87 protein-coding genes, 1 tRNA gene and 3 pseudogenes (1 of these 91 only partly in view) are annotated in these 115,343 nt (G+C 58.4%); 34 read left to right on the forward strand and 57 right to left on the reverse strand.

Annotated features, from left to right (window positions below; genetic code table 11):
• The 7 genes in view from J5M72_RS04045 to J5M72_RS04075 are tightly spaced (at most 36 nt apart) and all read right to left on the reverse strand, a layout consistent with a single transcriptional unit that may run on beyond the window.
• A protein-coding gene (locus J5M72_RS04045) for a hypothetical protein (RefSeq protein ID WP_207864153.1) crosses the window boundary here: on the reverse strand, window positions 1-728 show its 5' portion. Its footprint begins 415 nt before the window's first position; only the first 728 of its 1,143 coding nucleotides appear in the window; its start codon is at window positions 726-728; the stop codon falls past the left edge of the window.
• Complete coding sequence (locus tag J5M72_RS04050; protein ID WP_207864155.1) at window positions 707-2,152, reverse strand: nucleotide pyrophosphatase/phosphodiesterase family protein; 1,446 nt, start codon at window positions 2,150-2,152, stop codon at window positions 707-709. Before J5M72_RS04050 ends, J5M72_RS04045 begins: the two co-directional genes overlap by 22 nt.
• On the reverse strand, window positions 2,142-3,374 hold the full coding sequence (gene eboE, locus J5M72_RS04055) for a metabolite traffic protein EboE (protein ID WP_207864164.1): 1,233 nt from the start codon (window positions 3,372-3,374) through the stop codon (window positions 2,142-2,144). The genes J5M72_RS04050 and eboE overlap by 11 nt, the downstream gene beginning before the upstream one ends.
• Window positions 3,371-4,255, reverse strand: a complete 885-nt coding sequence (locus J5M72_RS04060) for a TatD family hydrolase (RefSeq protein ID WP_207864172.1) — start codon at window positions 4,253-4,255, stop codon at window positions 3,371-3,373. The genes eboE and J5M72_RS04060 overlap by 4 nt, the downstream gene beginning before the upstream one ends.
• 36 nt (window positions 4,256-4,291) lie before the next feature.
• Window positions 4,292-5,047, reverse strand: coding sequence for an EboA domain-containing protein (locus J5M72_RS04065; RefSeq protein WP_207864176.1), 756 nt, complete (start codon window positions 5,045-5,047; stop codon window positions 4,292-4,294).
• Entirely contained in the window at window positions 5,044-5,934 is an 891-nt protein-coding gene (locus J5M72_RS04070; RefSeq protein WP_207864178.1) for a UbiA family prenyltransferase, read from the reverse strand. The genes J5M72_RS04065 and J5M72_RS04070 overlap by 4 nt, the downstream gene beginning before the upstream one ends.
• Complete coding sequence (locus J5M72_RS04075) at window positions 5,931-7,805, reverse strand: 3-dehydroquinate synthase (protein ID WP_207864180.1); 1,875 nt, start codon at window positions 7,803-7,805, stop codon at window positions 5,931-5,933. The genes J5M72_RS04070 and J5M72_RS04075 overlap by 4 nt, the downstream gene beginning before the upstream one ends.
• 742 nt (window positions 7,806-8,547) lie before the next feature.
• Between J5M72_RS04075 and J5M72_RS04080 the strand changes: the two genes are divergently transcribed.
• The 10 genes from J5M72_RS04080 (at window position 8,548) to J5M72_RS04125 (ending at window position 19,209) form a co-directional block, all read left to right on the forward strand.
• Complete coding sequence (locus tag J5M72_RS04080) at window positions 8,548-9,216, forward strand: GntR family transcriptional regulator (protein ID WP_207864182.1); 669 nt, start codon at window positions 8,548-8,550, stop codon at window positions 9,214-9,216.
• Window positions 9,217-9,295: 79 nt separating this feature from the next.
• A complete protein-coding gene (locus J5M72_RS04085; RefSeq protein WP_207864184.1) occupies window positions 9,296-10,102 on the forward strand; it encodes an ABC transporter substrate-binding protein in 807 nt (268 codons plus the stop codon).
• A gap of 11 nt (window positions 10,103-10,113) precedes the next feature.
• Window positions 10,114-10,890: an amino acid ABC transporter permease gene (locus J5M72_RS04090; protein WP_085730925.1), complete on the forward strand. Its 777-nt coding sequence runs from the start codon at window positions 10,114-10,116 to the stop codon at window positions 10,888-10,890.
• Between the two features lie 2 nt (window positions 10,891-10,892).
• Complete coding sequence (locus tag J5M72_RS04095) at window positions 10,893-11,672, forward strand: amino acid ABC transporter ATP-binding protein (RefSeq protein WP_169430443.1); 780 nt, start codon at window positions 10,893-10,895, stop codon at window positions 11,670-11,672.
• 20 nt (window positions 11,673-11,692) lie between these two features.
• On the forward strand, window positions 11,693-11,836 hold the full coding sequence (locus J5M72_RS04100; RefSeq protein ID WP_243433199.1) for a hypothetical protein: 144 nt from the start codon (window positions 11,693-11,695) through the stop codon (window positions 11,834-11,836).
• A 12-nt stretch (window positions 11,837-11,848) separates the two neighbouring features.
• Window positions 11,849-13,459: a gamma-glutamyltransferase family protein gene (locus tag J5M72_RS04105; RefSeq protein WP_207864186.1), complete on the forward strand. Its 1,611-nt coding sequence runs from the start codon at window positions 11,849-11,851 to the stop codon at window positions 13,457-13,459.
• A 122-nt stretch (window positions 13,460-13,581) separates the two neighbouring features.
• Window positions 13,582-14,082, forward strand: a complete 501-nt coding sequence (locus tag J5M72_RS04110; RefSeq protein WP_169430441.1) for a cupin domain-containing protein — start codon at window positions 13,582-13,584, stop codon at window positions 14,080-14,082.
• A gap of 261 nt (window positions 14,083-14,343) precedes the next feature.
• Window positions 14,344-15,597 (forward strand): site-specific integrase, encoded by a 1,254-nt coding sequence (locus J5M72_RS04115; RefSeq protein ID WP_207864188.1) that lies wholly within the window; start codon window positions 14,344-14,346, stop codon window positions 15,595-15,597.
• A gap of 11 nt (window positions 15,598-15,608) precedes the next feature.
• Window positions 15,609-17,129, forward strand: coding sequence for a tyrosine-type recombinase/integrase (locus J5M72_RS04120; RefSeq protein WP_207864190.1), 1,521 nt, complete (start codon window positions 15,609-15,611; stop codon window positions 17,127-17,129).
• Window positions 17,116-19,209 carry a hypothetical protein gene (locus J5M72_RS04125; protein WP_207864192.1) on the forward strand — a complete coding sequence of 698 codons (2,094 nt, stop codon included), beginning with the start codon at window positions 17,116-17,118 and terminating at the stop codon, window positions 19,207-19,209. The genes J5M72_RS04120 and J5M72_RS04125 overlap by 14 nt, the downstream gene beginning before the upstream one ends.
• Window positions 19,210-19,913: 704 nt before the next feature.
• On the opposite strand, the gene J5M72_RS04130 is transcribed toward J5M72_RS04125, so the two are convergent.
• Entirely contained in the window at window positions 19,914-20,357 is a 444-nt protein-coding gene (locus J5M72_RS04130) for a hypothetical protein (protein ID WP_207864194.1), read from the reverse strand.
• Between the two features lie 84 nt (window positions 20,358-20,441).
• On the opposite strand from J5M72_RS04130, the gene J5M72_RS04135 reads away from it, so the two are divergent.
• Window positions 20,442-20,708 carry a helix-turn-helix transcriptional regulator gene (locus J5M72_RS04135; RefSeq protein WP_207864196.1) on the forward strand — a complete coding sequence of 89 codons (267 nt, stop codon included), beginning with the start codon at window positions 20,442-20,444 and terminating at the stop codon, window positions 20,706-20,708.
• A gap of 806 nt (window positions 20,709-21,514) precedes the next feature.
• On the opposite strand, the gene J5M72_RS28865 is transcribed toward J5M72_RS04135, so the two are convergent.
• The gene (locus J5M72_RS28865) at window positions 21,515-21,883 is read right to left on the reverse strand and encodes a nuclease-related domain-containing protein (protein WP_243433200.1); all 369 of its coding nucleotides are present in this window, start codon (window positions 21,881-21,883) and stop codon (window positions 21,515-21,517) included.
• Window positions 21,884-22,650: 767 nt separating this feature from the next.
• Between J5M72_RS28865 and J5M72_RS28870 the strand changes: the two genes are divergently transcribed.
• The 5 genes from J5M72_RS28870 (at window position 22,651) to J5M72_RS04165 (ending at window position 33,068) form a co-directional block, all read left to right on the forward strand.
• The gene (locus J5M72_RS28870; RefSeq protein WP_243433201.1) at window positions 22,651-23,673 is read left to right on the forward strand and encodes a fimbrial protein; all 1,023 of its coding nucleotides are present in this window, start codon (window positions 22,651-22,653) and stop codon (window positions 23,671-23,673) included.
• Window positions 23,674-25,087: 1,414 nt separating this feature from the next.
• Entirely contained in the window at window positions 25,088-27,910 is a 2,823-nt protein-coding gene (locus J5M72_RS04150; RefSeq protein ID WP_207864198.1) for an ATP-binding protein, read from the forward strand.
• Window positions 27,897-29,084 carry an EAL domain-containing protein gene (locus J5M72_RS04155; RefSeq protein ID WP_207864200.1) on the forward strand — a complete coding sequence of 396 codons (1,188 nt, stop codon included), beginning with the start codon at window positions 27,897-27,899 and terminating at the stop codon, window positions 29,082-29,084. Before J5M72_RS04150 ends, J5M72_RS04155 begins: the two co-directional genes overlap by 14 nt.
• Window positions 29,085-29,163: 79 nt before the next feature.
• Window positions 29,164-32,382: a hybrid sensor histidine kinase/response regulator gene (locus J5M72_RS04160; RefSeq protein ID WP_207864202.1), complete on the forward strand. Its 3,219-nt coding sequence runs from the start codon at window positions 29,164-29,166 to the stop codon at window positions 32,380-32,382.
• A gap of 38 nt (window positions 32,383-32,420) precedes the next feature.
• Window positions 32,421-33,068: a response regulator gene (locus J5M72_RS04165; RefSeq protein WP_207864204.1), complete on the forward strand. Its 648-nt coding sequence runs from the start codon at window positions 32,421-32,423 to the stop codon at window positions 33,066-33,068.
• A gap of 95 nt (window positions 33,069-33,163) precedes the next feature.
• On the opposite strand, the gene J5M72_RS04170 is transcribed toward J5M72_RS04165, so the two are convergent.
• From J5M72_RS04170 to J5M72_RS28875, 4 genes are all read right to left on the reverse strand, one after another.
• A complete protein-coding gene (locus J5M72_RS04170; protein ID WP_207864206.1) occupies window positions 33,164-33,340 on the reverse strand; it encodes a hypothetical protein in 177 nt (58 codons plus the stop codon).
• A gap of 662 nt (window positions 33,341-34,002) precedes the next feature.
• Window positions 34,003-34,473, reverse strand: coding sequence for a cbb3-type cytochrome c oxidase subunit II (locus J5M72_RS04180; RefSeq protein ID WP_207864207.1), 471 nt, complete (start codon window positions 34,471-34,473; stop codon window positions 34,003-34,005).
• 401 nt (window positions 34,474-34,874) lie between these two features.
• The gene (locus J5M72_RS29150; protein WP_279382154.1) at window positions 34,875-34,997 is read right to left on the reverse strand and encodes a hypothetical protein; all 123 of its coding nucleotides are present in this window, start codon (window positions 34,995-34,997) and stop codon (window positions 34,875-34,877) included.
• 38 nt (window positions 34,998-35,035) lie between these two features.
• Window positions 35,036-35,221, reverse strand: coding sequence for a hypothetical protein (locus J5M72_RS28875; protein WP_243433202.1), 186 nt, complete (start codon window positions 35,219-35,221; stop codon window positions 35,036-35,038).
• Window positions 35,222-35,703: 482 nt separating this feature from the next.
• On the opposite strand from J5M72_RS28875, the gene J5M72_RS04190 reads away from it, so the two are divergent.
• From J5M72_RS04190 to J5M72_RS04200, 3 genes are all read left to right on the forward strand, one after another.
• Entirely contained in the window at window positions 35,704-36,285 is a 582-nt protein-coding gene (locus J5M72_RS04190; protein WP_207864209.1) for a fimbrial protein, read from the forward strand.
• Window positions 36,286-36,353: 68 nt separating this feature from the next.
• Window positions 36,354-37,106: a fimbria/pilus periplasmic chaperone gene (locus J5M72_RS04195; RefSeq protein ID WP_207864211.1), complete on the forward strand. Its 753-nt coding sequence runs from the start codon at window positions 36,354-36,356 to the stop codon at window positions 37,104-37,106.
• A 166-nt stretch (window positions 37,107-37,272) separates the two neighbouring features.
• Window positions 37,273-39,741 (forward strand): fimbria/pilus outer membrane usher protein, encoded by a 2,469-nt coding sequence (locus J5M72_RS04200; protein ID WP_243433210.1) that lies wholly within the window; start codon window positions 37,273-37,275, stop codon window positions 39,739-39,741.
• Between the two features lie 793 nt (window positions 39,742-40,534).
• Here J5M72_RS04200 and J5M72_RS28880 read toward each other — a convergent pair.
• From J5M72_RS28880 to J5M72_RS04240, 8 genes and pseudogenes are all read right to left on the reverse strand, one after another.
• Window positions 40,535-40,750, reverse strand: coding sequence for a fimbria/pilus periplasmic chaperone (locus J5M72_RS28880; RefSeq protein WP_347709514.1), 216 nt, complete (start codon window positions 40,748-40,750; stop codon window positions 40,535-40,537).
• A gap of 156 nt (window positions 40,751-40,906) precedes the next feature.
• Window positions 40,907-41,209 (reverse strand): annotated as a pseudogene (locus J5M72_RS28890) (fimbrial protein); the annotation flags it as partial.
• A gap of 1,337 nt (window positions 41,210-42,546) precedes the next feature.
• Window positions 42,547-43,452, reverse strand: coding sequence for a cation transporter (locus tag J5M72_RS04215; protein WP_207864215.1), 906 nt, complete (start codon window positions 43,450-43,452; stop codon window positions 42,547-42,549).
• A gap of 580 nt (window positions 43,453-44,032) precedes the next feature.
• A pseudogene (locus tag J5M72_RS04220) lies at window positions 44,033-44,652 on the reverse strand (transposase).
• 543 nt (window positions 44,653-45,195) lie between these two features.
• Window positions 45,196-45,635: pseudogene (locus J5M72_RS29240) on the reverse strand (peptide-methionine (S)-S-oxide reductase).
• Entirely contained in the window at window positions 45,628-46,554 is a 927-nt protein-coding gene (locus J5M72_RS04230; protein ID WP_207864217.1) for a homocysteine S-methyltransferase family protein, read from the reverse strand. The pseudogene J5M72_RS29240 and the gene J5M72_RS04230 overlap by 8 nt, the downstream one beginning before the upstream one ends.
• Entirely contained in the window at window positions 46,551-47,528 is a 978-nt protein-coding gene (locus J5M72_RS04235) for a glycine betaine ABC transporter substrate-binding protein (protein ID WP_243433212.1), read from the reverse strand. Before J5M72_RS04235 ends, J5M72_RS04230 begins: the two co-directional genes overlap by 4 nt.
• Window positions 47,529-47,615: 87 nt before the next feature.
• On the reverse strand, window positions 47,616-49,676 hold the full coding sequence (locus tag J5M72_RS04240; protein ID WP_207864517.1) for an ATP-binding cassette domain-containing protein: 2,061 nt from the start codon (window positions 49,674-49,676) through the stop codon (window positions 47,616-47,618).
• A 609-nt stretch (window positions 49,677-50,285) separates the two neighbouring features.
• Between J5M72_RS04240 and J5M72_RS04245 the strand changes: the two genes are divergently transcribed.
• Complete coding sequence (locus J5M72_RS04245; RefSeq protein WP_243433203.1) at window positions 50,286-51,839, forward strand: sensor domain-containing diguanylate cyclase; 1,554 nt, start codon at window positions 50,286-50,288, stop codon at window positions 51,837-51,839.
• 183 nt (window positions 51,840-52,022) lie between these two features.
• Here J5M72_RS04245 and J5M72_RS04250 read toward each other — a convergent pair whose 3' ends face one another.
• Window positions 52,023-53,378, reverse strand: a complete 1,356-nt coding sequence (locus J5M72_RS04250; RefSeq protein ID WP_207864219.1) for a PAS domain-containing methyl-accepting chemotaxis protein — start codon at window positions 53,376-53,378, stop codon at window positions 52,023-52,025.
• Window positions 53,379-54,024: 646 nt separating this feature from the next.
• On the opposite strand from J5M72_RS04250, the gene J5M72_RS04260 reads away from it, so the two are divergent.
• A complete protein-coding gene (locus J5M72_RS04260; RefSeq protein WP_207864223.1) occupies window positions 54,025-55,488 on the forward strand; it encodes an aldehyde dehydrogenase family protein in 1,464 nt (487 codons plus the stop codon).
• Window positions 55,489-55,546: 58 nt separating this feature from the next.
• On the opposite strand, the gene J5M72_RS04265 is transcribed toward J5M72_RS04260, so the two are convergent.
• The 3 genes from J5M72_RS04265 to gabT all read right to left on the reverse strand — a co-directional run bounded on the left by J5M72_RS04265 (window position 55,547) and on the right by gabT (window position 58,126).
• Window positions 55,547-56,035, reverse strand: coding sequence for an Lrp/AsnC family transcriptional regulator (locus tag J5M72_RS04265; RefSeq protein ID WP_027616181.1), 489 nt, complete (start codon window positions 56,033-56,035; stop codon window positions 55,547-55,549).
• 45 nt (window positions 56,036-56,080) lie between these two features.
• A complete protein-coding gene (locus J5M72_RS04270) occupies window positions 56,081-56,737 on the reverse strand; it encodes a 2-haloalkanoic acid dehalogenase (RefSeq protein WP_207864225.1) in 657 nt (218 codons plus the stop codon).
• Window positions 56,738-56,833: 96 nt separating this feature from the next.
• Window positions 56,834-58,126, reverse strand: coding sequence for a 4-aminobutyrate--2-oxoglutarate transaminase (gabT, locus tag J5M72_RS04275; RefSeq protein WP_207864226.1), 1,293 nt, complete (start codon window positions 58,124-58,126; stop codon window positions 56,834-56,836).
• 286 nt (window positions 58,127-58,412) lie between these two features.
• Here gabT and J5M72_RS04280 point away from each other — a divergent pair, with 286 nt between their 5' ends.
• Window positions 58,413-59,339 (forward strand): glyoxylate/hydroxypyruvate reductase A, encoded by a 927-nt coding sequence (locus J5M72_RS04280; RefSeq protein ID WP_207864228.1) that lies wholly within the window; start codon window positions 58,413-58,415, stop codon window positions 59,337-59,339.
• Between the two features lie 54 nt (window positions 59,340-59,393).
• Here the strand turns inward: J5M72_RS04280 and J5M72_RS04285 are convergent, their stop codons facing one another.
• The 12 genes from J5M72_RS04285 to J5M72_RS04340 all read right to left on the reverse strand — a co-directional run bounded on the left by J5M72_RS04285 (window position 59,394) and on the right by J5M72_RS04340 (window position 73,475).
• Window positions 59,394-60,473, reverse strand: coding sequence for a tartrate dehydrogenase (locus J5M72_RS04285; protein WP_207864230.1), 1,080 nt, complete (start codon window positions 60,471-60,473; stop codon window positions 59,394-59,396).
• Between the two features lie 27 nt (window positions 60,474-60,500).
• Window positions 60,501-61,958 carry an NAD-dependent succinate-semialdehyde dehydrogenase gene (locus J5M72_RS04290; protein ID WP_207864231.1) on the reverse strand — a complete coding sequence of 486 codons (1,458 nt, stop codon included), beginning with the start codon at window positions 61,956-61,958 and terminating at the stop codon, window positions 60,501-60,503.
• Window positions 61,959-62,080: 122 nt separating this feature from the next.
• Window positions 62,081-63,238 carry an acetylornithine deacetylase gene (argE, locus tag J5M72_RS04295; protein ID WP_207864233.1) on the reverse strand — a complete coding sequence of 386 codons (1,158 nt, stop codon included), beginning with the start codon at window positions 63,236-63,238 and terminating at the stop codon, window positions 62,081-62,083.
• On the reverse strand, window positions 63,235-64,389 hold the full coding sequence (locus J5M72_RS04300) for an FAD-binding oxidoreductase (protein WP_207864235.1): 1,155 nt from the start codon (window positions 64,387-64,389) through the stop codon (window positions 63,235-63,237). The genes argE and J5M72_RS04300 overlap by 4 nt, the downstream gene beginning before the upstream one ends.
• Window positions 64,386-65,762: an FAD-dependent oxidoreductase gene (locus tag J5M72_RS04305; RefSeq protein ID WP_207864237.1), complete on the reverse strand. Its 1,377-nt coding sequence runs from the start codon at window positions 65,760-65,762 to the stop codon at window positions 64,386-64,388. The genes J5M72_RS04300 and J5M72_RS04305 overlap by 4 nt, the downstream gene beginning before the upstream one ends.
• Window positions 65,744-66,052: a (2Fe-2S)-binding protein gene (locus tag J5M72_RS04310; RefSeq protein ID WP_207864239.1), complete on the reverse strand. Its 309-nt coding sequence runs from the start codon at window positions 66,050-66,052 to the stop codon at window positions 65,744-65,746. Before J5M72_RS04310 ends, J5M72_RS04305 begins: the two co-directional genes overlap by 19 nt.
• Window positions 66,049-67,890: an ABC transporter ATP-binding protein gene (locus J5M72_RS04315; protein WP_207864241.1), complete on the reverse strand. Its 1,842-nt coding sequence runs from the start codon at window positions 67,888-67,890 to the stop codon at window positions 66,049-66,051. Before J5M72_RS04315 ends, J5M72_RS04310 begins: the two co-directional genes overlap by 4 nt.
• 1 nt (window position 67,891) lies before the next feature.
• Window positions 67,892-68,767, reverse strand: a complete 876-nt coding sequence (locus tag J5M72_RS04320; protein WP_207864243.1) for an ABC transporter permease — start codon at window positions 68,765-68,767, stop codon at window positions 67,892-67,894.
• Window positions 68,764-69,720 (reverse strand): ABC transporter permease, encoded by a 957-nt coding sequence (locus J5M72_RS04325; RefSeq protein WP_207864245.1) that lies wholly within the window; start codon window positions 69,718-69,720, stop codon window positions 68,764-68,766. The genes J5M72_RS04320 and J5M72_RS04325 overlap by 4 nt, the downstream gene beginning before the upstream one ends.
• Window positions 69,721-69,767: 47 nt before the next feature.
• Window positions 69,768-71,405 carry an ABC transporter substrate-binding protein gene (locus J5M72_RS04330; protein WP_207864247.1) on the reverse strand — a complete coding sequence of 546 codons (1,638 nt, stop codon included), beginning with the start codon at window positions 71,403-71,405 and terminating at the stop codon, window positions 69,768-69,770.
• A gap of 94 nt (window positions 71,406-71,499) precedes the next feature.
• Entirely contained in the window at window positions 71,500-72,774 is a 1,275-nt protein-coding gene (locus J5M72_RS04335; RefSeq protein WP_207864249.1) for an FAD-binding oxidoreductase, read from the reverse strand.
• A gap of 32 nt (window positions 72,775-72,806) precedes the next feature.
• Window positions 72,807-73,475 carry a haloacid dehalogenase type II gene (locus J5M72_RS04340; RefSeq protein ID WP_085730903.1) on the reverse strand — a complete coding sequence of 223 codons (669 nt, stop codon included), beginning with the start codon at window positions 73,473-73,475 and terminating at the stop codon, window positions 72,807-72,809.
• Between the two features lie 592 nt (window positions 73,476-74,067).
• Here J5M72_RS04340 and J5M72_RS04345 point away from each other — a divergent pair.
• On the forward strand, window positions 74,068-74,922 hold the full coding sequence (locus tag J5M72_RS04345; RefSeq protein ID WP_207864251.1) for a GNAT family N-acetyltransferase: 855 nt from the start codon (window positions 74,068-74,070) through the stop codon (window positions 74,920-74,922).
• Window positions 74,923-74,982: 60 nt separating this feature from the next.
• Window positions 74,983-75,690, forward strand: a complete 708-nt coding sequence (locus tag J5M72_RS04350; RefSeq protein ID WP_207864253.1) for a cupin domain-containing protein — start codon at window positions 74,983-74,985, stop codon at window positions 75,688-75,690.
• A gap of 135 nt (window positions 75,691-75,825) precedes the next feature.
• Here J5M72_RS04350 and J5M72_RS04355 read toward each other — a convergent pair whose 3' ends face one another.
• Together J5M72_RS04355 and J5M72_RS04360 are read right to left on the reverse strand one after the other, a co-directional pair.
• Window positions 75,826-76,485, reverse strand: a complete 660-nt coding sequence (locus J5M72_RS04355; RefSeq protein WP_169430406.1) for a carbonic anhydrase — start codon at window positions 76,483-76,485, stop codon at window positions 75,826-75,828.
• A gap of 210 nt (window positions 76,486-76,695) precedes the next feature.
• Window positions 76,696-77,910, reverse strand: coding sequence for an aldose 1-epimerase family protein (locus J5M72_RS04360; RefSeq protein WP_207864255.1), 1,215 nt, complete (start codon window positions 77,908-77,910; stop codon window positions 76,696-76,698).
• 280 nt (window positions 77,911-78,190) lie between these two features.
• Here J5M72_RS04360 and J5M72_RS04365 point away from each other — a divergent pair, with 280 nt between their 5' ends.
• Entirely contained in the window at window positions 78,191-80,596 is a 2,406-nt protein-coding gene (locus tag J5M72_RS04365; protein WP_207864257.1) for a glucose/quinate/shikimate family membrane-bound PQQ-dependent dehydrogenase, read from the forward strand.
• An 83-nt stretch (window positions 80,597-80,679) separates the two neighbouring features.
• A complete protein-coding gene (locus tag J5M72_RS04370; RefSeq protein WP_207864259.1) occupies window positions 80,680-81,978 on the forward strand; it encodes a carbohydrate porin in 1,299 nt (432 codons plus the stop codon).
• Between the two features lie 11 nt (window positions 81,979-81,989).
• Here the strand turns inward: J5M72_RS04370 and J5M72_RS04375 are convergent, their stop codons facing one another.
• Window positions 81,990-82,670, reverse strand: coding sequence for a DUF3313 domain-containing protein (locus J5M72_RS04375; protein ID WP_169430402.1), 681 nt, complete (start codon window positions 82,668-82,670; stop codon window positions 81,990-81,992).
• Window positions 82,670-82,996, reverse strand: a complete 327-nt coding sequence (locus tag J5M72_RS04380) for a hypothetical protein (protein ID WP_207864261.1) — start codon at window positions 82,994-82,996, stop codon at window positions 82,670-82,672. The genes J5M72_RS04375 and J5M72_RS04380 overlap by 1 nt, the downstream gene beginning before the upstream one ends.
• Window positions 82,997-83,143: 147 nt before the next feature.
• Here J5M72_RS04380 and J5M72_RS04385 point away from each other — a divergent pair, with 147 nt between their 5' ends.
• The 3 genes from J5M72_RS04385 to J5M72_RS04395 all read left to right on the forward strand — a co-directional run bounded on the left by J5M72_RS04385 (window position 83,144) and on the right by J5M72_RS04395 (window position 86,575).
• Complete coding sequence (locus tag J5M72_RS04385) at window positions 83,144-83,869, forward strand: response regulator transcription factor (RefSeq protein WP_169430400.1); 726 nt, start codon at window positions 83,144-83,146, stop codon at window positions 83,867-83,869.
• Window positions 83,866-85,200 carry an ATP-binding protein gene (locus J5M72_RS04390; RefSeq protein WP_207864263.1) on the forward strand — a complete coding sequence of 445 codons (1,335 nt, stop codon included), beginning with the start codon at window positions 83,866-83,868 and terminating at the stop codon, window positions 85,198-85,200. Before J5M72_RS04385 ends, J5M72_RS04390 begins: the two co-directional genes overlap by 4 nt.
• Window positions 85,201-85,279: 79 nt before the next feature.
• Entirely contained in the window at window positions 85,280-86,575 is a 1,296-nt protein-coding gene (locus J5M72_RS04395) for an OprD family porin (RefSeq protein WP_207864265.1), read from the forward strand.
• A 22-nt stretch (window positions 86,576-86,597) separates the two neighbouring features.
• Here J5M72_RS04395 and J5M72_RS04400 read toward each other — a convergent pair whose 3' ends face one another.
• The 8 genes from J5M72_RS04400 to fdnG all read right to left on the reverse strand — a co-directional run bounded on the left by J5M72_RS04400 (window position 86,598) and on the right by fdnG (window position 96,645).
• The gene (locus J5M72_RS04400; RefSeq protein ID WP_169430397.1) at window positions 86,598-87,359 is read right to left on the reverse strand and encodes a hypothetical protein; all 762 of its coding nucleotides are present in this window, start codon (window positions 87,357-87,359) and stop codon (window positions 86,598-86,600) included.
• A gap of 217 nt (window positions 87,360-87,576) precedes the next feature.
• Window positions 87,577-87,672, reverse strand: a tRNA-Sec gene (locus tag J5M72_RS04405).
• A 6-nt stretch (window positions 87,673-87,678) separates the two neighbouring features.
• Window positions 87,679-89,598 (reverse strand): selenocysteine-specific translation elongation factor, encoded by a 1,920-nt coding sequence (gene selB, locus J5M72_RS04410; protein ID WP_207864521.1) that lies wholly within the window; start codon window positions 89,596-89,598, stop codon window positions 87,679-87,681.
• On the reverse strand, window positions 89,595-91,001 hold the full coding sequence (gene selA, locus J5M72_RS04415; RefSeq protein WP_207864267.1) for an L-seryl-tRNA(Sec) selenium transferase: 1,407 nt from the start codon (window positions 90,999-91,001) through the stop codon (window positions 89,595-89,597). The genes selB and selA overlap by 4 nt, the downstream gene beginning before the upstream one ends.
• A 48-nt stretch (window positions 91,002-91,049) precedes the next feature.
• Window positions 91,050-91,976, reverse strand: coding sequence for a formate dehydrogenase accessory protein FdhE (gene fdhE / locus J5M72_RS04420; protein ID WP_207864272.1), 927 nt, complete (start codon window positions 91,974-91,976; stop codon window positions 91,050-91,052).
• Window positions 91,977-91,979: 3 nt separating this feature from the next.
• The gene (locus J5M72_RS04425) at window positions 91,980-92,633 is read right to left on the reverse strand and encodes a formate dehydrogenase subunit gamma (protein WP_207864274.1); all 654 of its coding nucleotides are present in this window, start codon (window positions 92,631-92,633) and stop codon (window positions 91,980-91,982) included.
• A complete protein-coding gene (gene fdxH / locus J5M72_RS04430; RefSeq protein WP_207864276.1) occupies window positions 92,630-93,565 on the reverse strand; it encodes a formate dehydrogenase subunit beta in 936 nt (311 codons plus the stop codon). The genes J5M72_RS04425 and fdxH overlap by 4 nt, the downstream gene beginning before the upstream one ends.
• A gap of 14 nt (window positions 93,566-93,579) precedes the next feature.
• A complete protein-coding gene (fdnG, locus tag J5M72_RS04435; RefSeq protein ID WP_207864278.1) occupies window positions 93,580-96,645 on the reverse strand; it encodes a formate dehydrogenase-N subunit alpha in 3,066 nt (1,021 codons plus the stop codon).
• A gap of 218 nt (window positions 96,646-96,863) precedes the next feature.
• Here fdnG and J5M72_RS04440 point away from each other — a divergent pair, with 218 nt between their 5' ends.
• The 4 genes from J5M72_RS04440 to J5M72_RS04455 all read left to right on the forward strand — a co-directional run bounded on the left by J5M72_RS04440 (window position 96,864) and on the right by J5M72_RS04455 (window position 100,854).
• Entirely contained in the window at window positions 96,864-98,018 is a 1,155-nt protein-coding gene (locus J5M72_RS04440; RefSeq protein WP_207864280.1) for a PatB family C-S lyase, read from the forward strand.
• A gap of 91 nt (window positions 98,019-98,109) precedes the next feature.
• A complete protein-coding gene (locus J5M72_RS04445; protein WP_207864282.1) occupies window positions 98,110-98,967 on the forward strand; it encodes a glucose 1-dehydrogenase in 858 nt (285 codons plus the stop codon).
• 60 nt (window positions 98,968-99,027) lie between these two features.
• The gene (locus J5M72_RS04450; protein ID WP_207864286.1) at window positions 99,028-100,371 is read left to right on the forward strand and encodes a cation:proton antiporter; all 1,344 of its coding nucleotides are present in this window, start codon (window positions 99,028-99,030) and stop codon (window positions 100,369-100,371) included.
• Between the two features lie 186 nt (window positions 100,372-100,557).
• Entirely contained in the window at window positions 100,558-100,854 is a 297-nt protein-coding gene (locus J5M72_RS04455; RefSeq protein WP_169430388.1) for a hypothetical protein, read from the forward strand.
• 55 nt (window positions 100,855-100,909) lie between these two features.
• Here J5M72_RS04455 and J5M72_RS04460 read toward each other — a convergent pair whose 3' ends face one another.
• The 4 genes from J5M72_RS04460 to J5M72_RS04475 form a co-directional block, all read right to left on the reverse strand.
• Complete coding sequence (locus tag J5M72_RS04460) at window positions 100,910-101,446, reverse strand: hypothetical protein (protein ID WP_207864288.1); 537 nt, start codon at window positions 101,444-101,446, stop codon at window positions 100,910-100,912.
• A gap of 75 nt (window positions 101,447-101,521) precedes the next feature.
• Window positions 101,522-103,441, reverse strand: coding sequence for a PAS domain-containing sensor histidine kinase (locus J5M72_RS04465; RefSeq protein ID WP_207864289.1), 1,920 nt, complete (start codon window positions 103,439-103,441; stop codon window positions 101,522-101,524).
• A gap of 10 nt (window positions 103,442-103,451) precedes the next feature.
• Entirely contained in the window at window positions 103,452-105,770 is a 2,319-nt protein-coding gene (locus J5M72_RS04470) for an ATP-dependent DNA helicase (RefSeq protein WP_207864291.1), read from the reverse strand.
• Window positions 105,767-107,419: a VRR-NUC domain-containing protein gene (locus tag J5M72_RS04475; RefSeq protein WP_207864293.1), complete on the reverse strand. Its 1,653-nt coding sequence runs from the start codon at window positions 107,417-107,419 to the stop codon at window positions 105,767-105,769. Before J5M72_RS04475 ends, J5M72_RS04470 begins: the two co-directional genes overlap by 4 nt.
• Window positions 107,420-107,617: 198 nt before the next feature.
• Between J5M72_RS04475 and J5M72_RS04480 the strand changes: the two genes are divergently transcribed.
• On the forward strand, window positions 107,618-107,842 hold the full coding sequence (locus J5M72_RS04480) for a YgdI/YgdR family lipoprotein (protein ID WP_085709821.1): 225 nt from the start codon (window positions 107,618-107,620) through the stop codon (window positions 107,840-107,842).
• Between the two features lie 46 nt (window positions 107,843-107,888).
• Here the strand turns inward: J5M72_RS04480 and J5M72_RS04485 are convergent, their stop codons facing one another.
• From J5M72_RS04485 to J5M72_RS04500, 4 genes are all read right to left on the reverse strand, one after another.
• Window positions 107,889-108,263 carry a hypothetical protein gene (locus J5M72_RS04485; RefSeq protein ID WP_169430383.1) on the reverse strand — a complete coding sequence of 125 codons (375 nt, stop codon included), beginning with the start codon at window positions 108,261-108,263 and terminating at the stop codon, window positions 107,889-107,891.
• 163 nt (window positions 108,264-108,426) lie between these two features.
• Window positions 108,427-110,280 (reverse strand): polyurethanase, encoded by a 1,854-nt coding sequence (locus J5M72_RS04490; RefSeq protein WP_207864295.1) that lies wholly within the window; start codon window positions 110,278-110,280, stop codon window positions 108,427-108,429.
• A gap of 151 nt (window positions 110,281-110,431) precedes the next feature.
• Entirely contained in the window at window positions 110,432-112,120 is a 1,689-nt protein-coding gene (locus J5M72_RS04495) for a polyurethanase (protein ID WP_207864297.1), read from the reverse strand.
• A gap of 57 nt (window positions 112,121-112,177) precedes the next feature.
• Window positions 112,178-115,264 (reverse strand): autotransporter serine protease, encoded by a 3,087-nt coding sequence (locus J5M72_RS04500; RefSeq protein ID WP_207864299.1) that lies wholly within the window; start codon window positions 115,262-115,264, stop codon window positions 112,178-112,180.
• Window positions 115,265-115,343 lie beyond the last annotated feature (79 nt).

Genomic DNA, 115,343 nt, shown 5'->3' on the forward strand with positions numbered 1-115,343 from the left:
CAGTTGGCGTCCAGCTTGTTGACCACATGCAGCCCGCTCAACGCCGCATAGCCGACCTGATAGCTGCCGTCGTCCTGCCGGTAATAAGCCTGGCCAATGTAGTAACCGTCGTTGGCCAGGGTTTGCCGATAGGTCGTGTCCGAGCCGATCCAGAGCCACGCCGCTTTCAACTCCCACGCGGTGGCCGGGAAGTTCAGGTTGTCCGCCAGCGCGGCTTGACCGTTCATGTTGTAGACCTGACGCGCCACGATGTAGTCGAAGGTGTCTTCACCCATCAACAGTTGAAAGCGCACCGGGTTGCCTCGCTGAGAGGCAGGCACTGCGCCGCCCATGTGCAGCGCCAGGCCATCGACCTGTTGCGTGGCATTGATGTTGTGGAAGGTCCGGCTCAGGTCCATTCCCAGTGCTGTCGCCTGTTTTGTCACGTCGGCCGGGAGCGGGGCGGAGCTGGCATAGGCGCCGGGCGCAGCGCCATCGGGCAGGTAGACCTGGTCCGAAGGCTTCATGGTTTCCCACACCCGGTTGCTGGCCTGGGCGGTGCTGAACTGGTTCAGACAGACAAACCAGTTCCAGGCCATGGTTTCGGGACTCTGCTCGAACGCCGCCCGGGTCTTGGCAATGTCGGTTCCAAATTTCAGAAATTGATTGCAATCGAAACTGTTGGTGTCCTGTGCCTGAGCCAAACCGGCCAGTGCACTGAGAACGGTTATAGAAATGGCTCGCCGCATGGAAGCTCCTTGGCATTGGCCGAGTGGTGGTAGAGGTGCCCCAGAAAATGCTGAAGGAGCAGTTGTTTCACCGCCGTAGCCGCCAGGGTTTGCGGCAACGGCAGATCGCAATTGGTGATGAGCAGCGGGCCGTTTTCCTCGCGCTCGGGCAGGCGTCCGTGACTGCCACGGACCAGTCCGGTGTCCAGCGGGATCAGGTCCATGTAGTAGCGAAAACCGAGTTTTTTCTGCAGCAGACGGCGCGCGACTCTCAATTTCGGGAAGCGAATGGCCGGGTCGATGAACAGCTCCAGCGGGTCGTAGCCCGGCTTGCGGTGGATGTCCACGGTGCGGGCAAAGTCGGGGGCCTTGCGATCGTCGAACCAGTAGTAGTAATCGAACCAGTAACCCGCTGCGGCCACGGCCACCAGCTCGCCGCTGCGCGGGTGATCCAGCGCAAAGGTTCGTTGCCCGGCCTTGTCCAGCACATGCTCGATACCGGGCTGGCACTGCAGCAATGCTTTGACGCGGGGAATGTCCCGGGCGTTTTTCACATAGACATGGGCGATCTGATGATCGGCCACGGCAAAGGCTGCACTGGCGCCGGGGTCGAGCAATTCCCAGGTCAGCGACTGGCGTACTTCCAGCAAACCTTCCGAGCGCAGCACGCGGTTGATGGACACCGATTGGCTGACCGCTTCGATGCCGTATTCGGACAACAGCATCACCGCGGCGCCTTGCGCCTCGGCGAAGGTCAGCAGCCGGCCGACCTCATGGTCGATAGCCCGCACCTCATCGGCAATCGACGGATGCTCGGGCCCCACGCGCTGAAGGCTGTAGTCGAGGTGCGGCAGATAGATCAATTGCAGATCGGGCCGGTCGAGCTGGAATTCGGCAATCGCGCAATCGACGATCCAGCGGCTCGACGCAATACCCGCCACCGGCCCCCAGAAAGCCGGAAAGGGGAACTCGCCGATTTGCCGTTCGATGGTTTCGTGCAACGAAGCCGGTGACGAATACAGACCGAACAGCTTGCGGCCATCGGCGGGGTAGTGCGGCCGCGGGGTGATGGCGGCGTCCACGTCGGCGTACATGTTGTACCACCAGAACAACTGGCTGCAGCGAAATCCGGGGATCTCGCGCTTGAGCGTTTCCCAGACCTTTTCGCCCTGAATCAATGCATTGGGCTGCAGCCAGAACCGCACTTCGGCCTGATCGCGAAAGTACCAGCCGTTGCCGACGATGCCGTGTTCGGACGGCGGCCGCCCGGTGAGAATCGAGGCCTGCACCGACGACGTGACGGCCGGGAACACCGGTTGCAGGCTGGCCATTTTGGCGTTTTTCAGCAAGGCATTGATGTTCGGGGTCGCGTCTCCCAGCAATGCTGGCGTCAGCCCGACCACGTTGATCAGCAGCAGCGGTTGGCGTGGTCGTTCAGAGGGCATCGGCGTACGTCTCCTGCGCTTGTGGTTGCAGCAGTTGCCGTTGGCGCAACTGCTCCTCGACCCAATTCAGTTCCGCAGCGATGCCCTGCAGTTGGGCGTGTTCGGTCGTCGGGCGCAATTGGGCGGGGAGGACGCCCCAGCTGTAGGTTTCCACCTCCAGCACAGGGCGAAACTCCCGATGGTCAGCGAGATAGTCGAAGGTCTGCGCCAGAGCTATCTGACTGCCACTCAGCTCGGGCAACACCAGCTGTTCGCTGAACAGCGGGATATGGAAATGAATACGTAACTCGGCATAGCGATCCGGGTGCTTCGCGCAATCGTCGAGAGCGGCGGGCAGATCGGCCCAGGCCACCAGGCGGTCCTGTGCGTCGCGCGCCTTCACTTGATGCAGGTAGGTGGTTTCGCAAAAGTCGCTCAAGGTCTTGAGGACTTGTTCGCGGCGGCTGTCGTCCGGGGAGGGCAGGCGACAGACCAAGGCATTGGACAGCTGGATCTTGCCGATCGGCACCCGCGCCTGACGCAGCCTGACCAGCGAGCGATAACAGTCTTCGAACATCACGGCCTGGTGGCAGACGTCAAAACACAGCGCCAGATAATCGTGGTGCGGATCCGTGGTTTGCCAGCGGCGGAAGAAGGCGATGGCCTGATCGGTGTTTTCCAGCACGCAGTCAGGTTCCATCTCCAGGCAGAACAGGATTTTCTTGCCGGTCTCCCGATGCAGTCTGGCCAGTGACGTCGTGAGTTCGCGCAGTTGAAACTCCGCACGTTGTTGCAGCGTCGGGCTCCAGGTGGCGGCGTACCCCAGCGGTACGGTGGAAATCACCCCTTGATGACAGTCCGCCGGCAACGCCTGCGCAAGGATCTGCGCCAGTTCGAGGCTGTACGCCAGGCGCTTCGGCTCGGCCCAACTGGGCAGGTACACGGCGGCTTTCACTGCACCCTCATGAAACTGCCCGTAGGGGAAACCGTTGAGCGAGGTCAGTCGCAATCCACTGCGTTGCAGCAGGCCGAGGAACTCCGTACGTGCGGATTTCTGCTGTAACCCGGTGGCGGCGAGGGCGCTGATCCACAGTCCGCTGTCTTGTTCTTTCAGCCCGCGTTGTGTGCGCACACCCTGAAAGTGCTGTTCGATGGAGACCTTCAGCCTGGCCAGGTCATGGGTCGGGTGCACGTTGCTGCAATACCCGACCTGCGCGGCAGCCCAACCCATACCGGCACTCATTTGATCACCGGCTCCTGCCCGCGCAGGGCAGAGTTGTCCTGCCATTGCCGGCGCTGATCGATGGGCAGCGGGGTGCTGATCAGGGCTTTGTCCAGTTGGCCGCTCTGGGCGAAAAAATCCACCGGATTGTGGAACAGCACCTGTTCGACCTGGGCCTCGCTGAAGCCCGCCGCCAACATCGCCTGACCGGTTTTCGGCACTTTGAGCGGGTCGCTGATGCCCCAGTCGGCGGCGCTGTTGACCACCATTTTCTCGGTGCCGTACTCCTGGAGCAGGGCCACCATGCGCTGTTCCGACATCTTGGTGTTGGGATAGATCGAGTGACCCCGCCAGCAGTCGCTGTCCAGTACCAGCGGCAACGTCAGTTCGTTGAGGTGGTCGATGATCACCAGATGTTCATTGATCCCCACTTCACGAATCACCGCCAGTGTGCGCTTGGTGCCGCCAATCTTGTCGCGGTGCGGCGTGTGCACCAGCACCGGCAGATTGAATTGTCTGGCCAGTTCCAGTTGCGCGGCGAGAAAGCGATCTTCCTCGGGCGTGATGTCGTCGTAGCCGATTTCGCCGACCGCGACGACGCCGTCCTTCACCAGATAGCGCGGCAAGATCTCCAGCACTTCATTGGCCACCGACAAGTCATTGGCCTCTTTGGGATTGAGGCCGATGGTGCAGAAGTGATGGATGCCGAACATGCTGGCGCGAAAGCGCTCCCAGCCCAGCAGGGTGTCGAAGTAATCAATGAAACTGCCGACACTGGTCCGGGCCTGGCCCTGCCAGAAGGCCGGCTCGATCACCCCGGTGATGCCGGCGGCGGCCATGTTCTGGTAGTCGTCGGTGGTGCGGCTGACCATGTGAATGTGCGGGTCGAAGTACTTGGGCATGGTGAATCCTCGTCAAGGGAAAAGAGACGTTGGGTATCAGTTCAGGTGGCTGCGCCATTCCGGCGGCAAACGTTGCTGTTGGTTCAGCTCGACCAGTCGCTGACGCTGCGCCGGGGTGAGCCGGTCGAAGGCAATCGCCAGGGGCAACCCGACGGACACCGCTCGGTCAGCCGCGAGTTGTTCTTCCAGCAGGTCGAGAGCCAGTTGATTGAGGGTGAGGCTGTGTCGCTGGCTCAGACCGGTCAGGCGTCGCACATCCAGCCCCATGCCCAGCGCCTTCAGCACCAGTTGGTGGAAGGCCCGTTCCGGGTAGTGACGTAACGGGTAGGGCGTATCGAGGGCGAGGGCGGCAAACACTTGGCTGTTGCTGGTGCGCCCGGCCTGCAACGCCAGTTCGACGCACACCCCGTGGCTGTCGAGCCAGTCGAAGGCTTTGAGGACGGCGATCTTCTCCTGATCGTCGCCCCACAGAAAAAGCTGGCGCAGCAAGGACAATTGTCCGTCCTTGGAGGACTGTTCAAGGACCTGTGCCAGCAATAAGGCGCGCGCCAGCTGGATCAGGCTCCAGTGGCTGTCGGGCAGTGCTCGGTCTCGCAGGTGACGCTTGCACTGGCCGCTCAGGAGCGATGCAGTATTGGCGTCCGGTTGCCGGGCCAATTGTTCCTGCGCCTGACGCCACCAGTGCAATTCGGTGTCGTCGAGTTGCCGGGTCAGGGTCTGGTGGTGTTCGGCAAGGCAATCCTGGCGCATGCCGAGGGCCGCCATCGGCGGCGCAGTGACGTCCATGTTCATGTCGGTTTGATCCAGCGTTGAAAGTGTGGGAGCAGGAAAAACACCAGAACACACAGCAGGCTGCCCAATGGTTGATTGGCCACGGCCATCACCAACGCATCGAACAGTGGCAGCGCCGCGAGGCCGGCACCGATAAAGGCGCGGACCTTTCGATGCTGCGGGTTGGCGAGGTGCTGCCGGTAATGCCAGCCCAGCCAGCCGAGCCAGAGCAGCAACACCGGCCAGAACCACCGGTTGCCGGCGTAGATCGCCAGGGCCAGCGGGCTCAACATCAAGAGCAGGGGCAAGCGACTGAGCAACCGGTTGTTGTGCTCATTGCGCGCCAGGTAAGTCAGCCCGCTGATATAGACGCCCAGCAACATCGCGCAGAGCCAGATCGGCTCCGGCGGCACCGCCAGACTGGCCGCCGCCGTGAGGTACAGCGCCGAGCGACAGGCGCCCATCAACCACACGCTGTGGGCGTATTTTTTGTGCAGCACGTTGTAGCCAATGATGCAGCCCACCAACAGCGTGACGCTGGCCAGCAGCCAATGCGGCTGATCGATCAGTTGGCTCAGGCCCAGTACCGAGGCTGCTGCCAGTGTCAGCAACAACACAGTGGCGAGTCGCACTTGCTGGCGGCTGACCAGACCCAGCGTGATGGGCCGAGGATTGTGGTGTTGCTGATCCCAGTCGGCATCCAGCAGATCGTTCAGCAACATGCCGGCCAGATACAGCAGCGACAGGGTGAACAGCAGGAGAATCCACACCAGCCACGAGGGCGGCGCCAGTGCACCGGCGCTGCTGGCCAGCAGGGCGGCGGCCAGAGTGTTGGTCCACACCGTGGGCAGGTTGGAGACTCGGCCGAGGGTCAGCCAGGTCTTGAGGTTTTGCGGAGTCTGACTCATTTTGCGAAGCCCTCGCTCAGGTCGGGCACCGGCGTGCTGCGCACGGACAGCTTCTGCAGCGCCCGCTCCATCCGTGCGTCGTCGATTTCATGCAGGTCCACCGACTGGCCGATTCCGCTGAGCATCGGTATCGAGAGTTGTCCGCCGAGGTGTTGGCGGAACTCCTCCAGTCCGAGCAATACCAGCGGGCGACCTTGTGCATCTTTGAGGGTCAGTTCCGGTGGGCACAGGTTGAAGCCGAGCCGGGTCAACAGGCTCATCACCCGTTCACAGTTGACATCGCTCAACAGCCCGAGGGCATTGGCGTAGAGCCCGTCGAGGGCTATGCCCACCGCAACGGCTTCGCCATGGCGCAACCGGTGGTGACTGAGATTCTCCAGTTTGTGTGCGGCCCAGTGCCCGTAATCCAGCGGCCGTCCGTTGCCGCGCTCGAAGGGATCGCCGGCGCCGGTGATGTGCGCCAGGTGCAGTTCGGCGCAGCGGCGAATTGCATAGCGACTGGCCGGATGATCGAAACGGGCGAGGGCGTCGGCCTGTTGCTCCATCCATTCGAAGAATGTCCGGTCCTTGATCAGCGCAACTTTCACCGCTTCGGCGAGCCCGGCGATCTGGTCGCGGCGGGTCAGGCTGGTCAGCAACTGGAAGTCATTGATCACGGCCGTGGCGGGGTAGAAGGCGCCGAGCAGGTTTTTCTGGCCGAAGGCGTTGATGCCGTTTTTCACTCCGATGCCGGCGTCGTTCTGGGCCAGCACCGTGCTTGGGACACGGATCAGGCGGATGCCGCGATGGAAAGTGGCGCAGGCGTAGCCCACGGAATCCAGCACCGCGCCACCGCCAAGGGCCAGTACGTAACAATGCCGGTCCAGCCCGTGTTTCAGCATGTCGGCGTAGAGCTGCTGCAGCACCTGTGAATCCTTGCTCAGTTCACCGGCCGGAACGGCAATCGGCGGTGCCTGTAAATGCAGGTCCGCTGCATGGGCGGCAAAGTAACCATCGATCTGATCCAGCAGGTGCGGCGCGCTTTTCAGTAGTTGCTCATCGGCGAACACCATCACCGTCACCCGACCGTTTCGCCGGGCGGTGAGTTGTTGATGCAGGCAGGGGTTGGAAGAATCGAAGAGGTGATCGGTGAACACCACCGGGTAGTCGTAACTGACCTCGAAACGCCCATGCAGCACTTGCCCGACGTCGTGTTTGCGCAAGGTTTTGAAGAGGCTGTAGCCAGCGATGAACAGCCCCGGCAACACCATGCTGGCGAGAATCGTCACCAGCAGCGCGTTCTCTTCGACGAGGAATGTACCGATGGCGCTGTAAGCCAGTGCCAGCCCGGCGTTGGCCAGGGTAGTGACCAGCAGAAATGCCCGCAGCGGATAACGCTGCATGCCGGCGGCCACCACCGAGGTTTCCGCCAATACCGGCACGCCGCGCAGGCAGATCAATGACAGCGTGCCCAGTCGATAGGCCATTTGCCCAGGCTTGCGCTGATGCAATCCAAGGCGACTGGACAGCATCCGGAAATAACCGGCACCCAATGCGTAACCCAATCCGGCGCCCAGACACAGGCCAATGAAGATCACCAGATAACCGCCGACGCTGCCGAGCGTGGCCACGGCCAGTAGCGCGACCACACTTGAAGGCACGGGCAATACAACGTCCAGCGCCAACAGGGCAATCAGCAAAAGCGCCAGGTTGAGTTGCTGGGTGGGGGAAGTCGGCAGGTACAGGTCGAGATGATTGAGGAAGTCCTGGATCTGCCGTTCGAATAACAGGAAGCTGGCAATCACCAGTGCTGCAAAGCAAAACAGTGACAGCCAGAAATGTCCGGCCGATGCATTTTTCGAGAGCGCACGATACCAACGGCTGTGCTTCATCAAGCATCCCTCTTGAATGGTTATGACTGAGTTCCGTTCAGCAACTAAAGCAGCGTCTTACTTGTTTCAGAAGAATGAATGCTCCCGCCGGGAGGGCTGTTCTTATTATTCGGTGGATCGTGCCAGTGAGGATATTCATGAACCTAGACGGTTGTTGTGGTTTTGCAAGCCGATTGGGTCATGGTGTTTTTCAGAAAGTGTTTAGTAGGCGTGAGAGTGTCGCAAGATGCGGGATTTCGTTCGTGTATTTACATAGCGTTTTCAACATGATGAGCGCTTTTGTTGAAGTAATTTAAATGCTGATTAAACAGTCGGATGAGTAATTTTTTTCAACCGGGTTTGTTAGCAAGCTACTTAGATGGTGGCGATGTGGCATTATTTTGTTATTTAAGTTATTGCGACTGGCTATAAGCGTTCTTGATAGTTGAGTGATTTACTTGGTTAGTTGGCCTTTAAACTAGCAAGTTCACATCGAAAGAAAGATCCGGATGGAGGGTTGTGGGCGGCAGCTGTTTTCAATAGGTGTTACTGGGCTACCGTTCTGCACCTTTTCCGGGCTCGCAATGAGCCATCAGGTAGCAAATCCCGATCTTCGTGCCGGCAAATCTGATGGTTGTGCACGGCACATTTTCGCCTTAATTCATTCAAATCAAACGCTTGGTGCATTGCTTCAGGTTTTGGCACGCATTCTGCTTTTGTGTATCCGTGGATAATTGGATACAAAAAGACAAAAGGTGCCACCATGCAATTCGCTCCCGCCTTCGATCAGCGCCAACCGATGACCGCCGAGGAGGAGGCCTACAACTTTCTTCTGGAAGGCATCTGCGGCGGTCGTTACCGCAAAGGTGACCGGCTGATCGCCGAGGACATCGCCACTGAAATCGGCATGAGCCGGATGCCCGTGCGCGAAGCCTTTCGACGTCTGGATGCTCAGGGGCTGGTGACGCTGCGGCCCAATCGCGGTGCGATTGTCAGCGGTCTGGATGTCGAGCAAATGCACGAAGTCTTCGAGATGCGCAGCGCCCTGGAGGGGCTGGCGATCCGGGTGGCGGTGCCGAAGATCAATGAGCGTCAGTTGGCGGCGCTGGAACGGCTGCTCGATGAAATGGATGACTACCGCGACGAGAGTGCGGCTTGGGTCAGCCGTCACCGCAAGTTCCATGAGTATCTGTGCAGTCTCAGTGGACGGCCTCGTCTGGTGAAGCAGATCAGTGCGCTCTATGCGCTGATCGAAGCCCCGATGCGCCTTTGGCTGCAGCACGTGGAAAAGCCGTTGAGTGCACGCCAGGAACACGTGGTGATCCTCGATGCGATACGCGCCGGTGATGCCGCCAAGGCAGAAGCGGTGGTGCGCGAACACATCGAAGGCACGGTGCCTGAGTTGATCAAGTTTCTGCAATCGGAACGATAACCACAGAGCGGGCAACGAACCCGCCAATGTTGCGACTTTGAGAACTGCCCCGTTACTAACCGAACTGGAGTGTCTGGTCATGCATATGTCTCGGCTGTTGTTGGCTGCAATTTCTCTGGGGCTCTGTACGCAGTGGGCGGTTGCCGCTCCTGCCGTACCGGAGCGTTTGCTCAAGGTCGACAAACTGACCTATTGCTCGGGCATGGATTCGCCGCCCCTTGTTTCCTTCGATGAAACGCAAAAGCCAAAGGGCCTGACCGTCGATCTGGGCCTGGAGGTCGCCAAACGTCTGGGGGACAAGAAGGTCGAGTGGCGGGTGATTCCGTTTTCCGGATTGCTGCCGGCCTTGCTGGCCAAGCAGTGCGACATGATCGTCGACCAGTTGTTCGACAAGCCCGAGCGCCGCGAGGTGATCGACATCGTCAACTACATGTACTCCAGTCAGGCGGTGGTGGTGCCCAAGGGCAATCCGAAGGGGCTAAAGACCCTGGCCGATCTGAGCGGGCACAAGATCGCGGTACTCAACGGGTCGACCATCAAGACCTTGCTCGATACCGAGAATGAAAGCCTGGCCAAGGCCGGCAAGCCGCCGATGAAACTGGTGGTCTACAACTCCGACACCGATGCGTTCCAGGCCTTGCGGATCAGTCAGGTCGACGCTTACGGCACCACGGTGGAAACCGCCGGTTATTACGCCGCCATGGCCCCGGACCTGTTTGAGGAAGGCGTTCCGGCCTTCAGTCGGATCCTCACCGGCCTGGGTATTCGAAAGGATGATCCGCAATTGAGTGCTGCGGTCCAGCAGGTGATCGCCGACATGCGCAGCGATGGCAGCTACAACCAGCTCCTGAGTAAATGGCATGTCTCCAGCGACACGCTTGATTGAGGTAGGCGTTGATGAACTTCAATTGGGATGTGTTCTGGCAGTACCTGTTGCAGCCCAGCGGGGTCTACCTTACCGGGCTCTGGCTGACTTGCCTGATCAGTGTGCTGGCCATGTTGCTGGGTTGTGTTCTGGGGTTGGCCGCGGCGTTGCTGCGATTGTCGAAGAATCCTTTGCTGCATCTGCCGGTGCGCTTTTATGTGTGGCTGATGCGCGGGACGCCATTGCTGGTGCAGATCGTCTTTCTTTACACGGCACTGGCGGCGGGCGGGATTTTCCGCTTCGAAGACATTGAACTGTTCGGGCTGATGATCCCCGGCAATATCCAGGCCGCGATCATTGCGTTGGGCCTCAACGAAGGTGCGTACATGGCCGAGATCATCCGTGCCGGTATCGGCGCCGTCGACAAGGGGCAGTACGAGGCCGGGCGTTCCCTGGGCATGACCTTCGCCAAGCTGATGCGTCGTATCGTCTTGCCGCAGGCGTTTCGGGTCATCGTTCCGCCACTGGGCAACGAGTTCAACGTGATGCTCAAAAATACGACCCTGGTCAGCGTGATCGGCGTGCAGGAGTTGTTGCTCAGCACGCAAATGGTCACCTCGGCGACCTTTCGGGTGTTCGAGTTGTACCTCGTGGTGGCGATCTATTTCCTGTTGCTCACGACGCTGTGGGGCTTTTTTCAGCGCTGGCTGGAGACCCGTTTCGGCCAGTCGGATCGACCTTCGTCGCCGCCGCCGGCATCCAGCCGGATGTTCGGCCGCAGCACGCTGAAATTGCTGAGGGGACGTTAATCATGGCGCACCAGAGTGACGAGCTGATCATCGAAGCGCTGAACATTCACAAGTCGTTCGGCGACCTCGAGATTCTCAAAGGGATTTCCCTGCAAGTGCGACGTGGTGAAGTGGTGGTGCTGATCGGCGCATCGGGGTCGGGCAAAACCACGTTTATCCGCTGCATCAATTTGCTGGAAGACATTCAGTCGGGACAGATCCGGGTCAACGGGCAGTCCATGGGCTATCGCACGAAGGCCGATGGCAGTCTGGTGCGGGATTCGGAGCGCAACATCGCCCGTCAGCGGCGGGACATCGGCATGGTGTTCCAGCGCTTCAATCTTTTTCCGCACATGACCGCGCTGGAAAATATCATCGAAGCACCGATTCAAGTGCTGGGTGTGCCGCGCAAAGCAGCGGAGAAACAGGCGAGGGCGCTGCTCAAGCGTGTCGGGCTGGCGGAGAAGGCCGACCATTATCCGTCGATGCTTTCCGGTGGCCAACAGCAACGGGTGGCCATTGCCCGGGCCCTGGCCATGAAACCCCAGGCCATGCTGTTCGACGAGCCCACCAGCGCCCTTGACCCGGAAACGGTTGGCGAGGTCCTGCAAGTGATGAAAGAACTGGCCGAGGAGGGCATGACGATGGTGGTGGTCACCCATGAGATGGGCTTTGCCCGTGAAGTCGCCGACCGGGTGGTGGTGCTCGATCAAGGTGAACTGATCGAGCAGGGACCGCCAGAACAGATCTTCAGTCACCCCACCCACCCCCGTACCCAAGCCTTTCTCAGTCGCGTGCTGTGAGATTCACAAGGATATTGACGATGCGTTTATCAGGCATGTTTGCAGCCCTGTGCTGCGCTGCCGTGGTGCCCATGATTCAGGCTGCCGACGAGGTGGTGAAAGTCGACAACGGGTCCGACTTGATTGCCCCCGATACCCTGAAAAACTTCGACAACTTGCTTTGAAGAGCTTTTGCCATGCTGAAATTTTCTGCTCATGAGTATCCGTATCCGTCGCAACGTCAAAGCGTGTTTGCCCGTCGTGGCATGGTGGCGGCGTCTCAGCCTCTGGCCGCTCAGGCCGGCATCGAGATGATGCAAAAAGGCGGCAATGCGATCGATGCTGCCATCGCCACGGCTGCCGCGCTGACCGTGGTCGAGCCAACAGGGTGCGGGATTGGCGGGGACGCTTTTGCTCTGGTCTGGTTCAAGGATCAGCTACATGGACTCAATGCCAACGGCCATGCACCGGCTGCTTTGAGCATCGAAGCAGTCAAGGCCGCCGGCCATGAACAAATGCCGCTGTATGGCTGGACGCCGGTGACGGTACCCGGCTGCCCGTCGGCCTGGGCCGAGCTTTCTCAACGCTTTGGGATCTTGCCGTTTGCTGATTTGCTGCAACCGGCGATCAGCCTTGCGCGGGATGGTTTTCCGTTGTCGCCAGTGGTTGCCCATCAGTGGCAGGTTGCTTTGGATGAGTTCAGCCCTCATCGCGACGAGGTGCTGGACGCCTGGTTCGATACTTTCCTGATTGATGGCCGCGCACCGAGGGCAGGGGAGCTGTTTCGCAATCCAGCACAAGCGCGGACGCTTGAAGCGTTGGCGCAGAGCCGCTGTGAAAGCTTGTATCGCGGCGCGCTCGCCCAACAGTTGGATGCTCATTCAAGGGCGACTGGCGGGTATTTGCGAGCCGAGGATCTGGCGCAATACCGCGCGCAGTGGGTGGAGCCGATCCACGTCAATTATCGTGGTGTGGATGTCTGGGAAATCCCACCGAGCGGCCAGGGTCTGGTCGCGTTGATGGCGCTGAAGATTCTCGAGGGTTTTGAGTTTGATCATCGTGACAGCCAGCAGACCTGGCATCATCAGTTGGAGGCGATGAAACTGGCCTACAGCGATGGTTTGCACTACATCACCGATCCACTGCACATGCGCGTGGCGGTGGCCGATCTGTTGAGTGATGACTACAGCGCCCGGCGTCGTGGGCAGATCGGCGATAAAGCTCAGCCACCCCGGCCTGGCGATCCGCATGCCAGCGGCACCGTGTATCTGGCGACGGCCGATGGACAGGGCAACATGGTTTCGTTTATCCAGAGCAATTACCACGGGTTTGGCTCTGGTGTAGTGCTGCCTGACAGCGGCATTGCGCTGCAGAACAGGGGGCAGGAATTCAGTCTTGATCCGCAACACTCCAACTGTCTGGCTCCGGGCAAGAAGACGTTTCATACGATTATTCCGGGGTTTCTGACCAAGGACGGTAAGGCACTTGGGCCGTTTGGCGTGATGGGCGGATACATGCAACCTCAGGGGCATGTGCAGATGGTCATGAACCTGGTGGATTTCGGATTGAATCCGCAGTCGGCGCTGGACGCTCCACGCTGGCAATGGCTGGGAGGGATGAAGGTGGGGATTGAGCAGGGGGCTTCGAGGGATTTGGCCAATGCCCTGGCGCGACGTGGGCATGAGGTGCAGATCGCCTGTGATCTGACCGATTATGGACGAGGGCAGATCATTCTTCGTGATCCGGTCAGTGGTGTGCTTTGTGGCGGGACTGAGCCGAGGGCGGATTCGCATATTGCAGCGTGGTAAGGCAAAGAGTGTAAATGTAGCGAACGTCTTCGAATATGTCGGCATTATAGGTTAACTACACTAAATGAGTCTTTAGTTGAGCTAGGCAAAAACTGTGCTCAGTCAATGGAGAAGGTCATCAAATGAACGCCAAAGACGTGATTTCCGTCCTGGACCTCGAAGCTCACGTCGAGGGCGGCTATTTCCGCAGGACATTTCAGGCAGATCATCGAGACATGCTCGAAACCCGGAGCGGTCCACGTTATTTGATGACGTCCATTTATTACCTGTTGACCGAAGACTCACCGGTCGGCCAGTTTCATTTCAACCAGTCGGACATCCTGCATTTTTTCCATCTGGGCGACGCCATCGAGTACAGCCTGATTCATGCTGACGGTTCGTTGCAGACGTTGGTGATGGGCAGCGATGTTCTGGCAGGACATCATTTGCAACTGCACGTACCGGGCGGAATCTGGAAAGCCTCCAGACTGCTGAACGGCTCGAATGGCTTTGGTTTGATCAGCGAAGCCGTCTCACCAGGGTTTGATTTCGCGGACATGGAAATGGGAAATCGACAGAAGCTTATGGCCCAATATCCACAACACCGGGCGCTGATTGAAAAGCTGACGCGTGACGAGGATTGAGATCCGTACATTTGAAATAACGAGATCATCAGGCATCCATAGCCTTGGGGCGTTGCTGCAGATTGAAATCGTGTGTGCAACCGGGCTGGTCGCGTAATATTTTGTTACGTGTAATGTATATTATGTTAAACGAGGGGCTATGTTAGAAATGTTCATGAGCGTCCTAAAGCCTTGATTCGACAAATCAGCTTCTGATTTCTACTCTGTCAACGGGCCATGTACTTCGTGTTCATGGCGAGTCATTGAATGAGGTGACTACCGATGAAGCTGATTCAGTGCCGTTTCTCTTCAGGTCAGCGTATACCGCTGCTCGTTCAGACCGGTTATGCAGCGCCGTTGCCCATGCTTGTGCCGTTCATCTACGTCCAACTCAAACTCAAGCACCTCGCTTACAACACCGCGGCGGCGCATCTGCGGGCGATCCAGGCTTTCTACACCTATGCCGAAAGCCGAGACCTGGATATCGATGAGGCCATCTTGGCCTGCCACTTTGAGGCGATTCTGGCGTTACTGGACGGTTACGCCATTTGGCTTCAAAGCGGTCGTCAGGCCGATAATCTGGCCGCCCGAATTGGCAAAGCTACAACGGCACCTTTTCCGCGGATCGAGCTAGGCATACGTGACCAGTACCTGCGGCTGTTGCAACAGTACCTGTCTTGGTGTGCCACGCGATACATCCCGCGCGCTCGCCGAAACTCAGCCACTCTGGCTCACATCGAGGTGGTATTTGTAGACGTCGTCGATTTGATTGAACGACGCTTTGAAAGCCATATCATCAATGCTCGGCCAGACCGCACTCGTTACCGCAGCCTGACGGATACGCAACAACAGATCATTCATGCACTGATTCGCCCCGGCGCTCCGGACAATCCGTTCCCTGAAAGGCTGCAGCTGCGCAATTGGCTAATGATCGAATTATTGCTGGAGACCGGTATCCGCCGCGGAGAGCTTCTCAAGCTCTACACCACGGATATCAATCAGGGTTCTCAGCATGCTTATCTCAGCGTCAATGACCGCGAACATGACGTAAGTGATCCGCGCGCTGAAGAACCTGCGCTGAAAACCCACGGACGGACCGTAGGTATTTCCGCTCAGTTGTATGAGGTCTACGAGCGCTATATCCAGGCCGAACGCCGCCCTCTGCGTAACGGCAAACCCATGAAATTGCCGTACCGCTATTTGTTCATCTCGGATCGAGGTCGCCCGCTGTCGATTCGCGCATTGTCAAACGTCCTTGATCGGCTGTTTCTGACTATTGAACTGGCTCATCCGGGGTTGTTGCCTACACTTTCCGCGCATGACTTTCGCCACACCTTTGCCGATCGCTTCTTGGCCTATCTGGTCGAGAAACGAGGGTTTGACCTAGAGCGGGCGATGGATGAACTCCGACAAGTCTGCGGCTGGTCTGATACCTCAGCTATGCCCCGCCGTTATGCACGTCGTTATCTTGCTGAGTCGGCCAATCGCCACAATGCTCAACGTACCTCGGCAGCCTGGGGCCGACTTGACAGTTAAGGAGGTTCGCCGTGACCAAATCAGCCGATCAAGAACACGCTCCACCCTCCTCCTCTTTTCCGGCCTACGTGTTCGAGGGCCCTGCTCAGGTTGCGATTCGAACTCGCACCGATGACCAGCCACGGTACGTTGATACCCGGCTGCCGGTGTGGACGTGGTACGACGGTGGGGTTGTACTGAAAATTGACTGGGCCGCGCTTGACTTAACTCCAGAGTTCAATGAAATAGCCAAAGGATTTATGGCATATGCGTTAGAAAAATATGCTCCCCAAACAGCATTCATGTTTGCAAGAACACTTGTCTATTTATCAAGCACTGATCTTGCCCGTTACTTTCCTTGGGATTGCCAGAATTTAATTGCGGAATTAAATGGCTTCAAACAATCTAGGCAAAATTTAATTGGGTTCCGCAGACTTTATCGCTGGGGAGTTGGTAGAGGCATCAGTGGTTTTGATAAAAACACCTATCTTATAGTTAAAAACACAAAATCAGGTCGAGTTGATCCATATCAGCGAATTTTTCTTTCTCAGTCTGGTCTAGACCTTGATGAGGAAATTCGATTGTTGAAGCGTATTGATCGCGATATTCCGAGGGATGACTGGAGTGAAGTCCAGCTCAATATAATGCTACACCTGAGTTTCGAATTGGGGCCACGCTCGATTCAATTCCATTCGCTGGACGTCGCCGACTTCGAAGTAATCGAAACCGATGGCCGTGAGAAGTACTACACCCTGTGGCTGCCCATGGCCAAAAAGGTCGGCCAACGCCGACCTGAACGGCGGCCACGGAAAATAACCGCTCGGTTGGGTGATAAAATCAAACAGCATGTTTCGGAAATACAGCGTCGATTTGGTAATGGCTGCGAACCAATGTTTGTCAGTCGTACTGGAGGTCGCCTATCTGTCATCGAAATCGGTGCGGATCTAAAATACGAACTGCGTGAAGCCGGGATAGACAAACCAAATCAGGTCACCATGCTGCTGCGTCATCACCTTGGCCAAGGGTTGGCAGATCAAGGATCGCCGGCAGACGTGATCGCCGAACTACTCGGGCATAACAGCACGGTTCCGGCACAAGCCTATGTCACGGCAACGCCCAATATCGCCCGGATCAAAGAGAAAGCACTTGGCAAGAGCCCTGCCTTTCAACGCATCATGCGCAGCCTCCTAACCGGAGAAGTTGTGCAACGCCGCGATACCACACCTGAAAGAGAAGTTCGTGGTGTCATAGACACACAGTACATCGGGGATATCGGTGCCTGTGCTCTCCCCATCCACACCCACTGCCCCTATAACCCTGTGTATGCCTGCTACACCTGTAAGAAGTTTCACCCTTTTGCTGATGGCCGTCATGAGCAAGTACGGGAAGCGCTACAACGCGAAACTCAACGGTTTATTGATACGGCAGAACATGCTGGTGATCTTAGTCACAATCGACCGTTAGCCCAACATCAGGCCACCATCCTGGCAGTAAGCGCTACCATCGAGCGCTGCCAGCAGCACCAGAAGGATGGCGCAGATGACGCTGTCTAGGGTGAAGCAGAATCTTGAAGACTTCATCAACCAGGAAAAGTCTATTTTCCAATTGTTGCCGATAAAAACCTCTTGGGAGGCACCACTGTGGGCGGTCGACCGCTGGTTACCCCAGCGAGGAAAACAAGAAACTATTACTTTCGAAACACACCGGCAATCGCTTGAGAAAAACGGTTACCCTGCTCCTCCTAAAGCGCCCCTTCCATTAGATTTTCAGGATTTTTGCAAAGCCTTAGTCATACATCTGCAGCGCTCCCGAGATCTGAAGTTTTCCATGGCGGCAGCCTACAATATTGCGGCCCGGCGGCTGTACAACCCGTTGTTTGAACGCGGCGTATCCGACCCCACCCTGTTGACGCGGGACGATTTCGACCGCGTCGTGGCATTTCTCCGCGAAAGTGGTTACAAGAACCTTTACGACGCAACCTCTCACCTTCAGGTGATCGCGGATACGATTGATAATCTTCAGCTAACTGAGATCGCTATACACTTTGAGCATGACGCGAAACCAGAAAAACGCCGACACGATTACATTTCATTGCACGATCCTGATCGTGCGGTAAAACAACGTAAGTCTGATGAAAGGTTGCCCACTCGCGAGGCAATGGAAGCCTATGCCATATGTTCAAACAATCCACTTAGTGAGGGCGAAGAAATCTTACTGCGCGTAATAGATTTATTAATTGCGACTGGGCAGCGGGGTAATGAGGTAGCAGTCATTCCCTATGACTGTTGGGTCGAAAGGCCGATCAAAGGAGCGAAAGGAGAGGTGGTTGTAGATGCCAATAGCAAGCCTCTGGTCGAGTGCGGAATTAGGTATTTTGCGGAGAAGCAATTTCAATCTCGTGTGCATTGGCTCGCAGAAAGCGACATGCCTTTCGCGAGACGTGCTGTTGAACGGTTAAAAGTTTTAACGTTGGAGCAGCGGAAAATAGCGCAGTGGCAAGAAAAAAACCCAGGCCGCATTTGGGAGTACTCGCCAAGTACCATTTTGACAGAAGATGAGATTATAAAGTGGTTGGGATTTAGTAACTTCAGAAATCTGGAACTTTACTTAAATCGCAACGGTGTGTACTCCCTTGGTTGGTCGGATGAAAAAGATGAAGAATATCGCAGTTACTCAGCGCGAGAGATTGAGACACTCATTGCCCCTAAACTCGGTGACCATGTGGCACTGGCAGAAGCGGATTCCCACGGAATTCACATAATACTTAGAACGAGCGAAACATTGGCCATTGCCTTTGAAGGCCAATTTCGTTGCGGCGGACGTGAGGAAAATGTATTTCGTGCAATCCCGCGACGGGTTAACTTGCAAGATATTAACCGAGCGCTGGGCGCAGATCCAAGATACCCCTCTATTTTTTCCCGCCGATCGTTTTTCGAGGCCGATGGAAGCCCGATTCGTATAACCAGCCATCAACCTCGACATTGGCGGAACACCATTTACCACCTGGCGGGTATGAGCGATGTTCAACAAGCACTGGCCCTAGGCCGAAAGCACCTTGAACAAAATAAGTATTATCAGCACACCAGTATCGAAGAAGACACCGCCTCCCATCACGGGTTCCTGGCGTTCAACAGTCATCGCGAACGTATTGATTTTCTTCATGAGGGCATTAGAAAGGGTTCAATACAGGGCTCGTTAACCGACAGTTACCACGCACTCCTGCAGCTCAAGGGTTCAACAACAGCAGAAGCGTTTCTCGTTGTGCATTCCACCGCGCTGCATGTCACGCCCTTTGGCAGCTGTGTACATGACTTCTCACAGGCACCCTGCCCTAAGCATCTGCAATGCTGGAATGAATGTTCGCACCTGCATTTACTGGGCACCCCCTCTGAACGGAAGAATCTACAGGAGCAAGCCACGCGCTTGGCGGATGCCATCTTGATCATGCGGGATGCAGGGGCCGGCGAAGCAGGGAGTGATATATGGCTGGCTGATCAAGAACACAAACTCAACAATCTGCAGGCCGCTCTTTCTCGCGGCGCTGGAGTTGGCCCACATCAGGTATTTCCTAACGGGCATCCGGTAACCATTTCTGAAACGAGCAGGCGACGCAGCTCGGTATCGGATGAGTAGAGAGAACTATGGTACACCGACAATTGTTAAGGGGCGCAGCCCTGGATGAAGCGATAGATACCCTCCTCGCCCAGATGATCAGCTTGGGGTGGGAACGTGCGCCTATTTCGAGGCCTGAGGTGCAACAGCGCCTGGGTTTGACTAGCCGAGCGACCTTGGGTGGCGAGCGCGGCCGACGGATAGAAACTGCCCGTGTCGCGCAGCTTAGGGAAAGTGGAAAAGATCCCGACACTGAACGACGTCGTAGAAGTCTTGAGGAGCGCATAGCTCACTTAAAGGCAGAGAATGCTGACTTGGTCCGGCAGCGAGATCGGTTGTTCGAAGCACTGTCAGTGATTTCGGACAACTGCTTGATGAAGAGGCTTGATGTGGAAGAAGTATTAGCGCCCTTACGCAGACGTTAGGCAAAAACGTACGTGAGCAGCTCAATCATGCTTTGACTGACCAATCAATTGCCAACTCCTAAGTGAAGCGCAAATGCCCGCCAAAACTTAGCCAACAGGCTCATCCGCCTCTCGACCAGGCCTGTGCCGCAGACTGGCGAGCATTTAGTATGATTCGCTAGGCGTACGACTCGGTGCGCACGTATCAATCGTCGCCGCAGCATTTTCCGATAGATGTTTTCCAGACTTGCTTTTGTTAATTGATTTGAGCCTGCTCATCAAGAATCGCCTACTGCAATCAACACACGGGGGCTCATCGACTTAGGGGCTGCCTAGGCACATTGACTTATCGAATAGAACCTCACGATAAGTTCCATGAAACGGAAGCAATTTGGCATCGCCGACAAAATAGGTCGTGCCATGCTCGACCTCATACACCAATCCTTCCAGACCGTCTTGACATAGCAATTCAATCTTAAGCAATGGCTCCATCCGTTGGCGTCCGGACTGATTGGTTTCTCCCGAGCTGAGGAATTGGACACTTCGAACCACGAACGTTTTCGATTGCTGTGCGAGTAACGAGCATAGAGCCCGTTCACCGACGACCATGAGGATTAAAGGGAAACGTCGTTTCCCATTTCGCTCCTCAACCAGCACGTTAAACCAGCCAAGACTCACGTCGTACTCGACACACATCCATGTGCGAAAGGTCTCACCCAGCAAAGGGACTAACGGCACTTCCGCCCACTCATAGGTTCGAAACATCTGCTGCTCTCCGAAAATATCGCTATCGAGTATAGTTAATTTCGGACGCGACGGGCTTCATCATTCCTTTTGCGAGTCAGGCAAATGGAACTGAAGGAAGCATTTGGGGTAGCCCTACGCCAGGCGCGTTTAGAAAAAGGTTTGGCACAGGAAGCTCTCGCCCCTAGTCAGGCCTATGTCAGCGAGGTTGAAAATGGCCGGAAAAGCCCATCTATAGAAAAAGTTGATGAGTTAGCCAGCGTCTTGGGAATTCACCCAGTCACGTTATTCGCCCGTAGTTATCTTGTTGACGGTGGTGACCTGACTGATCTCTTGAAACGCGTTACGCAAGAGCTTCAAGAACTCCAATGAGTAAGCAGCTTCCTTTTTGAGATCTCGCTCAGCTTCGTCGACTCACTCAGTCTAGGGCATGGGCGAGATATAAATTATGGTGCTGAGAATTCGGAGCTAGGGCTTACTACTTGTTTATCCCACGTCACACCCTCTCCTTGAAAACCCTGAAGATTTTTCGGAGCATCCAACGAGGTCAAAATTACGGATAGCCGTGAACCTCTGGGCAAAGGAAATTGGCAACAGGATGAGGATTTGGCCACATAGACAAGACCGGCAGAGTCAACCCGAGGCCTAGAGTGTTGAGAGTCTGTTGCTTCCGCACAGTATCACTAGCCGCCTGGACACATGGTTTTTCTGTCCAAGCTTGCTACGAATCAAATTATGAGTTTTAGCATAATTGTGCATAAAACTAGGTGCCTAGCATTTACGGCTAATTTGTACTTTTGTAGCGCCATTTTTCACCAAAATAGTCTTAATAATGTTTGATTTTTGTCGAGGGGGTTGCGGGCATTATCCATCAGGGATGCATGTTTGATGAGCGTTCTCCGCATCTGACCGACGAGCTGCGAAGAGACGGTGCTCGCCGTCTAAAGTATCGTGCTTGGGGGGATTGTCTGCGTAGTAAGAAGGATCCTGACATCACGACGATGCCTTGAGAGGCTAGCCACTTCCAGCCAGTTTTAATCCAGTCACATATCTTTCCCAGGATCGCCATTATCTTGTTCGTCGCATCTGTCGGGCTCCAAGTCTTCATGGCCACCGCGAGTTGTTGGCTGAGCTCTGTCTAGGTCGCGTTTAGCTGGGTGACTTCCGCGCTGGCACATTCAGCCTTTTTCCTGGCAATTGCCAGCTGCTCCTGAAGCAGTCCCTTCGCACCTTCTGCCGCGGGTGCATTTGCCGGTGAGCACAATGCAGAAGTCGATCCAGGGCTCTTTCCCGTTAGGCAGCCGAGACTTTAGGCTCTTGATTCGTTTTCTCAGCTCAAAGGTTTTCCGACGGGTTTTGTCTACCGGCGATACTTCTGTTTCCTTCCCGTCTTGGTGCCTTTTACCTCCGTGACTGGTGATCTCGCCGCGCCAGTGCTTAAGCTCGACTACAAGAATGAGGCTATGGGTGACGATGACAAGATCGAACTCCCATCTGAGTCCCGCGAGTTCGCAAAACGAAAGCCTGCGTAGCCGCGCCAAGGCCATACGCCGTAGCCTGCCTCAGGTTTCTTCAATTGTTGCAGAAGGTCAAACGACTTTCCTTTCGTCGGGCCTGATCCAGGTTCCGGAGGAAGCTCTTTGGGCCCAAATGCTTTGGCCATCTTGTGGATGGCGTCGATCTCAACCGAAAGGAGACCTCCTTCCCAATAGCGTACGTCCATGTAATCCCCGCGACTTTTCACAATGGAGTCAATCTGCCATACGTTAAGGGAAATGGTGGCCTATAGAAATAAAATATCGGGGGATTTAGCGATTTGGAGCCAGGTGACCCGCGCTCTTAAGAGCCTGCACTGAAACGCACGGACGGACCGTAGGTATCTCCGCACAGTTATATAAGGTCTATGAGCGCTAAATCCAGAGTGAACGACGCCCACTGCGTGAGGCAAACCGATGAAATTTCTGTACCGCTATCTGCTCATCTCCGACTGAGAGCAACCGCTGTCGATTCGCGTGACAATTAAGCTCTGTCGAGTTATCAGAATCGTCTGATTAATCTTCCGACGGCCATTCACTTAATTTATATCGTCAATTCATTTTTGCCGAGCAGGGATCGTGCAGAATTTAAAGCAGACTATAAATCAAACAATCACGAAATCGAGCGACGCAACTCAAAGATATGCATTATAGCAAGTATACTCACCAGGCTGTCTGGCTGCGGTACGGATTCACAGCGTGATATAGAAAACGATTATTTTAACGAGCATCACTACAATGGAACGTCCTGATTACAACTGGAAGAGACCATACATACAATGACACTAAAGAAATGTCGCCACCAGCACAAATCACTAACATCAAAAATAGATTTTGCCGTTGGCGCAAGGATTTTTTTGGTAACTTTTATATTTCAAAGTGCCAGTATTAATGCGCTCGCGGCTTGCAGCATTGACGCAGGGCACACTGCACTCACACTAACGGTAAGCGTGCCCCCGACTTTATCTTTCCCTCGAGACACACCAGACAATACTGTCCTTTATGAGTCAGTAGCTGTCACTGCTACAGGACCTTCATTCACTTGCACTACGTATACAAAATGGGGTGTAAAAAACAAGCTTGGAACAGACTCCGCCACGAGCACAATATTCCCGATCGGTGATACGGGGATCTCATGGCAATGGATATATGACGACAAACCAAGAGCCGGCGATGGAGGAGAAAGACCACTGAATGGGGTCTATTCGTTCAAAGATACGCGACATGTGCTTCGCATCCTGAAAACAGGAACACTAAAAAGCAACGCCACAATTCCTGCTGGGGAAATCGGAAACCTTAAAATAGGCACAATTTATCCGATCAGCTTGAAAACTAACAACGAGTTGAGGTTCGTAGCTCAGTCTTGCGAATCTCCAGACATTCAAGTCGAAATGGGGCAATACGATCTTGGCATTTTTTCTCAACTCGGCGACACTTCTAAAGCGACACCCTTCAACATTCTGCTTAACAATTGCCAAAGCGGTATAGAAAAGGTCATGTACACTTTAACTCCAAGCCCAACCACTCCAGCCTGGAACGCCGCCCTAGGAATCTTAGAGTTGAATAGCAGCTCTACTGCAAAAGGCATAGCGTTACAACTACTGGACAGTGATCAAAACCCTTTGGAACTTAACAAGCCTTATGTATTTAACGACTACTCCACCACAGGAGGAAGTTTCCGGATACCACTGAGCGCACGATATTATAGAACAACCCCAGCGAGTAACGGAGGCACGGACGATTGGGGCGTAACACCTGGAACGGCTAATAGCGAGGTGTCGTTCGTTATGAGTTATCTATGAGTCCGAGTTCACTGGACTCGCAGAACGTTCGCGCAGCGAACAGTCAGGACACTAACTGCTGTTCAGCCTGCTTAACGAACGAAGTATAGTGCGCCTCACGCGCCAGCCCACTTGCGCTCGGTCATCAGCCATAGTGATCGATGGAGAAAAATCGGTGGGCCCGACTCCTACTCCCTGAGTGCAGGACTCAGGAACTCAACGTAAATACCCAGATGGTTAGCTACGTCCTGCACTAGCAGGAAGTCTCCGCACGTTAGAATATGAGCTCTGGCAAGGGCAGCCATCTCATCTTCTCTTTCTTCGATAGTCCGACGCCTTTCATTTCTTCCTGCAGGCGCCGCCCCCCCCTGGACGAGGGCACACGTCTATTCCAAGTTCCTTTAGCGGTTTACCCTCAGGAGTTGAGCTCTCGATCCGACAGAATTCCGCGACGCCGTAGCTTCGACAATTTGTTGGGCTCAATCGTCATGGGTTGGTACTTAAATACTTTCCACTTCTCCTGATGTACAAAGCACGCCGCCGGTGAGCAATTTACGAAGTTCTGTCTGAATCCGCCCGCTGATTGGGCCGGCCCTTGGTCAAATCTCGGACCGATAGAATTGGCGGGCGCGAGCGCCTTGAATCGGATGAGTACTTAGTAAACTCAAGAAACCGCCTCTTCGAGGCCGGGGCTGGTTCCCGCCACACTGGTGACGAAAGTAGGTATCGTCTTATTTAGGGCACCTCCTGTCCTGCAAACTTTGAGCGTGAATCGACTGGACATATGACGTGAAAAAGTCACTCCCTCTGGCAGCATTAGCGCTGCTTAGCCATATGACTGATAGGGTGGCAAGTTGCTACATTGATGACGCAGGGCAAGCAGGCGATGGTAAGGCTCGCGTCGAAACCAGTGTTTAATAAACCTATCTCGCCTGCAAGCGATAATCTGGAGACTTCTGGCTTTGTATTAGGCCGCAACCCGCCGCAGACTCAGTATTTTGTATAAAAGGTACAGGACTAGATTTGAGACTGAGAACAGAAGGAAAAGCGCTTTTTATACAGTAACCGGCGCAGTAAGCGCGATTAATATTAAGAAAGACGTGCATGTCCCTGATGAACCCATAAAGGTTGTTTTTCATCAAAACAGTGAGATCGAATTCGGCCTCCATGATTTCCGCCGGCCTGCTCGGCTCATGGGTAACGCCAAGTCTTCGCAATCGCATAGTTTAACTTGTTGGATCCTTTCAAGTTGATCGCTGCTTCGGGGCGAAACCACAGAACTTAATTTTTCTGCTGCATATGTATAAACCTTCGGCAAACTTAGAGCAGGCTCTGCGAATACGAGAATGAGTTCCATGATCTATCAGTAGCTGGTGCTGCACGCTTTAAGAATCGTCTGATTTTGGTCCGGCACGTCCCTCGCTAGGGTAGCCGGATGAAATTGAAGAACTACCTTCACCAGATCACCCCCCTCCTCTCCACGCCAAACGCCGCCCGACGCTTATTGCGTATTTTTGGCATGGTTTTGCTCATCGGCATCCTCAGCGGTGTTTACAGTTTCCTGCTGTTGACGTTTAACGCCGAGGTTTCGCGCAGACGCAGCCACATGAGCAGTGCGATCGCCGAAGCTCACACGTTTTTCACCACTCGCGAAGCGCTGCTTGAAAGTTTGAGTCTGTCGGCCATTCGCAATCCCAAAGGGCAAAAACCGCAAGTTTCATCGGAAGAAATCCATTTATTGCTGGGCACCGCGCGCGGCAAGCAATGGAGCATCTGGCTAACCGAGCGGATCCGGCAGTACCTGACCAGCAAGCAGGTGAACTTACTGTACGTCGGTAGTGGCAACGACCTTCAGGTGAAAAGGCTTTATACCGCCACACCCGAGGTTGGAGATTTCCCCCGGGCGATGCTCGATCGCTTGCAGGCGTTGAAAAGCGACAATACCAACGCAATGGATGAGTTGTGGCTGACCAATCAATCGTCCAGTCATTCGCAACTCTACATCTTCATTCGGCTAGATGCGAGGGATCTCGATTCCGGATGGTTGGGGCTTGAAATGGATGGTCGCGAGGTTTCCAACGCACTGGATGATCAAAGCGCCGGTCAATTCATGATGTTCGATCCCGACGGAATGCTTGTGTTCAGCAACAGTCAACCTGCCCAGATTCGCAAAAATCTGATGCAAATGCAGCGGCAGAATTTCTTTGGCTTTGTCGGAAAAAACTGGCTGCCCGATAATATGGTGATGCGCAAACAGCTCAAGTCATCCGACTGGCAGTTAGTCTACTCCATCGATCTGCGCGATGTGCTCATAGCGCTATGGCCGCGACTGTGCGGCACCCTGCTGTTCAGCCTGTTCAGCATCAGCCTGGTATGGATCGTGGTTCGCCGCCTGGAGGACCGCTTTATCACGCCGACCATCAGTCGTATCCAGGCGCTTGTCGAAAGCGAACTGTTCAGCAGCGACGTGATCCAGACCGCACCGGTTGCGCTATGTGTGCTGCGACGCGCCAACGGCCAGGTGGTATTGGAAAATACTTTAGCGCAGCAATGGCTGGGCCAGAGCGGTGAGCGTGAGCGCCTTAGTCCGATCTGGATCTACAAGGCATTCGATGAGACGAACCCGCAAGTCACCGACTATTTCGAAGCCGCCGACGGCCGCCACCTGTACCTGAGCTGCGCGCCCACCCGTTACAAGGGCGAAGACGTCTTGCTGTGCGCCTTCAGCGACATCAGCACGCGCACTCAAATTGAGGATGCGCTGGATCAGGCGCGGCAACTAGCTGATGCCGCGAACGACGCGAAAACCCTGTTTCTAGCGACCATGAGCCATGAAATCCGAACACCTTTGTATGGCGTACTGGGCACTCTGGAGTTGCTGGCGCGGACCGAATTGGATGCGCAACAAACCGACTACTTGCGCACCATCCAAGGGTCTTCTGCGACGTTATTACAATTGATCTGTGATGTGCTTGATGTGTCGAAGATCGAGGCTGGGCAACTCGCGCTCGAACAAACAGAGTTCAGTGTACTTGAGCTGGTTCACGAGGTGCTTCAGGGCTACGCTGCCGCCGCTCATGGCAAGGGCCTCGACCTGTACGCGGTGATCGATCCGAAGTTGCCGGAGCGAGTCATCGGCGACGCGTCGCGCATCCGTCAGATTCTCTACAATCTGCTGAGCAACGCCGTCAAATTCACCGACGCCGGGCGCATCGTCCTGCGCGTGAGTCTGATTGGCCGCGACGGCGAGCGTGTGAACCTGTTCTGGCAAGTCTCGGACACCGGTAAGGGCATCTCTCAGGAAGACCAGGCGCGCATTTTCGAACCCTTCTACCAGACTCGCGGCCACACCAACGTGATAGCAGGCACCGGCCTCGGTCTGCCCATCTGCCAGCGCCTGACACACTTGATGAACGGCAGTATTCGCGTGGTCAGCGAACCCGGGCTGGGCAGCAGTTTCTCGCTGAATCTTTCTCTGGAACAGCCTTCCCCCCGCCCATTACCCAGCAGTTTCACGGCTTTGCTGCCAACAGTGGTGTTTGTGGTTTCCCCGATTCGCGAACTGGCGGAAGCCATGAGTGGCTGGTTACGCCGATGGGGCGCACGCCCGCAACTCGATCGCCCTTCACGCGGTGCCGCCACGCCAGACAGCGTGCTGCTTGAGTTGCATCCCGGTTGCTTCGAAAAACGCCTGGATCCGCAATGGACCGGACCGTTGGTGATGGGCACCGGCGACGGCTACAATGAACCCCAGGCGGGCTCCGGAGGCTGGGTGGTCAACATCAACCACCTGGAGGCCATTCATCAGGCTGTCAGCCGGGCTCAAGGGCTTTCGGTGATCAAACCGGAAAATGACAACCCGCAACGACAGCTGAGGAAGTTGTATCTGCACATCCTTGTGGCTGAAGACAACGTGATTAACCAGTTGATCCTGCATGACCAATTGCAGGAATTGGGGTGTACGGCCGAACTGGCGAGCAATGGCGAGGAGGCATTGGCGATGTGGCGTAGAGGCCGTTTCGACGTGATTCTGAGCGACGTCAACATGCCGCGCAAAAATGGCTATGAACTGGCACGAGAGCTGCGCCGTCTGGGGTGCAAGGTGCCAATCATCGGCGCAACTGCCAACGCCATGCGCGGCGAAGAGGTTCTGTGCCTGGCTGCAGGCATGAACCATTGCTTGGTTAAACCTTTCACGCTGCAGGCATTGTACAAACAACTGGCGCCTTACGAAAGAAGGCCTCATGAAACCACTTAGTATCCTAATCGTTGAAGACCATCCGTTCCAGCAACTGTATCTGCAGAATCTGTTCAGCGAGCTCGGAGACTTTGAGCTGGAGTTCGCTCAAGAAGGCAGCGCAGCGCTGGACTGCCTGAAAAGGCGCGACTTCGATCTGGTGCTGACTGATTTGCTGATGCCGGGAATGGACGGCGTCCAGTTCATTCAGGGGCTGGCGGCGTCCGGTTCACGGCCGGAGCTGGCGATCATGAGCGTCGCCTCTCGACGCATGCTGACCAGCGCCAGCCTCGCCGCACGCAATCTTGGGGTCAACGTCATCGGTCTGATTTCCAAACCGGTCAAGAGCAGCGCCTTGCGCAATCTAACTGAGCAGTTGGGCAATCGGCGCCAAGCCACCCTGCCCCTGACCGGCCCACAGATTGATCACCTGGCGATACTCGCGGCGTTGGACAACGGTGAACTGCAAGCCTGGTTCCAACCGAAAAAATCGCTGGCGAACGGCCGAATCGTTGCCGCAGAGGCGCTGGTGCGCTGGATTCATCCCGAGCATGGCATGCTGTTGCCAGGTATGTTTCTATCGGCGCTCAAGGCGCTTCTCCTGGAGGAGAGACTGCTGTGGCATATTCTCGAGCAAGCGATGAATGCACAGAAATTGTGGAGCGCTCAAGGCTACGCCATCCCCGTGTCGATCAACCTGCCCACCCACTTGCTTAACAGTCCGGATCTGGCGGACCGGATTCTGCAATTTGTCCTCAAGCACCATGGCATCCCGACGATGATCTGTTTTGAACTGATGGAGTGTTCGATACCCGACGAAATGAGCAACTTTTACGCCGGTGCATGCCGGTTGCGCATGAAGGGTTTCGGGTTGTCGCAAGATGACTTTGGTCAGGGCTACAGTTCCTATTTGAATCTAGTATCGACACCGTTCACCGAGTTGAAGATAGACCGGGCGCTGGTGCACGGTTGCAGTGAAAACGAAGAGTTGGCCCAGGCCCTGACCAGCCTCGTCACGCTTGGGCGCCAGTTGGGCCTCACGGTGGTGGCCGAAGGCGTGGAAACCGCACAGGAGCTGGCTGTGTTGCGAAGAATCAACTGCACTCAGGTTCAGGGATTCCTTATTTCCCATGCAGTCTCGTCGTCCGAATTTCAGCAACTGTTGATCCAGGACGGTCCGGCTATCGCGGATTGATCCCTAGCGCACAGATTCTGTTTGCATCAGAGGTGGCGGTGTCCACGTTCTATCCAAGTATCTCCAACAGGCTGATCCAATGACTCATCCGAATGCGCGTCTGCACAAACTGACCAGTAGCTCACTACGCATGAATAAAGGTGTCGTGGTGCTGTGTAGTCTGGCATCAGTGTTGGTCGGTCTCAGCATCTGGGGCCTGAACCGCATGGTCGCTGAACAGCGCGATGCAGTGCGTTATCACTTTGCCAGGCTGATGGAGAACATTGGTGAACAAGACGTTTTCCTCAGCGCTATCGCACAACAAAGTGCCAAGGGACTCACGCTGAATACCCAGCGGATACGCATGTCTGTGCAGGAGCCGATGTCGGAGCAAGGCAGCGGGGTTTACCGGGCTAAAGAACAGTCTTTTTCCCTCCCCTTCAGCGTCAAGATCAACCCGACATCGATTGAGCCGAGTGAGCGTCCCAAGGTATTCGCGCTGGGCGCGCACCTGGCCAGTTACTACAGCGCATTCTGGTCGGCCTCGCACTACCAGTCGCCCCAGGTATTTCTATTCAACGTCCCGGACAATTTTGACATCGCCGTGCCTGCCGCCGGGGAATTGCGTGGCGCCGGGCAAATTCAGGGGGGGACCTTTCAGCAGCTGCTAACCCAGGTGTTGCAACGCCTACAGAAGAAAAATCCGCAGCCGTTGGACAGTCAGGTTCACTGGGTTCGTTATGGTGAGCGGGCGGATAACGGCGTGGCTCCAACAGTGCTGGGCTACATCAACGTCAACCTGCCGGCGAGCCAGTTGGATATCGTAGGTGCCAGCCCGTGGGTGGTCGTGGCATCGCTGTTGAATCTGAGCCAGATCAACGACATCGAACGCATCATGGAATGGTCGATCTACGACCGCTTCAGTCTAACCGCGCCCAACGGCAGCCTGCTGGTCGGGACCGAGCCACCCGACCCGGCGCTGAGCGAAGGGCTTAACGTGCGCCTCGACGGTCTGGTGTTCAAGATTTCCAGCAAGGAGCCGCACCCGTGGACGGCGGTTTACGTGGTCGGTTTCAAGAGTTTTATCGATTACGCGTGGTGGCCGCTGCTCGGCGTCTTGACATTGATTATTGCGAGCATCGGTGGCGGCTGGGCCTTCAACCGCTGGTACAAAACCCGCGTGGTGCTGCCAGCCCATCAAGCGCATCAGAGCATCTCCGAAAGCGAGGCATTCAGCCGCGCGGTCATCGACGCTGCGCCGACCGGGTTGTGTGTGGTGCGGCGCAGTGATCATCAAATATTGCTGGCAAACCGGCGTATTCAGGAGTGGCAGCAAAGCGACCGATTGATTGCCGCCCTTGACCAGAAACACCCGCTGACCAGCCCTGGCCAGACCGACCTCGAAATCAACGGTCGGCATCTGCATGTGGGGGTGGTCGCTGCTCGTTACCATGGCGAGGACGTGTGGATCTGCGCATTCCATGACGTTACCCGGCATATCGATGATGCCGCAGCCCTGGAGCAGGCCTTGCGCGCGGCAGACTCGGCCAACGAGGCAAAAACACGCTTTCTCGCAACCATGAGTCATGAAATCCGCACGCCGTTGTACGGCGTGCTGGGCACGCTTGAACTGTTGGGTCTGACCGATCTCGGGCCGCGTCAGCAAGAATACTTGCGTACCATTCAGCGCTCTTCGGCGACCCTGTTTCAGTTGATCAGCGACGTGCTTGACGTATCGAAAATCGAATCAGGACAGATGACTATTGAAGCTCAGGACTTCTGCCCGCTGGAGCTGACCGAAGACACTTTGCGCGCCTACACTGCGTTCGCCGAGGCCAAAGGTCTGCAGCTATATGCCTGCATTGACTCGGCGATCCCTGACCGGGTGCAAGGCGATCCGCTGCGCATCCGGCAGATTCTGAATAATCTGCTGAGCAATGCGATCAAGTTCACCGATAACGGCCGCGTGGTATTACGACTGCGGCTGCTGGATCTCAACGCCGGCGGTGCTGATCTGCAATGGCAGGTCAGCGACTCCGGAATCGGTATTTCCCAGGCCCAGCAAAGTCAATTGTTCGACCCGTTTTATCAGGTGCGCGATGCCTCCAGCGAAGCCGGGGCGGGCCTCGGCCTGGCGATTTGCTGGTGGTTGTGCGAGCTGATGGCCGGACAATTGAAAGTGGTTAGTGAACCCGGACTGGGCAGCAGTTTCTCGCTGCAATTGCACCTCGCTTGCGCAGAGGGCCAGTTGAGCGATTGCCCCGAATTCGCGCCTGACACGCCGCCAATTTACGTGCAGGCCCCGACACCCGAACTGGCGCAGAATGTGTGCAGCTGGTTCAACCGCTTGGGTCAGGAAACACGCATCGTCGGCCTGGACACGAAACACCTGCCCGGCGCTTCCGCGCTGCTGCTGGATGTGCTGCCGTCCTCGCAAACCGCTTGGGCCTGCCCGCGCGTCATCGCCACGACCGCCGGAGCCAACCCGGCGGAATATACGGCTGAAGGCTGGTCGGTCGATGCGCATGACATCCGGGCAATGGCCTGGGCGGTCAGCTTCGCGCAACAAGGCGTGGGGGGACGACGCCGGACTGCACTGACGGAACAGGCTCGGCGCCTCAACCTGAATATCCTGATTGCCGAAGACAACCCGATCAATCGAGCGATCATCAAAGAGCAGCTGGAGGCGCTCGGTTGCACGGTGGTCGCCACCGCCGATGGCGAACAAGCTCTTCATCAATGGCTGCCGGGCTTGTTCGACATGTTGCTGACCGACGTCAACATGCCCGTGATGAATGGTTATGAGCTGGCCAAAGCGCTACGCAAGAACGATGCGGATTTACCGATCATCGGCGTTACCGCCAATGCCCTGCGCGATGAAGGTGAACGTTGTGCGGCGGTGGGCATGAATGCCTGGTTGGTCAAACCATTGAACCTGCACACGCTGCGTACGCAATTGCTGAAGCACTGCAAAGCGGCCAACCCTTTGCCCTTAGTTGAGTCGGAACAGCTTTCGCATATCGCGCCGCTCCCCGATCGGCCACAGTTGTCGCCAGCAATGCGGGCCTTGTTTTTCAGCACCATGCAGCGCGACATCGACAAGGTCACAGCATCACTTCGGGACAGCGACGCGGCTGCGCTAGGCCGTCATTTGCACAGCATGGCCGGAGCTTTGGGCGCCGTGCAGGCCGGCAGCCTGGCTGACGCGTGCATCAGCCTTGAGAGCTGCCTGGATGGTCGCCCTCTAACTCCTGCCTTGGCTACCGAGGTCAGCTCTCTGCTGGAGCGACTGACAGCAATGCTCGACGCGTTAGCGTAATCCATATGCATTTAACAACAAATCAGGGAGCGCCGAACATGGCAAAACTCAACGTCGTGATCGCTGATGATCACCCCATCGTATTACTGGGTGTACGTGAGCTGATAGAGCGCGATGAGCGGTTTAACGTCGTGGGTGAAGCGGTGGGTTCGAACGAGCTGATCGAGCTGCTCAAGCATCAATCCGTTGACCTGGTAATCACTGACTTCAACATGCCCGCTGATTCGCCTTACGGCGATGGCCTGAAGCTGGTGGAATACCTGCGGAGGCATTTTCCCGATGTGAAAGTGCTGGTACTGACCATGATCTCCAGCCCGTTGATCCTGACTCGCCTGCATGAATTGGGCGTGGTCGGAGTCATTCAGAAAAGCCAGTTGCATGAGGAGGTTCAATTGGCATTATTAGCCGTGGCCCAAGGTCGCCCATTCAATAGCGCCAAGCCAGCGCCGACGTGCGTGAGAGCTCCAAATGTGGCCTTGGATGAAAGGCTCTCGAGGCTGTCGCCCAAGGAATTCGAAATCCTGCGCATGTTCATCGCCGGACAAAGTGTCACAGCGATTGCCCGCAGCCTGTCCCGCAGCGCAAAAACCATCAGTACGCAAAAGATCGCCGCCATGCGCAAGCTGGATGTCTCCAGTGATCAGGATCTGCTGACGTATTGCCTGGAAAACAACGTTTTCAACTGAGGCTGGTCCGTCAGCCGAATTCAATCGACAAAAAAGGCGTTCACCTGGATCAGCGTGAACGCCTGCATCGAACTGTGAGTTCGCGATCAATCTATTCAAAGATTGGTTTTCTTTGCAGTACTTTTGCCACCGGGCAAGGCAGCGTCACGCCGTTGCGCCCGTTCGTAACTCTGCTCGCGCTCGAGCATTTGGTATTTGGGCACTTCCGACCAATTCCTCAGTGCCTCGTTGGAGAGCCACGCCATTGCGCAAGCAAAGACGATCAACTTCATGGTGATGACCATAGAAGCGGAGATGGGTTATTCCCAAGCAGAAGGTTGATAAAGAGAACGCAGGTTACTCACCAGGCATTGGGGCAGTTGTTTGGTCAGGGCCTCTTCTCACGGCGGCATGGCGGTACCGGGGATGCCGTTGCGCAGGACCATTTCCAGATAGTCAGTGTTGCTTTGTTTGAGCTGAAAGTTGGCCGGGCGCGGCGCCAGGCTGCGAGCACCGGGCCATCGCCCTGCCCTGTTTCGCCGTGGCAGCTGCTGCAGTTTTTCTCGAACAGCACGGCGGTCTGCGCAGTGTTCTCACCGGCAGAGGTCAGCGACGAGGCTTGCGCGATATGCAGGCTCTGTACGTACACGGTCAACGCGGCGAGCGTTGAGTTGTCGAGATCGCGCCCCCCCGGCATCGAGCTGCCATAGCGACCGCTGCTATACGTGCCGGGTTGAAACTGGCAGCACGCAAATCGGCCGGTCTCGGAAGCAGCAACGCGGCTCCCGGCGCGTCACCGGCACCCGTCGCACCGTGACAAGCCGTGCAATTTTGCTCGAAGGCGGTTTTTCCGGCGGCCAGCGCTGCCGAGTAATCTCCCTGATTGTCTAGTAGAGCGAATCGAGCACCGCGCTATCCAGGCGCGCCTGGGTCGAGATCGCCTGACGTCATGCTACTAGCTTGGACGCATGCATGCTGTCGGCATGACCCGCGGCCATTGGTGCAGTCGCCGTCTCATCGTCGAACCGGAGACAATCCTTGGCCGCCCCAGCGCTAGCAGATACGCCACCAAACTTAGCGCATGGGCAGCTGGTTCTATAGCATCGCCTTCAAACAACCATGGATACCCCGGCATCACCGATTCATCAACGACAAAGCGCGGGCTGAACAGATGGGTGTGCTGCCAATCGTTACTGCGCACGCCCGACTCACGCGCCAGATCCGGGCCGATGCGCCGCGTGCCCCACAGTTGTGGATAATCAAAACGGGTTTCCCAGGCCTGCGTCGGCGCGCCCCAGCTGGTAACGTCCTCAGCGACTAACCGAACCTGCTGTGTATGGCAATAACCGCAGCTCTCACGGCCGTATAAGCTTCTGCCCCGTTTTTCCTGTGCGGTGTAATCAGCCATGTCGGCGGGCGCGCGCATCCATTTCCTTTTGCAGTGCCTCTCCGGGCAAGATCCCCAGCAAGTAGAACGACGACGCAAAAAGCCAATGTCAGCAATAAATACGACCAGGTAAATGCTGTTGAAAACACGGTGTCTATTCGCCGTTTGCATACGTCATGCTCCTACCGTGGCGCTATTGAAGCGAATGTCTGCGACTGCGCAAGTAGCCGATCGCGGGCCTGTGGTCAGCCCGTTGAAAAACAACACAAAACCTGTGAGCAAAGGCACCGCAGATATGTCTCGCAGCCACCAGTAGGCAAGTGATGCGCGTACCGAAACTATCCATGGCGCGCTGCTGGCCCATGTTGCACCTGCACCAGTCCTCCGGCCGTCAACGTAATGAACATCAGTAAAAGGCCGGCGGTAATCAGCCAGAAGGCTCAGTTCATGGCGGCGGCGTTGTAGCGCGTGCGCGGTATCCGCTGCCAAGCATGGGCGATGCCGCCAGCGGCGATGAAGGTGGCGAAACCGAGCATCGCAAGGTGCGATGACCAGTGACCCAATCGGGAAAATGCGTCAGGCGATTGACTGGCATCAGAGCCTAGAAGGCGCCCTGCAAGCTGACCAGCAAGTAGAAAATGATGCCGGTCCAGACGAACCGCAACGGCATGTCACTGGCGACCTTCGCGGCCTGCCCGCGCAGTGACATCAGCAAATTGAACACCACGAGGAAAACATCCATTCCCAAGTACACCGAGGGAATGATCGCTACTTTCTGCGCATCCATCGGCACTGCTGAATAGACATATGGTGTGTGCCGCTCTACGGGGAGAGTCCATCGTCCACGTAAGCGCCTGCCTGGACATAAGGCTGACCGAACCGGCACCGGTTGCAAGGCTAAGCAGGCGTCTGCGGTTGATCTTCAAGAAAGCGTCGCCTGTATTCATGTTTACTCACTTCGCCGACAAAGTGCCCACAGGAGGGATTTTGCATTTAAAACAATCTGACGTTCATCCTGAAAAATACGAAATTTTCCCCTCCGCCAAACAGATTAAGTTGGAACCTTGCCCCCTCCATCAGACGAATCCGAAACCACGTGACGCATGAGAAAAAAGATCATTAAAGGTAACTTTTAATTCTGGATTACGTCGCAGCATCCTCGATCAGAAACGATCAATAAGAATCGTCTGATCCAACTTTCCCCATCCCTTGTCTATATTTCAAATTGTGTTTTACAACACAATATATTTCGATCTAATGGATATGAACATGAAAAATCTTTCGCTGACACTTCTGACACTTTCGATGCTTGCCGCTGCAGGCCAATCGTTCGCTGCAGAGCCGACCAACGCTGGCAGCGGCACCATCAACTTCACCGGCACCGTCAACAATGATGCGTGCTCCATTGAAGATGCAGGCGTGGGCAAAACTATCTCGGTGGCGATGGGCGACGTTTCCATCAAGGACATGGGTACCGCAGACGCTCCTAAAGGCAGCGGCAAATTGAGTGCCGAAAACTTCGACATGAAAATCAACTGCAACGCCGGCACCAAGGTATCAATGATCTTCGAACCAACTAAGGGCGCAGGCACAGGCATCGTTCCCGGCACTAAAGTGCTGAAACTAATCACCGGTATTGGCGCGGCGCAGGGTATAGGTATTGCATTGCTCGATGACAAAGGCACTCAGATCGACCTGAGTTCCCCAACTGCAGCAAAAATTGAAAACAACCTGCAAGACAGCAACACCACGCTGAAATTCTCCGCCGCTTACGTGACCACTGGCGATCCTAAAACAGCTGTTGCCGGTCGTGCCGACGCCACCCTGCCGTTCACTCTGCAATACGAGTAATAAACGGATCGGGCTGACACTGCGCGGGACGTAAGAGTCCCGCCTTTTTTTATAGCAGGCATTTCTCTATGTTTAATCGACGCTTTTTTTCCTTGTGCATGGGACTGCATTGCGCGCTGATAGCGACGCAAGCCTGCGCCGGCATTTCGCTGAGTGCGACGCGACTGGTATTCGACGGCGAACACAGAGAAGTTAGCATCAAAGTTCGTAACAATGGCGACGACTTGTTGATTCAGTCCTGGATAGATAGTGACGGCTCCACCGCTGCCTCTGCTCCTTTTGCGGTGACACCGCCGCTGGCAAAAATACTGGCCAAGGAGCAGCAACTTCTTCGGGTCATCTATGAAGGCACCGGCATGCCGACTGACAAAGAGTCGGTGGTGTGGCTCAACGTGCAGGAAATTCCTCAGGCCGCCAAGACTCAAAACACCTTGCAACTGGCAGTACGCCAGCGCATCAAAGTGTTCTACAGACCGCTAGGGCTTGCCTCCAAATCTTACTTCGCGCCAAAAGAACTGCTGTGGCAAATAGGTGAACAAGACGGTCACGCCTTCTTGAAAATTACCAATCCTAGTGTCTATCACGTCTCGATGTCGGACATTGCGGTGCAATCCGGTGCAACAACCGAGCATGTTGTCGATTCGATGATGATTGCCCCGGGCGAAACTAGATCCTTCATGCTTAAAGGCGCGAAGAGCTACCGCTATTCAATATTGAATTTCTCCAGCATTAACGATTACGGCGCACAAGACTATTATACGGCAACGCTTAATAGCAATAGCGCAGTAAGCGCCACAGCGGTGCAAAAGAACACACAATGAACGCTGTACACATATCGATACTTTCCTGATTCAAACAAAGAATTGATTTTTCGTCCTCTATAGCAATAAAGGGCTGGGCATGTATTTATTCCCACGCAGCAGACCCACTTCCAATATAAATCGATGCACCTCATTGAATACGCGACTCAACGCGCTCTATCTGGCAATGATTGTTGGCCTCCCCCAACTTGCAAATGCCGAGGAATCTGCGGCAGCACCCGCGCCAAGACAGCCCGATCAGTTCAACACGTCGTTTTTGCAAGGTGCCGGATCGGGCGTAAATCTGGATTTGCTGTTGTCGGCCAACCGCGTATTACCCGGCAATTACCGGGTTGATGTTTACAGTAATGAAGTAATGGTCGGTCGTCGCGATATCGATTTTCGTCGCGTTCAAAGTAACGGCCGGGTTGAACCCTGTCTGACCCTGGACCTGCTGCAACAGTTGGGCATCGATATGAGCCGACTGGAAGCCGCCGGCCAGCTATACCGCGACGCGCCTAAGACCTGTTACGACTTGTCGAGTCTGATCGATCAGGCCTCGGTCAAGTACGACCCTGCCCGCCTGCGTCTGTTGATCAGCGTGCCGCAGATTGCCATGCAGCGCGGGATGCGCGGTTACGTCGATCCTGCCTTGTGGGATGCCGGCGTATCCGCCGCGTTCGTCAATTATCAGATGAGCAGCAACCGAAATAACACCGACAATGGCACCACGATTTCGAACAACTTGGGATTGCGCAACGGTATCAACTTGGGCGCCTGGCGTCTGCGCAATGAATCGAACTTCAGCAGCCGCACCGGCCAACCCGACGCTTTCCACAGTAACCGCACTTATCTTCAGCATGACGTTACCGCGTTAAAGGGTCAGTTCAGCGCTGGTGATATTTTCTCTGATTCGCAACTGTTCGACAGCGTGCGCTATCGCGGCCTCAAATTGAGTTCCGATGAAGGTATGCGCGCCGACAGCGAGCGGGGTTATGCGCCGGTGATTCGTGGTGTGGCGGAAAGCAATGCGACGGTCGAGATCCGGCAGAACGATTACATCCTTTACACGACGAACGTGCCGCCGGGGCCGTTCGAGATCAACGATATTTACCCAAGCGGCTCCAACGGTGACCTGCAAGTAACCATCATCGAGGCCGATGGCCGCCGACGCGAGACCGTACAGGCGTTTTCAAGCCTGCCAATCATGGTGCGCAAGGGCCAGATCAACTACAGCGTTTCGGCCGGCGAATACAAAAGTAATACCGAAGGTCTGGCCTCGCCAGAATTTATCAGCAGCACCTTGGCCTACGGCATGAGCAGCAACATGACCGGTATCCTTGGCGTGCAGTCCAGCGACAATTTCAACGCGATGTCCCTGGGAATGGGCCGTAACACTTCCTTCGGTGCGGTGTCTTTCGACGTCACCCACTCCTCCAGCCAGGCGCGTGGACAGACCCTCCAGGGCAACAGCCTGCGAATGCTATACGCGAAGACCTTCACCGGCACTGACACCAACTTCACCCTCGCCGCCTATCGCTACTCCACCGAAGGTTATCGGACCCTGACCGATCACATCGAAGATGAAAGTGCCACAGAGCAACGGCGCGGCAACTCGAAAACGCGTACCGACCTGACCGTCAGCCAAAGCCTTGGACGCAACCAGCAATTCGGTAATCTGTACCTCAATGCAACCGATCAGCGCTATTGGGGGCGTGGCGGATCGCAAAGCCTATCTGCCGGTTACAGCAACAACTGGCGTGATCTGACGTATAACCTCGGGGTGACGCACACCAAAGACGTAGGCACTTCCGGTCCGTCGAACAACGACACGCAGTTGAACCTCTCGCTGTCGTTCCCGCTAGGCTCAACCCCGCGCGCACCGCGCGCATTCCTCTCGACCACCAGCCAGAAATCCGGAGACAACACCCAATTGGGCGTGAACGGCTATTTGTCGGAGGACAGCGAAACCTATTATTCGGTGCAAGCGGGCAGCAACAGCAACGGCGGCAACTCGGGGTCCGGGAGCATCAGCTCGCGTAATTCTTTTGTCGACGTCAACGCCGGCTACAGTCAGGGAAACGATTACACCTCGCAGAACCTTAGTTTGTCGGGTGCTGTCGTCGCGCATGCCGGCGGTATCAACCTGGGCCAGACACTCGGCGAAACCTTCGCCCTGGCCGAAGTGCCGGGCGTACCGGCGGGCGTCAAGATCAGCAGTTACAGCGGCACCGAAACCGGCCGCAATGGTTTTGCCGTGATCCCCAACACTCAACCTTACCGGGTCAACTGGATCAGCCTCGACACCCGCAACCTGGGCGCCGATGTTGAGATCGAAAACGCCACCCAGCAAATTGTGCCGCGCCGCGGCGCCGCAGTTCTTGTGCACTACCTTTCGCAAACCGGGCGTCGTGTGCAATTCGAGCTGTTCGACTCTGCTCACAACCGCTTGCCGTTTGGAGCTGCAGTAGAAGATGCCGCTGGAAAGCAGATCGCGATTTCCGACCCTACCGGCAAGGCCTTGGCGCTGGTGCAAGACCAGAGTGGTACGCTCACGATCAAGTGGGCCGACAAGCAATGTCAGGCGAGCTACTCACTTCCCGAGCGCGACAAGGCGCACAATTACGAACGCGCAGAGCTGATCTGCAAACCCTGAGACCTGATCCGCGTGATCACACTGACGCCGGCAAGTTGTACTTGCTGGCGTCTTGCGTTATGCCGGTCACAGACCAACAATACCCATGAATAATGGTGGCAAACGTTGGTAGCAAGGATTCATGGGGGCGTGTTCAGTGCGTGCGGGAAAACAGCATCGTTAAAGGTAAACAACTTCAATTATCAGCGTTGCGCTGTAGCTTCTGACGGCCGGCATTACCTGTGTGCCCTGCTCGGGCTTGACAGACAACTGGAGATTCAATATGGCTATGCACTGTAGATCAGTGGTTCATCAAGACTTTTATCCATTTGCAGGGCGGTGCGAGTCACATCGCTGTAGCGGATTTTCAAGCCCAGATTGTCCAGAAAAATAGTCGGCGTCATAAGCGCCACTGCTGGAGGTCAGGAGCAACTTCACCCTTCTGCCTTGAGTACACCGTTAAACTTGTGGCACTCAGAGCCAAAGAGCTCCGATATCAGAATAGGCGCGCGGGGGTGCATATGCGCTAACACTGCATGTGAGATTCCTTTCATTCGGCTAGCGGCTTATCACACAGTAACGCGCTCCATCTTGACAGTGCTGCCGTATTTGTTGATGTAACTGAGCACTATCGTGTCGCCGTTATAAGCGTTTGCGCAAACTTCAATGTCACGCCCGGCTGATTGCTTCAGGCAAGACTTTGTTCGGAATGTTGTGAACCAGAAACTCACTGACCATCACATTGCAGCCGGATGGGTTAGGCACACTGAGTGTGCCGGCACCCGCTGACCACAAAAGTTGCTGAACGGTCCCTTTAAAAGACCCCTTTTAACTCCGTTGGTCGATAAAACAACTTGATGGTGGTCTTCCGAGCAATCTGCAATACATTATGATTTTTCTGATTTGTGCCGACAGCCAGGATCGCCTTGACGTTGACAAACAACAGACTTTCTTTGTGATTCGGCAAGTTTTGCGTATTGGCGGCAATGATTCGCAGGATGTTCTGACTTTGGCAGTCAGGCGAAACAATGGCGGGGTAATGATGAACTCACCAGCGCTGGTATCCCGTTTGTCATAGGGACTCACCCAGGACTGGATCAGATAGGGAGAATCATCATTGGCATTGGCCAGTGACAGATTCGCCTCTTACTCCGGCCCCTCATAAATCACTAGCGCAGTGCCCACCTTAACACCAGGAATTGTGGCTGCCATAACCACGAACATAAGAGGTTGTGACGTCAAAGGTGTTGGACTGAGGACGCAATACGTAGTCGGTGCTGGCCGTGTTCAGTGGCACTTTGGAAGCGGTACGCGCACCGTTGATTTGAATGTAAATGCCCACTATATGATTTGCGCCGGCGCTGTTCATACCGAGAATAGTCAAATCAGTTACCGATTGCTGACCACTGAAGGCGATTGCGGCCTTGTTAATAGTCGCCGTGCTGCAGTTCTCAACCGAGATGGAAAACGGTAAGGCCCCGGTGGTAGCACCGACAGTGTCGGCAAAGTCAGCAAGGCTGAACCTGGCTCATATCTACCGACTTCTTAACGTTTTTACTGTTAATGGCGCAGCGTTGTCATTGATCGAACAGATGAACTCAGCTTGTCCATCCGATGCTTGCGCACTGGCCGCGACCATCAGCAAAAGAAGTGATCAGCCACACAGTGTCGTACACTTACAGTTTTTCTGAACCATGAACGTTGCTCCAAACGATATTTAAATACATGTCAGTGTTTGACTTCCTGCCTCACGGCTTGCCGCAACAGGTGTACATGTAATCAGGTGCAGGGGTATACAGCAGCGCTCGTAACCTCATGGGTTACCTAGCGTCCGCTCCCGCTGCGCCTAAAGATGCGCTGATGACACGCTAAGGCCATCGAACCTGCGTCCAGAGCGACCTACAGTATTACCACCCCGGCGCGTACGACTTCGAAACAGTGCTTCTGCGAATCGGGGTTCTGGGCGAGCCATCAGCCGCGCGATCGGCTGAAAACCACCCGCGGGGCGGTCGCTCTGGTCGATTTCTCCAATAATCAGCTGCTCTATAGAGATCAAAATTCAAAAACTAAAATGCATCCACAAAGCCTAGGTAACTCAATGTTGTGGTTGATTTTATACTTACTTATGATTCGGCGGAGTATCGCTCTGTGCTCGCCGAGCTTCGTTTTCCCTTCTGTGATTCATAATGTCTAGTCTGGCACCCCAAGCGAGGGTAACGACTCCAAAAACAACCAACAGAATCACTTGAGCCTTGAACATAGCTGCCTCTTAATGAATGAATAACTTAGCCAGCAATTGCAGTTCTCGCAATTAAGCTATTAGAGTATATTTTGTCGACTGACGGATCCGGTATCTACGCTAAATAGCGAATTTTAAATCGAACGGCGTGACGCATCTAGTTGTAGGAAGTGTCGGCGCCGAAGCGACCACCGACTAGCAATCAAGAATTTAAATATATGAAACCAAAACTCAGCCGTTGTGCACTTTTAGCGAGCATGCACATCCACGCATTGTAAGATATGCAAATTTACTCCTGAGTAACTATGCCTGCATTGCAACTTGCGGATTTAAGTATGCAAATCGCGACAAATTATTAATTTGTATTGAGTCTACTGCAGGTACCAATTTTTCTTTGCAAGCAGTAAAATGGATATATATAAACAAAATAAAATACACCCATAACTCATTCAATCGGATAGATTCTAGTCGATGTATAAATTTTCTTAAATACAGGTAACCTACACGCTGATTCGTACGACGGTCTCACCTGTACTGCCTCAATCCACAGGAAAATCACTAACGATGAAATTTCCCCTGCTCAAAAATCATGAAATCCATTTCCGGTCCCCGGTAAAGGAAATGGTCAACCATCGTGTTATTTCCGGCTCCCCAAGCTTCGCGGAAATATCCTCCCGCAACGCATCTAGCTTCCCCACATCCTGCAGTTGGTAATCTATCGGTAACACTACATGAATTTCAATGAAACGCGCACGACCATGCTTCTGCACATATGAAACGTAATCTAAAAAGCCATGCTCGACCTTAACCTCATCCATCACTCGGCGAACATCTTCGTCCAGTTGATCTGGGACAATCCCTAATACGTCACGTAACGCTGGCTTTAGAATTTTACACGCCGGCGCAATCATGCTTAAACCCAGTAAGATCAAGATTGATGGGTCAACATAGGCGGCCCAGGTGCCATAGCCGTAGGACTTGAGCAACAATGCGACAAGGAAGCTCGTCAGCAAGCCGATGGAAAGCATTGCATCTACTAGCCAACTAATGTTGTCGAACTGGATCAACGAAGATTTTAAGGTCCGATTCTGATAGCGGACGTAGAAGAAATATCCGAAACAGACTACGCTAAGTAACGTAGCAAAAGGAATCACCAAACTCAATTCGATCTCGCGCCCACCATTGATTATACCGAACATGCCGCTGAGGAAAGCGTAGGTCGCGATCAAAAACAAAAAGCTGCCTTCGATGAGTAGCACCATGGGCTCCAAGTGCCAAAAGCCGAACTGAAAGCGACGATTGCTTTGTTTAGCAATCAGTTGCGCGGTGATCAGCATCAAAACCTTGATGACGGTTGCAATCAACGAAAAAAAACCATCGAACAAAATCGATTGGGACCCAGAAAAAAAACCCGTAACGATTGCGGCAACTGCCACAGCAAACATCAGAATGGTCGATTGCTTGAGCAGTACCTGCTCAACTCGGTTACTCATGTAGCCTCCTGCGAAAATATTAAGTAGCCTCTAGCGCGGCTAAACACTTGAAGGCTAGTTTACATCACAAGCCTTCCGCACTTCTTGCAACATTTCATTAGTAAATATTTATAAGAATCGCCTGATAGACGCCCTCATAAATTTACACCATATGAGTCTAGCAGACAGCTTCACCATTAAAAGACTAGTGAATTATGCTCAATCAACCAGATGTTCGATGAGATGAGTCCGCAGCGCTCCGAACACTTCGAAGCCGCCAACTCGCGTCACTGCACCCGAGATGCTCTCTCACCCGCTAAAGGGCGGTGACGTGGTTCCATACGTTGAAAACGTACTTACGCGCTTTTACGGATAGTAGCCCGCCCATTAGTGAGTTGAATTACCTCATTAAATAATTGACAAGATTACCCGGAGACAACTGTATGAACGGAACCCGAAACGATCTACCGGATATTACCGCCTACCCTGCCTATCAAAAACTCACGCAGGGGCTGACAAGGCTGCCTTACCAACTATTTGCTGTTTGAACAGGAGGCGTTCGAGCTGGGCGTGGTTTACCTGGCGCAGCGCGGTGTAGTGGTCAACTAATCCCGGACACGACGTTAAGCTTTTCTTCGGCCCGAGCTGGCGCCAGCCCACCGTTGAATTGATGGGTCGAACCCAGTTGTACCGATGCATCAAGAAGTGGCTGATATCGCGCTGGGCTTCTTGAGCCGTTCTGTAGCCCGTGGTCGGTATCCATTCCGTGAACAGCTCACTGACCCGGCTACGCAACCGAAGCCGTTCAACATCGGGCGTGCGGCGGCGCAGGCGTCGGGCGTAGTAGCATGAGCGAGTGACGTCAAACACCTTGCACAGCCAATCAACTGGCTCATGGCGCTCAACTGGTCAATCAGCGCGAACGCTCGTGATCTTCCGACATCAAGAGCGCGGTAGCCTTTTTAGTATGGATTTCTCTCGCTCAAGCCGAGCGATCCGGGCCTCCAGTTCCTGAATTTTTTGCTGTTCTGGCGTCAGCGCCTTGCTCTGCGGGGTGATGCCTTTATGTTCTTTCTGAATCTGGTCAACCCAGCGGCGCAATGCCGACTCACCAATGCCGAGTGAACGGCTGGCTTCGATGTAGCTGTAGTTTTGTTTGAGCACGAGGTCGGCAGCCTCGCGCTTGAATTCAGGAGTAAAGGAACGGCGTTGTTTGGTCATCTGACACCTCGATCTGGCGAGCATTCTCGCCTAAATGGGTGTCCGGTTTCATTAGACCACTACAAACTGGATTTGTGCAGATAACCGCTGTTTGCACCGCTGCGGTCTGCACAGTCGGTAATGAACAAATTTTGGAGAGCATGCGCTTTGTTTTTCTAATCCAAACTCTTAATTTAAAAAGACTTATTGGAGCCATGAACATCTGACATCGCCCACTTGTTAAATCATGTGTTATGTCAGATATGTTCATGAGCAGCTTAAAGCACTGATTCGACAAGTACGCTTCTGGCGTTCACTCTCACAATGGACCATGTCCTTCGTGTTCATGGCGAGTCATTCAATGAGGGGCTGCCGTTGAAGCTGATTCAGTGCCGTTTCTCTTCAGGTCAGCGTGTACCGCTGCTGGTGCAAGTTGGTCACGCCGCGCCGTTGCCCTTAATCATTCCATTCATTTACGTCCAACTTGAACTCAGGCACCGTGCGTGCAACACGGCTGCGGCGCACCTGCGAGCGATCCAGGACGTCAAAGGCGTTGCATATGCATCAAATGGAACAGGCGCTGCCACCGTGTTTTTCAAGATAGCGCTGATGTTCTTCATCCGCCTTTTGAAATTCACCCAGTGGCAGGATCACCGTAGCCACTGGCTTGCCCAACTGGCCACTGGCATCCAGCTGCTGCCTGGCGACAAGCGCCAGTCGGGCCTGCTCGGCACTGTTGAAGAACAGCGCGGAACGGTATTTCGCCCCGACGTCCGCACCCTGTCGGTCGACTGACGTGGGATCGTGCAGTGTCCAGAAGTGTTCGAATCGAAGTCGACTTGCACGACTTCGATCAGGGTGGCGTCGCCCAGGTCTGACCGCGCAAACCCGACGCGTGTGTCGAGCACACCCGGCAATGCCCGGAATGAGGCTTCCGCCCCCCAGAAACAGCCGGCACCCAATGTCGCCTGCTCTGGCAGAACGTCGCCTGGAACATCACTCATGCGCGACCTCCTCCCCCTTTAGATATTGCAGGTGCAAATGCAACTGGGCGATATGCTCCGGGCCGATCCCACAGCATCCGCCGACAATGCTGGCCCCTGCGGCAACCCATGACTTCGACCAGTCCAGGTAGGACTCGGGGCCCAGATCGCGCCGAATGTCCAACAAATCGCTATTGGCCTCGGCTTTGGCACTGACAGGGGGGAAAGCATTGGCATAAACCCCCAGTTCGACAGGATGATCCAGGTTTTCAATCACCGCGCGTGCCTCAATCAAGGCCGCGGCCATCACTTCCGGCTGGCTGCAATTGAAGAGCACCGCCTTGGCCCCCAGCTCAGCCGCCACGCGAACCGCATCGGCAACGGCCTCGTTTGAGCGTAATCGCGGTTCCCGACCCTCTTCGTCCGACAGCGTGAATGACACCCAGAGTGGCGCGGGATCCGTTCCGAGGGCTTCGACCACCGCCCGCACTTCAGCAATGGAGCTTTGCGTTTCGGCCAGCCAAACATCGACGTGCGTTCGCAATCCGGCAATGAGTTCGCGGTGGATCGCTACTGAACGCTGATGATCGAACAGATCCGGCCGGTACGACCCCAACGCCGGCGGCAACGACCCGGCCACGGTGACCGCATCGGTACTTTCGTCGGCGGCCTGCCGCGCCAGCCGTCCGGCGCGCTCAGCCAGCGCTCTTCCCTGCTCGGCAAATCGCTCGTCGCCAATATGAAAAGGCACCACCGCATAGCTGTTGGTGGTGATGATCCGAGCGCCCGCTGTCACGAACGCCTGATGCGCCTGCAGCACATACTCGGGCGCTTCGATCAGCGCGAGGGCCGACCATTCCGGTTGACGGAACGGCGCGCCGATTCGCTTCAACTCGCGTCCCATGCCACCATCGAGTACACGTACGTTCGCTCTGGTCATTGGGCTGAACTCACTTGCGGCGCCTGCGATACAAACCACTGGTCAACAGTAGAAGGGTTGGCCTGAACCCAAGCCTTGGCGGCGACGTCTGCTGGCTGTTTTTCCTTTTCGATCTTCTGGATCAGTCCGTTCAACTGTGCCGGGTCGATGGCGAAATTGTGCAGAAACTCGGCAATTTTCGGCGCGCGCTTTTGCAGTGCGGTGGAAGCCAGGACGTACACCTTGGCATCCGGGAAGGCGCAGGTGATGTGGCTCTTGTTCAGCCAGTCGGGATCGACGGTCGGGCTGACGAATTTCCAGCAGCCATCCGCCTTGTAGAGAGGATCTTCTTTTTTGTTGTCCTGGGCGTAGCCATCGAACGCGGGTTCTTCCAGGCGACGCAGATCATAGGCCGAGAAAATCCAGTCAGGGGTGTAGGCGTAGAACACCACGCCGCGTTGCGCCTTGTAAGCCGAGGCCAGTTTGGCGTAGGTCACCGAGGCTTCCGTCGACACGGATTCGAATTTATCGGCGAAGCCGTAATCCTTGGCCTTGATCTGGCCGATATACGTCGACTCCCAGCCCGCCGGCCCCACCAGCAGTTCAGCCTTGCCTCCGCCCACTGGCTCGAAGAGCTTGGCCACTTCCGGTTTTTTCAGGTCGTAGATCGATTTGACGCCGTACTTGTCTTGCAGATAACCGGGAATGTAGAAGCCTTGTTCGCCGGTATAAGGATGAGCATTGGGTACCAGTGAGCGGGTGCCTCCCGTGACGTACTTGGCCCAAGCCGCGGACTGATTGGGCAGCCAGATGTCAGTCAGCACATCCACAGAACCGTCGCCCTTGGCCGCCGCACTGAACAGCACCGGCACGTCCCCGGCCAGATACGACACATCACCGTCCAGACGGGTTTTGATCACCTCACCTAGAATGTGTTGAATGGCGATGGCTCCCGTCCAGTTCTGTTCGCCAATGACAATTTTGTCCTTGGCCATCACGCTGGCCGGCACGATCAGGGAAGCCAGCACTGCGGCCGCACTCAGGTTACGCAATAGATGTTTTGTCACGATAAGTCTCACAGTTCAGTTATGCAGATGGTCTTGCTTGCGCAAGCTCGATTGAATGATTCGATCGGGAATCAATGCACAAAGCACGATCGCCACGCCGGCCAGCACGCCCTCGCCGCCCTTGATATTGCGCAACGCCGTCATGACGTCGTAACCCAACCCTCCAGCGCCGATCAGGGCAGCCACCACCACCATTGACAGGCTCATGACAATGGTCTGATTGATCCCCAGCAACAGGGATCGTCGCGCCAGCGGCAGTTGCACCTTCACCAGGGTTTGCCAGGGGTTTGCTCCATGGGCGATTGCCGCTTCCACGGCATCCTTCGGGACTTCCTGAATGCCCAGGGACGTCAGACGAATCATCGGTGCCAGGGCGAAAATCACCGTCGCAATGACCGCCGGGGTCTTGCCCACGGAGAAGAACGCCACAGCGGGAATCAGATAGACAAAGGTCGGCAGGGTCTGCATGACATCCAGCAAGGGCGTGAGCAGCCTGCGGGCAAACGGCCGCTTCGCCAGCAGAATGCCGGTGGGTACGCCGATCACCAGTGCGATCAATACCGAAGAACCAACCAGCGCCAGGGTGGCAATCGTCCGCTCCCAAAACCCGAACAGGCCGATATACAACAACGCTGCGCTGCTGGTGAGCGCCAGGGCCAGGCCCGCCGAGCGCCAGGCCAGCAATATCAGCGCCAACGCACAAACCGGCCAAGGCAGCCAACCGAGCAGGTTTTCGATCCCTTCAATGACCGTGCGAACCGCAACGATCACGCCGACAAAAGCGCTCTCGAATGTCACCTGTGACCAACCAATAAAATCATCCAGGCTCTGTGCAGTCAGTAACAGCGCCTGGCGGCTGGCCGGGAACTGCAAGAACGCCTGGGTTGTATCGGGCGTCAACACGCGCCAGATCACCAATGCCTGACTGACCAGCAGCACCGCCAGCGGCAACGCCCAACTCGAAACGGCGCGCCGCACCGGTTGACGGCTCTGCGAATACGCGGTGAAACGACTGGCTGCCAGCACGGCCAATCCCACCACGACCGATATCCAGGATGCGCTCGCAATGCCTTGCACCGCAGTGGCCAGGGCCGCGAGTTCTGCGGCGAACCCGAGCCAGAACAACCCGCCTCTGCCCCGCGCCGCCAGCGCTGCCGGCCCGAGCAACAGGGCTTGCCAGCCGCGCAAGCCCGGCTGAACCGCTTGCTCCTTCGGTGCCGTTTCGGGAACCTGACGTACCGCGCCACCGGCATCGTGCAATACCGGTGCGGCTGGAAGGCAATCGCGGAAAAAATCCGCGACCTCAGCATCGGCCGGCGTCTCGAGCAGCTGTTTCGGGGTGCCCGACTGCACCAGACGCCCCTGGCGCAATACCGCTATCCGGTCAGCGAGACGTACCGCTTCGGCAGGATCGTGAGTGACCAGCAACGTGGTGATCCCGCGCTCGCGTACCAGCGCCAGAAAGTGGCTTTGCAGGTCTCGCCGGATGGTCGGATCCAGTGCGCTGAAAGGCTCGTCCATCAGGAGAATATCCGGATCAGTCACCAATGCTCGCGCGAGACCGACCCGTTGCTGCATACCGCCGGACAACTCGTGAGGATAATGCTCGCCCCATCCCTCCAGGCCCATCGCCTGTAACTGTCGGGTGGCCGCTGCGTGCCGGACGGCCTCGGATTCGCCGCGCAACTCCAGAGGCAGCGCAACGTTGTCCAGCACTGTGCGATGGGGCAAAAGACCAAAATGCTGGAACACCATGCCGATTCGCCGCGAGCGCAAATCCCGCAACGCTTTGTGGCTCAAGCCGCTGATAGCCTGACCTTCAATCAAGACCTCACCGCTGGTAGGTTCGATCAAACGATTGATATGGCGAAGCAAGGTCGATTTGCCGCTGCCGGAGGTGCCCATCAGGCACAGCACTTCGCCGCGCCGGACCTTCAAGCTGACATGGTTGACAGCCGGCAACGGCGACCCGTCTTTGCGCACATAAGCTTTAGTGACGCCTCGCAGTTCGAGGACAACATCGCCCTCCTCGGCGCTATCGTCGATGGGTGGGGCCAATCGCTCAGGCAAGTCGATCTGTACCGTTGCCAAAGAGGTTTGAATAAGTGTCACGAGGGCTCCGGGCAACGAACCGCTGACGGCCAGATATATGGCCGTTCCAGGGTAGAAAAAATGGACAGAAGCCTCAGGCGATGACCGCGGACGGGGTCGGCCGGAGGCAAAAAAAACGCCGCTAGCGAGGCGCTGCACGTTTCCTTTGCTAAAAGCTAAACGATCTTAAAAAGATTAAATAAATATCTTTTTGGAATGAGCTTAGGCCTTCCCACCCAGTTTTCCGGAGGTGCTTTTCAAAGCGATCTGGCTTTGCTGCGTGCCGACGGCTGGACGTGCTGCACACCGACAACGATCCTGTATCGCAGGCCCAAAGCCGTGCCGGTCAACGCTTGATCGACTCATCGACGGGCTGACGTCAGGTATTGTCGACAACCAGCAGGTCGCACCGGCGCGTATGTAGCGGACGCTCACCCCACACCAGCTTCACCTTGTTGATGATTTCGCTAACGGCTACGGACCCAAACCTGAAGATTGAGTAGGCAAGTATCCGGCTCGCATAGCCTGTAAAGATGTCGTCGCAAGTGCCGATAACTCGAAAGAATACTGAATGACCGTGCGTCGATTTTGGCGATGAGCAAGGAACAGGAAATGATGTTTTCTCGTCAGAACGCATTCAAAGCAACAGATGTGAGCCTTTGCGCTCTGGTGTTCCTGGCGGGTGTCGCCGTCACGGTCTTGGTACTGATTCTTTTCGTTGGGTCGGAGCAGCGCACCGTCAACGTTGCGTTCCAACTGGAGGTCGACGAACGATTCAGTCGCCTGCAACGACGCTTCAATACGCAGGTCTTGAAGCTGGACGTTGTGAAGCATTTCTTTATCAATGCCGACGATGTCACTGAAAAGGAGTTTCTGGGATTCGTCACGCCTCTAGTTGGAGAGGACGAAGCCTATAGCTGGGTACCGAGGATTCTCGAGAAGGATCTACAGTCGTTTCGCGCCAAGGCGCTCCTCAACGGTACAAGTGATTTTTCATATCATGAAATTGATCCAGTCACCGGCGAAAAAATTCCCCTCTCCAGCAGGCCGGAACACTGGATATTGCTCTACCTGTTGAAGCGCGATGACGTGAAGATCGTTCCTGGCATGGATGTCATGGCTCGTCCGGGTCGCCAGGTCTTGATGAGCAAGGCGCGAGAAAAAAATCAAATAGTCGTGTCGGAACCATTGAAAATGACTAATGGGCAGTCCGGGATTTTCTTCGTCGCTCCCATATTCCAGAACTCCCTTGAGGTTCCAGCCAAGGATGATGGTTTGCAGGGTTTCGTTGTCTCCACCGTACGCCTGGCGTCTTTGATGGAACAGGGCATTCCATTACCCAGTCTGCAACGGCTGAACGTGAGACTTTCACTGATCGACACGCAGCATCAAGGGGAAACCATTTATCAGAGCCAGGCCCCTGCTGCCCCTTCAGAGCTGTACACACAACGGCTGTTGAAAGTGGCTGATCAGAATTACCTGATCCAGTTTCGACCCAGCTCGACTTTTCTCGCCGCCAACAGCAACGCCCTGTCCGTCAGTTTGATTGCATTATTCGGAATAGGATTGACGCTGCTATTGACCTTGATGGTGTACTTGCTGATCACACAGCGCGCCCGCGCCCTCTCGCTGGTTGATGAGCGCACGCAAGACTTGCGTTTATTGAACATTACCGACCACCTGACCGGTGTCTATAACCGCCGGCATTTCGAAGATTTGATGGAGCGCCTGCTCATCGAGGCTGACAAGCACGACAAGCCTCTATCGCTGATCCTGTTCGACGTCGATCACTTCAAATGCATCAATGACCACTGGGGGCATCAGTGTGGGGATAACGTTCTCAAGTCGTTGTGCGCACGAATACGTTCGGCAACACGCAAAACCGACTTGCTGTGCAGAACGGGCGGAGAAGAGTTCGCATTGATCTGCCCGGACAGCGAATCGAACGATACGAGCCTGCTGGCAGAAAAGCTAAGAGTGCTGATAAGCACCCTCCCATTTGAAGAGGCAGGAAAGGTCACTTGTAGCTTCGGCGTTGCAACGTGGGCGCCATCGGAATCGTTTGACGACTTCATTCGGCGTGCCGATAGCGCCATGTACAAAGCTAAATCAAGTGGTCGTGATCAGGTCCAACTGGCGAATCCGTAGCAAACTGGCTATTGAGTTGTCAGGACAAAAGGTTGTCATTCCCCGCCACAAAAAGACATTGACTGAGCGGCTCCGGGCGTTAGCTATCGGCTCTGAAAGTGTCTGGCCAAGTCATCTACCCAGCTGCACAAAAAGCCAAGACAGGGTGCGCACTTAAATCAAGTGCGCACCAGTTGTAGCCTTTTACCCGACCCAACTGACGGCGGTTTTGGGAATCACTTCTGACTCGTCGAGTTTGGAGGCGAACATGCTCACCGCCTCGACGGCGTCGCTGGTGCCGCTACGAATCTGCAAGATCACCGAGCCAGCCTGATCGGCCAGACCGACGCCGCGTTGTGCACTCTCTTGAGTTGCGTTCATGCTGGCGACGGCATCACGGGTTTCAGAAAGGATCTTGCCGATCATTTCGGCAATTTCCGCAGTCGACCGGCTGGTGCGCCCTGCCAGTTGCCGAACTTCGTCGGCCACTACCGCAAAGCCTCGGCCCTGATCGCCCGCTCGGGCCGCTTCAATGGCGGCGTTAAGGGCGAGCAGATTGGTTTGATCAGCGATACCGCGAATAGTATTGACGATGGCCGTGATCTGTTCGGAACGGTCGCCCAACTGACCAACCAGCCTCGCCGACGCGCCAATGTTTTCGGCAATCTGGCGCATCTCTCGAGCTGTTTCCTGAATGACTTGGGCGCCCTGTTCGGCGACTTTCTCGGTCTCGGCGGAAATATGGTACGCCCGGGAAGCGCCGCGCGAATCCTCTTCAAAGCGCTCGATACGCTCGGTGATATCACTGGCGAACTTGACGATCTTCGACAATTTGCCAGTAGCGTCATACACCGGGTTATAGGTCGCTTCCAGCCAGACCACTCGTCCGTGTTTGCCGATACGTTTGAACTGACCACTGAAAAACTCACCTGCATTCAATCGACGCCAGAAGTCGCTGTAGTCGCTTCCATTTATCAGGCTTGCCTCGCAAAAGAGCCGGTGGTGCTTACCCTTGAGCTCGTTTAGGGCATAGCCCATGGTGTGTAGAAAATTGTCGTTGGCCGAGAGGATATTGCCACTGAGGTCAAACTCAATCACGGCCATGGCGCGATCCAGTGCGGCAAGCTTGCCCCGATTCAGCGCTTCTTGAACGACTTTTTCAGTCACGTCCAGGGCATACTTGACGATCGTAATAACTTGGCCTCGTTCGTCGATCACAGGGTTGTAACTGGCTTCAAGCCAGACATTCTGTCCCATCGAGTTGACTCGCTGGAAAGTACCCGACACGAACTTGCCAGCACGCAGTTGCGACCAAAACTGGCTGTACTCCGCACTGTTAGTTAGCGCAGAGGAGCAGAATTCCCGATGCGATTTCATAAGCAATTGCTCAGCGCTATAGCCCATGGTGGCGAGAAAATTATCGTTGGCTCGCAACACCTTGCCGTCCAGGTCAAACTCGACTACCGCCATGGAGCGGCCCAGTGCTTCGATCAATCCCTTATAGCCCAAGACTTCGGCCTTCCTGGCCTGTAGTTCATCTTTAAGTGATTTATTGAACATGGACTTACCCTCGGAGTGACCTTCAACGGATTCGACTTAAGTAGGTATCGGCGGGCAATCTGGCAAATGAATAGTGCTACACATAACTATGATTTGACGTCAATAAATTGCTTATTTTGTATAAGCGCTCATGCAGCACACCGATGAAACCGGTTGCCACTTATGCGGCAACAACTGATCAATTTCACTCACTCACCCGCTGCGTCGGCAGGCGCGTGCCGCCAGCCAGACGCCAATCCCATCGTGCACCAGCACTTTGACTCGGGTCGCGCGGCGATTGGCAAACAGATAGACGCAGTGCGGCTTCGCCGCACCGAGCACGCTGCATGGAAATACCCGCTTAAAAGGCTGGAACGGGTGCCCACTTAAATTGAAGTGCACACCATGTCCTGGCTTTGCGGGGTCGGGTAGATGACTTGGCCGGACGCATGCCTCTGAAAAGCCCGATCGCACAGAGACAACGTCAGCCCCTGAGATACAGCAGATTATCCCTTGCCGATTTCAAGAACGGCATATTTCGGCTGGGCACTTTTGCTAGCTTATTCAAACCACAGGGCACCGCCTGTACCGGTGCCCCGGCGTTGCTCTGACCTCCCTCCGTCCCTGCTGTTAACAGCCCCCATCAGTCCTCTAAGGAGCTAGTTGGATGACAACACAATCTTCGAATACCCACCCCGTGGATTCGCCTACGTCTCAACAGTTTTATATCAATGGTGGCTGGTGCTCGCCGGCAACGCCTGCCAGTTTGCCCGTGGTCAGTCCGGCGACTGAAAGCGTAGTTGCAGAGGTCGCCAGCGGATCGGCCGAAGACGTTGATCGGGCCGTCGCTGCGGCGCGTGCAGCGTTTTCTCGCTGGTCTGCGACCTCCGCCGAAGTGCGCGCGGATTTTCTTGGCAAAATTTACGACCTGATCCTTGAGCGAAAAGAGTCGCTTGCGCAGGCACTCTCTCTGGAAATGGGTGCTGCCATCGGTTTTGCCCGAGCGATGCAAGTGCCCTTGGCGGCCGAACACGTTCGGATCGCCCGTGACCTGCTGTCCACCTATCGCTTCCAGACGGTTGAAGGCGGCACCGCGATCGAACGCGAACCCATCGGCGTCTGCGGTCTCATCACCCCCTGGAATTGGCCGCTTTATCAAATCACCGCCAAAGTGGCCCCGGCGATTGCAGCCGGTTGCACAGTGGTGCTCAAACCCAGCGAACTGTCACCGCTGAGCGCCCTTCTTTTCGCCCAATTGGTGCATGACGCCGGCCTGCCTCCGGGTGTCTTCAATCTGGTAAATGGCACGGGTTCCGAGGTCGGCGGCGCCATGGCTGCGCACCCGGATATCGATATGATTTCGATCACCGGTTCAAACCGTGCAGGTGCCCTGGTCGCACAGGCGGCTGCCCCTACGGTGAAACGCGTCACCCAGGAACTGGGCGGCAAATCACCCAACGTGCTGCTGCCCGATGCCGACTTCGCCAACGTCGTGCCATTGGGCGTGATGACAGCGTTTCGCAACGTCGGGCAATCCTGCAGCGCCCCGACCAGAATGATCGTACCAAGGGAACGGCTGGCGGAAGTCGAGGCACTGGCCGCCGCAACCGCCAACGCGATCATCGTGGGGGATCCACAATCGGAAGAGACGGTACTCGGTCCGATAGCCAATGAGGCCCAGTTCCAGCGTGTGCAAGCCATGATCGAATCGGGCCTGAGTGAAGGGGCCAAACTCCTGTGTGGCGGTCCAGGACGCGTGCCTGGTCATGAAACCGGCTTCTACGCCCGACCGACTGTATTTTCCGAGGTCGACTCGAGCATGCGCATTGCCCAGGAGGAAATCTTTGGGCCAGTGCTGTGCATCATCGCCTATGAAACGCTCGATGAGGCTGTCGCGATCGCCAACGATACGGTGTACGGACTGAGCGCCCACGTTCAATCCCGCAACCTTGATCATGCACGTGCCGTTGCCTCACGCATCCGCGCTGGACAAGTGCTGCTCAACCACCCTGCCTGGAATCCCATGGCACCGTTCGGTGGCTACAAACGATCCGGCAATGGTCGTGAATTTGGTGTCTACGGCTTTGAGGAGTATCTGGAAACCAAAGCCATCGTTGGCTTTGGTGGCTAGCAAATAATGGGGGACAGTCAGCTGTCCCCCTGTTTGCGCCTGATGGATGTATGGAACTTCAGTGCCGCAACAACTTGCGCAACGGCACACCGTCCTTGAGTACCGGGGATTTGATGACGATGTAGCTGAAGTACTTGGAAATGCCGATGTTTTTATCCAGCAGGCTTTCAATCACTTCCTGATAATGCTGAATACTGCGCGTCATGAAGCGCACCAGATAATCGTAGCCGCCACTGATCAAATGGCATTCGAGCACTTCATCCACCAGCCGGATATTCGACTCGAATTTGGCGAAGTCTTCGCGCTTGTGGTCACTCAGGGTGATTTCGGTGAAGACCGTTACCGATTCGGTGATCTTCGCCAGGTTCAAGTGTGCCTTGTAGCTGGAAATGTACCCGGCCGATTCCAGCCGTTTGACCCGTTGCAGGCAGGGGCTGGCCGACAATCCCACGGCATCGGCCAGACTCACATTGGTCATGCGCCCGTCCTTCTGCAACTCAACCAGGATACTGATGTCGATGCGGTCCAGTTTGACTAAACCTTCCATTGCGAACCTCTTGACTGCCATTTGTAGGACAATCTACTAGCAAAATCAGCGCCGTAAACACATCTGATGCTGTGCGACCAGGTCAGCCATGCTGTTGATGCAATAATCCGCAGCGCATGGGGTCGGTTGTTTCACCCGTTCGCGACCGATCAGGCAAACATCGGTCAGCGCCTGACCGCGGGCGGCGGGTCGGGTGACCCGCAGAATGTGTACCGGCTTCAGCTCGTTGGCATTCAACCAGTCCTCGTCCCGCAGCGGATCGCTGGCCAGCGAAATAAAGTCATCAGCCACAATCCCCAGGTGCTCGCACAACACGGCGCGATCCTCGGCATCCCGGTCGCCCACGACCAACAGGCGATAAAACTTGCGTAGGTACAGCATCGCTCCGGGCGCGTCTTCGAACAATGACCAGTTGGCAGCAGAACGCGCGAAACTCATGCCCTCCTCCCAACTGGCTTTCAAGCTCCAGCGCTCGGCCAGTTGGCGATGGGCAAAACACAGCAATCCGCTGAAGCCCAGTTCGTCAAAGCGGGGATAGAGCGCCTGCACCACCTCGCGAAATTCGCCCAGCACCTGTTCCTTGTCCGGGCGCCCGCCCCGGCTGTCGAGCAACGGCTGCAGCGCTGCCCAGACCCCCGAATCACGGTCAACCAGGACTTCGTCGCAATCGATGAGCAGTGCTCGATAATCAGTCAGCCCCATGGTGTACACAGCCTCCGATGATGCGTTTCATCAATCCATGCGCCAAAAAGGTTCAGCGACGCTGGCCAGCGACCGCGCCGCTGAACCCGGCGGACATCAGTTCAATACCCGTGCCAACGCAGCCTGCAGAATCTGCAAGGCTTCATCGATCTGCGCTTCGGTCGTCACCAGTGGCGCGAGGAAGCGCAGGACGTTGCGATAGACGCCGCACTTGATCACCAGCAAGCCACCTTTGCGCGCTTCATCGATCACACGCTGGTTCAGATCCGCGTCCGGGGAGCGCGCTTCATCGTTCTTGATCAGCTCGATGGCCAACATGAACCCGGTACCGCGTACGTCACCGATCTGCGGGTAACGGCGCTGCAACTGCAGCAAACCTTCACGCAGACGCTTGCCCAATGCATCGCCGCGTTCGAGCAGTTTCTCTTCTTCATAAGCGTCGATCACCGCCAGGGCCGCTGCGCAGGACAGTGCGTTGCCGCCGTAGGTGCCGCCGAGGCCCCCAGGCAGTGGCGAATCCATGATGTCAGCTTTGCCGACCACGCCCGATAACGGCAGCCCCCCGGCCAGACTCTTGGCGACGGTGACCAGGTCAGGCTGGATGCCGGCGTGCTGGAAACCGAACCACTTGCCGGTGCGGCCGAATCCGGTCTGGATCTCATCGAGGATCAGCACGATGCCGTGCTTGTGGGTCAACTCGCGCAATGCCTGGAGGAATGGCGCCGGTGCCGCAAGGAAACCACCGTCGCCCTGCACAGGTTCAATGATGATCGCCGCAACCCGCTCCGGCGCAACCTGAGTGGCAAGCAACTCGTCCAGCGCCTTCAGCGCCATCTCACTGGTGACGCCGCGATAGGCATTTGGATATGGGGTGTGAAACACCTCCGGCGCGAAGGGCCCGAAGTTCTGTTTGTAGGGCTGGCTCATGCCGGTCAGCGTGGTGCCGAGCAAGGTGCGTCCATGGAAACCGCCGCGGAAGGAGATCACAGCAGAGCGGTTGGTGTGAGCGCGCGCGATTTTCACCGCGTTCTCCACGGCTTCGGCGCCGGAGGTGAAGAACGCCGCTTTGTATTGCTCCTCGCCGCCTATCATTTCGCACAAGCGCTGGGCCAGATCCAGATACGGCTTGTAGGCCACCACCTGAAAGCAGGCGTGCGAGACTTTTTGCAATTGGGCCTGCACCGCTGCAACCACTTTGGGATGGTTATGGCCGATGTTCAGCACGCCGATGCCGCCGACGAAGTCCAGATAACGCTGGCCGTCTACGTCCCACAATTCAGCCCCTTGGGCGCGATCAATCACCAGCGGATGAGCGGTGACCAGTCCGCGTGGCACGAACTGATCACGCTGACGGAGTAAATGAGGTGTTTGGTCGACTTGGCTGTTCATGGCATTTCCCTTCGTGAGTCCGGCAGCCCGGAGTGAATGCAGGAGGTGGTTACACAGGGTCTTAAGATTAAGACTTGTGCGGAACGAACTACGCCGAACTTGGCCCCTGAGAAATCCGGATCGACTGTTTTCACCCTGCCAAACGGCAGATTCCTTCAGGCCGCCGAATCTGCCGGCCGCGTGCATATATGACATGACGCACAGTGTTCGCAGCGCTGCTTTCGACAGATCCTGCTCTGGCGTTGGGCGATGATGGGAGCACTTTCAACCCTCTCAGGAATTGACCATGGCCCTGCTCTACAAAGCTGACCCCGTGCGCGGCGAACAGTGGAAAGCACTGTTCGCCGAACATGCCCCGGACATCGAATGGCGCGCCTGGCCGGACATCGGCGATCCCGCAGACATCAAGTACCTGGCGGCGTGGCAGGCGCCGGAGGATCTGCAGGCGGTGTTGCCGAATCTGCAGGTGTTGTTTGCGTTGTCGGCCGGAGTCGATCAGTTGGATCTGAGCCGTATCCCGGCGAGTCTTCCGGTGGTGCGCCTGCTCGATCCCGGGATCACCCAAGGCATGTGCGAGTACGCCAGTTTTGCCGTGCTCAGCTTGCACCGGGATATGTTGCGCTATCGCCAGCAGCAGATGGCGCGGTGTTGGCAGGCGCACCTGTTGCAGCCGGCGCATCAGCGTCGCGTGGGGGTGATGGGCCTCGGTACTCAGGCGCAGCAGATTCTCGCCACCTTGCAGCCCCTGGGCTTTGCCCTCAAGGGGTGGGCGCGCAGTGCGCATCGGATTGCCGGCGTCGAGTGCTTTGCCGGTCGCGAGCAACTGCCGGCGTTTCTGAGCCAGTGCGACATTGTGATGTGCGTATTGCCGCTGACCGAGCAGACCCGTGGCATTCTCGACCGCGAGTTGTTTCGCCAATTGCCGCATGGCGCGGCACTGATCAACATGGGGCGCGGTGGGCATCTGGTGGAAGAGGACTTGCTCGACGCGCTGGACAGCGGGCAACTCAGCGGCGCGGTGCTGGATGTGGTGCAGAACGAACCGGCACCGGCGGATCATCCCTTCTGGGGCCATCCGCAGATTCTGCTGACGCCGCATATCGCGGCGATGACCCAGCCGGAAAGCGCATTTGCTGTCCTGCTGGAGAACATCCGCTGCTTCGAACGCGGCGAGCCCATGAGCGGTCAGATCGACCGCAACAAAGGTTACTGATTCACACCCTCTGCACGAGCGAGCAGGCTCACTCATGCAGAGGATGACGATGCTTCAGAGGAACTCGGCGATGGCCCTGCCGACATCCTGGGTCGAGCCCTTCCCGCCCAGATCCGGGGTGATCGGTCCCTCGGCGATCACCCGCTCGATCGCCTGCAAGATCCCGTCGTGTGCTGCGCGATAACGCTCGTCACCGTTGCCCAGGAAATCGAGCATCAGCGCCCCTGACCAGATCATCGCAATCGGGTTGGCGATGTTCTGCCCATAGATGTCCGGCGCCGAACCATGCACTGGCTCGAACAGTGACGGAAAACGTCGCTGCGGATCCAGGTTGGCCGACGGCGCGATGCCGATGGTTCCGGCACACGCCGGCCCCAGGTCGGAGAGGATGTCGCCGAACAGGTTCGACGCCACCACCACATCGAACCGATCCGGTTGCAGAACGAAGCGCGCGCACAAGATATCGATGTGCTGCTTGTCCCACGTCACCTGCGGGTACTGCGCAGCCATCAGCGCGGTGCGCTCGTCCCAATAAGGCATGCTGATCGAAATGCCGTTGGACTTGGTCGCTGCGGTCAGGCGCTTGCGTGGCCGGGTCTGGGCCAGGTCGAAGGCGAACTTGAGAATCCGGTCGACACCCCGGCGGGTGAACACCGATTCCTGCAGCACGAACTCATGCTCGGTGCCTTCGAACATCTTGCCGCCGACCGATGAATATTCGCCTTCGGTGTTCTCGCGAATCACCACGAAATCGATGTCCCCCGGTTCGCGCCCGGCCAACGGGCATGGCACCCCGGGGAACAGGCGCACCGGGCGGATATTCACGTACTGGTCGAAGTCGCGGCGGAACTTCAGCAGCGACCCCCACAGGGAAATATGGTCCGGCACTTTCTCCGGCCAGCCCACGGCGCCGAAGTAAATCGCGTCGAAGCCCTTGAGCTGTTCGAACCAGTCCTCGGGCATCATCTGCCCGTGTTCCAGGTAATAATCGCAATGCACCCAGTCGAGCACTTCAATGCTCAAGTCCAGTTGCCATTTCTTCGCGGCCTGCTCCAGAACCCGCAGCCCCTCGGGCAGCACTTCCTTGCCAATCCCGTCGCCGGCAATCGCGGCGATCTTGAAGACCTTGCTCATCAGTTGTGGCTCCCCGTTGTTGTGAAGTTACAAGCCGCCGATGTGGAAGGCTTTGACTTCAAGGTATTCGTCGAGACCGTATTTGCTGCCTTCACGGCCCAGGCCCGATTGTTTGATGCCGCCGAACGGCGCGACTTCCATGGAGATGATTCCGGTGTTGAGGCCGACCATGCCGAATTCCAGCGCTTCGCCGAAACGCCATGAGCGACGCAAGTCTTGAGTGAAGTAATAGGCGCCGAGGCCAAACGGCGTGGCGTTGGCCAGCGCCAAGGCTTCGGCTTCGTCGGTGAACCGCATCAGCGGCGCGACCGGGCCGAAGGTTTCTTCGTTGGCCAGGAGCATGCCGGCGTGGGCATCGCCAAGCACCGTCGGTTGCACAAATTGACTGTCGCCCTGCGGAACGCCACCGCAAAGCAGCTGCGCGCCCTGGCTCAAGGCATCATCGATGTGGCGGGCCACCTTGCTAACGGCAGCCTTGTTGATCAGCGGGCCAATAGTCACGTCGTCCTGCAGGCCATTGCCGACCTTGAGTTTGCCGACCTCCTCGACCAGACGCTGGGCAAAACGCTGGTAAATGCCGTCCTGCACCAGAATCCGGTTGGCGCAGACGCAGGTCTGCCCGGCGTTGCGAAACTTGCTCAGCATGATCCCGGTAATCGCCTGCTCAAGATCGGCATCGTCAAACACAATGAACGGTGCGTTGCCGCCGAGCTCCAGGCTCAATCGCTTGATGTGTTCGGCACTCTGGCGCATCAGCAAACGGCCCACCGCCGTGGAACCGGTGAAGGAAATCTTGCGCACCGTCGGGTTGCCGGTCAGCTCTTCGCCAATCCCGGCGGGCATGCCGGTCAGCACATTGAACACCCCGGCCGGAATGCCGACGCGCTCAGCCAACACCGCCAATGCGAGCGCCGACAGCGGCGTCAGATCCGACGGTTTGACGATGATCGGGCACCCCGCCGCCAGGGCCGGAGCACACTTGCGGGTAATCATTGCGTTGGGGAAATTCCACGGCGTGATCGCCGCGCAGACACCCACCGGTTGCTTGAGGGTCAACAGTCGGCGGTCGCCGCTGGGCGCCGGCATGGTTTCGCCGTAAATCCGCCGCGCCTCTTCGGCAAACCATTTGACGAAACCCGCGCCGTAGCGGATTTCACCTTTGGCTTCATTCAGCGGCTTGCCTTGTTCGCAGGTCATGATCAGCGCCAGATCGTCGAGGTTGTCGATCATCGCCTGATACCAACGCTCCAACAGCGCCGCACGTTCGGCGGCCGGCCGTGCCCGCCAGGCGGGCCAGGCCCGTTCGGCGGCGTCGATGGCGCGACGGGTTTCCACGCCTTGCATGGCGGGCACGCGGCCGATCAATTCGCCGCTGGCCGGGTCGATGACATCCAGGGTCGCGCCGTCATCGGCGCCGATCCACTGGCCGTTCACATAAGCGAGTTCTGCGAGAAGACCGGGGTCTTTCAAACGATTCTTGAGCATGGTCGAGTCCTGATCCGAGACAGATTCCAGTCTAGGGAGACTCGACGGATAAGGATGCTGAAAGCGCTTGACGGACAGTGTCGGCTGCTGAAATTGGCGGTGGAACAGCAGAACTGCTGTTTCTATCGTTTCAGCGAACCGAGCAAGCCCTCCAGAAAGCGCTCCCCCGCCTCCATCTGGCTGATCTCGATAAACTCGTCGGGCTTGTGCGCCTGCTCGATCGAACCTGGCCCGCAGACAACCACCGGCACATCCAGACGCTGCTTGAACAACCCGCCTTCCGTACCGAACGAAACCTTGGACGTCGTGGTATCCGGCGCCGCGAAATTTTTCAGGAACCGTACCGCTTCGACGCTCGGGTGGGTGTCCAGGCCAGGATAGACGTTGACCGTTTCAATCTCGATGGCCGCCACGCTCGAAAGCTTCTTCGCCTCGCGCACGATCAACTCGGCACGCTCCTGCATCTGCGCGAGAATCAGTTCCAGATCATCCGCCGGCAAATTGCGCACTTCAAAATCCACCGTGCACAGATTCGGCACGATATTCAGCGCCCGGCCACCGCCGATCTGGCCCACGTGCACGGTGGTGTAAGGCACGTCGTAATCGGCATCCCGGGCGCCCTGCTCCTGCAGTTGACGCTGGGATTCACGCAACGCTGCAATGAAATCGCAGGCCACGTGGATCGCGTTGACCGAGCGCGGCGCCAGCGAAGAATGCGCCTCCAGCCCCCGACAATAGGTGCGGTACGAGCCCTTGCCCTTGTGCCCCAGCACAAACTGCATGTTGGTCGGTTCGCCGATCAGGCACAGGAACGGCCGCACTGGCGCCAGATGCAGCACATCAAGCAAACGCCGCACGCCAACGCAGCCGATTTCCTCATCGTGTGACAGCGCCAACTGCAGCGGGCGGCTGAGGGAATATTCAGCGGCGTCAAGCATCGAGTCGATGGCCAGCGCGATAAAGCCTTTCATGTCGCAACTGCCGCGCCCGTAAACCCGCCCGTTCTGCTCCGTCACCTGAAACGGTGGAACAGTCCACGCCTGCCCCGCAGCTGGCACCACGTCCGTGTGGCCGGACAGCAGAATGCCCGGTTGGTCTTTCGGGCCGGTGCTGGCAAACAGATTGGCCTTCTTGCCGCTTTCGTCCTTGACGATCAGCGACTCGATGCCCTTGCTCAGCAGCAGCTCGCGAACGTACTCGATCAACGCCATGTTCGATTCCGACGACACGGTATCGAACGCAATCAATCGTTTGAGGATCTCCAGTACACGGGGTTTCATGAGGCTTTGCTCCGTTGCTCGGCCAAGGGGGCGAACCGGCGTATGGAAAAGGGTTCGATCAGCGTGGAGGTGCTGCCGGTGCTGATCAACTCAGCCATGACATCTCCGACGCCCGGCCCCAACTGGAAGCCATGGCCACAGAAGCCGAATGCGTAATACAGCCCCTCGACCGTGCCGCTTGGCCCCATGATCGGCAGCGAGTCCGGCAGATAGCTTTCGATGCCGCTCCAGACCCGAATGATGTTCAGATTGCCGACACCCGGCAGCAGTCGGCGCATTTGCCGGATCTGGTTGAGGATGCTGCGTGGCTCGACATAGGCACGGCGATTGACCATGTCCGGTTTGCTGCGATAGCCGCCGCCAATGATGATGTTGCCGCGTGGAATCTGCCGGAAATAAATGACTTCCTCAGGGATTTTGGTGAACACGCCAATCACCGTCGGCAAGGCGTACGGCACCGGTTCCGTCACCGCCATCTGCGGGCCGTGGGTGTCCAGCGGTACCGGTTCGCCGAACTGCGCGGACAGTTTCTCTCCCCAGGCGCCGGCGGTGATCAGCAGTTGTGCGGCGCGATATTGCCGGCCATCGGTGGTGGTAACGCAGAACTCGCCTGCGGTTTTCTGCACTTCGGCCACTTCGGTCTGTTCTTCGATACGCGCACCGATCCGCCGCGCCGCCCGGGCGAATGCCGGTGCTGCCAGACGCGGGTTGGCGTGACCGTCGTGCGGTGCGTAGGAGCCCCCCTTCACGTCCGGCCCCAGAAACGGAAAGCGCCGATGCAGTTCAGCGCCGCGATAGATCTGCAGATCCAGTTGCGCCGCTTCCGGCGCCACGGCATACGCTTCGAGCTCGGCAATTTCGTCTTCGCGGTAACACACGCGCATGTGGCCGCTGGCGATGAACTCCAGATCGTCGTCAATCAGCTCCGGCAAGCGCTTCCATAGCGCAAACGAACGGTTGGCCAATTCCAGTTGCCCCAGATAACGGCCCTGACGCCGCACGTTGCCGAAGTTGACGCCGCTGGCGTATTGGCCAATCTGGTCGCGCTCGAGCAGGGTCACGGAGTGCCCGCGCTGGCGCAGAAAAAACGCTGACGCTGCGCCCATGATGCCGCCGCCGATAATCAATACATCACTTTTGTGCGGGTTCATGACGGTTCCTCGATGATCACCATCGGCAGCGGTTTGACGGGGGCCTGACCGCGTTGGCGGCCGACCTGTTGCACACTGACACCGGCTGCGGCGGCGATCACTTCGGCGCCGGCCTGCGAGCAGTAGCGGCCCTGGCAACGGCCCATGCCGACCCGGCTGAAGGCCTTGGCCCGATTGACTTCGCACGCGCCCTTTTCACTGACCGTACGGCGCAGTTCGCCCGCGCTGATCATCTCGCAGCGACAGACGATCGCCGAATCCGGCAAGGCCCCGGCCTGTTCGGCGGGCCAGGGAAATGCCTGCGCCAGACCGAGGCGGAACTGATCCATCACCGCCAATGCGCGCCGTTGCTCTGCGCGTAATACGGCATCCACCGGTTTTTGCTGATCCTCCAGCAGCGCCATCGCCACCAGACGCCCGGCATGTTCAGCGGCATCGGCACCGCGAATCCTGGCGCCGTCGCCGGCGGCATACACACCGCTGACCGAAGTGCGGCCTTCTTCATCAAGCGCCAGCCACCATTGGCCGGACGCTTCATCAAAACGCATGCGACATCCGGCCAGATCGGCCAGCTGGGTTTCCGGACGCAAGTGATACCCCAGGGCCACGGCATCGCAGTCGATGTCCAGGGTTTCGCCTTTGGCTGAGCGCACGCGCACACCACTGACGCCGCCGGTGGCATCTCCCGATATCAGCTCCGGCTTGATCCCCAGATGCACTGGTATCTTCGCCTGATACAACTGCGCCAACAGTTTCATCCCGGTGAGCAACACGCCGGGCCGCGCGAGCATCTTCGGCAGCGCGACGATGCGTTTGCTCAGTGGCGATGTATCAAGCACCGCAGCGACGTTGGCGCCGGCCTTCACATACTGGCTGGCCACCAGATACAGCAGCGGACCGCTGCCCATGAACACCACGCGATGGCCGATGGAAACCGCCTGCGACTTGAGTGCGATCTGCGCCCCGCCGAGGCTGTAGGTGCCCGCCAGCTGCCAGCCCTCAATGGGCATCAAACGGTCCGTGGCGCCGGTGCAGAGGATCAGCGCGTCGTAGTCCACCGTCGTATGGTGCCCCTGACTGACGCAGCACAATTGCCTGGGCACCAGATTCCACACCAACGTGTCGGGGCGGTAATCGATGTGTGGGCGCAAGCGCTCGAAACTCTCGTGCAGGTCACGCGCCTTGGCCGCTTCAGTGCCGTACAGCGCGCGGTAGTCGCGGGTGAAACCTTCGGGTTGGCGCCGATAGATCTGGCCGCCGTCGCGGCGATTTTCATCGATCAGGACCGGTTTGAAGCCGGCCTTCACCAACGTCTCGGCGCAGCGAATCCCCGCAGGGCCGGCGCCGACGATAACTACCCGTGCAGTGGCCATGACGCCTCCGGTTGTGTGGTGACGAGATCCAGTCCTTCACGGACTTCACTGGAGCACGCACGCAGACGCTCGCCGCTGCGCGTCCACACCCAGCAATCCTGGCAGGCGCCCATCAGGCAGAACCCGGCACGTCGACCGGAATCGAATTCCGACTGGCGCAACGCATTGCCCTGAGTGAGCAATGCGACCATCAATGTGTCGCCCTGCAACGCCCTGATGGGCACACCATCCACGGTCAAGCTGACGGTCGCCCGACCCTGCTCGGCCAGTCTCACAAAACGAGCGCTCATGCATAGGCTCCCTGATTGAAGGTGGTCACGTCCCGCTGGGTTTTCAGCAGTTCGACGCTGTCGTGGTGGCAGAGAATTTCACTGCCACCGTCGATGATTCGGCGGTTGGGTGCCGTACGGTTGCACAGGCCATCGACGCGCACCGGGCAGCGATTGAGGAAAGTGCACAGCTCGGCGACGTTGGCTTTTGGCCCGATGGGCGGCAGTTCACCGCAGGTGGTCCCGCAGGTTTCCAGCCAGCCCTGGCGCAGCTCCGGTACCGAGTGAATCAACAGATCGGTGTAGGGATGGAACGGTGCCTGCGCAAACGACTGGCGGCTGCCGGCCTGAACCTTGTGGCCGCTGTACATCACCACCACGTCATCGCACAGCGCGCGTACGGTGGAGATGTCATGACTGATGAACAGGTAGGACACGCCGAGTTGCTCACGCAAATCGCGGAGCAATTCAAGAATCGCTGCACCGACCACGGTGTCCAGCGCCGAGGTGACTTCATCGCAGAGGATCAGATCGGGTTTGGCCGCCAATGCCCGCGCCAGGTTCACCCGCTGCTTCTGCCCGCCGGACAACTCGCTTGGACGACGCTCGGCCAGGGCTCGCGGCAAGCGCACCAGGTCCAGCAACTCGTCGATACGTTCGCGCAACGCCGCGCCTTTGAGGTTGAAATACATCTTCAGCGGCCGACTCAGAATCGTGCTGATGCTGTGCATCGGATTGAGCGCCGTGTCGGCGTTCTGGAACACCATCTGGATCCGCCGGAATTGCTCGTCGCTGCGTTCGGACAGACAACCGCCCAGCGGTTGCCCGTCAAAGGTCAGCTCGCCCAATGCCGGCGTGAGCAAGCCGGCCACCACGCGGGCCAGCGTTGACTTGCCCGAACCCGACTCGCCGATCACGCCAATCGCCTGGCCCCGGCGCACGGTCAGATCAATGTCTTCCAGGACACGTATGGCCGGCATGCCCTGGGTGTTCTTGTTGCCGTAACCGGCGGTCAGGCCGCGAATGGTCAGCAGCGGGGTTTCTTCGGCAATACCACCCGGTGGGCGGATCGTCGTGTCGGGCCGCGCGGCCGCCAGCAAACTGCGGGTGTATTCGTGGCTCGGGCCTTTGAGCAGCGCCGCCGTGGCGCTTTGTTCGAATATCTGACCGCCATTGAGCACGACGATCTGATCAGCCATTTGCGCCACTACAGCCAAGTCATGGGACACATACACCGCTGTTGCGCCACGATCACGCACCACGCGTTTGAACGCCCGCAACACGTCGATCTGGGTCGTCACATCGAGCGCCGTGGTCGGTTCGTCGAGGATGACCAGCAACGGATCACTGATCAGCGCCATTGCCGCCATCACTCGCTGCAGTTGCCCACCGGACACCTGGTGCGGGTAACGCTGGCCGATATGATCCGGATCCGGCAAGGCCAGATCGCGAAACAGTTTAATGGCCTTGGCCTCAAGGGCGGCGCGGGTGCCGAGGCCGTGAATCAAGGCGCCCTCCACCACTTGGTCGATCAGTTTCTTCGCCGGGTTGAACGCCGCCGCAGCGCTCTGCGCGATATACGACACCCGATTGCCGCGCAGGCCCTGCAATTGCTGCTCGCTCAGCGCGAGCATGTTGTGCTCGCCGACCTGTACCACGCCGCCGGACAACCGACAGCCCCGTCGGGCATAACCCAACAGCGCGAGGGCAATGGTGGTCTTGCCCGAGCCCGATTCGCCGATCAACGCCAGCACTTCACCTTGTTCCAGGGCAAAGCTCACGCCTTTGACGATTTCGGTTTCACCGTGCTCGCCGCAAGCGACCACGCGCAGGTCTTCAACTCGAATCAATTGGGTCATTTCAATGGCCTCCCGTGCGGCGACTGCGTCGCGACGACAATCTGTCGATAAACAGATTCACGCCGATGGTCAGGGTGCCGATGGCCAACGCCGGGATGACGATGGCCGGGGCGCCCTGATTGAGGCCGCCGATGTTTTCCCGCACCAGCGAACCGAGGTCGGCATCCGGCGGTTGCACGCCCAGCCCTAGAAAACTCATGCCGCTGAGCAGCAGCACGATGAAACCGAACCGCAGGCCCAGGTCAGTGAGCACCGGGTTGAGCATGTTCGGCAGGATCTCCACGCAAGCGATATACAAGCGGCGCTCGCCACGGGTCCGGGCGACCTGCACATACTCCAGCGCTTCGATGTTCACTGCCATGCTGCGGGCGATACGGAACGCGCCCGGAGCAAAGCTCAACACCGCCGTGCTGATCAACAGGGTCACTGAAGAGCCGAACGCCGAGACCATGATCAACGCGAGCATTTTGCTCGGGATCGAGATAAAGGCGTCCATCAAGCGGCTGATCACTTCGTCCAGCCACTTTGGCGACACCACCGACAGCAGCGCGCAACCGGTGCCCAGCGCACTGGCCAGCACCGCCGCAATCAACGCCAGGCCCACGGTAAAGCGTGCGCCGACGAGCACCCGGCTGAGCATGTCGCGGCCCAGATAATCAGTGCCGAACGGGTACACCGCGCTGATGTTGTCGAACACGTTACCCGAGACCACCTCGCCGACCGGATGCGGCGCCAGCCACGGGCCGAACAACGCAACCAGCAGCCAGATAACGCAGATGGAAGCGCCGATGAGTCCCAGCCACGCGGGCCCGTGAGACACCTTGCCGGCTGACAGATCGGGGGCTGCGGGCGTCGATTTCACAATGAGATTGTTCATTGGTTTCTCAGCCTCGGATTGGACAGAATCGCGCACAGGTCGGCAATCAGCACCAGACCCAGATAAGCCGTACAGAACAACATGGTGCAGGCCTGCACCAGTGCCATGTCACGGTTGGTCACGGCATCGACCATCAGGCTGGCGATGCCGGGATAGTTGAAGATGGTTTCGACAATCACCACCCCGCCGAGCAGATACGACAGGCTCAGCGCAATCGCGTTGGCAATCGGCCCGATGGCATTGGGCAACGTGTGACGCAGTACGATGCGGATCGGACTGACGCCCTTGAGCCGGGCCATCTCCACGTAGGGGCTGTCGAGCTGGTCGATCACTGCGGCGCGTGTCATCCGCGCCATTTGCGCAACGATCACGCAACACAGCGTCATCACCGGCAAGGCGTAGGTGCGCATGAATTGCCACGGTGAAGTGATGTCGCTGGCATAGGACAGCGCTGACAGCCAGCCCAGGTTTACCGCAAAGATCAACACTGCGAGCGTCGCCACCAGAAACTCCGGCACCGCGACCATGGCCAGGGTGGTGAAACTCAGGACACTGTCGATCCGTCCGCCCCGCCCCATCGCCGAGCCGATGCCGAGAACCAGCGCCACCGGCACCGACACCAGCGCTGTGGCGGCCGCCAGCATCAGGGTGTTGGGCACGCGCCCGGCCATCAGCTCGCCGACCGGCATTGCGTTGGATACCGACACGCCCATATCGCCACTGAGCAGGCTCATCAACCAGTGCAGGTAACGCACCACACCAGGTTGATCGAGCCCCAGTTTCAGGCGCAGTGCCGCCACCTGTTCCGGGGTGGCGAACTGGCCAAGGGATTGTTGCGCCGCGTCTCCCGGCAGTACCGCCGTGATCGCGAACACGACCATCGATACGATCAACAAAGTCACGATCGCGGCGCCCAGCCGCCGTCCGATCAACCACAGTGTGTTGCTATTCATCGCCTACCCTCCTGCACCTGGCTTGCCGTTCATTTCGACGGCTCTGTTCAAGCGTCCAGCCAGACCTGCTCGGCGAACATGTAACCCATGAAACCGCCGAGCGGGTTGCTGCCGTAGCCCTTGATCCGTTGATCGACGCCGTCGATGTTGCTGATGAACACCGGTATGCCGATGCCACAGTGGTCGTGCACCAGGGTCTGCATGTCCGCGTACATCTTGCCGCGCTTGGCATCGTCGGTTTCGCCGCGGGCGAGCATCAGCAACTGATCGAACTGTTCGTTCTTCCAGCCGGACTCGTTCCACGGCGCCTTCGACTGGAAGAACTGCGAGAACATCACGTCGGCGTTCGGCCGTGGGTTGATGTTGCCGAAGCTGATCGGGTGCTTCATCCAGTGGTTGGACCAGTAGCCGTCGCTCGGCAGGCGCTTGACGTCGAGCTTGAGCCCGGCCTGCTTGGCCGACTGCTGCAACAGCACTGCGATATCCACGGAACCCGTTGCGGCAGGCGACGCAAACAGCTCCATGCTGATGTTTTCCATGCCCGCTTTTTTCAGCAGGAACTTGGCTTTTTCCGGGTCGTAGACCGTTTGCGGCAGGTCGCTGTTGTAGTAGCGCGAGCCGGGCGCGATCGGATGGTCGTTGCCGACCACGGCAAAGCCGCGGAATACCGCCGACTTGATCTGTTCGCGATCGAGCAGGTACTTCATCGCCTGGGTTAAATCGGCGTTCTGGCCGGGCATCTGATCCTGACGGATGATCAAATCAGTGTAGTTGCCCGACGGCGCATCAACGACCCGGTGCCTGGCGCTGGCCTTGATCCGGTCGGTGGAGCGCGGGTTGACCTCGTTGATCATGTGCACGTCGCCGGACAGCAGCGCGTTGACCCGCGACGGCTCGTCGCCAATGGCGATGAATTCGATTTCGTCGAGGTACGGCAGGCCTGGCTTCCAGTAACCGGTGTTGCGTGCGGCAACCGAACGTACACCCGGTTTGAACTCCTTGACCTTGAACGGTCCGGTGCCAATGCCCTGGTTGAAGTCGGTGGTGCCTTCGGGAACGATCAGCAGATGCGAGACGGCCAGAATCGACGGCAATTCGGCGTTTGGCGCAGTCAGGCGAATCTGTACTTCGTTGGTGCCGGTGGCCTTGATTTCGGCGAACTGCTCCATCAGCGGCATGACTTTGGAGCCGGTCAGCGGATCCTTGTGTCGTGACAGCGAGAACACCACGTCGGCCGCGCTGAGGGTTTTGCCGTTGTGAAAAGTCACGTCTTTGCGCAGGGTGATCGTCCACAACGTCGCGTCGGTGTTGTCGATGCGCTCGGCCAGTTCCAGTTGCGGCACCAGGTGCGCGTCGAAACGAGTCAGGCCGTTGTAGAACATGTAGTGCCGCACATAGTCGGTGGACAGCGCGCCTTTGGCCGGATCGAGGGTGTCGGCGGTGGAGCTGGACATGCCGGCGACGCGTATCCGCCCACCCTGCTTGCCTTTGCCCGGCGTCGCCGTATCGTCAGCCAACAGCTTGCCGGCGGCACCGAACAGGCTGCCGGCGCCGGCAGCCGCTACGCCGGCCACGCCGAGCATTTGTAACGCGTGACGGCGTGACATGCCGCGATTTAGGCCTTCGAACACCCGCAGGCTTTCTTCGCCTGAGATCAACGGTGAATCGTTCTTGTGATCAGTCATTTCAGTGCTACCTGTCGAAATCAAGAAGGCTCAAGTGTTCCGGTTGACCGGAACGTCCTGGAAACGCAAACGACGGTGAAGCCACAACATCAACTCAGTGCAAATAGTCCTGAAAGCGGTAGTAGGCGCCCACCAAAGGCAGGAACCACGGCTTGCCGAAATGCCCGGGGATCGCCGGCCAGTCGAGTTCACGCCAGGGGTTGGCCTCGGCATTGCCGGCCATCACGTCGGCCATGACCTGCCCCATGTGCACCGACATCTGCACGCCGTGGCCGCTGTAGCCCATCGAGTGGAACACGCCGCCGTGCTGGCCGGCTCGCGGCAAACGGTCGGAGGTCATGTCTACCAGGCCGCCCCAGCAGTAATCGATCCTGATGCCGGCCAGTTGCGGGAACATCTGGATCATTGCCGCCTGCAGCACCTTGCCGCTCTTGGCATCGTTGACACTGTCAGACATGGCAAACCGCGCACGCCCGCCAAACAGCAAGCGGTTGTCCGGGGTCAGGCGGAAGTAGTTACCGATCATTCGGCTGGTGACATAAGCGCGGCGTCCCGGCAGCAGCTGATCGATCAGCGCCTGAGGCAGAACCTCGGTGGCAATCACGAAACTGCCCACCGGCACAATCCGCCGCCGATACCAGCCCAGACCACCGTGCTGACAGGCGCCGGTCGCCAGCAGAACCTGCCCGGCGTGCAGCGAACCCTTGCTGGTGTTGACCTGATAACCGCCGGCACGGGCTTTCCAGTCGAGCACCGAGGTGCCCTGATGAATCAGTGCGCCGTGACGCACCGCCGCTTCTGCCAGACCGACGCCGAAACGGCCGACGTGCATCTGCACGCCATTGCGCTGCAGCAGGCCGCCATGGAACTGCGCAGAGTTGACTTCGGTGCGGGTCTGTTCGGCAGACAGCAATTCAACATCGGCATCGACTTCGTTGCGAATCAGCTCGCAGGTGCGGGCCAACCCTTCGTAGTGCAGCGGTTTTGCCGCCAGTTTCAGCTTGCCGTTACGCAACAGGTCACAGGCGATCTGCTCCTGCTCAACCAGCGACACAACGCTTTGCACGGCACTTTCGTAAGCCTGGTAATAGGCTTTCGCCCGATCGGCACCGAGACTGGCGCTGAGGCTGGCGTAATCCTGCGCCACCCCCGTGTTGCACTGCCCGCCATTGCGTCCCGAAGCCTCGCCGATCACCCGCCCGGCTTCCAGCACCACCACACTGGCGCCCTTGAGCGCCAAGGCCCGGGCCGCCGCCAGCCCGGTGAAACCGCCACCGACGATGGCTACATCGACTTGCCCGGGCAAACCGCCGAGCTGTGCGCCGGTGAAGGCCGGTGCGCTGTCGAGCCAGTAGGATTCACTGCCCATGTTCAATCCCGCCTTTGCCAATGAGGATGTCGTTACAGGCCGACCAGCCCGGCCAGACCGCCGATGTCCGGGATCTGGTGGTAGCTGTAGAAGGCATTGCCCGGTACTTCGTGGCCGCGGGCGACGAAGGCCTTGTTCTTGATCTTCATGTCGTGGGCCGGCATCAGGTCGTAACGGAAGCTGGAGGACACATGCAAGATGTCTTCCGGGCCGCAGTTGAGGTTGTCGAGCATGTACTCGAACGCCGCCAGACGTGGTTTGTAGGCTTGTGCCTGTTCGGCCGTGAAGACCTTGTGAAAAGGTGCGCCGAGTTTTTCGACGTTGGACATGATCTGGCTGTTGCTGGCGTTGGAGAAAATCACCAGGGGAATCTTGTCGGCGATTTTCGACAGGCCGGCCGGTACGTCCGGGTGCGGGCCCCAGGTCGGAACAGCGTCGTAATACAGCTGGCCTTCTTCGCGGTATTCGATTCCCCAGCGCTTGCAGGTACGCGCCAGAGCGGTCTTGAGAATCTCGTCATACGGCATCCAGTCGCCCATGACCTGGTCCAGGCGATAGGCCGAGAAATCCTTGACGAACTGATCCATCTGCTCCGCGGGTACGCGATCAGCGAAGAGTTCGCGGGTCATCGTGCCCATGTGGAAATTGGTCAGCGTTCCGTAGCAGTCGAAGGTAATGAATTTGGGGCGAAGAAAGCTCATTGAGTGCGTTCCTGAAGTTCGTTGAGGTCAATGGCGCTACAAGCATTTGCCTGGATTGCGCAGTAGCGATGCAACGCTGCAGCACACCGTCATTACAACACCGTGAAATCAGCAGATGGCGTTAAAAGCGACCTCCGTTCGATACAAATCACCGTTTTGCTCACGCTGCTCAGCAGACTTTGCGGTGCGCTCCAGCCTTGGGCAAAGCCCCGGTTTATGCGCTCTTATGGACCTGTATCAGCCGCTGTGGATTTCGGATATCGACTTTGCCCGCAGAAACTGCGCCCCCTCGCAGGAGCGTGTCGGTTGCTGCGGCACACGTCGGTCCGGTTCTGAATTGAAGTGATTGAAGGCACGTCCTGCGCCTTGAACGACAAGGCTCGATACAAGCCTTTTATAGGGTAAAAAAGCCCAAGCATTTGCTGCCGACACAAGGCCGCAATTAAGTAGTAAGTGTGGTCTTCGGGACTGTGCTTCGCGGAATCTGCCGAATATTCCCTCCCCCCTTGTCAGGCTTTCATCCAGATGGGATACAGGCGTCATCTCGCCGGAAAAACCGGCGTAAGCGCACACTCTTTATCGGAGAATCGCCATGTCTACCCCGCGTCCGTCCTACGTCTATCGGCCGATGACTGCCGACGACCTGCCCAAGGCCCATGCACTGTCCGTGCAATTGAAGTGGCCCCATCGACTCGACGACTGGGCCATGCTGCAAAGGGTCAGCAAGGGTTTTGTCGTACTTGATGGCGAGCGTTTGATCGGCACCGCGTTCGCCTGCCCGCAAGGTGATTTCACGACTATTGGCCTGGTCATTGTCAGTGACGATTACCAAGGCCAGGGCATCGGGCGAAAGCTTATGGAACACGCGCTGCAGGCTTGCCAGTCAAGCACGGCGATATTGAATGCAACCGTGGCCGGCGCACCGCTGTATGCGAGCCAGGGTTTTGTCGAGTTTGGCCGAATTCAGCAGCATCAGGGCCTGGTGCAAGCCCCCCTGCCCGGGCCATTGGCAGACGGTGAAGAATGCCGCCCACTGCGCGAAGCGGATCATGCGCGGGTGCTGGAACTGGCCAATGCCGGGAGCGGACTGGATCGGCAGGCGGTGCTCACCGATCTGTTCGCTGTCGTCGAGCATTCGGTGGGCATTGTGCGCGACGGTCAGTTGCGCGCCTTCGCCCTGCTGCGCCCGTTCGGTCGCGGTCGTTGCATCGGCCCGTTGATCGCCGAAAACCTTGAGCAGGCTCAACACCTGATCGCGACATTGCTGGCCAAGGTACCGGACGCCTTTGTGCGCATCGATATTCCAGCGGATTGTGGTCTGGCCGATTGGCTGGAAGGCGCCGGCCTGAAAAAGGTCGACACCGTGGCACAAATGTCCCGCGGTCCGGCACCGCAAGCAAGCAACGGCGTTCGGCAGTTTGCCCTGGTCACTCAAGCCATTGGCTGATCATCGGGTTTGAACTCGTCCCTGCCCAAAAAAACTCTCAATAACTGGAGCGTCACCCGTATGTTCGAACCTTGCATCATGCTGTTGGCTCGCGCCGATGGCAGTCGCGTCGACACCTCTTTCAAACAGCAATCCTTGAACGCTGCCGACCCCTTCTCGACCGGACGTCAGATCGCCTGGTCAGGGAGCGACGGTGCGTCTGCCGGCATCGTCGAAGCAGGCGAAAGCCTTGATATCAAGGACTTCCCGCACACCGAGGTGATCGTGGTTCATGCAGGGCACGTGACGTTGAAAACCCGGGAGCGGACACTGGTACTGGCCGTCGGCGCCAGCGCGGTCATCGGCCGGGGCACGGACGTGCGGATCGAAGCACAGACCGGCACCCGGTGGGCGTTTTGCGCCATGGCCACCCAAGGCGCGACGCCTGGCCTGACCTTGCTCGACCCGCTGGCGCACCTGTCTCCCTCCGCCGCGCCGGAACAACAGATTCTGATCGGTCCAACCCCGCAATGCCGGTCACGTAATGCCTTCGAAGATGCCACAACCGATCTGCGTGTCGGCGTGTGGGACTCGACGCCCTACGAACGTCACGGTCGCCCGCACAAGCTCAATGAGCTGATGTATCTGATCGAAGGAACTGTAACGTTGCAGACGCCCGAGGGTTTGAGCGTGACCGTCAATACCGGCGACAGCGTGTTTGTTGCGCGGGGTGCGCCGTGCGCCTGGAAAAGCACGTGCTATGTGCGCAAAGTGTATGCGGTTAAATAGCGTCAGCCAGAAATAACAGTGTCATCACACCCGTTCCAGCCAAGTCAGAGCGCCCCTTTTCAGGGGCGCCTGCGTTGTTATTCGCCAGAACGTTCTCTCTGGAATTGGCCGAAACGAAGAGATCTGCGCCCTGACCTACAACTGATCGACGTTGCGCGCAGCGACTGCCACGGTCGCCGGTGAATCGGAAAGCTTGACGAAGCTCCGAGTCGCGCCATCCAGTGCATCGATGCAACCCGCCTCGATGTCATAGACCCAGCCATGCAAATTCAAGCGTCCTTGCTCAAGCGCAAGCGCCACCGATGGATGAGTCCGCAAGTTCGCCAGTTGTGCGATCACGTTTTCACGAACCAGGCCATCGAGCTTGGCACGCGGCGTATCGAACTCATGCGCAGCATTGATCGCTTTCGCGGCGTCCGAATGGCGAAGCCAGTTTGCAACGGCCGGAAGGTGATCCAGACACGTGCAGCGTGAAATCGCGCCCATCGCTCCGCAATCCGAGTGGCCGCAGATCACAATGTCCCGTACACCGAGCACTGCAACCGCATATTCCACTGTGGCCGAAACACCGCCCGGTTCAGGACCGTACGACGGCACAATGTTGCCGGCGTTGCGGATCACGAACAGCTCACCCGGTTCGCGCTGTGTGAGAAGTTCAGGTACTACACGACTGTCCGAGCATGTTACGAACAACGCCTTCGGGTTTTGCTCGGTCGCGAGCTGCCTGAAAAGCTCGACGCGTTGTGGATACACCTCGCGTTGAAAACGCAGAAAGCCATCAATAATGTCACGCATGGGGTCCTCCAAAGCCTAATTTCAGATGCCGAGACGAGCATTCGACATGCCTTTGCACCTCACTGAGTCGTCATTATCGCAGACGCCGCATGCGTTGATAGCATGCGGATTGCGCAGGAGCAGTGTAAAAGCATCCGCCTCAGCCGCCTCCCCCTCCAGCATCGGCTCCGACACACAGACCTTGCATTGCCCCTTGGCGAGGTCTGCCCGTCACTCCTTGGTCAGATCAACCAGCGGCGTCTGCCGCACTTCAGTCTCCCGCCCACCCTGAATCTCGCTCACCTGCTTCAAGGCCTTATCGACAGCCAGCTTATCCACCAACAAGCTGTAGCTGATGCGGAACTGTTTGTGTTCCTTCGGCCCAATTGTGGGTACCAGGTTCAGTGGCCGTTGATAACGGCGGTTGTAGGAAAAACTCGTCCCCGGCTCCAGCCCCGTGACATACCCCTGGCCTTGGGTATCGGTGTTTTTCCACAGAGAAAACACCGGCAGTGTCTGAGTATTGAAGCCGACCGAAACGCCCAGGCTGCCGGCCTTGTTATGCAACACGGTCAGCGTATCGCCCTTGGCATCGGCATACGGCACTACGTTGTAAACCGTTTCATCGTAGTCCCTGGTCGGTGCGCGGTAGGTTTGCCATTCGGGCAGATCGCCCTTGGCCTTGTCGTTGAACGGTGACACCTGTTTCACCGGCGCGGCAAAACGAGCGCCTTGCTCCAGGAACGGGGTGCTGAAGTTACTGTGATACAGCGCCTGGTATTCCTTCGGATAGTCGCCGTTGTTGGTGAGCGTGTCGTTGAGCGCGAACACTACGCTGCCGGGTTCGGTGACCAGCTCGGTGGCGACGGAGAAGTCGACCTTCTTGAACGCCTGCTCTTTCAGTTCACCGCGCAGGGTGATGGCGTACGGTGGAGTTTCATCGATGTGCAGGGTGACTTTGCTTGCTGGAATGTTGGCGGCCCGACCGTGCAGGGTCAGCAGTTCGCCGTTGTCGACGCCGGGGTGGCCGACCCATTCGTATCCGCAGCGGGTGACCAGTTCATTGAAACCTTCCAGCCAGCCCAGACCGCCGCGGCCATTGAGTTCGATGAAGGACGGATTGACCACTTCCTTGACCGGCGAATCCCAGCCCATGCGCACATTGCCGACCGAAGCCTGCAAGACGTTCATTCCCCGTGTCGGCACTACCGAGAGTTTCATCGTGCCGTTATCGATGTCGACGATGCTGACGCCCTCCTGCCGACCGCCATGCAAGGTGCGCAGGGTAACGCTGAAGGGTTTGTCGGTTTTCAGGCCGAGTTGCTGGCTGGTGATCTGCCAGTTCTGGGCGGCTTTGTCGGTGTCGAGCAGAACGTAATCCCAGGCCATGGCGTGGGAGGCAGCGGACAGTGTGCTGAGGGCAACGACGAGTTTGAGCGGGGTCATGGCAGTAGCCTTTTTTGGAGTTGTGCCATTTTTATAAACGCGATGAAACGTTTCAGCAAGCTTGAAAAGTGCCACAACACCGGTAATACCAACAAAGACTTGGGCCAAATCGCAATATCGAGTCGATCCAATGCCGCAAATCCGCCGCTTCAGTCGGCGCTGGCCCGTCGCCAATCACGCGCGCGATTTAGCTGTTTACACACTGCATTCAAAATTAGTGATTTAACTAGGTAGTTACCTAACGATATAATGCCCGCCTCATTTCAACGGGACATTCAACGTGAAGCAGAGTCAACGCCTCTCGGGCATATCAACATTCATTCTGGTCGGGCTCGGGGTGATCATCGCCCTGCTCGGCCTGGCACTGGCCGCTGGCGGTGTGAAATTGGTCAGCCTGGGAGGCTCCTGGTACTTCCTGGTGGGTGGTCTGGCGATGGCTGTCTCCGGTCTGCTGATTGCGCGGCGCAAGCCTGCCGGTGCCTGGCTGTTCGCTGCGTTTCTGGTTGGAACCGCCATCTGGGCCGTGATCGATGCAGGCCTGGTGTTCTGGCCGGTGTTCTCGCGCCTGTTCATGTTCAGCGCCGTGGGTCTGGTGGTTGCGCTGGTCTATCCGCTGCTCAAACGCGCCAATGGTGACGTTGCAGGTCGCGGCGCTTACGGCGTTGCGGCTGTTCTGGCGGTTGGACTCGCGGTAGCTGCCGGCAACATGTTCGTCGCGCACCCGACCGTCGCCCCTACCGGCACCGGCCCGGGCCTCACACCGGTCGAGCCGGAAAAGGCACAGAAAGACTGGGCCCACTACGGTAATACCGAGGGTGGCAGCCGCTTCGCTGCGCTGGACCAGATCAACCGCAGCAACGTCGACAAGTTGAAAGTCGCGTGGACCTACCACACCGGCGACATCGCCGAGAGCGACGGCAATGGCGCCGAAGACCAGCTCACCCCGCTGCAGATCGGCAACAAGGTGTTTATCTGCACCCCGCACAACAACCTGATTGCGCTGGATGCCGACACCGGTAAAGAACTCTGGAAAAACGCGATCAACGCCAAGTCCAAAGTCTGGCAGCGTTGCCGTGGCATGGCCTACTTCGATGCCAGCGCAGCCGTCGCCAAACCGACCAGCTCGCCGGTAACCGACACGCCGGCCGCTCCCGTCGCCAACTGCACGCGCCGTCTGCTGACCAACACCATCGACGCCCGTCTGATCGCAGTCGATGCCGACACCGGCGAGTTCTGCCAAGGTTTCGGCAACAACGGCCAGGTTGATCTGAAGGCCGGTCTGGGTGATGTCCCGGACAGCTACTATCAACTGTCCTCCGCGCCGCTGATGGCTGGCACGACCGTGGTCGTCGGCGGTCGCGTGGCGGATAACGTGCAGACCGACATGCCGGGCGGCGTGATCCGTGGCTTCGACGTGATGACCGGCGCCATGCGCTGGGCGTTCGACCCGGGCAACCCGCAGGATAAAAAGGCACCTGCCGACGGCAAGACCTATGTTCGCAGCACGCCGAACAGCTGGGCGCCGATGTCTTACGACCCGGCAACCAACACCGTATTCCTGCCGATGGGCAGTTCTTCCACCGACATCTACGGCGTGGAACGCAGCAAACTCGATCACACCTACGGCGCGTCGATCCTGGCGCTGGACGCCAACAGCGGCGAAGAAAAGTGGGTGTACCAGACCGTGCACAACGACCTCTGGGACTTCGACCTGCCGATGCAACCAAGCCTGATCGACTTCACCAAGGACGGCAAAACCGTGCCGGCGCTGGTGATCGGCACCAAGGCCGGGCAGATCTACGTGCTGGATCGCGCCACCGGCAAACCGTTGACCGAAGTGAAAGAAGTGCCGGTCAAGGCAGCCAATATCCCCAACGAGCCGTACTCGCCGACCCAGCCAAAATCGGTGGGCATGCCGCAGATCGGTGCCCAGCACCTGACCGAGTCGGACATGTGGGGCGCTACGCCGTACGACCAGTTACTGTGCCGGATCGACTTCAAGTCGATGCGTTACGACGGTCTGTACACCGCGCCAGGCACTGACAAATCCCTGAGCTTCCCGGGTTCGCTGGGTGGCATGAACTGGGGCAGCATCTCCACTGACCCGGTGCACGGTTTCATCTTCGTCAACGACATGCGTCTGGGCCTGTGGATTCAGATGATTCCGTCGCAGAACAAGGCTCAGGCCTCTTCCGGTGGCGAAGCGCTGAACACCGGAATGGGCGCGGTGCCACTGAAAGGCACGCCTTACGCCGTGAACAAGAACCGCTTCCTGTCGGTCGCCGGCATTCCGTGCCAGGCCCCGCCGTTCGGTACGCTGACGGCTATCGACATGAAAACCCAGAAAGTCGCCTGGCAGGTTCCGGTCGGCACCGTTGAAGACACCGGCCCCCTGGGCATCCGCATGCACCTGCCGATCAAGATCGGTCTGCCAACCCTCGGCGGCACGCTGTCGACCCAGGGCGGCCTGATCTTCATCGCCGGCACCCAGGATTTCTACCTGCGCGCTTACAACAGCAACAACGGTGAAGAAATCTGGAAAGCCCGCCTGCCGGTCGGCAGCCAGGGCGGCCCGATGACGTATGTGTCGCCGAAAACCGGTAAGCAGTACGTGGTCATCACCGCCGGTGGCGCCCGTCAGTCGACCGATCGTGGCGACTACGTAATGGCTTACGCCCTGCCGTAAACCACTGCGCCCTCCTTCACGTTCTTGTGCGCGACACCTTCGGGTGTCGCGTCGTTTCATGTCCCCAACTCTGGATTTCAGCAATGTCATTCGTTGTTCGTTTTTCCCACACCGGCATCTTCACCGGCGTGCTGTTCGGTATCACCTGTAGCGCCGCCCTGCCCGCTTTCGCGGACACCGATTCGAACGTGTTCACCCGCAATACCCTGACCGGAGACTGGGGTGGCCTGCGCCACCAGCTCGACGAAGATGGCGTCAAGTTCACCGGCGATTACACTGGCGAAACCGCCTACAACGCCGACGGCGGCAAGCACCGCTCAGCCCGTTACTCACAGAACATCAAGCTCGGCGCGCAATTTGATCTGAGCAAAATCTATGGCGTGGACAACGCCGGCAAGGTTCAGCTGACCATCAATGACCGGCGCGGCAACAGCGCCTCGCAAGATCTGGTCGGCAACCGTCTGCCGATCCAGGAAAACTACGGCGGCCTCTACACGCGCCTCACCGAACTGAGCTACGAGCGCACGCTGTTCACACCGGCGCTGAACGTCAAACTCGGCTACATGGCCATGGGCAACGACCTCGGCGGCCTCGACAGCGGCATTCTCTGCAACTTCATGAACGCCGGTTTCTGCGGCCATCCGCTGAACATGTCCGGCGGCAGCGGCTGGACCAACTATCCCAACGCGCACTTGGGCGTGCGGGTGAAATACGACCTGTCGCCGGAATGGCAACTGCGCGTCGCCGCGTTCAACGTCGATCCCGAAAGCAACGGCAACTCCAGCCGCGCCTGGCACCTGGGGCCGAAACACACCACCGGCACCGTGGTGCCTGTCGAACTGGTCTACAAACACGCGGGCACGCTGCCCGGCGAGTACAAGCTCGGTTATTACTACGACAGCTCCGACGTGAAACGCATCGGCAGTGACAAGGAAGTGTCCGGTCGCGGCGGCCATTACCTGCTCATTGATCAGGCGGTGTGGAGTTCGCCAACGTCGGAGGGCCGCAGCCTGCACGCTTTCGGTCAATACTCGGCGGCCAGCGAAGCGGCTTCGCCGTTCAGCAAGTGGTATGGCGCCGGGGTGGTCCTGTACAAACCGTTCGAAGGCCGCCCGCGTGACACCGTCGCACTGGGCTACGGTCGCGCCGTGCAAAACCCGCGCAGTCGCGACGTGCAACAAGACGCCGCGCTGGCCAACGGCACACCGCTCTCCAATCTGGACGGCGCCGAGCAACTGATCGAACTCGGTTACGGCTACCAAGCCACGCCATGGCTGACCCTGCGCCCGAACGTGCAGTACATCATCGAGCCGGGCGCGTTTTCCGGGCAGGACATCGATAATGCACTGGTGTTTGGACTGCAGGTGAAAGCAAGTCTCTGACCTCGCCGCTGTCAGCGCAACGTTACTTTGCGGGCCACGACATACGACTGACTCAAGTCCGTGGCCCAACCGTCGAGCACGCCTTTGACGTTCTCGGCGGTCATCACCTGTTTGTCGTTTTCCAGCGGCACGCCCATGCCCTTGCGAACGACTTTCGCCACCACCTCGCCGGTGGATCCATCCTCGATCGACACTTCCGTGGCGATCTCACTGTCCTGATCACGAATGCCCGCAGCCGTACTCACTCCGGCCGCAACCAGCGTGATCGGCAGCCATTCGTAGTACCGCAGGCTCTGGGTGCTGGCGGCGACTTGCGTGATGGCTGGCCGCACAACCAGCGTGTTCGGGCCGGGCCCGGATGCCAGCGGCAGCGTTTTGCCCAGTTCCTGCCTGAGGGCTGCGTCGTAGTAGCGGGTCACACCTGACAAGGTGCTCTGCGGAATCCGCCCCGTGGGCTGGACCTGCGGATAGAACTGGCTCGGCGCCAGGTAAATCCGGGTGTAACGCCCCTTCGCCAACGCCGGGCTGACCCAACTCAGAATCGTCTGTCCTGACGGCGTCTGCTGCTCCTTCAACATGCTGTAGTCGTTGAGAAACCCGGAATACAGTTCAGGCTCGACTTTTTTACTGCTGCAGGCCGACAGGCTCAAAGTCGCTGCAAACAACAACGCCAGCGAATGACTGTTTCTCATCAATGCGCTTCCCCAGCGGTCTGAACCTGGCCGAACGGGGTATTTTCAGAACACTCGATGCGCAACTGGCCATGGGTCATGATCCAGTGAATGAATTCGGCCGTGGGAATCGTGTGGATGTATTCCACCCAATGACTGTCGGCCGGGCTGAAGCGCTCGAAGTAGCGGCGCATGACGAGTTGGCTTTGATCCGGAGCGATCCCCAGGCAGGTTTCCTGGAAAAAGATCGGCGCGTTGAGAACGCTGCTTGTGGTGCGCTGGGTCAGGATCAATGGGCGCACGGCGCCATGACTCTGAGTGGAATAAGCGCTTTTCATATCCTTCATATGAACCCCCTTGGATGGAATGCCGGCAGAGTGCCCGAGGTTTTTTGCCCGACGATGTCCGGCTGATGTCCGAGCTGAAGGAATGTTGCTCGATTGAAATAAATGACCCTGGCCACGAAATGGTTTTAGATGCCCTCTTTTGGGTACATGGGTCCTGCAAACGTGAGCAGATTGCTGATCGTCGACGACGACGTGGAAATTCTGTCCCTGCTGAAGAAGTTTTTCGTTCAGCACGCCTACGAGGTCGATGTGGCACCGGATGGCCAGGCCATGTGGGCCGCCATCGAACAGGCGCGACCGGACACGATCATTCTCGACTTGATGCTGCCGGGTGAAGGCGGTTTGAGCCTGTGCCAGAAAATCCGTGCGCAGAGGGGGATCCCGATCATCATGCTGACGGCCATGGCTGAACTGAGCGACCGGATTGTCGGTCTGGAACTGGGGGCCGATGATTACCTGACCAAACCCTTCGCACCCCAGGAATTGCTGGCCCGGGTGCGCGCCCTGCAACGTCGCGCCGGCGAACAAAGTCATCCCGCCAGCGAACCGACCCGTCCGGTCATGACCTTCGCCGGTTGGCACCTGGACATCACGTGTCGCGAACTGCGCTCGCCCGACGGTGTGATGATCCCGATGTCCGGTGGAGAATTCGACCTGCTGCTGGTTTTTCTCGAGCATCCTCAACGCATCCTGACCCGTGAACAACTGATCGACCTGACCCACGGCAAGGGCCACGATGCGTTTGATCGCAGCATCGACGTGCAGGTCAGCCGGCTGCGACGCAAGATCGAACCGGACAGCAAACGCCCGGACCTGATCCGTACCGTGCGCAACGGCGGTTATATGTTCACGGTCAAGGTCAGCCGCTCATGATCGGTCGAATCCTGCCGCGCGACACCCTCAGTCGCCGGATCGCCCTGACGATCATTGCGGCCATGCTCGCCTCGCTGATTCTCAATGCCCTGTTCGTGCAGGTGGCAGGCACTTGGGCCCGTCCCCCCATCGAACGCACCGGACTACTGGAACGGATTGCGGCGAGCACTCGCGTGATCGAGGCGGCCCCCGCTCAATTACGCCCGCAACTGGCAAACGCGGCCAGCAGTTCAACGCTTGAGGTGTTATGGAATGCGCAACGCAGCCAGTTCAATCTGCCCGGGGACGGCGAACCGGTCGAGACCGGCAAGGTTCCTGCGCTGCGGCAATTGCTCGGCGATGACCGGGAAATCGAAGTATTCAACCCCGACGACTGGCCACCAGGCAGTGCACAGGCTCATTACGTCGCCCTCGTGCCTCTGGCCGATGGCAGCTGGCTTACATTCACGCCACCAGAACGCAGCTGGGGACTGAGCCTGGATGCCCGGATCGCGGTCATCATCGCTTTGGGCCTGGTCGCCACGTTGCTGGTCGCCTGGATTGCCACGCGCCAACTGGCCAATCCGTTGCAGCGTTTTGCTGGCGCCGCGAGGCGGTTTGGCAAAGATTTGAACGCGCCCCCCATCGATATCGAAGGCCCCCACGAGATCCGTCAGGCGATCATCGCCTTCAACACGATGCAGGCGCAGATCCAGCACTTCATCGGTGAGCGCACTCACATGCTTGCCTCGATTTCCCATGACTTGCGCGCGCCATTGACCCGGATGCGCCTGCGCAGTGAGTTCATGGAAGACCTGGACAATCAGCAGAAAATGATTCGCGACATCGAAGAAATGCAATCGATGATCAACGCCGCGCTGGCGTTTTTCCGTGAAGGCACACGGCTTGAACAACCGACGGCGTTCGATTTGTCGGAGTTGCTGCAAACCATCCTCGACGACTACCGCGACCAGAACGTCCTCATCGACTTCAACGGCCCGGCCCATCTGGTCTATGACGGCCGGCCGCTGAGCCTGAAGCGGGTGATCGTCAACCTGCTGGAAAACGCCGTGAAATACGCCGAGCGCCCGCACATCGCGCTGAGTCGCAACACACGCTCCATCTGCATCGAAATCTGCGACGAAGGCCCGGGCATTCCCGAGGACGCGCTGCAACGGGTGTTCGACCCGTTCTTGCGCCTCGAAACCTCGCGCAACCGTGAAACCGGCGGCGTCGGCCTCGGCCTATCGGCAGCCCGGGCGATCGTGCGTGAACAGGGTGGAGAACTGACCTTGAGCAATCGCAAGGGCTCGGGGCTGGTGGCGAGGGTCGAGTTGCCTGTTGTCGATTGACACAGCACACCCGCTCAATCATTCAGAGGCAACCGGCACCAAAATCCGGCGACATTCCATTTACGCCGGTCACTGACACATGAAAGGATTTCCGCCCTCGGGCATCACACTCGCCTTGCTGCTCGGTGGTGCCGTCAACACAGCCCTGGCCAGCGGTTTTCTGGATGACGCCAAAGGCGAAGTGCTCAGCCGCAACTTCTTTCTGAGCAACGACTACCGCTCGCCCTCGCCCAGCGGCAAGAACTACAAACAGGAATGGGCTCAAGGCTTTATTGGCACCTTCTCATCCGGTTTCACCGAAGGAACAGTCGGTTTTGGCCTCGATGCCCATGCCTTTTATGGCTTGAAACTGGACGGTGGCCGGGGACATTCCGGCACCGGCCTGTTGCCGGTGGACAGCGAAGGTCGCAGCGAAAGCGTTTATTCCAGCGCAGGCGGTGCACTCAAGTTGAAGGCCTCGCGCACCACCCTCGCCTTCGGCGAAATGACCGTCGAGACGCCGGTGTTCGACACCTCGGACAAACGCCTGCAACCGGAGTACGCCACCGGGTTTCTGCTCAACAGCCGTGAAATCGACAACGTCAATCTGGTGGCCGGGCATTTCACCGCGTTCAAGAATCAGGACAGTTCTTCCGGCCAAGGCGATTTTCAGGGTTACGGCGCCAGTACAAAGGCCGGCGGAATCAGCTTCATCGGCGCAGACCTGTTCAGTGAAAGCCCTGTAGGTGGCGCGCTATACGCGTCCGACTTGAGCGAAACCTGGCACCAGTACTACGCCAACCTGCATTTCAAACAGTCCGGCGTGCTGCTCGATGCCAACGTCTACCACACCCGCGACACCGGGCAGGCACTGGCCGGTGAAATCGACAACACCGCGTTCAGTCTCTCGGGCAAATACGCCTTCGGCCCGCACGCGGTGATGCTTGGCTGGCAACGGATCAACGGTGACACACCGTTCGATTTCGTCGGCGGCGACTCGATCTACCTCGCCAACTCGATCAAATACGCCGACTTCAACGGCGCCCACGAGCGCTCATGGCAAGCCCGCTACGATCTGGATCTCGGTGCGTTCGGCATTCCCGGCCTGAATTTCATGACCCGCTACGTCTCCGGCAGCCACATCGACGGTACCCACGCGCCCAAGGGCGGCGCCTACAATCCGTTCGACCCGGACAGCGGTCAATACCAACCACAGCAAGGGGATGGCGGCAAACACTGGGAGCGCGACATCGATCTGCGCTACATCGTCCAGTCCGGTGCCGCCAAGGATCTTTCCGTTCAGCTGTCCCACGTCTCGCACCGGGCCAACAGTGCTCAGGCGGGGGATGACATTGACCGGATCTATGTGGTGATTCAGTACCCGCTCACGTTCTGAAAACGGTTGATCAACAGCTACCCTAGCGAGCCGAGGGATCCACCGCGCCATAGGCGTTGAATACCGCGTACTTTTCGAGTTCAGACTGAGTCAGTCTATGTATGGATGTCGAGTCCACCTCCAGACTGTCACTGAGAAGGCGTAGGTGAATCTCGGCTTCATCGGAGCCTTCCAGCATTTTTCGATAGTCCGAAGTGGAAACATAGGGCCAGAATTCGTTGACTTTGAACCGACATACGCAAAAGTCCAACGGAACCCCTGAACTGTGAACTCCAATATTGAAATCACTTCCAAGTGCGGTTCTTGTTTTGCCCATCACCAAGAGATACGGGCAGGCGGATTGGCATTCAACGTTGGAAACATCTATTCCACCCTCGAGTTTGTAATGCTCGGCCATACACGTATTCAAGTTATTGGACTTTATCCAGCGTCCTATACGTGTTGCGACCCCGGCACTGCCACCGGGGCTGCCGAAACACACTGTATCGAATGTCTCCTTTTCAGCCAGTTGTTCGATTGCTTTAACGGTACCGTCGTCAATGGCCCCCAAAATGATCAAGACATTCTTCTTGCAGGTACTGTTTTCCTTGTTGCAGGCCTCACCGAGCATGGCCTTCTTGACCACTTTTGATTTATCGACGGTTTCAAGCGTGTCGTTTGGAAAGATCGAACGCCATACCATCGGCACGTTTGTACAAACAAAGAGCATGACTGCGGACAGCGCAATCGCTACGCCAATGGCGGCTCCCAATCGGATCAATATTTTTTTTAGCAAAACAGTCATCCCTGAAGTTGTTTTTTCATGCCGAAATAGTCTTTACGCAGCACTGCGCTGGCACAAGTGAAATGGGTCGAAAATGCAGGAAACAGGAAAAAGCCTTCCAAAGAAAGGCGGTGCAACCCCTCGGATGATGTCACATTGATGGCACTCTGTAAAATCGCGCTTATGCACTCATGAGCGCACATCCGATCAAAAACATCAGGTATCAAACAGCAGGAATTGGCGGAAGGCAGCCGGAGTCGAACCTGCCCGGGAACGGATGCCGTCCCCAACCGGGTTTGAAGCCCGGCCGCGCCACCGGGCGCGATTGCCTTCCTTGAACTCAATCCGCGCCGGGGTTGGCCAGCGCGTTGTCGTAGCGGATCTGCCGGCCCTCGCCGAGACGCCGGGTCAGGCCGAGGCGGTCGAAGTATTCGAGGATCTGGATACTGCGTTTGCGTCCCAAGCCTAGCGCATCGCGGAACGCCGTGACTTGAATCGGCGGATTTTCTTCACCCAGACGCAGCAGCACGGCGGCCATTTGCCGCAAGGTGATGTCGGTGAAGAACAAGTCCCGCACCACTTGATGCATCACGCCCAGCCGCGCCAGTTTGCGCAGCAACAGCCTGACGGTCGCGTCGTCCTTCTCCACGGCTTTGGCCACGTCGCGCACCCACGGCGGATCGAAACCGGCCTGTTCGAACAGCGGCTGCAACACCAGCCACAGGGCTTCGTCGTCGGCATTCAGGCGCACCTGATGGTCGGGCAAATGCAGCCACGGGCCGCTGGCGGTGAGCGAGCCGGCGCTGCGCAGTTCTTCCAACAGGCTGATGAACGTCGAATGCTCGATATTCAACCCACTGAAGCGCCGCAGACGATCACGGTCCGGGCCCATCTGGTCGGGCTCCAGCTCATGGAATCGCGCCAGTTGCTCCAGCAACGTGAATTTCAGGATGCCCCAGTGCTGAGCATTGAAAAGCCTCGTTCCCTGACGGGTTTCGATCAGGCGGACGTTGTCCGGCAGCAACCAGCCTTCACGCGGTCGGTTGAACTGACGCTCCAGTCGCTGCGGATCAATGCCGCTGTCGCTGTATTCCAGCAACGTCGGCAACGCTTGTTCAAGGTCACTGCTGATTGCCAGCGCCCGCAATTGCGCCAGACGCCCGGGGCTGCGCCGTTGCCGGGCCGGGGCAAACGGATCGAGCAACTGACCGCCGCCGAGCGTGCGCTGGGCGCTGGGGTCACGCAGGACCAGTCGATCCCCCTTTACGCCGTGTACCGGGACATTGGTCAACAGTTGCGCGAACATGCGCTCGCCCGGAAGCAGCCGTGGTCCTTCGAGCAACGCCACCCGGGCGATCACGTCTTGCGTGCCGAGATGCAGGTGCACAGGCTGAAAGTGTTCGAAGGTGTGCGTCTCATCGGGCAGCAACTGGAAGTCGATGTCCAGGCGTTGGGTCGGTGCGAACAGTGTTTCGGCGAGCAGCCATTGTCCGCGATGTATTTGCCCAAGCTCCAGGCGATCACCGCTGATGTTCAGGGCCACACGTTGACCAGCAAACGCCAGTTCTGCAGGTTGATTCTGGGCATGCAGCCCTCTCACCCGCACCGTTTTGCCCGAAGGCCCGAGGATCAGTCTGTCGCCCACCGCGATCATTCCCGACAGCGCTGTGCCCGTCACCACAATCCCGGCACCGGCGACACTGAACGCCCGGTCGATGGCCAGACGAAACCCGCCCTCGCGACTGCGTTTCAACACTTCACGTTGCGCCTGTAGCAACGCTTGCCGCAGGTCATCGACGCCCTCACCCGTCATGCTTGAGACCGCGAGCATCGGCGCACCTGCAAACGGACCGGGGGCCAGCAGATTTTCGATTTGCTGGCGCACCTTTGCCACCCTGCCCGCCTCGACCCGATCACATTTGGTGATCGCCACCAGCGCCCGGGGAATTCCCAACAGCTGGGCAATCGCCAGATGCTCGCGGGTCTGCGGCATCACGCCGTCATCCGCCGCTACAACGAGCAGCACCAGATCAATGCCTTGGGCACCGGCGAGCATGTTGTGGGTGAATTTCTCGTGGCCGGGCACGTCGATGAACCCGGTCAGCCCCGCGCCGGGCGCCAGTTCGGCGTAGAGATAACCGAGGTCGATGGTCATGCCCCGCTCACGCTCCTGCGGACGACGGTCGCCGGTTTGCCCGGTCAGAGCCTGGAGCAGCGAGGTCTTGCCGTGGTCGATGTGCCCGGCGGTGCCGACGATCATGGCTGCAACTGCGCGAGTTGCGCGAGCCACGCCGGCTCATCGTCGAGTTGCCGCAGATCCAGCCACAGTGCGTCATCGTCGAGGCGTCCGAGCACCGGAATCGGCAGCTCGCGCAATGCGCTTTGCAGAATCAGCAGCCTGCGTCCGCGTAGGCGTTTCGACACTTGAGGGCGGGCACACAATGCCGCGCTTGGCAGCCGCGCCACCGGCTGGCTGCCGCTGCCGATCATGCCCAGTGTTTTCTGCGCCGTGACCGTCCAGGTTTCACCGAGCACCTTGGCCAATGCCGGTTGCAGGCGTTCGGTCTGGGCCAGAATCTCATCTTGCGGGCGGGTCAACAGACGCAGAGTCGGCAAGCGCTCGGCCAGGCGATCCGGATCGCGATAGAGCCCGAGCACCGCTTCCAGCGCGGCCAATGTCATCTTGTCGACCCGCAAAGCCCTTTTCAGCGGGTTTTTCTTGATCTTCGCGATCAGCTCCTTGCGCCCGACAATCACCCCCGCCTGCGGTCCGCCGAGCAGTTTGTCGCCGCTGAAGGTGACGATGTCAGCGCCATCGAGCAGTGCCTGACGCACCGTCGGCTCCGCCGGCAGGCCCCAGCGGGTCAGGTCCAGCAGGCTGCCGCTGCCGAGGTCTTCGAGCAACGGCAAGCCATGACGATGGGCCAGTTCCGCCAGTTCGGCCGTTGGCACGCGAGCGGTAAACCCTTCGATGCTGTAGTTGCTCGCATGGACACGCATGATCAGGCCGCTGCGAGGGCTGATCGCTGCTTCGTAATCCCGGGCATGGGTACGATTGGTGGTACCGACCTCATGCAGACGCACACCGGCCCGGGCCATGATGTCGGGAATGCGGAACGCACCGCCGATCTCGATCAATTCGCCACGGGAGATGATGCCTTCCTTGCGAGCACCAATACTGTTGAGGGCCAGCAGCACGGCGGCGGCATTGTTGTTGACCACGGTGACGGCTTCGGCGCCGGTCAGCTCCCGGATCAGACCTTCAATCAGGTCATCACGGTCACCACGCTTGCCGCTGGCCAGATCGAATTCGAGGTTCAAGGGATAACGGGCCGCGAGCTGCACGGCGGCGATGGCTTCTTCCGGCAACAGCGCACGGCCCAGATTGGTGTGCAGCACGGTGCCGGTCAGGTTGAACACCCGCCGCACCTGACTGCGCTGCTGCAGCGCCAGACGTTCGGCAATCCTGCCGGCCAGTGTTTCAGGGCTGATCTCGACAGCGCAGAGCTGCCCCGCCACAACCGAATCACGCAAGTCATCGAGCAACTGACGCAAAGCCGCCAGCAGCGCCTCGCGCCCGTGCCGCTCGGCCACGGGTTGAAAGGCGTTGTGACGCAACAGACTGTCGATGGAAGGCAAACGCTGGGCAACACTGGCAGGCATCAGGCGCTCCGGATAAAAAGCCGTTGCGCCAGAGTGTAGACGCTCGGTTCATTCGTCTCCGGGCGCCAGCAGCAGATTCGGTGCCAGTCGCTGATAGCCGTCCTGGGCCAGGCGCATGTCCAGCAGCAGACTGCTCAAGTCCGCCGACAAGGCTTCGGCCTCGGCATCATTTTCCAGGTACAGCAATTTCAGATAGCTGTTGCATCCGGGACAGACCTCGGCCCTCAGCGGCGCCTGATTGGCGGCGTGGCGATCGTCTTCCAGACTCAGATATTCCAGCCCCTTGCTCTGCTCGCAATACACGCACTTGACCCGCACCACGTGCCATTCGCAAGCGCACAGCGAGCACACCAGATAACGCAAACCGTTGTGCTTGCCACGGTGGCGGATCACACCGGCCATGGCTGGCGAACCACAGGCCGGGCACTGGCCGAGGCTGTTGCCGGGCGCCAGTTGCAGGTTCGGTGCGCTGAGCAGCCAGTGGCTCCAGGCCGTTTGCAGCGCCGCGCCAAGAAACGGCACCAGCGCTGCCGGCACCAGCGAATACTGACCGCTGACCAGCGCCACGGCCCAGGCGCGCAACTGTCCGGGGCTGGCAATGCGCAAGTTTGTCAGCGCTTCGGCGACGGCTGTTTGTTGTGGCGCGTTGTAGCGTTGCAGCAAGGCCTCGAGATAGGTCTGCCAGACGTCCTCGCGAATCAAGGTATCGGCGGCGAACGGCGGCATGCCGTGTTGCCGGCAGACCTCAAGGCGTTGCTCATCAATCGGGGTGTTTGAGGGGGGATCGTCAAGGACTTGCTGCTGCACGCGGCACAGTCCCGCGACCAGGCGCAGGTAGTCGGCGAGCGGATGTCCGATAGCCAAATGTTCCAGACGCTCGGCGCGCAGCGTGAACAGGTTGTGCGGCGGCAAGTGCAGAAACGGCGGCGCACTGGCCGCCGCTTCGATTTCCCCGGGTTCAAGAATGGTTGGCAAGTGTCAGCCCTTTTTGGTGACCGGTCGCTCTGGCGGATCCTTGGATTCCACTTCGCGATACCAGAGTGCGTGGTGTTTTTTCGCCCAGGCGCGGCTGACCCAACCGTGCAGCATCGCGTCCACCGAGCCCTTGATCCAGATCCCAGCATAGATGTGCACGATGATGCTCAGGATCAGCACGAACCCGGCCAATGCATGCAACAACATCGCCCAGCGAATCGTCGTGATGCCGAAGTAATGACTGAAGTACGCGCGCCAGATCACCAGCCCCGTGAACAACAGCCCCAGCATGCACAGCAGTAAAGTCCAGAACAGCATCTTCTGCCCGGCGTTGTACTTGCCCACCGGCGGCACAGTCTCCTCATCGTTGACCAGCACCCGGTCGATGCGCCGCAGCCACTTCCAGTCGTTGTCGATAAAGAAGTTCGAACGCCAGAAACGCAACACCAGGCCAAGGAACAACACGAACATCAGCACGCCCATGAACGGGTGCAGGATCCGCGTCCACGGCCCGCCGCCGAACAGATGGGTCAGCCAGAACATCGACGGATGAAACAGCGCCAGCCCCGACAGCCCCGCCATGAAGAACAGAATCGCCACCAGCCAGTGATTGGTGCGCTGGTTGGCGGTGTAGCGCAGGATCGTCTTGTTGCTCATGGCCGGTCCTCCCCGCGTGGATCGAAGGTGTGAACCGCCGGGTCGACCACGTGGACCGAGGTGTCGGGCGGTTCCGGATGGTCATCCTCTTCGGTGCGGTTCGGGCCGATCCGCACGTAATGGAAGAACCCGGCCAACACCGCCGCGCCCATGGCCAGCAGACCCAACGGCTTGCTGATGCCTTTCCACAGGCCCACCAACGGACTGATCTCAGGGTTGTCCGGCAGGCCTGCGTAGATTTTCGGGGTATCCGCGTGGTGCAGCACGTACATGACATGAGTGCCGCCGACGCCTTCCGGGTCGTACAGACCGGCGTTGTCGAAACCACGGCTTTTCAGGTCGACGATACGTTCGGCGGCGTGGGTCTTCATGTCGTCCTTGGTGCCGAAGACAATCGCCCCAGTCGGGCAGGTTTTCACGCAGGCCGGCTCCAGCCCCACTGCCACCCGGTCCGAACACAGCGTGCATTTGTAGGCCTTGTGGTCCTTCTGCGAAATGCGCGGAATGTTGAACGGGCAGCCGGTGATGCAATAACCGCAACCGATGCAGTGATCCTGATCGAAGTCGACGATGCCGTTGGCGTGCTTGATGATCGCGCCGGGGCTGGGGCACGCCGCCAGACAACCGGGCTCGGCGCAGTGCATGCAGCCGTCCTTGCGGATCAGCCATTCGAGGTTGCCGGCGTCGGTTTCATGCTCGGTGAAGCGCATCAGCGTCCATGACTCTGCGCTCAAATCCTGCGGATTGTCGTAGGTGCCGTGGTTGTGGCCCACCTCGTCGCGCAGCTCGTTCCACTCCGAGCACGCGACCTGACAAGCCTTGCAGCCGATGCATTTGGTGGTGTCGATCAGCTTGGCGACTTCCTCCTGATTGCGCACCGAGGGGGCCGGTGTGGTGGTGGCCGAGCGGGCAATGATGTCTTGGCTGGCCATTTAAAGATTCTCCATCAGAGCTTCTCCACGTTGACCAGGAATGACTTGGATTCCGGGGTCTGTGTATTGCCATCGCCGAGGAACGGCACCAGGGTGTTGGTCAGGTAACCGTGGCGCGTCAGGCCGGTGAAGCCCCAATGCAGGGGAATGCCGATCTGGTGCACCACCTGGTTGTTGACCTGCAACGGCCGGATTCTTTTGGTCACCACCGCCACCGCTTCAATGAACCCGCGCTTGCAGCTGACCCGCACCCGGTCGCCGGCAACGATGCCCTTCTCCTTGGCCAGCACTTCACCGATTTCCACGAACTGCTCCGGTTGGGCAATCGCGTTCAACCGGCAGTGTTTGCTCCAGAAGTGGAAATGCTCGGTCAACCGATAGCTGGTGGCGGCGTACGGGTAATCCTTGGCCACGCCGAGGCTGTCCCACACCGAATCGAAGATCCTGGCCGCCGGGTTGCTGGTGGCTTTCTTGTTTTCGGGGTGCAGCGGGTTGATGCCGATCGGCGTTTCGAACGGCTCGTAGTGCTCCGGGAATGGCCCTTCGTTCATCTTGTCGACGGCGAAGAACCGCGCCACGCCTTCGGGGTTCATGATGAACGGGTTCATCCCGGCTTCCGGCGGCACGTCGGCCTTGTAGTCCGGCACGTCGGTACCGCCCCAGGCCTTGCCGTTCCACCAGACCAGGCGTTTTTTCGGATCCCACGGTTTGCCCTGCATGTCCGCCGAAGCGCGGTTGTAGAGAATCCGCCGGTTGGCCGGCCAGGCCCACGCCCAGCCCTGATGCTGATGCATGCCGTAAGGGTCGTTATTGTCGCGGCGGGCCATCTGGTTACCGGCTTCGGTCCAACTGCCGCAGAAAATCCAGCAGCCGGACGCGGTGCTGCCGTCATCCTTGAGCTGGGCGAACCCGGCCAGTTGCGAATTGCCCTTGATCGCCGCGCCCGTGGCGTCGGTGAAATCGGTGGTGGCGTAGCCGTTGATCTCCTTGGCGATTTCTTCCGGCGACGGTTCTTGCGCAATCTTGTACGGCCAGGAGAGTTTGAGGATCGGATCGGGATAAGCCCCGCCCTCGGTCTGATACCGCTGACGCAGGCGCATGAACAGTTCGGTCATGATCCGCACATCGGTGCGTGACTCGCCCGGGCCGTCGGCGCCTTTCCAGTGCCATTGCAGCCAGCGGCTGCTGTTGACCAGCGAGCCGTCCTCTTCGGCAAAACAGGTGGTCGGCAGGCGGATGACTTCGGTCTGGATGTCGGCACTTTTCACATCGTTGTACGGCCCGACGTTTTCCCAGAACTGTGAGGTTTCGGTGGCCAGCGGGTCCATCACCACCAGCCATTTCAGTTTGGCGAGAGCAGCCATCACCCGATTCTTGTCCGGCAACGCAGCAATCGGGTTGAAGCCCTGGCACATGTAGCCGTTGACCTTGCCCTGCCCCATCAGGTCGAACACCTTGAGGATGTCGTAGTTGGGGATGTCGAGTTTCGGCAGGTAGTCGTAGGCCCACTGGTTTTCGGCGGTCGCGTTGGCGCCGTACCAGGCTTTCATCAGGCTGACGTGGAACTTGCTGTAGTTCTGCCAGTAAGACAACTGCCCCGGCCGCAACGGCAATTGCGTGCGTTTCTTGATGTAGGCGTTGTAGTCCTGCTCGGCGTCCGTCGGCAGGGTCAGGTAACCCGGCAACGAGTTCGACAGTAACCCGAGGTCAGTCAGGCCCTGAATGTTCGAGTGCCCGCGCAAGGCGTTGACCCCGCCACCGGGCATGCCGACGTTGCCCAGCAACAATTGCACCATCGCCGCGCTGCGGATGATCTGCGAGCCGATCGAATGTTGGGTCCACCCCAGCGCGTAAAGAATGGTCATGGTCTTGCCCGGCGTCGAGCAAGTGGCGATTTCCTCCCAGATTTTCTTCATCGCATCGACCGGCATGCCGCAGATCTGGCTCGCCAGGTCGATGTTGTAGCGGCTGTAATGCTGCTTCATCAGCTGATAGACGCAGCGCGGGTCCTGCAGGGTCGGGTCAACTTTGGCAAAGCCGTCATCGCCCAGTTCATAACCCCAGGAGGACTTGTCGGTGTAGCTGCGTTTGGCCGCGTCGTAACCGGTGAACAGCCCGTCCTCGAAGCCGAATCCGGCTTTGACGATGAATGACACGTCGGTGTAGTTGCGCACGTATTCGTGCTGAATCTTGTCCTCGGTCAGCAGGTAATTGATCAGCCCGCCCATGAACGCGATGTCGCTGCCGGTGCGAATCGGCGCGTAGTAATCGGCCACGGATGCGGTCCGGGTAAACCTCGGATCGACCACGATCAGCCGCGCGGCATTGTGCGCTTTGGCTTCGGTCACCCATTTGAAGCCGCAAGGATGGGCTTCTGCTGCGTTGCCACCCATCACCAGGATCAGATTCGCGTTGGCGATATCGGTCCAGGTGTTGGTCATGGCTCCACGGCCGTACGTCGGGGCAAGACTTGCCACCGTCGGGCCGTGTCAGACACGCGCCTGGTTATCGAACCCCAGCATGCCGAGACTGCGAACCACCTTGTGGGTGATGTAGCCCGCTTCGTTGGACGCCGCGGACGCTGCAAGGAACCCGGTGGTCAGCCAGCGGTTCACCGTCTGCCCCTGGGCGTTCTTCTCGACGAAATTGGCGTCGCGGTCGGCCTTCATCAGGTCGGCGACACGGTCGAGGGCTTCATCCCAGGTGATCCGGGTCCATTCGCTGCTGCCGGGCTTGCGCACCTGCGGGTACTGCAAGCGGCCCGGGCTGTGAATGAAGTCCAGCAGGCCGGCGCCTTTCGGGCACAGGGTGCCGCGGTTGACCGGGTGGTCGGCGTCGCCCTCGATATGGATGATGTTTTGCGCAACGTTCTTCGCGGCATCGCCCTGGCTGTACATGATCAACCCGCAACCGACCGAGCAATACGGGCAGGTGTTGCGGGTTTCATGGGTGTGGGCAAGCTTGAAGTGGCGCACCTGCTCGGCGAAGGCCTGCGTCGGGGCCATGCCCAACGCGCCCAGGCTAGAGCCTGCAAGGCCGATACCGGCGACCTTGAAGAACTGACGACGGCTGAGATCCATCGTGCACTCCTGATCAGGTGGAACCCGGTACTTGAGCCGGGTTTTTTCTGGACAATCACGGTGGCGGCACACAAGTGCCGACTTTTTCACTGTAGACAACGTCCCCGCTGCCTGTGTGAAAACCGACCGTCGGCCATCCTGGGGTCACAAGTTCGCACCCGCAGGAGATGGGGCTTATCATGGCGGCCACGACCCATCTCCGCTCTTAGAGACCGCGCATGACTTTCAATTTTGATCAGGTATTCGACCGCCACGACACCGGCAGCACCAAGTGGAGCCGCTTCGCGGCCGATGTGTTGCCGATGTGGGTCGCTGACATGGATTTCGCGGCACCACCGGTGGTCATCGAGGCGCTGCAACAGCGTCTGCTGCACCCCTTGGTCGGCTACAGCGTCGCCCAGGACAACCTGCGCGAGGCCATTGTTGCCGACCTCTGGAACAAATTCGCCTGGCGGGTCAAACCGCAAGAGCTGATCTTCCTGCCGGGCGTGGAATCGGGTTTCAACATGGCGCTCAAGGCGCTGGTGCAGCCACAGCAGAATGTCGTGGTGCAAACCCCGAATTACCCGCCGCTGCGACACGCGCCGGGCCATTGGGGCCTGAACAAGGTCGAGCTGGAATTCGACGCCAAGGCCGACGGCACCTACGCCACGCCGCTGGATGCCTTGCGTGAATCCCTCACCGGTGGCGGCGCCCTGCTGCTGAGCAACCCGCACAACCCGATCGGCAAGGTCTTCGGCCGTGAAGAACTGCAAGCGGTGGCCGACATCTGCGTGGCGCAGGACGCCTGGATCATCTCTGACGAAATCCACGCCGAACTGTGCTACGACGGTCGCGTGCACATTCCGACCGCGTCCCTGGGCCCGGACATCGCCCGGCGCACCATCACCCTGATGTCGGCGAGCAAGGCCTACAACATTGCCGGCCTCAAAACCTCGTTCATGATCATTCAGGACAGTGCCCTGCGCGAGCGCGTCAATCACGCCCGCTGCGGCATGGTCGATAGCGTCAACCCGCTGGGCATGGAAGCCACTCGCGTGGCCTACAGCGAGGCCGGGCCGTGGCTGAATGAACTCAAGCAATATCTGCAAGCCAACCGTGACTGGTTGGTGGAAGCGGTTCGCAGCCGCCTGCCCGGGGTGAAGATCAACGTGCCGCAGGGGACTTATCTGGCGTGGCTCGATTGCTCGGCCCTGGGCCTGGACAATCCGCAGCAGTTCTTCCTCGAACAGGCTCGCGTGGGACTCAGCCCGGGCATCGATTTCGGTGACCATAGCCAGCAATTCGTGCGCCTGAACTTCGGTTGCCCGCGTTCGCTGCTGGAGGAAGGCATTGCGCGGATGGAGCGTGGCCTGACTCGACGCCAGGCCTGAGCCTGACTGACGGCATCGTCAATCCAATCGAACTCATGGCAAATGCGCCGGGTCAACCCCCCATACCCGCCCTGAGCTTCGGAGATTGACGATGACCGACTATCCAAAACCCCCATTCCCGAAACAGCCACAAACGGTGCCCGGCTCTCAACGCCAGATGGAGCCGTACCCCGATTGCGGCGAAAAAAGTTACCGCGGCTCCGGTCGCCTCGCCGGCAAGATCGCCCTGATCACCGGCGCCGACAGCGGCATCGGCCGCGCCGTGGCCATCGCCTTTGCCCGTGAAGGCGCGGACGTGGCCATCGCCTATCTCAACGAACACGAAGATGCACGGGAAACCGCACGCTGGGTCGAACAGGCCGGACGTCAATGCCTGTTGCTGCCCGGCGACATCGCGCAGAAAACCCACTGCCATGCACTGGTGGACCAGACGGTGGAGCGCTTCGGACGCATCGACGTACTGGTCAACAACGCAGCATTTCAGATGACTCACGAAACGTTCGAAGAGATTCCCGATGATGAATGGGTGATGACCTTCGACGTCAACATCACGGCGATTTTCCGACTGTGTCAGGCCGCGATCAAACACATGCGCCCCGGCGCATCTATCATCAACACCAGTTCGGTCAACTCGGACATGCCCAAGCCCACCCTGCTCGCCTATGCCACCACCAAAGGGGCGATCGCCAATTTCACCGGCGGTCTGGCGCAAATGCTCGGACCGCGGGAAATCCGTGTGAACTGCGTGGCGCCGGGGCCGATCTGGACGCCGCTGATCGTCTCGACCATGCCGGACGAACAAGTGCAGCATTTCGGTGAACAGACCCCGCTCGGTCGCCCGGGTCAACCGGTAGAAGTCGCGCCGATCTACGTGTTGCTGGCATCGGATGAGGCCAGCTACATCACGGGTCAGCGCTACGGGGTCACGGGTGGCAAGCCGATGCTGTGATTCCTTCACGTCACGCCGGCGCCGAGGCGGAGCAACGACTGTCAGGACGGGCCGCGGACCATGACATTCATTATCTGGGTAGCAGTGCTCGGCGCCGTCCTGCTGACGCTGGCGTTGACCTCGTCGTACCTGCGCTGGATGCCGGTAACGACGTCGGCGGTGTGCCTGCTGCTCGGCGTCGGCATCGGCCCGAGCGGGCTCGATCTGCTGAAGCTGCCGCTGGAGCATGCCGCGTCCTGGATGGAGCACCTGACTGAAGTCGCGGTGCTGTTTTCGCTGTTCGTCTGCGGCTTGAAGTTGCGCCTGCCGTTACGCGACAAGCGTTGGCGAATCGCTTTCGGCCTCGCCGGCCCGGTCATGGTGCTGACGATCATTGGCGTCTGTCTGCTCCTGCACTACGGTCTGAAAATGTCGTGGGGACCGTCGTTGCTGATCGGCGCGATTCTGGCGCCCACCGACCCGGTGCTGGCGGCGCTGGTGCAGGTCAACGATGCGCGGGATGTCGACAGTGTGCGCTTCGGACTGTCCGGCGAGGCTGGCCTGAACGACGGAGTGGCCTTTCCCTTTGTGATCCTCGGGCTGTTGCTGCTGCAAGGCGAGGGCCTGGCCGCGGAGTGGAGCAACTGGGTATTGCGCGATCTGCTCTGGGCCGTACCCGTCGGCTTGCTGACGGGTTACTGGATGGGGCGCGGCATTGGCCGCGCCACCCTCGCCTTGCAGACGCGCAATGAAGACAGCACCGTCAGCCCGAACGACTACCTGGCACTGGCCTTGATTGCACTTGCCTTTGTGGTGGCCGAGTCCTTGGGGGGCTACGGCTTTCTGTCGGTGTTTACCGCCGGGTTGGGCCTGCGTCAGGAGGAAGTGAAGTCCACCGGCGTCCATCAGCCGCCGGCCGAACATCTGGTGCAACCGGTGGTCGGCCATCAGAATGTCGAACCGCAGCACGCGGTGCACGGTGACACCGAGCGGCTGCAAAGCAGTCAGGTGGCTGCCGGGATCATGATGGGCGACATGCTCGCTTTCGGTGGTCTGGTGGAACGGGCCATGGAAGTGTTTCTGGTGACCCTGCTCGGCGTCGTGCTGGTCACTCACTGGGACTGGCGGGCATTGTGGATCGGTGGCGTGTTGTTCTGTCTCATTCGGCCAGCCTGTGTGGCACTGATGCCATGGGGATCACTGCTGATGTGGCGTCAGCGGATGCTGATCGGCTGGTTCGGCATTCGTGGCATCGGCAGTCTGTTCTATCTGTTCTACGCCCTGAACCATGGCCTGGGTAACACCGTAGGCGCACAGTGTACCGATCTCACCCTTTCGGTAGTGGCCCTGAGCATTTTGCTGCACGGCATCAGCACCCAGCCGCTCCTGGCTCGCTACGAGCAACAAAAAAAGCAAAAAAACTGATTTTTTCTCCCGGCGCTATCGCCGAAAAACATCGAACTTTTTTCTTGAAATAAATGGATCCGCGTCTGACCGCCGCCGGTCACAGCTTTAACCTCTCGCCGAATCCGTCCGGCGAGATTCGGCAAACTCGGTTCCCCGCGGCTGGACGCCCGGCACAAGGAATCAGGAAGAATAAGGTCAACGGTCATGAAAGAATGTTCGACATCGGCACAAATCAAGGCTTGCAGAACCCTGGCGCTGGAACGCAACCGGCAGTTGTTCGAAGAGGCCCAGGCGCTCAATCGGGCGGCCCACGAATTGCTCGAAGGCGAGCACCTGGATATCGAACAATTCGAGCGGTATCGACTCCTGCGTCGCAAGGCCGATTTGAAATTCCAGGATGCCATCGAGCACCTGTGCGTCTTGAACGAGGATTTCCCGCCCATTCCCATGTCGCAGCAGAACTCCCGGGGATTACGCCGCGAGCTCGAAGCCAGCGCCTGACCTCAAAAACGCAAAAGCCCGGCCTTGATGGCCGGGCTTTTGCGTTTGGGGTCGCTCAATTTCCAGGATTGGTGACCTGTATGAAAACGGCATAGCTGCCGAGCAGCACCCAGAACGTGGCGAAAATCCACGGTGTGCGAAGGGAAAAAAGCAGGGATTTACAGTAACCCTTGTGACTGGACTCCATTTCACTGAACAACGGCGATTCGTCATAGGCCAGACCCATCAACGGCTCGCTGCGCAGCAACTCACTCTGTTTGAAATGCCAGTGGTCGATGATGTCGTAGGCCGCCCGGATTCCCGGCCAGGCATTGAGTGAACTGAGTAGCCCGAGTAATGCCAGAAAGGGCGGCACCACCAACGTAAACAGCTTGCCCCACTCAGGATTGAGGTTGGCCATGCAGGAGGCGAAGGCGATCACCAGAAACGATTGCGCCGCCAGATAAGCGTCGGTGCGGTTGGCCAGAATGCTGGTTTCGTACTGGATTTCCCGTCGATAGAAATCCAGGCGCTCCTTGGGCGAGCCGAACATCTTTGCATTGTGTTCGGTCAGGGTCTCTTCGGCGGTCGGATGGGTCAGTATGCGTGGCACGGGATGGACGCTCCGAAAGACAAAGCGTTTGGAGCCGGCCAGCCCCGAACAAGTTCAGCCGGATCCTGACCCGGCTCACTTCATCGACTGAGCGATGATCTCCACCAGATGCATCTGATTGAAAGGTTTCGACAGTCGCGGCAACTCGGCCGCGAAGCCTTCGAGACGCTCGGCATAGCCCGTGGCAAGAATGATCGGCAGATCAGGCTTGAGCAAACGCACCGCATGCGCCAATTGCGCACCGTTCATTTTCGGCATGGCCATGTCTGTAATCACCAGATCGATCACTTCCCCCTGATCGAACAATTCCAGCGCTTGCACGCCCGAAGCCGCACCGATGACCCGATGCCCCAGATCTTCCAGCAACAGGCTGGTGCTGGTTCGCACCAGACTGTCGTCGTCCACCACCAGAACGCTGAGTCGCGGCACTGCCGCCGTGGGCGGCTTCGGGCTCAGAGGCTTGGCCGCCATCCCGTCGACGGCGACCGGCAGCCAGAGTTCGGCGCAAGTCCCGTGCCCCTTCATGCTTTTGAGCACAAAACGGCCGCCCAACTGCTCGATGAAACCGTGCACCATCGACAGTCCCAGGCCTGTGCCCTTGCCCAGACCTTTGGTGGTAAAGAACGGATCGGTCGCCGAGGCCAGTGTCGCGTCATCCATGCCTTCACCGGTATCGGTCACGCTCAGGCAGACATAACGCCCTGCCGCCAGCGTTGACTGGTTCTGCTGCAGAACCACTCGCGGCTCGGCGCCGATGACCACGCTACCGCCCTCGGGCATCGCATCCCGTGCGTTGGTGGCCAGGTTGAGGACCGCCAGTTCGAGCTGGTTGGTGTCGGCCAGCACCGCTTCAAGTTCGTCGGGAAACTGTGTTTCGATGCGAATTCCCGGGCCCAGCGAACTGCGAAGCAGGCCAGTGATGCCTTGCACCAGTTTCGCAATCTCCACGGGTTCGGTCTTGAGTTCCTGACGCCGGGCGAAGGCCAGCATGCGCTGGGTCAGGGACACACCGCGCAGCGCGCCTTGCGTGGCATTTTCCAGCAGACGGCTGACCTTGGGGTCGTCACCCACGCGTTTGCGCACGATCTCCAGATTGCCGAGGATCACCGTCAGCAGATTGTTGAAATCATGGGCGATGCCGCCGCTGAGTTGGCCGATGGCCTGCATCTTCTGCGCCTGGAACAGCGCTTCGCGGGTCTGCTCCAGTGCCAATTGTGCCTGGTGGGCTTCGGTGACGTCGCGGGTGATCTTGGCAAAACCAAGCAACGTGCCGGTCTCACCGCGAATCGCATCGACCACCACATGCGCCAGAAACCGCGTGCCGTCCTTGCGCAGGCGCCAGCTCCTGTTCTCGAAGCGCCCTTCGCGCACGGCGGTTTCCAGCGCTCGCTGCGGCTCACCGATCTCACGGTCTTCCGGCGTGTAGAACATCGAGAAATGCTTGCCGATCACTTCGTCCGGCGCATAACCCTTGATCCGTTGCGCACCGGGATTCCAGTTGGTCACGCGGCCTTCCGGGTTGAGCATGTAGATCGCGTAGTCGGACACGCCCTGCACCAGCAGGCGGAACTGCTGTTCGCTTTGCTTGAGGGTTTCCTCGGCCATCTTGCGGTCGGTGAGGTCACGGGTGATTTTCGCAAAACCGAGTAGTTGCCCGTCCGGACTGTAAATCGGGTCGATCACCACGTGGCACCAGAAGTGCGTACCGTCCTTGCGCACCCGCCAGCCTTCGCCTTCGAACCGTCCTTCGCGGATCGCCGTTTCAAGTGCCCGTTGCGGCATGCCGACAGCGCGGTCTTCATCGGTGTAGAAGCGCGAAAAATGCTCGCCGAGAATCTCGGCTTCTTCATACCCCTTGAAACGTTTGGCCCCGGAGTTCCAGCTGGTGATGATGCCGGCCGGATCGATCATGTAGATCGCATAATCGACCACGGCATCGATCAGCAGGCGAAAGCGCATTTCTTCGATCGCAGCGGACGTCTTGTTCTCGCTCATCAGGCTTGGCTCAAAGCAGATTCTCAATAACAGGAGTATGCGTCAAACCGGCGGATAGGAAAGCGGCATCTGCATGATCGAGTTGCCACCAGCGCGGCAACAGTTGCTGGATGCGGCTCTCGGCGAAGCGATCGTCGATCAGCATGACCACGCCACGATCCTGCTGGGTGCGGATCACCCTACCGGCGGCCTGCACCACTTTCTGCACGCCGGGGAACAGGTAGGTGTAGTCGTAACCGGCGCCGAAAATCGCCGCCATGCGCCGATTCAGCTGTTCGTTGACCGGGTTGAGCTGCGCCAGCCCCAGCGTGGCGACGAAGGCGCCGATCAACCGGGCACCGGGCAGATCGATGCCTTCGCCGAACGCACCGCCGAGTACCGCGAACCCGATGCCCTGGCTGTGCGCCGTGAACTGATCGAGAAACGCCTGCCGCTGCCCTTCGGCCATACCCCGCGATTGCTGCCAGAGCGTGATCTGTGGATGCCGTTCGGCGAGCAATTGCGCGACTTGTTGCAGGTAGTCGAAGCTGCTGAAGAACGCCAGATAATTGCCCGGACGCTCGCCGAACTGGCGAGCGATCAGTTCGACAATCGGCTCCAGCGAAGCCTGGCGATGGGTGAAACGGGTGGAGATCTGGCTGACGATCCGCACCTGCAACTGTTCGGCGTTGAACGGTGATTCAACGTCGATACACACCGTGTCGGCCGGTGTCCCGAGCAGGTCGGCATAATAATGGCGAGGGCTGAGGGTGGCGGAAAACAGCACGCAACTGCGGGCCGCTCTCAGCCGTGGACCAAGCAGCGCTGCCGGCACCACGTTGCGCAGGCACAGCTGCGACAGCGGGCGTTTGCGGTCGAGGTCGCGCTTGCTGATGTCGAACAGGTAATGCGCATCGAACAACTCCGCAACCCGGCCGAATTGCAGCATCTCGAAGTAGGCATTCTGCAAACCGCTGTCCAGCCCTTGCGGATGGTCGTTGAGGTAATCGCCAATGCTTGCGCTGCACGACGTGATCGCCTGCAGCAGTTTTTCCGGCGCCTTGTCGTAGGCCTGATACGGCGCCAGTTGCGCGTTGTGCAGGGCGTTCCATTCACGGTTGACCCGCTGCAAAGGTTTTTTCAAAGCCTCGGGTGCGGTTTTGCGCACGTTGTTGAATATCCCCTGATCGAGAGTGGCGCTGTACATCTGCCGTCCGCGCTCGATCAGGTTGTGCGCCTCGTCCACCAGCACCGCGACTTTCCATTGATTGAGCTGGGCAAGGCCGAACAGCATGGCGGTGAAATCGAAGTAGTAGTTGTAGTCCGCGACCACCACATCGGCCCAGCGCGCCATTTCCTGGCTCAGGTAGTAGGGGCACACCGAGTGTTGCGCGGCGACGTCACGGATTGCAGCCTGATCCTGCAACTTCAATTGACTGGCGGCTTCGCGCGCCGCTGGCAGTCGATCGTAGAAACCTTGCGCCAACGGACAGGATTCACCGTGACAGGCCTTGTCGGGATGCTCGCAAGCCTTGTCCCGCGCGACCATTTCCAGCACCCGCAGCGGCAGGGTTGCGTCGTGATCGAACAGCACTTGCGCCGAATCCAGCGCCAGTTTGCGCCCCGGTGTCTTGGCGGTGAGGAAATACACCTTGTCCAGCTGCTGCGGCGCCAGGGCCTTGAGCATCGGGAACAGCGTGCCGAGGGTCTTGCCGATGCCTGTGGGCGCCTGGGCCATCAGACAGCGGCCGGTGCTGACAGCCTTGAACACCGACTCGGCAAGATGTCGCTGGCCGGGGCGGAAACTGTCATGGGGAAAACGCAGTTGCTGCGCCGCCTGATTACGCGCTTCACGGTGAGCCATTTCCTGCTCGGCCCATGCCAGGAACAAGCCGCACTGCTGTTCGAAAAAAATGCGCAACGATTCGGCGCTGAAGTCTTCGACCAGACAGGTTTCCTTTTCGCTGACGATATCGAAATACACCAGCGCCAGGCTGATCCGCTCCAGTTCCAGCTTGCGGCACATCAGCCAGCCATAGATCTTCGCCTGCGCCCAGTGCAGTGCGCGGTGGTTGGCCGGTTGTTTGCTCAGGTCGCCACGGTAGGTTTTGACTTCCTCCAGGCAGTTCTGCGCCGGATCGTAGCCATCTGCCCGGCCCTTGACCTTCAAGGTACGAAATTCGCCCTCCAGCGCCACTTCGCTTTGATAGGTGTCATTGCGCCGGGAGGCGACGGTGCGGTGGCCGGCAATGCCTTCCAGTGCGGTGGGTGACGGTGTGAATCGCAGGTCCAGGTCACCGCTCTTGGCGGTGAATTCACACAGGGCCCGTACCGCGATGCTGTAGCTCAAGCGCCCTGCTCCGCCCATTGCACGTAACACACGGCTACCGGCATCTGGTGCGCGTGGCAGAACTCCAGCCAGCGCAGCTGGTTATCCTGCAAACGGTCGCCGGGGCCTTTGACTTCGATCATCCGGTAGGTCTTGTGCTGCGGCCAGAACTGGATCAGGTCCGGCATGCCGGCGCGGTTGGCCTTGATGTCGAGCAGCAGGCGATTGAACCAGTGCTTGAGGTGTTCGGCCGGCAGGCAGGTCAGTGCCTGCTCCAGCAGTTCCTCATTGAGGGCCCCCCAGAACACGAACGGCGACTGAATGCCCCACTTGGCGACAAATCGGCTGCGGATGGTGTCGGTGTAGCGGCCGTCGTCAAGTTCGGCCAGGCAGGACTCGAACAACCCGGCGCGGCGAGCGTGGAAATCCTCATGGAGCAAGTCCGCCGGCCCGCGCTGGAACGGGTTGAAAAACGCGCCTGGCAGCGGTGCGAAAATCGCTGGCCAGCACAACAGGCCGAACAGTGAATTGATCAGGCTGTTTTCCACGTAGTGCACGGGGCCTGCGTCTTCATTCAGGTGTGCCTGCACGTGATATTCCACTGACAGCGTCGGTTCGAGCCGTGGCAGATGCAGGTCCAGTCGTTCTACAGGTTTTGGCGCGACACGCTTGAGTATCGGGCCGCCAAGTTTGCGCCGCAGGCGTGGCAGCATGCGTTGCAGCCCCTGCTGTTCGGCGGCGCTTTGCGGTGCCTGTTCGGCCACCGCGCCCAGCTCCAGCGCCAGCGCATATTCGCCGCAACGCTCCAGCACCCGGATCATCCGCAATCGCGCGCCGGGATAGGCGCAGTCACGATAAAGACTCAGGGCCAGCGCAAACGCTGCGATGCGTTCGCAATGCTGGCCGATCTGGAACAGCAGCTTGCCGAGCCGACGCTGCAACCACGGGTTATCGAACTGCAGCGTGTTCAACTGCCCGGCAATCGGCTCGATCGCCTCACCCGCCTCGAAGCGCTGCTGGCAATCGTGCAGGAACAGGCAGGCATCAACATCCGCGCGGCTGCGCAGGCCACGGGAATCGGCGCTGAATTCGACCTTTTCATAGGTGAAGATCCCGAGGTCGGCGAGGACGAACTCCGACCAGTCCTGATACAGGTTGCCGAAGAACATCAGGCGAAACCGGTCGCACAGGTCCATCAGTGTCAGGCTGAACAGTCGGTCTGTCAGTTGCGGGCACCAGTCACGCCACGGGCGTACCTCGGGAAACTGTTCATGCAGGATTGGCAGCCAGTCGACTTTCCTGCCCTTCGGGTCGTCGATGGCCGGGCCGAAGGCTTGCAAAACTTCAGCCTTGAGCAGCAGATCGAACAGCTCCGGCATCGACAACAGCGCCTGCTCGTTCAGCCAGCCATGATCCAGCAACGGTTGCGCGGCTGACGCAATGTCACCGATTTCCGGATAATCGAGCTTGCCCGCCCGAAAATGTACCCCCTTGCGCATCACCATTCGCACCAGCAACCCCTGTGACCCGCGTGGCAGCGATTTGAAGTCGCGGATGAACGCGTGTTCCGTGTCGCTCATCACGTCGGCATAGCGAAGCTCAAGCCATTCAAGCACTTGTCGAAAGTTGTTGAGGTAATAGAACGGATCGTCGAGGGGGCTGGAAGTCACGGTGATAAGGGGCCATGGCAAGCGAATACTGGTTATGCGTACAGATACCAGTTCCGCCCCGCCGGGTGCAAACGGAAAAGGATCAATGGCATCCGCGCTTGAGGTTTTTTCGCCAGTCCATCGAACTTTTACAGGCGATCTGGCACCAACCGCGTAAGAGGACCGACACCGGTCGAATTGAATGAGGAAATACCGGTTATGAATTTCAAGACGTTGTTTATGCCGATGACCGTCGTAGCGCTGATGGCGCTGGCCGGCTGCTCCACCCCGACGGTGGTGACCTTGCAGAATGGCACGCAGTATCTGACCAAGGACATGCCGAAAACCAAGTCCGAGGACGGCTTTTATGAATTCCGGGATATTTCCGGTGCGAAGATCCGGGTCAAGGCCGACGAAGTGGCCACGGTGCGCAAGGAAGACTGATTGCAACAGCGGAGCTGCCCTTGCGGCAGCTCCCTGAAAGCCGCGATTACTGCGGCAGGGTCATGCCTGGAATGCTGTTGTCACAACTGAAGTAGCGTTCACCTCGACGGGCCAGTTCTGCCTGTAGTCGCTGGCAACGCTCGCGTTCCTGCTGTGCCATCCGGTCGATACTGAGGTTGCCGGTGGTTTCCGGTTGCTTGCCGTCGCCCAGACGGATCGTCACGAAGGGTTGTTCCGGCTGGAGCTGAAAACGGCTTTTTTCTTCGACCGGCTCGGTGTTCTCGGTGGGGGCCGGTTTCGGCAAATCATCGGAACTGACGCCGTAGCGGCTCAGAATCGAGCTGTGAGGCAGATCGGCCCAGGCGTTGGCCGACAGCAGCGCCAACCCGACGATACCGATATACCTCTTGAAACCTTTCACGTTTGAATCTCCTGTACTCATTGGCGGCTTGCCCATACATGACGAGTGCGCATGCGATGGCTTTAGTCCGCATTTCCTGTTGTTGCAGGGCTTTGAGTCAGGTAGTGGCCAATGAGTCACTTTTAATAGGGAGAGGGAAGGAATTCCCTCTCCCCCATTACCCTCAGGCGATCACGATGCCATCGGCGCTGAGACTGCTCAGCGAAACCCCGACCAGCGTCACCGAGTCACCGCCGAACTTGAGCAGCGTATCCTGCCCCACCGCCGTGGCATGGGCGCGGAAGTCATCGCCCGGCAACACGCCCTGCACGCCGAGGAACACCAGTTTGTCGTTGCCGGTGAATCCCACCACCCGGTCCTGACCGAACGCACCGCTGAACAGGAACGTATCCGCCCCGCCGCCCGACTCCATCAGGTCATTGCCGGCACCGCCGACGAATACGTCATTGCCCGCGCCGCCGATCAAGTGATCGTTGCCGTCCAGACCGAACAGCCAGTCACCGCCGGTGTGGGCCTTGAGGCTATCGGAGCCACTGGTGCCCTTGACGCTTGACTCGTACTGGGTGACGTTGTTGCCGACCTTCAGGCCATCGGCGGTCACGCTGTGGATCACGTCGTCCTTGAACAGCCCCCAAAGGAAACCCGGCTCCTTGGTGACGATGCTGCCGATGTCGCGAGTAATGCTGATGCCGCCGTTGGCATCGCGGATGTACAGGTTGCCGGCGCCGTCGTTGGCGAAGTCGAAGGTATTGACTGACTTCTGCAACTCCAGGGTGTTGTTGCCCGAGCCGCCCAGCAGGATGTTGTAGCCCCCGCCATCGCGGAACGTATCGTTGCCGGCACGGCCCTCCAGATAGTCGTTGCCGCTGCCGCCCTGGATCAGGTCATTGCCGTCGCTGCCGATGATGAAGGTACTGCCCTTGTGGGGCTCGGCGTTGCGGTTGAGGTCCTGCACCCAGGTGTTAACCCGTGCCGGATCCGACAGGTTGGCGACGATGATCGTCGAGTCTCGACTGGTGAGGTCGTAGAACTTCGATTCGATCACACGGTTCATGCCGTCGCCGTAAGCGGTCGGCAGGTGCGAGATCCAGGTCGGAACGTTGACGATCGAGAACGGCAGCACGTTCCAAACGTTCGAGGCGTAGTGGTCGTTGAAGCTGACGATGTTGTCGGTCGCCGACACTTTCGACGCGTCGTGGACGCCCAGCGATGCCCCGGTGAACGTCGAGCCGTCGAGGGCACGGAACACCGGGTCGTTTTCATAGCCGACGTTGAGCACCTTGTCAGTGCTGCTCTGGGTCGGCGAGGCGTAGGCAATGTAATTGGAGTCCTGGAAGAACCCGCCCCACTTGCTGCCGCTCAAGTCCGCCATGCTGTTGACGGCCAGTCCGCCGAGGCTGTGGCCGCTGACCAGCACGTCCTTGCCGGTGAGCCCGTTGGCCTTGGCGAAGGCCACCACGTTGTTCATCAGGTTGCCGAAGGCTTCGCCGACGTAGTTTTTGGCGTAATCCTTGGGGCCGAAAGCGGCGAGCAGGTCATTGATGGCGTCGGCGATGGAGTCGCCGATCAGGATTTCCCGCGGGCCGCTGGTGCCGCGAAACGCGATGCCGATTTCCGTGAGATGGCCCTGGGCGTCGTACTTGCCGAGGACTTCCACCTGGGCGCTGGTATAACCGGGTTTTTCGCCGAAGAAGGTTCCGCGAACGTCGGTCTTGCCGTCATAGCTCAGTTGCGAAGCGGTGATGGGTGTCCAACCGGCCTTTTTCACGGCGTCGAGGGCGAGTTTTTCCGAGTCGGGGTTCCACGGTACGCCGGGAATCACCCCTTGCGAATCGGTCCCGCCAATCAGCGCGCTGACCAGTGTGGCCGGCAGGCCGAGGCCGAAACCGTTGTGTTGGTAGCCAACCGCGAAACCGTTGTCGAGGTTGTGATAGGAGTACAGCGTGATGGCCATGGCGTCACTGAACAACGCCTTGGAATCCGCTGTGCTGAAGTTCTTGTAGTCATACACACCCATTGCTGTTGCCTCTCTCTTTGTTGGAATTATTCAGAGATAGCTCACAACCAGAACGCCCCTCCCGAGGCGTTCCGGAGCATTTCATTTACAACACTTGTGTCATGCAACCCCAATGGGAACCGTCGCAAGCCGCGGTGGCTCCCACACGGAATCAGGCGAACACGAAACTCGAATCCGACAGATTAGCCACACCCACCCCGATCAGGGTCACGGCATAGTCGCCAATCTTCAGCACGGTATCGGCGCCGGACTGCGCAGCATGTTGCTTGTAGTCGTAGCCCTGCCCTGCGCCCTGAACGCCCATGAACACCAGTTTGTCGCTGCCCTGGTAGCCATGGATCGAGTCAAAGCCGAACGCGCCGCTGAACAGGAAAGTGTTGCTGCCACCCACCGCATTCATCACGTCATTGCCGGCGCCGCCGACGAAGGTCACATGGGCCTTGTCGCTGAACAGGTGGTCGTCGCCGCCCAGGCCGAACAGCCAGTCGCCGTCAGCGGTAGCCTTCAGCGTGTCGCCGAGTGCGCCGCCATTGAGCGAATGGTTGTACTGGGTCAGCTCGGCACCGTTGGCCAGGCCTTTGCCGGTGACGGTCCAGGTGATTTCCTTGCTGCTCCACATTGAACCGGACTCTTTGCTCACCAGCGCGCCGATGTCGCGGGTCATGCTGATGCCGCCGTAGGCGTCGCGCACGTACAGCGTGCCGTCGCCGTCGTTGGCAAAACTGAAGTTCTGCAACGGTTTCTGCAGGTCAAAGGTGTTGTGGCCCTGAACGCCCAACAGGATGTTGAAGCCCCCGTCATCGCGGAACAGGTCGTCGCCGGCGCGGCCTTCCAGGAAGTCGTTGCCCGCCCCGCCCTTGAGCCAGTCGTTGCTGTCGGTGCCGATGATGAAAGTGCTGCCGGTGTGTGGCTCACCGCTGCGACCCAGATCCTCGACCCAGGTCTTGCCCCGGGACGAGACCTCCAGATTGGACACGATGATGGTCGAGTCCTGACTGGTGAGATTGTAGAACCTGGAGTCGATCACCCGGTTCAGGCCGTCGGCGTAGCCCAGGGAACTGTGAGCCGACCAGTTCAACGGGTTGACGATACTGAACGGCACCAGGTTCTGCGCGGTGGACGCGTAGTTGTCGTTGAAGTTGACGATGTTGTCAGTGGTCGAGTCGTGCGGCTTGTCGTGTTTGCCCATCGACGCCGTGCTGAACGTGGTGCCGTCGAGCACACGGAACACCGGGTCATTCTCGAAGCCGATGTTCAGCACGTTGGTGCCGGTGCTGCTCTGGGTCGGCGAGGCGAAGGAAATGTAGTTGGCGTCCTTGAAGAAACCACCCCAGTCGCTCGCGCTCAGTTGCGCCACGCTGTTGACTCCGAGCCCGCCGAGGCTGTGGCCGCTGATCAGCACGTCCTTGGCGGCGATGCCATGGGCCGTGGCAAACGCCGCCACTGACTTGAGCAGGTTGTCGAAAGCATTCTTCGCGTAATTTTTGGCGTAATCCACCGGCCCGATGGCGGCCAGCAGATTGTTCTTCATGTCGCCGAAGGTGTCGCTGTAGCCCAGGCCGCCGGTGCCGCGAAAGGCCACCCCGATGCCGATCAGCTTGCCCGCGGCGTCGTACTTGCCGAGCACTTCGGCTTCGGCGCTGGTAAAGCCGTCCTTCTCGCCGAAGAACGTGCCCTTCGCATCGCTCTTGCCTTGATAACCCAGTGCCGTGGCGCCAAGTGGCGCCCACCCGGTGCCGGGCAAAGGCTGCCCGGTCGGTGTGTAGGCATACAGCGTCAGCGCGATGGCATCGCTGTACAACGCTTTGCCATCGGCTTTCTTGTAATCAAACAATCCCATGTCGTGCTCTCTCTTCCTTTAAAAAGCGGCAGTTCTTTGCCGAACTGCCGCTACACCTTAGAACTGCCAGTCCAGCGTCAGGCCCACACCGTGGTCCTTCTCGTTCGAACCGATCAGTCCGTTGTAGTCCAGGTTGACCCGGACATCGCGATTGAGCGCCAGCCCGGCGCGTACGCCGACCACCGCTGCATCTCGATCCATCGACACACTTTGCACGGTGAACGCACTGTTGCCATTGACGAAGGCCAAGTGGCTGTCGGAATCCACGCTGCTCAGGTTGTGCTGCCAGCCCAGTGTCGCGCCCAGCTCCAGCTGATGTTTGTCCGACAGGGCAAACGTACGCTTGGCGCGAACGCCAAGAGTCGACAATACGGCGTCGCGGTTGTCTTCACCGCCCTTCAGTGCGGCGGCATCACCCTTTTCGGTAAAGCTGTCACTGTTCAGGTGCACGTAAGCCAGATTGGCGAACGGCTCCAGGTTCATCGGCTGCAGACCAAGATCGTAGGCGGCTTCTGTGAACAGTTGTGCGGTGGTCGCATCGCGCTTGGTCTTCTGCTTGCCGCTGACGCCGGCGAATTGCAGGTCACGTTTGACGTCGATGCGATGCCAGCTGTAAGCCGCTCCGGCAGTCAGGCGCAGGGCATCGATCTGATGACCCAGGTACGTACCCAGGTGATAGCTGTCAATGGACGCCGACGAGTGCGTGCCGCCGCCCATGTTCAAAGAACTGTCGCTATAACCGGTAACGAAACCCAGACGGGTATCTTCAGTAATCAGGCCATCGACACCGAGCAACAGTCCGCCAATGGAGCTGTTGGCGTTGGCATTTTCATGGCCGCCGTCGCTCTTGCCCCAGGCACCGAGCACCTTCATCCAGGCGTTGCTGCGATCATCGGTCGGCGCGCCGGCGTCGAACAGATCACGCTCGCGCAGGCGTTCGCCCACGGCATCGCGCAGGTAACGGCTGTCGTTGATCAGCAAAGTGCCAATGGCCGGGTGAATCTCGCCGGACAGTTGCTGGAAAGCGTCCTGCGCCACGGCGGCAGTCGGTGACAGCAGCAGGGTTTCGAACAGCGCATTGCCCGCGCCCAGACGTTCGGCGGCTGCACCGACGGCACGCTGATTCGGGGTCAGGCCGACGCTGGCGAACGAATTGCCGTTACGCCCGACATCCAGTTGCACACCGTTTGCCGAGTAATCGAGAGTGCCGCCAAGGAACGCATAGCTGGGCAGGACCTGACCGAAACGGCCCTGGATGCCACCCGCTGCCTGCAGAATGTTGAACTGGCTGCCGAGCAGGGATTTCACCTCGCCGGTGGTCAGCAAGGTCGGACTGTTTTCCAGTGACAGCGCAACGGTCGCGCCCTCGATGGTGGCAGTACCGCCGGCCACGACGCGGTCGCTGCTGGTCGGGGACACTTCCACCGCATAGGTCGAACCCGGTGCGAAGGTCACGTCACCGGCCACGTTCAAGGTCCCGATGGAATTGCCCGGCGCCACAGTGCCGCCGCTGTTGGCAGTCAGCGCGGCGATCCGGCCGTTACCGCCGAGGATGCCGCCGTCATTGACCGTCACCGCCGATTGCAGCGAGCCATTGATCGCCAGTCGCCCCTGATTGACCAGCGTCGGACCGGTGTAGGTGTTGGCGCCGGTCATCACCAGGGTGCCAATCCCTTGCTTGGTCAGACCGCCATGGCCGGAAATGTCGTTGCGCCAGGTGTCGAGCCCGCAGGTGATGTCGTTACACACGCGTTCGGTGGGTTTGCCCGCATCGATGATCGCGCCGATTCCCGGCAGATCCGCCACGAACTGACCGGAGCCGTAGGCGCCCTGGATGCGGAACTCTTCGGGAATGTCCTGTTCAGTGACGAACATCGCCGGGCCGTCAATGGCCTTGCGCAGGTTGATCATGCCCCAGCCGTACAGGGCGTCGATGCCCGGTGCGCCGAGGTCGGTGGCGGTGGTACGCAATACGCTGGCAACCTGGTCCCCGGACATGTACGGGAAGCGCTCCATCAACACCGCCATGGAACCGGCCACGTGTGGCGCGGCCATCGAGGTGCCGTTGTAGTTTTTGTAGCCGGTCGTCAGGTTGTCGGCGTTGGTGCCTTCGATGATCGAGCTGTAGATTTTCGTACCCGGTGCCGAGACGCAGAAACTGGCGGTGTAGCCGCAGCGCGAAGAGAACGTACTCATGATGTACGGGTTGGCGCTGGCCAGATCCGGGTTGTTCTGCAATGCGGCGACGGTGATCCAGTTCGGCGCGATGTCCGGCACGAAGTAACCGAGGCCGGCGATGGCGTCCGGGTTGTTCAGGTTGTAGTCGTTGCCGGCTGCGAAAATTGTCACGATTCCGCTGCGAGCGGCGGCGATCGCGCCGTCATACGCGCCACCGGGTTTGGTGCCGAGCAGCGTGCGGATCTCGTTGAACTGCAATTGCGCGTCGTTGACGGTGAAATGCGGATAAGCAGGGTCGCGGCCGCCGCGGTCGAATCGGTCAGTGATGCCGATACCCCAACTGTTGTTGATGATCCGTGCACCGCTGGCGACCAGGGCATCCCAACCGGCCTTGTACACCGCGCCGTCGTTGCCGCGCACAATGCCGTCTTCCGGCCCCGGGTCGCCGTTATCGGCACTGATGATCTGCGCCCCGAACGCTACGCCGTGCATTGGCCCGCCGTCACGGCTACCTGCGGCGATGCCACCAACGTGGGTGCCGTGGGCACCGAGCTTGCCGTCGGAACCGATCGAGGGCGAACCGTCATAACGGAACGCGTCCCCGGCTTTGACCGGGATGTACGGATCGGTGTATTCGCGGATACCGCTGGTGACCAGGGTGACGACTTTGTTGGTCCCGGAAAATTCCGGGTGCGCGGCATATACCGGCTGGTCGAAAATCCCCAGTTTCACGTTTTTGCCGGTGTAGCCGGCGGCGTAGGCGTAGTCCGCGCCGATCGCGCCCAGGCCCCAGTCCGCCTTGAACTCGGCGCTGCGCCAACTGGCCGGGTCCCCTGCCCGACCGCTCTCCACGTAGGGCGCAGCCTGTGCGCTGCCCCAGGTGGCCATGGCGCAGAGCAAGGCACAGTTGAGGGTTTTCAGGCGAAAGCAGCCACCCGATTGCGCGGGGGTGTTGTTATTTTTCATCCAGCGACCTTCCTTAGTGATGTTGCACAAAATCCGTCTATTGAAGTGATCGTCTGATCGTTCTCACGCGGGAGCATGG

Source organism: Pseudomonas sp. 58(2021), assembly GCF_017491585.1.
Classification (GTDB): Bacteria; Pseudomonadota; Gammaproteobacteria; order Pseudomonadales; family Pseudomonadaceae; genus Aquipseudomonas; species Aquipseudomonas fluorescens_BT.

What these genes read in the sequence shown, in the direction of transcription:
- J5M72_RS04215 (WP_207864215.1), bottom strand. Translation starts at nt 43,452, where the DNA reads ATGAGTAACCGAGTTGAGCAGGTACTGCTCAAGCAATCGACCATTCTG.
- J5M72_RS04110 (WP_169430441.1), top strand. Translation starts at nt 13,582, where the DNA reads ATGAACGCCAAAGACGTGATTTCCGTCCTGGACCTCGAAGCTCACGTC.
- J5M72_RS28870 (WP_243433201.1), top strand. Translation starts at nt 22,651, where the DNA reads ATGACACTAAAGAAATGTCGCCACCAGCACAAATCACTAACATCAAAA.
- J5M72_RS04325 (WP_207864245.1), bottom strand. Translation starts at nt 69,720, where the DNA reads ATGAATAGCAACACACTGTGGTTGATCGGACGGCGGCTGGGCGCCGCG.
- J5M72_RS04285 (WP_207864230.1), bottom strand. Translation starts at nt 60,473, where the DNA reads ATGAGCAAGGTCTTCAAGATCGCCGCGATTGCCGGCGACGGGATTGGC.
- selB (WP_207864521.1), bottom strand. Translation starts at nt 89,598, where the DNA reads ATGATCGTCGGCACCGCCGGGCACATCGACCACGGCAAGACCTCGCTG.
- J5M72_RS04180 (WP_207864207.1), bottom strand. Translation starts at nt 34,473, where the DNA reads ATGCGCGCGCCCGCCGACATGGCTGATTACACCGCACAGGAAAAACGG.
- J5M72_RS04355 (WP_169430406.1), bottom strand. Translation starts at nt 76,485, where the DNA reads ATGCGTGACATTATTGATGGCTTTCTGCGTTTTCAACGCGAGGTGTAT.
- J5M72_RS04305 (WP_207864237.1), bottom strand. Translation starts at nt 65,762, where the DNA reads ATGGCCACTGCACGGGTAGTTATCGTCGGCGCCGGCCCTGCGGGGATT.
- J5M72_RS04270 (WP_207864225.1), bottom strand. Translation starts at nt 56,737, where the DNA reads ATGGGGCTGACTGATTATCGAGCACTGCTCATCGATTGCGACGAAGTC.
- J5M72_RS04465 (WP_207864289.1), bottom strand. Translation starts at nt 103,441, where the DNA reads ATGAGCGAGAACAAGACGTCCGCTGCGATCGAAGAAATGCGCTTTCGC.
- J5M72_RS04135 (WP_207864196.1), top strand. Translation starts at nt 20,442, where the DNA reads ATGGAACTGAAGGAAGCATTTGGGGTAGCCCTACGCCAGGCGCGTTTA.
- J5M72_RS04190 (WP_207864209.1), top strand. Translation starts at nt 35,704, where the DNA reads ATGAAAAATCTTTCGCTGACACTTCTGACACTTTCGATGCTTGCCGCT.
- J5M72_RS04170 (WP_207864206.1), bottom strand. Translation starts at nt 33,340, where the DNA reads ATGAAGTTGATCGTCTTTGCTTGCGCAATGGCGTGGCTCTCCAACGAG.
- J5M72_RS04310 (WP_207864239.1), bottom strand. Translation starts at nt 66,052, where the DNA reads ATGAGCGCTCGTTTTGTGAGACTGGCCGAGCAGGGTCGGGCGACCGTC.
- J5M72_RS04315 (WP_207864241.1), bottom strand. Translation starts at nt 67,890, where the DNA reads ATGACCCAATTGATTCGAGTTGAAGACCTGCGCGTGGTCGCTTGCGGC.
- J5M72_RS04380 (WP_207864261.1), bottom strand. Translation starts at nt 82,996, where the DNA reads ATGAAGGATATGAAAAGCGCTTATTCCACTCAGAGTCATGGCGCCGTG.
- J5M72_RS04340 (WP_085730903.1), bottom strand. Translation starts at nt 73,475, where the DNA reads ATGAGCTTTCTTCGCCCCAAATTCATTACCTTCGACTGCTACGGAACG.
- J5M72_RS04280 (WP_207864228.1), top strand. Translation starts at nt 58,413, where the DNA reads ATGGCCCTGCTCTACAAAGCTGACCCCGTGCGCGGCGAACAGTGGAAA.
- J5M72_RS04165 (WP_207864204.1), top strand. Translation starts at nt 32,421, where the DNA reads ATGGCAAAACTCAACGTCGTGATCGCTGATGATCACCCCATCGTATTA.
- J5M72_RS04450 (WP_207864286.1), top strand. Translation starts at nt 99,028, where the DNA reads ATGACATTCATTATCTGGGTAGCAGTGCTCGGCGCCGTCCTGCTGACG.
- J5M72_RS04250 (WP_207864219.1), bottom strand. Translation starts at nt 53,378, where the DNA reads ATGTTCAATAAATCACTTAAAGATGAACTACAGGCCAGGAAGGCCGAA.
- J5M72_RS04345 (WP_207864251.1), top strand. Translation starts at nt 74,068, where the DNA reads ATGTCTACCCCGCGTCCGTCCTACGTCTATCGGCCGATGACTGCCGAC.
- J5M72_RS04440 (WP_207864280.1), top strand. Translation starts at nt 96,864, where the DNA reads ATGACTTTCAATTTTGATCAGGTATTCGACCGCCACGACACCGGCAGC.
- J5M72_RS04105 (WP_207864186.1), top strand. Translation starts at nt 11,849, where the DNA reads ATGCTGAAATTTTCTGCTCATGAGTATCCGTATCCGTCGCAACGTCAA.
- J5M72_RS04480 (WP_085709821.1), top strand. Translation starts at nt 107,618, where the DNA reads ATGAATTTCAAGACGTTGTTTATGCCGATGACCGTCGTAGCGCTGATG.
- J5M72_RS04395 (WP_207864265.1), top strand. Translation starts at nt 85,280, where the DNA reads ATGAAAGGATTTCCGCCCTCGGGCATCACACTCGCCTTGCTGCTCGGT.
- J5M72_RS04500 (WP_207864299.1), bottom strand. Translation starts at nt 115,264, where the DNA reads ATGAAAAATAACAACACCCCCGCGCAATCGGGTGGCTGCTTTCGCCTG.
- J5M72_RS28875 (WP_243433202.1), bottom strand. Translation starts at nt 35,221, where the DNA reads ATGGATGCGCAGAAAGTAGCGATCATTCCCTCGGTGTACTTGGGAATG.
- J5M72_RS04085 (WP_207864184.1), top strand. Translation starts at nt 9,296, where the DNA reads ATGCATATGTCTCGGCTGTTGTTGGCTGCAATTTCTCTGGGGCTCTGT.
- J5M72_RS04160 (WP_207864202.1), top strand. Translation starts at nt 29,164, where the DNA reads ATGACTCATCCGAATGCGCGTCTGCACAAACTGACCAGTAGCTCACTA.
- J5M72_RS04100 (WP_243433199.1), top strand. Translation starts at nt 11,693, where the DNA reads ATGCGTTTATCAGGCATGTTTGCAGCCCTGTGCTGCGCTGCCGTGGTG.
- J5M72_RS04375 (WP_169430402.1), bottom strand. Translation starts at nt 82,670, where the DNA reads ATGAGAAACAGTCATTCGCTGGCGTTGTTGTTTGCAGCGACTTTGAGC.
- J5M72_RS04455 (WP_169430388.1), top strand. Translation starts at nt 100,558, where the DNA reads ATGAAAGAATGTTCGACATCGGCACAAATCAAGGCTTGCAGAACCCTG.
- J5M72_RS04070 (WP_207864178.1), bottom strand. Translation starts at nt 5,934, where the DNA reads ATGAGTCAGACTCCGCAAAACCTCAAGACCTGGCTGACCCTCGGCCGA.
- J5M72_RS04150 (WP_207864198.1), top strand. Translation starts at nt 25,088, where the DNA reads ATGAAATTGAAGAACTACCTTCACCAGATCACCCCCCTCCTCTCCACG.
- J5M72_RS04330 (WP_207864247.1), bottom strand. Translation starts at nt 71,405, where the DNA reads ATGACTGATCACAAGAACGATTCACCGTTGATCTCAGGCGAAGAAAGC.
- J5M72_RS04300 (WP_207864235.1), bottom strand. Translation starts at nt 64,389, where the DNA reads ATGAACCCGCACAAAAGTGATGTATTGATTATCGGCGGCGGCATCATG.
- J5M72_RS04060 (WP_207864172.1), bottom strand. Translation starts at nt 4,255, where the DNA reads ATGCCCAAGTACTTCGACCCGCACATTCACATGGTCAGCCGCACCACC.
- gabT (WP_207864226.1), bottom strand. Translation starts at nt 58,126, where the DNA reads ATGAACAGCCAAGTCGACCAAACACCTCATTTACTCCGTCAGCGTGAT.
- J5M72_RS04090 (WP_085730925.1), top strand. Translation starts at nt 10,114, where the DNA reads ATGAACTTCAATTGGGATGTGTTCTGGCAGTACCTGTTGCAGCCCAGC.
- J5M72_RS04495 (WP_207864297.1), bottom strand. Translation starts at nt 112,120, where the DNA reads ATGGGATTGTTTGATTACAAGAAAGCCGATGGCAAAGCGTTGTACAGC.
- J5M72_RS04095 (WP_169430443.1), top strand. Translation starts at nt 10,893, where the DNA reads ATGGCGCACCAGAGTGACGAGCTGATCATCGAAGCGCTGAACATTCAC.
- J5M72_RS04260 (WP_207864223.1), top strand. Translation starts at nt 54,025, where the DNA reads ATGACAACACAATCTTCGAATACCCACCCCGTGGATTCGCCTACGTCT.
- J5M72_RS04080 (WP_207864182.1), top strand. Translation starts at nt 8,548, where the DNA reads ATGCAATTCGCTCCCGCCTTCGATCAGCGCCAACCGATGACCGCCGAG.
- J5M72_RS04370 (WP_207864259.1), top strand. Translation starts at nt 80,680, where the DNA reads ATGTCATTCGTTGTTCGTTTTTCCCACACCGGCATCTTCACCGGCGTG.
- J5M72_RS04195 (WP_207864211.1), top strand. Translation starts at nt 36,354, where the DNA reads ATGTTTAATCGACGCTTTTTTTCCTTGTGCATGGGACTGCATTGCGCG.
- J5M72_RS04115 (WP_207864188.1), top strand. Translation starts at nt 14,344, where the DNA reads ATGAAGCTGATTCAGTGCCGTTTCTCTTCAGGTCAGCGTATACCGCTG.
- J5M72_RS04290 (WP_207864231.1), bottom strand. Translation starts at nt 61,958, where the DNA reads ATGCTCAAGAATCGTTTGAAAGACCCCGGTCTTCTCGCAGAACTCGCT.
- J5M72_RS04235 (WP_243433212.1), bottom strand. Translation starts at nt 47,528, where the DNA reads ATGGCCAAGGACAAAATTGTCATTGGCGAACAGAACTGGACGGGAGCC.
- J5M72_RS04130 (WP_207864194.1), bottom strand. Translation starts at nt 20,357, where the DNA reads ATGTTTCGAACCTATGAGTGGGCGGAAGTGCCGTTAGTCCCTTTGCTG.
- J5M72_RS04385 (WP_169430400.1), top strand. Translation starts at nt 83,144, where the DNA reads ATGGGTCCTGCAAACGTGAGCAGATTGCTGATCGTCGACGACGACGTG.
- J5M72_RS04155 (WP_207864200.1), top strand. Translation starts at nt 27,897, where the DNA reads ATGAAACCACTTAGTATCCTAATCGTTGAAGACCATCCGTTCCAGCAA.
- J5M72_RS04065 (WP_207864176.1), bottom strand. Translation starts at nt 5,047, where the DNA reads ATGAACATGGACGTCACTGCGCCGCCGATGGCGGCCCTCGGCATGCGC.
- J5M72_RS28865 (WP_243433200.1), bottom strand. Translation starts at nt 21,883, where the DNA reads ATGGCCTTGGCGCGGCTACGCAGGCTTTCGTTTTGCGAACTCGCGGGA.
- J5M72_RS04360 (WP_207864255.1), bottom strand. Translation starts at nt 77,910, where the DNA reads ATGACCCCGCTCAAACTCGTCGTTGCCCTCAGCACACTGTCCGCTGCC.
- J5M72_RS04125 (WP_207864192.1), top strand. Translation starts at nt 17,116, where the DNA reads ATGACGCTGTCTAGGGTGAAGCAGAATCTTGAAGACTTCATCAACCAG.
- eboE (WP_207864164.1), bottom strand. Translation starts at nt 3,374, where the DNA reads ATGAGTGCCGGTATGGGTTGGGCTGCCGCGCAGGTCGGGTATTGCAGC.
- J5M72_RS04265 (WP_027616181.1), bottom strand. Translation starts at nt 56,035, where the DNA reads ATGGAAGGTTTAGTCAAACTGGACCGCATCGACATCAGTATCCTGGTT.
- J5M72_RS04490 (WP_207864295.1), bottom strand. Translation starts at nt 110,280, where the DNA reads ATGGGTGTGTATGACTACAAGAACTTCAGCACAGCGGATTCCAAGGCG.
- J5M72_RS04050 (WP_207864155.1), bottom strand. Translation starts at nt 2,152, where the DNA reads ATGCCCTCTGAACGACCACGCCAACCGCTGCTGCTGATCAACGTGGTC.
- J5M72_RS04075 (WP_207864180.1), bottom strand. Translation starts at nt 7,805, where the DNA reads ATGAAGCACAGCCGTTGGTATCGTGCGCTCTCGAAAAATGCATCGGCC.
- J5M72_RS04230 (WP_207864217.1), bottom strand. Translation starts at nt 46,554, where the DNA reads ATGACCAGAGCGAACGTACGTGTACTCGATGGTGGCATGGGACGCGAG.
- J5M72_RS04320 (WP_207864243.1), bottom strand. Translation starts at nt 68,767, where the DNA reads ATGAACAATCTCATTGTGAAATCGACGCCCGCAGCCCCCGATCTGTCA.
- J5M72_RS04245 (WP_243433203.1), top strand. Translation starts at nt 50,286, where the DNA reads ATGAGCAAGGAACAGGAAATGATGTTTTCTCGTCAGAACGCATTCAAA.
- argE (WP_207864233.1), bottom strand. Translation starts at nt 63,238, where the DNA reads ATGAAACCCCGTGTACTGGAGATCCTCAAACGATTGATTGCGTTCGAT.
- J5M72_RS04335 (WP_207864249.1), bottom strand. Translation starts at nt 72,774, where the DNA reads ATGGGCAGTGAATCCTACTGGCTCGACAGCGCACCGGCCTTCACCGGC.
- J5M72_RS04400 (WP_169430397.1), bottom strand. Translation starts at nt 87,359, where the DNA reads ATGACTGTTTTGCTAAAAAAAATATTGATCCGATTGGGAGCCGCCATT.
- J5M72_RS04425 (WP_207864274.1), bottom strand. Translation starts at nt 92,633, where the DNA reads ATGAGCAACAAGACGATCCTGCGCTACACCGCCAACCAGCGCACCAAT.
- J5M72_RS04350 (WP_207864253.1), top strand. Translation starts at nt 74,983, where the DNA reads ATGTTCGAACCTTGCATCATGCTGTTGGCTCGCGCCGATGGCAGTCGC.
- J5M72_RS04390 (WP_207864263.1), top strand. Translation starts at nt 83,866, where the DNA reads ATGATCGGTCGAATCCTGCCGCGCGACACCCTCAGTCGCCGGATCGCC.
- fdxH (WP_207864276.1), bottom strand. Translation starts at nt 93,565, where the DNA reads ATGGCCAGCCAAGACATCATTGCCCGCTCGGCCACCACCACACCGGCC.
- J5M72_RS04200 (WP_243433210.1), top strand. Translation starts at nt 37,273, where the DNA reads ATGATTGTTGGCCTCCCCCAACTTGCAAATGCCGAGGAATCTGCGGCA.
- selA (WP_207864267.1), bottom strand. Translation starts at nt 91,001, where the DNA reads ATGCCTGCCAGTGTTGCCCAGCGTTTGCCTTCCATCGACAGTCTGTTG.
- J5M72_RS04445 (WP_207864282.1), top strand. Translation starts at nt 98,110, where the DNA reads ATGACCGACTATCCAAAACCCCCATTCCCGAAACAGCCACAAACGGTG.